At 67.7% G+C, this 112,668-nt stretch carries 110 protein-coding genes and 1 pseudogene (2 of these 111 cut by a window edge); 48 read left to right on the plus strand and 63 right to left on the minus strand.

All coding sequences use genetic code 11. The features are described 5' to 3' along the window. Positions 1-408: the final stretch of a 1,4-dihydroxy-2-naphthoate polyprenyltransferase gene (locus OHA70_RS07025; RefSeq protein WP_328329799.1), read on the plus strand. 465 nt of this gene lie to the left of the window's left edge; only the last 408 of its 873 coding nucleotides appear in the window; its start codon lies off the left edge, out of view; it ends in the stop codon at positions 406-408. Here the strand turns inward: OHA70_RS07025 and OHA70_RS07030 are convergent. Further along, a complete protein-coding gene (locus OHA70_RS07030; RefSeq protein ID WP_328329801.1) occupies positions 405-1,532 on the minus strand; it encodes a PLP-dependent cysteine synthase family protein in 1,128 nt (375 codons plus the stop codon). The genes OHA70_RS07025 and OHA70_RS07030 overlap by 4 nt on opposite strands. Positions 1,533-1,636: 104 nt before the next feature. On the opposite strand from OHA70_RS07030, the gene OHA70_RS07035 reads away from it, so the two are divergent. Together OHA70_RS07035 and OHA70_RS07040 are read left to right on the plus strand one after the other, a co-directional pair. Beyond that, positions 1,637-2,650 (plus strand): M48 family metallopeptidase, encoded by a 1,014-nt coding sequence (locus OHA70_RS07035; protein ID WP_328329803.1) that lies wholly within the window; start codon positions 1,637-1,639, stop codon positions 2,648-2,650. A gap of 47 nt (positions 2,651-2,697) precedes the next feature. Continuing rightward, entirely contained in the window at positions 2,698-3,183 is a 486-nt protein-coding gene (locus OHA70_RS07040; protein ID WP_328329805.1) for a GNAT family N-acetyltransferase, read from the plus strand. Positions 3,184-3,248: 65 nt separating this feature from the next. On the opposite strand, the gene OHA70_RS07045 is transcribed toward OHA70_RS07040, so the two are convergent. The 9 genes from OHA70_RS07045 to hemL form a co-directional block, all read right to left on the minus strand. Continuing rightward, the gene (locus OHA70_RS07045) at positions 3,249-4,802 is read right to left on the minus strand and encodes an MFS transporter (RefSeq protein ID WP_328329807.1); all 1,554 of its coding nucleotides are present in this window, start codon (positions 4,800-4,802) and stop codon (positions 3,249-3,251) included. 62 nt (positions 4,803-4,864) lie between these two features. Continuing rightward, positions 4,865-5,476 (minus strand): TetR-like C-terminal domain-containing protein, encoded by a 612-nt coding sequence (locus tag OHA70_RS07050; RefSeq protein WP_328329809.1) that lies wholly within the window; start codon positions 5,474-5,476, stop codon positions 4,865-4,867. 262 nt (positions 5,477-5,738) lie between these two features. Further along, on the minus strand, positions 5,739-5,990 hold the full coding sequence (locus OHA70_RS07055; protein ID WP_328329811.1) for a DUF4229 domain-containing protein: 252 nt from the start codon (positions 5,988-5,990) through the stop codon (positions 5,739-5,741). Positions 5,991-5,993: 3 nt separating this feature from the next. Next, complete coding sequence (gene ccsB / locus OHA70_RS07060; RefSeq protein WP_328329813.1) at positions 5,994-7,019, minus strand: c-type cytochrome biogenesis protein CcsB; 1,026 nt, start codon at positions 7,017-7,019, stop codon at positions 5,994-5,996. After that, positions 7,016-8,620: a cytochrome c biogenesis protein ResB gene (resB, locus tag OHA70_RS07065; RefSeq protein WP_328329815.1), complete on the minus strand. Its 1,605-nt coding sequence runs from the start codon at positions 8,618-8,620 to the stop codon at positions 7,016-7,018. Before resB ends, ccsB begins: the two co-directional genes overlap by 4 nt. 1 nt (position 8,621) lies before the next feature. Further along, positions 8,622-9,365 carry a cytochrome c biogenesis CcdA family protein gene (locus OHA70_RS07070; RefSeq protein ID WP_328329817.1) on the minus strand — a complete coding sequence of 248 codons (744 nt, stop codon included), beginning with the start codon at positions 9,363-9,365 and terminating at the stop codon, positions 8,622-8,624. Positions 9,366-9,382: 17 nt separating this feature from the next. Then, complete coding sequence (locus OHA70_RS07075) at positions 9,383-9,964, minus strand: TlpA family protein disulfide reductase (RefSeq protein ID WP_328335044.1); 582 nt, start codon at positions 9,962-9,964, stop codon at positions 9,383-9,385. Further along, the gene (locus OHA70_RS07080) at positions 9,964-10,614 is read right to left on the minus strand and encodes a histidine phosphatase family protein (protein WP_442913873.1); all 651 of its coding nucleotides are present in this window, start codon (positions 10,612-10,614) and stop codon (positions 9,964-9,966) included. Before OHA70_RS07080 ends, OHA70_RS07075 begins: the two co-directional genes overlap by 1 nt. 14 nt (positions 10,615-10,628) lie before the next feature. Continuing rightward, entirely contained in the window at positions 10,629-11,951 is a 1,323-nt protein-coding gene (gene hemL, locus OHA70_RS07085; protein WP_328335049.1) for a glutamate-1-semialdehyde 2,1-aminomutase, read from the minus strand. Between the two features lie 273 nt (positions 11,952-12,224). Here hemL and OHA70_RS07090 point away from each other — a divergent pair, with 273 nt between their 5' ends. Beyond that, the gene (locus OHA70_RS07090) at positions 12,225-13,604 is read left to right on the plus strand and encodes a lytic transglycosylase domain-containing protein (RefSeq protein WP_328329819.1); all 1,380 of its coding nucleotides are present in this window, start codon (positions 12,225-12,227) and stop codon (positions 13,602-13,604) included. A 138-nt stretch (positions 13,605-13,742) separates the two neighbouring features. On the opposite strand, the gene OHA70_RS07095 is transcribed toward OHA70_RS07090, so the two are convergent. Together OHA70_RS07095 and OHA70_RS07100 are read right to left on the minus strand one after the other, a co-directional pair. After that, positions 13,743-14,705 (minus strand): TIGR03560 family F420-dependent LLM class oxidoreductase, encoded by a 963-nt coding sequence (locus OHA70_RS07095; RefSeq protein ID WP_328329821.1) that lies wholly within the window; start codon positions 14,703-14,705, stop codon positions 13,743-13,745. Between the two features lie 94 nt (positions 14,706-14,799). Continuing rightward, on the minus strand, positions 14,800-16,641 hold the full coding sequence (locus OHA70_RS07100; RefSeq protein ID WP_328329823.1) for a hypothetical protein: 1,842 nt from the start codon (positions 16,639-16,641) through the stop codon (positions 14,800-14,802). Between the two features lie 138 nt (positions 16,642-16,779). Between OHA70_RS07100 and OHA70_RS07105 the strand changes: the two genes are divergently transcribed. Continuing rightward, a complete protein-coding gene (locus OHA70_RS07105) occupies positions 16,780-17,454 on the plus strand; it encodes a hypothetical protein (protein ID WP_328329825.1) in 675 nt (224 codons plus the stop codon). A gap of 161 nt (positions 17,455-17,615) precedes the next feature. After that, positions 17,616-20,765, plus strand: a complete 3,150-nt coding sequence (locus OHA70_RS07110; RefSeq protein WP_328329827.1) for a glycoside hydrolase family 3 N-terminal domain-containing protein — start codon at positions 17,616-17,618, stop codon at positions 20,763-20,765. Between the two features lie 65 nt (positions 20,766-20,830). On the opposite strand, the gene OHA70_RS07115 is transcribed toward OHA70_RS07110, so the two are convergent. The 3 genes from OHA70_RS07115 to OHA70_RS07125 form a co-directional block, all read right to left on the minus strand. Further along, complete coding sequence (locus OHA70_RS07115; RefSeq protein ID WP_328329829.1) at positions 20,831-22,972, minus strand: MMPL family transporter; 2,142 nt, start codon at positions 22,970-22,972, stop codon at positions 20,831-20,833. 965 nt (positions 22,973-23,937) lie between these two features. Next, positions 23,938-24,855: a GlxA family transcriptional regulator gene (locus OHA70_RS07120; protein ID WP_328329830.1), complete on the minus strand. Its 918-nt coding sequence runs from the start codon at positions 24,853-24,855 to the stop codon at positions 23,938-23,940. Positions 24,856-24,862: 7 nt separating this feature from the next. Beyond that, a complete protein-coding gene (locus tag OHA70_RS07125) occupies positions 24,863-25,462 on the minus strand; it encodes a cysteine hydrolase family protein (protein ID WP_328329832.1) in 600 nt (199 codons plus the stop codon). Positions 25,463-25,690: 228 nt separating this feature from the next. On the opposite strand from OHA70_RS07125, the gene OHA70_RS07130 reads away from it, so the two are divergent. The 4 genes from OHA70_RS07130 (at position 25,691) to OHA70_RS07145 (ending at position 29,744) form a co-directional block, all read left to right on the plus strand. Then, positions 25,691-26,902: an aldose epimerase family protein gene (locus OHA70_RS07130; RefSeq protein WP_328329835.1), complete on the plus strand. Its 1,212-nt coding sequence runs from the start codon at positions 25,691-25,693 to the stop codon at positions 26,900-26,902. 4 nt (positions 26,903-26,906) lie between these two features. After that, complete coding sequence (locus OHA70_RS07135; RefSeq protein WP_328329837.1) at positions 26,907-27,863, plus strand: GlxA family transcriptional regulator; 957 nt, start codon at positions 26,907-26,909, stop codon at positions 27,861-27,863. After that, positions 27,860-28,387 carry a GrpB family protein gene (locus tag OHA70_RS07140; protein ID WP_328329839.1) on the plus strand — a complete coding sequence of 176 codons (528 nt, stop codon included), beginning with the start codon at positions 27,860-27,862 and terminating at the stop codon, positions 28,385-28,387. The genes OHA70_RS07135 and OHA70_RS07140 overlap by 4 nt, the downstream gene beginning before the upstream one ends. A gap of 157 nt (positions 28,388-28,544) precedes the next feature. Next, on the plus strand, positions 28,545-29,744 hold the full coding sequence (locus tag OHA70_RS07145) for a cytochrome P450 (RefSeq protein ID WP_328329841.1): 1,200 nt from the start codon (positions 28,545-28,547) through the stop codon (positions 29,742-29,744). Positions 29,745-29,848: 104 nt separating this feature from the next. Here OHA70_RS07145 and OHA70_RS07150 read toward each other — a convergent pair whose 3' ends face one another. Then, positions 29,849-31,519 carry a hypothetical protein gene (locus tag OHA70_RS07150; RefSeq protein WP_328329843.1) on the minus strand — a complete coding sequence of 557 codons (1,671 nt, stop codon included), beginning with the start codon at positions 31,517-31,519 and terminating at the stop codon, positions 29,849-29,851. Positions 31,520-31,820: 301 nt separating this feature from the next. Here OHA70_RS07150 and OHA70_RS07155 point away from each other — a divergent pair, with 301 nt between their 5' ends. Further along, positions 31,821-32,078: a hypothetical protein gene (locus OHA70_RS07155; protein ID WP_328329845.1), complete on the plus strand. Its 258-nt coding sequence runs from the start codon at positions 31,821-31,823 to the stop codon at positions 32,076-32,078. Between the two features lie 52 nt (positions 32,079-32,130). Here OHA70_RS07155 and OHA70_RS07160 read toward each other — a convergent pair whose 3' ends face one another. Genes OHA70_RS07160 through OHA70_RS07180 form a run of 5 tightly spaced genes read right to left on the minus strand, consistent with a single transcriptional unit; the run spans position 32,131 to position 37,284 of the window. Continuing rightward, the gene (locus OHA70_RS07160; protein WP_328329847.1) at positions 32,131-33,042 is read right to left on the minus strand and encodes a PmoA family protein; all 912 of its coding nucleotides are present in this window, start codon (positions 33,040-33,042) and stop codon (positions 32,131-32,133) included. Then, on the minus strand, positions 33,043-34,155 hold the full coding sequence (locus OHA70_RS07165) for a Gfo/Idh/MocA family protein (protein WP_328329849.1): 1,113 nt from the start codon (positions 34,153-34,155) through the stop codon (positions 33,043-33,045). A gap of 5 nt (positions 34,156-34,160) precedes the next feature. Further along, entirely contained in the window at positions 34,161-35,465 is a 1,305-nt protein-coding gene (locus OHA70_RS07170) for an ABC transporter substrate-binding protein (RefSeq protein ID WP_328329851.1), read from the minus strand. Between the two features lie 21 nt (positions 35,466-35,486). Next, entirely contained in the window at positions 35,487-36,371 is an 885-nt protein-coding gene (locus OHA70_RS07175) for a carbohydrate ABC transporter permease (RefSeq protein WP_328329853.1), read from the minus strand. Next, positions 36,361-37,284: a carbohydrate ABC transporter permease gene (locus OHA70_RS07180; RefSeq protein ID WP_328329855.1), complete on the minus strand. Its 924-nt coding sequence runs from the start codon at positions 37,282-37,284 to the stop codon at positions 36,361-36,363. Before OHA70_RS07180 ends, OHA70_RS07175 begins: the two co-directional genes overlap by 11 nt. Before the next feature lie 205 nt (positions 37,285-37,489). On the opposite strand from OHA70_RS07180, the gene OHA70_RS07185 reads away from it, so the two are divergent. The 8 genes from OHA70_RS07185 to OHA70_RS07220 all read left to right on the plus strand — a co-directional run bounded on the left by OHA70_RS07185 (position 37,490) and on the right by OHA70_RS07220 (position 46,449). After that, positions 37,490-39,235: a hypothetical protein gene (locus tag OHA70_RS07185; RefSeq protein WP_328329857.1), complete on the plus strand. Its 1,746-nt coding sequence runs from the start codon at positions 37,490-37,492 to the stop codon at positions 39,233-39,235. 116 nt (positions 39,236-39,351) lie between these two features. Beyond that, entirely contained in the window at positions 39,352-40,368 is a 1,017-nt protein-coding gene (locus OHA70_RS07190; protein WP_328329859.1) for a LacI family DNA-binding transcriptional regulator, read from the plus strand. After that, positions 40,368-41,963 carry an FAD-dependent oxidoreductase gene (locus tag OHA70_RS07195; RefSeq protein WP_328329861.1) on the plus strand — a complete coding sequence of 532 codons (1,596 nt, stop codon included), beginning with the start codon at positions 40,368-40,370 and terminating at the stop codon, positions 41,961-41,963. The genes OHA70_RS07190 and OHA70_RS07195 overlap by 1 nt, the downstream gene beginning before the upstream one ends. A gap of 15 nt (positions 41,964-41,978) precedes the next feature. After that, entirely contained in the window at positions 41,979-43,235 is a 1,257-nt protein-coding gene (locus OHA70_RS07200) for an ABC transporter substrate-binding protein (protein WP_328329863.1), read from the plus strand. Continuing rightward, positions 43,232-44,173 carry a carbohydrate ABC transporter permease gene (locus tag OHA70_RS07205; protein ID WP_328329865.1) on the plus strand — a complete coding sequence of 314 codons (942 nt, stop codon included), beginning with the start codon at positions 43,232-43,234 and terminating at the stop codon, positions 44,171-44,173. The genes OHA70_RS07200 and OHA70_RS07205 overlap by 4 nt, the downstream gene beginning before the upstream one ends. Before the next feature lie 4 nt (positions 44,174-44,177). After that, entirely contained in the window at positions 44,178-45,002 is an 825-nt protein-coding gene (locus OHA70_RS07210) for a carbohydrate ABC transporter permease (protein WP_328329867.1), read from the plus strand. 38 nt (positions 45,003-45,040) lie between these two features. Next, complete coding sequence (locus tag OHA70_RS07215; RefSeq protein WP_328329869.1) at positions 45,041-45,874, plus strand: NAD(P)H-binding protein; 834 nt, start codon at positions 45,041-45,043, stop codon at positions 45,872-45,874. A 50-nt stretch (positions 45,875-45,924) separates the two neighbouring features. After that, positions 45,925-46,449, plus strand: coding sequence for a dihydrofolate reductase family protein (locus OHA70_RS07220; RefSeq protein WP_328329871.1), 525 nt, complete (start codon positions 45,925-45,927; stop codon positions 46,447-46,449). Here the strand turns inward: OHA70_RS07220 and OHA70_RS07225 are convergent. Genes OHA70_RS07225 through OHA70_RS07245 form a run of 5 tightly spaced genes read right to left on the minus strand, consistent with a single transcriptional unit; the run spans position 46,431 to position 50,060 of the window. Continuing rightward, positions 46,431-46,856, minus strand: coding sequence for a S26 family signal peptidase (locus OHA70_RS07225; RefSeq protein WP_328329873.1), 426 nt, complete (start codon positions 46,854-46,856; stop codon positions 46,431-46,433). The genes OHA70_RS07220 and OHA70_RS07225 overlap by 19 nt on opposite strands. Further along, positions 46,856-48,703: an ABC transporter ATP-binding protein gene (locus OHA70_RS07230; RefSeq protein ID WP_328329875.1), complete on the minus strand. Its 1,848-nt coding sequence runs from the start codon at positions 48,701-48,703 to the stop codon at positions 46,856-46,858. Before OHA70_RS07230 ends, OHA70_RS07225 begins: the two co-directional genes overlap by 1 nt. Further along, on the minus strand, positions 48,700-49,245 hold the full coding sequence (locus OHA70_RS07235) for a TlpA family protein disulfide reductase (protein WP_328329877.1): 546 nt from the start codon (positions 49,243-49,245) through the stop codon (positions 48,700-48,702). The genes OHA70_RS07230 and OHA70_RS07235 overlap by 4 nt, the downstream gene beginning before the upstream one ends. A 10-nt stretch (positions 49,246-49,255) precedes the next feature. After that, a complete protein-coding gene (locus OHA70_RS07240; RefSeq protein ID WP_328329880.1) occupies positions 49,256-49,852 on the minus strand; it encodes a MauE/DoxX family redox-associated membrane protein in 597 nt (198 codons plus the stop codon). 16 nt (positions 49,853-49,868) lie between these two features. Continuing rightward, positions 49,869-50,060, minus strand: coding sequence for a hypothetical protein (locus OHA70_RS07245; RefSeq protein ID WP_328329882.1), 192 nt, complete (start codon positions 50,058-50,060; stop codon positions 49,869-49,871). 170 nt (positions 50,061-50,230) lie between these two features. Here OHA70_RS07245 and OHA70_RS07250 point away from each other — a divergent pair, with 170 nt between their 5' ends. Next, positions 50,231-51,466 carry an MFS transporter gene (locus OHA70_RS07250; RefSeq protein ID WP_328329883.1) on the plus strand — a complete coding sequence of 412 codons (1,236 nt, stop codon included), beginning with the start codon at positions 50,231-50,233 and terminating at the stop codon, positions 51,464-51,466. On the opposite strand, the gene hemB is transcribed toward OHA70_RS07250, so the two are convergent. The 7 genes from hemB to OHA70_RS07285 all read right to left on the minus strand — a co-directional run bounded on the left by hemB (position 51,456) and on the right by OHA70_RS07285 (position 59,023). Continuing rightward, positions 51,456-52,433 carry a porphobilinogen synthase gene (gene hemB / locus OHA70_RS07255; protein ID WP_328329885.1) on the minus strand — a complete coding sequence of 326 codons (978 nt, stop codon included), beginning with the start codon at positions 52,431-52,433 and terminating at the stop codon, positions 51,456-51,458. The genes OHA70_RS07250 and hemB overlap by 11 nt on opposite strands. An 8-nt stretch (positions 52,434-52,441) precedes the next feature. Beyond that, positions 52,442-54,196 carry a uroporphyrinogen-III synthase gene (locus OHA70_RS07260; RefSeq protein WP_442913874.1) on the minus strand — a complete coding sequence of 585 codons (1,755 nt, stop codon included), beginning with the start codon at positions 54,194-54,196 and terminating at the stop codon, positions 52,442-52,444. Beyond that, positions 54,193-55,074, minus strand: a complete 882-nt coding sequence (gene hemC, locus OHA70_RS07265; protein WP_328329889.1) for a hydroxymethylbilane synthase — start codon at positions 55,072-55,074, stop codon at positions 54,193-54,195. Before hemC ends, OHA70_RS07260 begins: the two co-directional genes overlap by 4 nt. Next, the gene (locus tag OHA70_RS07270; RefSeq protein WP_328329891.1) at positions 55,071-56,363 is read right to left on the minus strand and encodes a glutamyl-tRNA reductase; all 1,293 of its coding nucleotides are present in this window, start codon (positions 56,361-56,363) and stop codon (positions 55,071-55,073) included. The genes hemC and OHA70_RS07270 overlap by 4 nt, the downstream gene beginning before the upstream one ends. A gap of 85 nt (positions 56,364-56,448) precedes the next feature. Beyond that, positions 56,449-57,207, minus strand: a complete 759-nt coding sequence (locus OHA70_RS07275) for a redox-sensing transcriptional repressor Rex (protein ID WP_328329893.1) — start codon at positions 57,205-57,207, stop codon at positions 56,449-56,451. Between the two features lie 128 nt (positions 57,208-57,335). Then, entirely contained in the window at positions 57,336-57,578 is a 243-nt protein-coding gene (locus OHA70_RS07280; RefSeq protein WP_328329895.1) for a glutaredoxin family protein, read from the minus strand. Continuing rightward, entirely contained in the window at positions 57,575-59,023 is a 1,449-nt protein-coding gene (locus OHA70_RS07285) for a class I adenylate-forming enzyme family protein (RefSeq protein WP_328329897.1), read from the minus strand. Before OHA70_RS07285 ends, OHA70_RS07280 begins: the two co-directional genes overlap by 4 nt. A gap of 37 nt (positions 59,024-59,060) precedes the next feature. On the opposite strand from OHA70_RS07285, the gene OHA70_RS07290 reads away from it, so the two are divergent. The 3 genes from OHA70_RS07290 to OHA70_RS07300 all read left to right on the plus strand — a co-directional run bounded on the left by OHA70_RS07290 (position 59,061) and on the right by OHA70_RS07300 (position 61,850). Continuing rightward, the gene (locus OHA70_RS07290) at positions 59,061-59,960 is read left to right on the plus strand and encodes an HAD family hydrolase (protein WP_328329899.1); all 900 of its coding nucleotides are present in this window, start codon (positions 59,061-59,063) and stop codon (positions 59,958-59,960) included. Between the two features lie 43 nt (positions 59,961-60,003). After that, positions 60,004-60,546, plus strand: a complete 543-nt coding sequence (locus tag OHA70_RS07295) for a sigma-70 family RNA polymerase sigma factor (RefSeq protein WP_020388025.1) — start codon at positions 60,004-60,006, stop codon at positions 60,544-60,546. A 209-nt stretch (positions 60,547-60,755) separates the two neighbouring features. After that, on the plus strand, positions 60,756-61,850 hold the full coding sequence (locus OHA70_RS07300) for a DUF5667 domain-containing protein (RefSeq protein WP_328329902.1): 1,095 nt from the start codon (positions 60,756-60,758) through the stop codon (positions 61,848-61,850). 349 nt (positions 61,851-62,199) lie between these two features. Here the strand turns inward: OHA70_RS07300 and OHA70_RS07305 are convergent, their stop codons facing one another. From OHA70_RS07305 to OHA70_RS07315, 3 genes are all read right to left on the minus strand, one after another. Continuing rightward, entirely contained in the window at positions 62,200-63,318 is a 1,119-nt protein-coding gene (locus tag OHA70_RS07305; RefSeq protein WP_328329904.1) for a lysophospholipid acyltransferase family protein, read from the minus strand. Beyond that, positions 63,311-64,303 (minus strand): NAD-dependent epimerase/dehydratase family protein, encoded by a 993-nt coding sequence (locus tag OHA70_RS07310; RefSeq protein ID WP_328335051.1) that lies wholly within the window; start codon positions 64,301-64,303, stop codon positions 63,311-63,313. Before OHA70_RS07310 ends, OHA70_RS07305 begins: the two co-directional genes overlap by 8 nt. An 86-nt stretch (positions 64,304-64,389) precedes the next feature. Then, the gene (locus OHA70_RS07315; protein ID WP_008356322.1) at positions 64,390-64,491 is read right to left on the minus strand and encodes a 30S ribosomal protein bS22; all 102 of its coding nucleotides are present in this window, start codon (positions 64,489-64,491) and stop codon (positions 64,390-64,392) included. Between the two features lie 123 nt (positions 64,492-64,614). Between OHA70_RS07315 and OHA70_RS07320 the strand changes: the two genes are divergently transcribed. Continuing rightward, the gene (locus OHA70_RS07320; RefSeq protein ID WP_328329907.1) at positions 64,615-65,274 is read left to right on the plus strand and encodes a class I SAM-dependent methyltransferase; all 660 of its coding nucleotides are present in this window, start codon (positions 64,615-64,617) and stop codon (positions 65,272-65,274) included. 8 nt (positions 65,275-65,282) lie between these two features. On the opposite strand, the gene OHA70_RS07325 is transcribed toward OHA70_RS07320, so the two are convergent. Next, the gene (locus OHA70_RS07325) at positions 65,283-65,792 is read right to left on the minus strand and encodes a GNAT family N-acetyltransferase (protein WP_328329909.1); all 510 of its coding nucleotides are present in this window, start codon (positions 65,790-65,792) and stop codon (positions 65,283-65,285) included. Positions 65,793-65,925: 133 nt separating this feature from the next. Between OHA70_RS07325 and OHA70_RS07330 the strand changes: the two genes are divergently transcribed. Both OHA70_RS07330 and crcB read left to right on the plus strand, forming a co-directional pair. Next, on the plus strand, positions 65,926-66,405 hold the full coding sequence (locus tag OHA70_RS07330) for a fluoride efflux transporter FluC (RefSeq protein WP_328329911.1): 480 nt from the start codon (positions 65,926-65,928) through the stop codon (positions 66,403-66,405). After that, positions 66,402-66,776: a fluoride efflux transporter CrcB gene (gene crcB, locus OHA70_RS07335; RefSeq protein ID WP_328329913.1), complete on the plus strand. Its 375-nt coding sequence runs from the start codon at positions 66,402-66,404 to the stop codon at positions 66,774-66,776. The genes OHA70_RS07330 and crcB overlap by 4 nt, the downstream gene beginning before the upstream one ends. 1 nt (position 66,777) lies before the next feature. Here crcB and OHA70_RS07340 read toward each other — a convergent pair whose 3' ends face one another. The 4 genes from OHA70_RS07340 to dnaN are packed head-to-tail and all read right to left on the minus strand — an operon-like array spanning position 66,778 to position 72,572. Then, a complete protein-coding gene (locus OHA70_RS07340) occupies positions 66,778-67,908 on the minus strand; it encodes a hypothetical protein (RefSeq protein ID WP_328329915.1) in 1,131 nt (376 codons plus the stop codon). Between the two features lie 9 nt (positions 67,909-67,917). Then, complete coding sequence (locus tag OHA70_RS07345) at positions 67,918-69,792, minus strand: HEAT repeat domain-containing protein (protein WP_328329917.1); 1,875 nt, start codon at positions 69,790-69,792, stop codon at positions 67,918-67,920. Continuing rightward, on the minus strand, positions 69,789-71,360 hold the full coding sequence (locus tag OHA70_RS07350; protein ID WP_328329919.1) for a hypothetical protein: 1,572 nt from the start codon (positions 71,358-71,360) through the stop codon (positions 69,789-69,791). The genes OHA70_RS07345 and OHA70_RS07350 overlap by 4 nt, the downstream gene beginning before the upstream one ends. Positions 71,361-71,417: 57 nt before the next feature. Next, complete coding sequence (dnaN, locus tag OHA70_RS07355) at positions 71,418-72,572, minus strand: DNA polymerase III subunit beta (protein ID WP_328329921.1); 1,155 nt, start codon at positions 72,570-72,572, stop codon at positions 71,418-71,420. Between the two features lie 280 nt (positions 72,573-72,852). On the opposite strand from dnaN, the gene metG reads away from it, so the two are divergent. Continuing rightward, positions 72,853-74,328 (plus strand): methionine--tRNA ligase, encoded by a 1,476-nt coding sequence (gene metG, locus OHA70_RS07360; protein WP_328329924.1) that lies wholly within the window; start codon positions 72,853-72,855, stop codon positions 74,326-74,328. On the opposite strand, the gene OHA70_RS07365 is transcribed toward metG, so the two are convergent. The 4 genes from OHA70_RS07365 to OHA70_RS07380 form a co-directional block, all read right to left on the minus strand. Continuing rightward, on the minus strand, positions 74,321-75,526 hold the full coding sequence (locus tag OHA70_RS07365) for an MFS transporter (protein WP_328329926.1): 1,206 nt from the start codon (positions 75,524-75,526) through the stop codon (positions 74,321-74,323). The genes metG and OHA70_RS07365 overlap by 8 nt on opposite strands. A 252-nt stretch (positions 75,527-75,778) precedes the next feature. Then, on the minus strand, positions 75,779-75,994 hold the full coding sequence (locus OHA70_RS07370) for a helix-turn-helix domain-containing protein (RefSeq protein ID WP_112248247.1): 216 nt from the start codon (positions 75,992-75,994) through the stop codon (positions 75,779-75,781). Between the two features lie 169 nt (positions 75,995-76,163). Then, positions 76,164-77,339 (minus strand): acetoin utilization protein AcuC, encoded by a 1,176-nt coding sequence (locus OHA70_RS07375; RefSeq protein ID WP_328329928.1) that lies wholly within the window; start codon positions 77,337-77,339, stop codon positions 76,164-76,166. Between the two features lie 73 nt (positions 77,340-77,412). Beyond that, positions 77,413-77,727, minus strand: coding sequence for a hypothetical protein (locus OHA70_RS07380; RefSeq protein WP_328329930.1), 315 nt, complete (start codon positions 77,725-77,727; stop codon positions 77,413-77,415). Positions 77,728-77,812: 85 nt separating this feature from the next. On the opposite strand from OHA70_RS07380, the gene OHA70_RS07385 reads away from it, so the two are divergent. From OHA70_RS07385 to OHA70_RS07395, 3 genes are all read left to right on the plus strand, one after another. Beyond that, the gene (locus OHA70_RS07385; protein WP_328329932.1) at positions 77,813-78,370 is read left to right on the plus strand and encodes a TetR/AcrR family transcriptional regulator; all 558 of its coding nucleotides are present in this window, start codon (positions 77,813-77,815) and stop codon (positions 78,368-78,370) included. Between the two features lie 243 nt (positions 78,371-78,613). Beyond that, positions 78,614-79,582, plus strand: coding sequence for a tryptophan--tRNA ligase (gene trpS, locus OHA70_RS07390; protein WP_328329934.1), 969 nt, complete (start codon positions 78,614-78,616; stop codon positions 79,580-79,582). Continuing rightward, a complete protein-coding gene (locus OHA70_RS07395) occupies positions 79,579-80,349 on the plus strand; it encodes an endonuclease/exonuclease/phosphatase family protein (RefSeq protein ID WP_328329936.1) in 771 nt (256 codons plus the stop codon). The genes trpS and OHA70_RS07395 overlap by 4 nt, the downstream gene beginning before the upstream one ends. Here the strand turns inward: OHA70_RS07395 and OHA70_RS07400 are convergent. Then, positions 80,317-81,219, minus strand: coding sequence for a TIGR03560 family F420-dependent LLM class oxidoreductase (locus tag OHA70_RS07400; RefSeq protein ID WP_328329938.1), 903 nt, complete (start codon positions 81,217-81,219; stop codon positions 80,317-80,319). The genes OHA70_RS07395 and OHA70_RS07400 overlap by 33 nt on opposite strands. Positions 81,220-81,229: 10 nt before the next feature. After that, positions 81,230-81,580: a winged helix-turn-helix transcriptional regulator gene (locus OHA70_RS07405; RefSeq protein ID WP_328329940.1), complete on the minus strand. Its 351-nt coding sequence runs from the start codon at positions 81,578-81,580 to the stop codon at positions 81,230-81,232. Between the two features lie 50 nt (positions 81,581-81,630). On the opposite strand from OHA70_RS07405, the gene OHA70_RS07410 reads away from it, so the two are divergent. Next, a complete protein-coding gene (locus OHA70_RS07410; RefSeq protein ID WP_328329942.1) occupies positions 81,631-82,065 on the plus strand; it encodes a PPOX class F420-dependent oxidoreductase in 435 nt (144 codons plus the stop codon). A 14-nt stretch (positions 82,066-82,079) separates the two neighbouring features. Here OHA70_RS07410 and OHA70_RS07415 read toward each other — a convergent pair whose 3' ends face one another. The 4 genes from OHA70_RS07415 to OHA70_RS07430 all read right to left on the minus strand — a co-directional run bounded on the left by OHA70_RS07415 (position 82,080) and on the right by OHA70_RS07430 (position 86,745). After that, positions 82,080-82,670 carry a hypothetical protein gene (locus tag OHA70_RS07415; protein WP_328329944.1) on the minus strand — a complete coding sequence of 197 codons (591 nt, stop codon included), beginning with the start codon at positions 82,668-82,670 and terminating at the stop codon, positions 82,080-82,082. Between the two features lie 49 nt (positions 82,671-82,719). Further along, complete coding sequence (locus OHA70_RS07420; protein WP_328329946.1) at positions 82,720-83,169, minus strand: hypothetical protein; 450 nt, start codon at positions 83,167-83,169, stop codon at positions 82,720-82,722. Then, positions 83,156-83,965, minus strand: a complete 810-nt coding sequence (gene proC / locus OHA70_RS07425) for a pyrroline-5-carboxylate reductase (RefSeq protein ID WP_328329948.1) — start codon at positions 83,963-83,965, stop codon at positions 83,156-83,158. Before proC ends, OHA70_RS07420 begins: the two co-directional genes overlap by 14 nt. A 383-nt stretch (positions 83,966-84,348) precedes the next feature. Beyond that, complete coding sequence (locus tag OHA70_RS07430) at positions 84,349-86,745, minus strand: tetratricopeptide repeat protein (RefSeq protein ID WP_328329950.1); 2,397 nt, start codon at positions 86,743-86,745, stop codon at positions 84,349-84,351. Positions 86,746-86,924: 179 nt separating this feature from the next. On the opposite strand from OHA70_RS07430, the gene OHA70_RS07435 reads away from it, so the two are divergent. Beyond that, a complete protein-coding gene (locus tag OHA70_RS07435; protein ID WP_328329952.1) occupies positions 86,925-89,003 on the plus strand; it encodes a Xaa-Pro dipeptidyl-peptidase in 2,079 nt (692 codons plus the stop codon). Positions 89,004-89,006: 3 nt separating this feature from the next. Here the strand turns inward: OHA70_RS07435 and OHA70_RS07440 are convergent, their stop codons facing one another. Further along, a complete protein-coding gene (locus OHA70_RS07440) occupies positions 89,007-90,443 on the minus strand; it encodes an MFS transporter (protein ID WP_328329954.1) in 1,437 nt (478 codons plus the stop codon). Between the two features lie 49 nt (positions 90,444-90,492). Here OHA70_RS07440 and OHA70_RS07445 point away from each other — a divergent pair, with 49 nt between their 5' ends. From OHA70_RS07445 to OHA70_RS07460, 4 genes are all read left to right on the plus strand, one after another. After that, positions 90,493-91,089, plus strand: a complete 597-nt coding sequence (locus tag OHA70_RS07445; protein ID WP_328329956.1) for a TetR/AcrR family transcriptional regulator — start codon at positions 90,493-90,495, stop codon at positions 91,087-91,089. Then, positions 91,086-91,433: a hypothetical protein gene (locus OHA70_RS07450; protein ID WP_328335327.1), complete on the plus strand. Its 348-nt coding sequence runs from the start codon at positions 91,086-91,088 to the stop codon at positions 91,431-91,433. The genes OHA70_RS07445 and OHA70_RS07450 overlap by 4 nt, the downstream gene beginning before the upstream one ends. Continuing rightward, entirely contained in the window at positions 91,376-91,753 is a 378-nt protein-coding gene (locus tag OHA70_RS07455) for a Type 1 glutamine amidotransferase-like domain-containing protein (protein ID WP_328335053.1), read from the plus strand. The genes OHA70_RS07450 and OHA70_RS07455 overlap by 58 nt, the downstream gene beginning before the upstream one ends. Positions 91,754-91,846: 93 nt before the next feature. Beyond that, positions 91,847-91,996 (plus strand): hypothetical protein, encoded by a 150-nt coding sequence (locus OHA70_RS07460; RefSeq protein WP_328329958.1) that lies wholly within the window; start codon positions 91,847-91,849, stop codon positions 91,994-91,996. A 1,141-nt stretch (positions 91,997-93,137) separates the two neighbouring features. Here the strand turns inward: OHA70_RS07460 and OHA70_RS07465 are convergent. Further along, positions 93,138-93,347 (minus strand): ribbon-helix-helix protein, CopG family, encoded by a 210-nt coding sequence (locus OHA70_RS07465; RefSeq protein ID WP_328329960.1) that lies wholly within the window; start codon positions 93,345-93,347, stop codon positions 93,138-93,140. Between the two features lie 422 nt (positions 93,348-93,769). On the opposite strand from OHA70_RS07465, the gene OHA70_RS07470 reads away from it, so the two are divergent. The 4 genes and pseudogenes from OHA70_RS07470 to OHA70_RS07485 form a co-directional block, all read left to right on the plus strand. Next, positions 93,770-94,042, plus strand: coding sequence for a hypothetical protein (locus OHA70_RS07470; RefSeq protein WP_328329962.1), 273 nt, complete (start codon positions 93,770-93,772; stop codon positions 94,040-94,042). A 6-nt stretch (positions 94,043-94,048) separates the two neighbouring features. Next, positions 94,049-94,441 (plus strand): hypothetical protein, encoded by a 393-nt coding sequence (locus OHA70_RS07475; RefSeq protein WP_328329964.1) that lies wholly within the window; start codon positions 94,049-94,051, stop codon positions 94,439-94,441. A 145-nt stretch (positions 94,442-94,586) separates the two neighbouring features. Continuing rightward, the gene (locus tag OHA70_RS07480) at positions 94,587-95,345 is read left to right on the plus strand and encodes a hypothetical protein (RefSeq protein ID WP_328329966.1); all 759 of its coding nucleotides are present in this window, start codon (positions 94,587-94,589) and stop codon (positions 95,343-95,345) included. Positions 95,346-95,508: 163 nt separating this feature from the next. Next, a pseudogene (locus OHA70_RS07485) lies at positions 95,509-95,763 on the plus strand (helix-turn-helix domain-containing protein); the annotation flags it as partial. A gap of 854 nt (positions 95,764-96,617) precedes the next feature. Here the strand turns inward: OHA70_RS07485 and OHA70_RS07490 are convergent. Then, complete coding sequence (locus OHA70_RS07490) at positions 96,618-97,547, minus strand: proline dehydrogenase family protein (RefSeq protein WP_328329968.1); 930 nt, start codon at positions 97,545-97,547, stop codon at positions 96,618-96,620. Positions 97,548-97,805: 258 nt separating this feature from the next. On the opposite strand from OHA70_RS07490, the gene OHA70_RS07495 reads away from it, so the two are divergent. Beyond that, entirely contained in the window at positions 97,806-98,840 is a 1,035-nt protein-coding gene (locus tag OHA70_RS07495) for a DUF695 domain-containing protein (protein ID WP_328329970.1), read from the plus strand. A gap of 27 nt (positions 98,841-98,867) precedes the next feature. On the opposite strand, the gene OHA70_RS07500 is transcribed toward OHA70_RS07495, so the two are convergent. Genes OHA70_RS07500 through OHA70_RS07525 form a run of 6 tightly spaced genes read right to left on the minus strand, consistent with a single transcriptional unit; the run spans position 98,868 to position 103,336 of the window. Next, positions 98,868-99,605 carry an ABC transporter permease gene (locus OHA70_RS07500; protein WP_328329972.1) on the minus strand — a complete coding sequence of 246 codons (738 nt, stop codon included), beginning with the start codon at positions 99,603-99,605 and terminating at the stop codon, positions 98,868-98,870. Then, positions 99,602-100,330, minus strand: a complete 729-nt coding sequence (locus tag OHA70_RS07505) for an ABC transporter ATP-binding protein (protein ID WP_328329974.1) — start codon at positions 100,328-100,330, stop codon at positions 99,602-99,604. Before OHA70_RS07505 ends, OHA70_RS07500 begins: the two co-directional genes overlap by 4 nt. A 49-nt stretch (positions 100,331-100,379) precedes the next feature. Next, entirely contained in the window at positions 100,380-100,925 is a 546-nt protein-coding gene (locus tag OHA70_RS07510; RefSeq protein ID WP_328329976.1) for an HDIG domain-containing metalloprotein, read from the minus strand. After that, positions 100,922-101,521, minus strand: a complete 600-nt coding sequence (locus tag OHA70_RS07515; protein ID WP_328329978.1) for a TetR/AcrR family transcriptional regulator — start codon at positions 101,519-101,521, stop codon at positions 100,922-100,924. Before OHA70_RS07515 ends, OHA70_RS07510 begins: the two co-directional genes overlap by 4 nt. Beyond that, on the minus strand, positions 101,518-102,381 hold the full coding sequence (locus OHA70_RS07520) for a sugar phosphate isomerase/epimerase family protein (RefSeq protein ID WP_328329980.1): 864 nt from the start codon (positions 102,379-102,381) through the stop codon (positions 101,518-101,520). Before OHA70_RS07520 ends, OHA70_RS07515 begins: the two co-directional genes overlap by 4 nt. A 22-nt stretch (positions 102,382-102,403) precedes the next feature. Then, a complete protein-coding gene (locus OHA70_RS07525) occupies positions 102,404-103,336 on the minus strand; it encodes a Ppx/GppA phosphatase family protein (RefSeq protein ID WP_328329982.1) in 933 nt (310 codons plus the stop codon). A 136-nt stretch (positions 103,337-103,472) separates the two neighbouring features. Here OHA70_RS07525 and OHA70_RS07530 point away from each other — a divergent pair, with 136 nt between their 5' ends. The 4 genes from OHA70_RS07530 (at position 103,473) to OHA70_RS07545 (ending at position 106,287) form a co-directional block, all read left to right on the plus strand. After that, positions 103,473-104,225: a hypothetical protein gene (locus tag OHA70_RS07530; RefSeq protein WP_328329984.1), complete on the plus strand. Its 753-nt coding sequence runs from the start codon at positions 103,473-103,475 to the stop codon at positions 104,223-104,225. A 100-nt stretch (positions 104,226-104,325) separates the two neighbouring features. Further along, the gene (locus OHA70_RS07535; RefSeq protein ID WP_328329986.1) at positions 104,326-104,958 is read left to right on the plus strand and encodes a VOC family protein; all 633 of its coding nucleotides are present in this window, start codon (positions 104,326-104,328) and stop codon (positions 104,956-104,958) included. A 10-nt stretch (positions 104,959-104,968) separates the two neighbouring features. Continuing rightward, positions 104,969-105,673 (plus strand): peptidase E, encoded by a 705-nt coding sequence (locus OHA70_RS07540; RefSeq protein ID WP_328329988.1) that lies wholly within the window; start codon positions 104,969-104,971, stop codon positions 105,671-105,673. Continuing rightward, a complete protein-coding gene (locus OHA70_RS07545; RefSeq protein ID WP_328329990.1) occupies positions 105,673-106,287 on the plus strand; it encodes a VOC family protein in 615 nt (204 codons plus the stop codon). Before OHA70_RS07540 ends, OHA70_RS07545 begins: the two co-directional genes overlap by 1 nt. On the opposite strand, the gene OHA70_RS07550 is transcribed toward OHA70_RS07545, so the two are convergent. Beyond that, positions 106,273-107,754: a WS/DGAT/MGAT family O-acyltransferase gene (locus tag OHA70_RS07550; protein ID WP_328329993.1), complete on the minus strand. Its 1,482-nt coding sequence runs from the start codon at positions 107,752-107,754 to the stop codon at positions 106,273-106,275. The genes OHA70_RS07545 and OHA70_RS07550 overlap by 15 nt on opposite strands. 106 nt (positions 107,755-107,860) lie before the next feature. Beyond that, entirely contained in the window at positions 107,861-109,285 is a 1,425-nt protein-coding gene (locus tag OHA70_RS07555; RefSeq protein WP_328329995.1) for a beta-N-acetylhexosaminidase, read from the minus strand. A gap of 110 nt (positions 109,286-109,395) precedes the next feature. Here OHA70_RS07555 and OHA70_RS07560 point away from each other — a divergent pair, with 110 nt between their 5' ends. Continuing rightward, positions 109,396-110,658 carry an MFS transporter gene (locus OHA70_RS07560; RefSeq protein ID WP_328329997.1) on the plus strand — a complete coding sequence of 421 codons (1,263 nt, stop codon included), beginning with the start codon at positions 109,396-109,398 and terminating at the stop codon, positions 110,656-110,658. 10 nt (positions 110,659-110,668) lie between these two features. Continuing rightward, a complete protein-coding gene (locus OHA70_RS07565) occupies positions 110,669-111,124 on the plus strand; it encodes a GNAT family N-acetyltransferase (RefSeq protein WP_328329999.1) in 456 nt (151 codons plus the stop codon). Here the strand turns inward: OHA70_RS07565 and OHA70_RS07570 are convergent. Further along, positions 111,121-111,957: a GNAT family N-acetyltransferase gene (locus OHA70_RS07570; RefSeq protein WP_328330001.1), complete on the minus strand. Its 837-nt coding sequence runs from the start codon at positions 111,955-111,957 to the stop codon at positions 111,121-111,123. The two genes, OHA70_RS07565 and OHA70_RS07570, sit on opposite strands and share 4 nt — an antisense overlap. A gap of 146 nt (positions 111,958-112,103) precedes the next feature. On the opposite strand from OHA70_RS07570, the gene OHA70_RS07575 reads away from it, so the two are divergent. After that, on the plus strand, positions 112,104-112,668 hold the 5' portion of the coding sequence (locus OHA70_RS07575; protein ID WP_328330003.1) for a class I SAM-dependent methyltransferase. Its footprint extends 77 nt past the window's final position; 565 of the gene's 642 nt are visible here — the first part of the coding sequence; the start codon lies at positions 112,104-112,106; its stop codon lies off the right edge, out of view.

Here is a 112,668-nt window from a genome sequence, read left to right on the forward strand (position 1 = left end):
CTCGGTACTACCTACGTCCAGGCCGAGAAGCTCCACTGGACCGCAGTAGCCGGCGCAGTGGCCATCGGCAGCATCGCCTGCGCGCTCCTGGTCGCCAACAACCTCCGCGACATCCCCACCGACTCAGTGACCGGCAAGCGCACACTGGCCGTAGTACTAGGCGCCCCCAACTCCCGCCGCCTGTACGCCGGACTGGTCGCCCTCGCCTTCATCCTGGCAGCCGTCTCAGCCGCGGCGACCCCCTGGACGCTCCTGGCCCTCATTGCCCTGCCACTAGCCGCCAAGGCCACCAAGACCGTCCTGAGCGACGCAGTCGGCCCGGCACTCATCCCAGTGCTCCAGGGCACCGGCCTCACCGAGCTCGTCTACGCCGTCGGCCTGACTGTCGGCCTGTTCCTGGGCAACTAGCGGACAGGCTCCCGCCAGCGACCTGACTGGGCAAAGCCCTCCAGCGTCTCCGCGTACGGCGCCAGGTCGATCCCGCTGCGCTTGAGCCAGTCGTCGTCGTAGTACGTGTCGCCATACCGGTCGCCGCTGTCGCACAGCAGCGTCACGATGCTCCCCTGTACGCCGGTACGCCGCATCTCCGCCGCCAGCCGCAGTGAGCCCCACAGGTTGGTGCCGGTGGACCCGCCGACCAACCTGCCGGTCACCTTCGAACAGAACCGCATTGCGGCGATGGAGGCGGCATCCGGGACCGCGATCATCCGGTCGACCACGCCGAGCACGAACGACGGCTCCACCCGCGGCCGGCCGATGCCCTCGATCCGGGACGGGCGGCCGGTGGCGAAGTCGCCGTCACCGGACTCGAAGGCCGGGAAGAAGGCCGAGTTCTCCGGGTCGACCACGGCCACCGACGTGTCGTGCCGCTGGTACCGGACGTACCGGCCGATCGTCGCCGAGGTGCCGCCGGTGCCCGCGCCGACCACGATCCAGGTCGGGATCGGGTGCTGCTCGAGCGAGAGCTGGCTGAAGATCGACTCGGCGATGTTGTTGTTGCCGCGCCAGTCGGTCGCTCGCTCGGCGTAGGTGAACTGGTCCATGTAGTGCCCGCCGGTCTCCTCGGCGAGCCGCTTGGCCTCGCCGTAGATCTGCCCGGAGCGCTCGACGAAGTGGCAGCGGCCGCCGTAGAACTCGATCAGCTCGATCTTCTCCGGGCTGGTCGAGGCGGGCATCACCGCGATGAACGGCAGCCCGAGCAGGCGGGCGAAGTACGCCTCGCTGACTGCGGTGGAGCCGCTGGACGCCTCGATCACCGTGCTGCCCTCGTGGATCCAGCCGTTGCAGAGGGCGTACAGGAACAGCGACCGGGCCAGCCGGTGCTTGAGCGAGCCGGTCGGATGGACCGACTCGTCCTTCAGGTACAGGTCGACCCCGGCCGCGGCGGGCATCGGGAACACGTGCAGGTGGGTGTCGGCACTGCGGTTTGCGTCGGCCTCGACGAGCCGGATCGCCTCGGAGATCCAGGCCCGCGCCTTGTCGTCGCGCCGGTCAACCTCCCGGCACGGCACTGGACGGTTGCTACTACTCATCCCGTCAGGCTAGGACAGTACCGACGGTTTAGGTATTCCTACTCTCTGCAACCGGACCCCGGGGCGAGCTAGGTTGGGGGCACACGCCGACCCGTGGGGGAACGATGAGCGAGAACGAAGAGCGGCCGACCCGGCCGCGGGCGACCCTGACCGACATCAGCTCGCGGGCGTGGGAGCACCCCGCCGACCGCGGTGCGCTGGTCGCGCTGCGCCAGCTCAAGGGCTTCGACTTCATCCTGCGGAAGATGTCCGGGCTGATCAACGAGCGCGCCTTCCGGCTGCAGTTCCTCGGCTCGGCGATCCGGGTCGACGAGCGGCAGTTCCCGAAGATCCACCGGCTCTACACCGAGGCCGCGACGACGCTCGACGTCCGTCAGCTGCCCGAGCTGTACGTCACCAACAGCCCGATCTGGAACGCCGTCACGATCGGCATGGACAAGCCGTTCATCGTGCTGAACAGCGCGCTGGTCCAAGGCCTCGACGACGAGGAGACCCGGTTCGTCCTCGGCCACGAGCTCGGCCACGCGCAGAGCGGGCACGCGCTCTACCAGTCGCTGCTGCTCTGGCTGATGCGTCTCACCGGCGCCGTCAACTGGATGCCGATCGGCGCCTTCGGGCTGCGCGCGATCATCGCCGCGCTGCACGAATGGTCGCGCAAGGCGGAGCTCTCCGGCGACCGGGCCGGCCTGCTCGCGGTACAAGACCCGGCGGCCGCTCTGCGGGTGCAGATGAAGCTCGCCAGCGGTGGCCAGCTCGACCAGCTGGACACGACCGCCTTCCTTGCCCAGGGCACGGAGTACGAGAGCTCCGGCGACCTGCGCGACAGCGTGCTCAAGCTGCTACTGCTCGAGGCGCAGTCCCACCCGCTGGCCGTCATCCGCGCGCACGAGCTGCGCCGCTGGGTGGACGAGGGCGAGTACACGGCGATCGTCTCCGGTACCTACCCGAAGCGGCAGGAGGACGGCGACGCCTCGATGACGCAGGAGGCGAAGAACGCGGCCAAGTCGTACTCCGACTCCTTCAACCGCTCCCAGGACCCGCTGGCCAAGCTGGTGCGCGACATGGGCGAAGGCCTCGGCGGCGTCCGCGACTGGGTCTCCTCGAAGTTCCCGCGCTGACAGATAGTCGTTTGAAACAGATCACCCCGCCGCGAGAAGGTGGCGGGGTGATCGAACTCCGCGAACTAAGCACCGACGACTGGCAGCTCTGGCGTGAGCTGCGGCTGGCCGCCCTCGAGGAAGCGCCGTACGCCTTCGGCTCGCAACTGGCCGACTGGGTCGACGCCGAGGAGGACCGCTGGCGGGCCCGCCTCGACCTGCCCGGCTCCCGCAACTTCGTCGCCGTTCTGGACGGTACGCCGGTGGGCATGGCCAGCGGCATCCGAACCGACGAGAACGGCGTCGTCGAGCTGATCTCGATGTGGATCGCTCCGGCCGGCCGCGGCCGTGGAATCGGCGACCAGCTGATGGCCCAGGTCGAGCAATGGGCCCGCGAGACCGCCGCCGCCCACACCCTCCAGCTATCGGTTGCTGATGGCAACGAGAAGGCGCACGCGCTCTACCTGCGCAGCGGTTTCACCGACACCGACATCGAGGGCGAACTGATGCCCGACGGCATCCACCACGAACTCGTGATGCGCAAACCGCTCTAGCCCCCGGACAGGACGAAGGGCCGCCTCCCCCTCCGGAAGACGGCCCTTCGCGATCAGTACCGACGTCAGCCGACGTGAACCGGCTTGCCGTCGTTGGCCAGGTCCTGGTGCTTGACCGACAGGCCGACCAGGGTGATCAGCGCGGCACCGACGAACATGATCGCCGACACCATGAACGCGGTGGTGAAACCGTGCGTGGTGGCGACAGCCTCGGCCTGCTTGGCCAGTACGCCGGCCTGATCCGGTGCGGCCTGCGATGCCTTGGCCAGCCCCGGCGTGAGCTCGGTGAACTTGTCCTTGATCGCGTTGGTGGAGACCGTGCCCAGCAGCGCCAGGCCGACCGCACCACCGATCTGCTGGACCGTGTTCAGCACCGCGGACCCGACCCCGGAGTCCTCGTCCGCGACACCGCTGACCGCGGTCAACGTGAGCGGTACGAAGATCAGGCCCATCCCGAAGGACAGCAGCAGGATGTACGGCAGCAGGTGAGCGGCGTAGCTGGAGCCCACCTCGAGCTGGGTGAAGCCGAACATTCCGCCGGCCGCGATCGCCGCCCCGGCGCCGGAGATCCAGCGCGGGTCCATCCGGGCGATCAGCGTGGAGGCGAGCTGGGCCGCGACCACGATGCCGAAGCTGAACGGCAGGAACGCGAAGCCGGTCTTCAGCGCGCTGTAGCCGAGCACGTTCTGGATGAAGATGCCCAGGAAGTAGAACATCGAGAACAGCGCCGCGCCGACGATCAGCATCACGAAGAAGCTGATCCCGCGGGTCCGGTTCGCGAGGATCCGGAACGGCATCAGCGCGTGCCGCGAGCGAGCCTCGATCAGCAGGAAGACACCGATCAGGACCAGACCGCCGATGATGAACGCGAGGGTGGCGCTGTTGCCCCAGCCCTTGCTGCCGGCGTGGGTCAGGCCGTAGACCAGCGAGGTCAGACCGATGGTTCCGGTGATCGCACCCGGCAGGTCGAACTTGCCGCGCTGACGGGCCGACTCACCGAGGTACCGGATCGCCAGCAGCGCGACGATCAGGCCGATCGGGGTGTTGATGAAGAAGGTCCAGCGCCACGAAGCCTCGGTCAGCAGACCACCGAGGATCAGACCGACGGCGGCACCCGCACCGGACATGGCGGCGTACACGGCCATCGCGCGGTTGCGCTCCTTGCCGGCCGGGAAGGTGGTGGTGATCAGGGCGAGCGCGTTCGGCGAGGCCGCCGCGGCGCCCAGGCCCTGCAGGATCCGGCTGGCCAGCAGCAGGGTCTCGTTCTGTGCGATACCACCGAGGAACGACGCGACGCCGAACAGCACCACACCGAACATGAACACCTTGCGGCGGCCGAGGATGTCCCCGATCCGGCCACCGAGCAGCAGCAGACCACCGAAGGCCAGCGCGTAGGCGTTGACCACCCACGGCAGCGAGCCGTTGGTGAAGCCGAGGTCCTTCTGGATGTGCGGCAGGGCGATGTTGACGATGGTGCCGTCGAGCACGACCATCAGCTGCGCCATGGAGATCAGCGCGAGCGCGATCCCGAGATTGCGGTGGCCGTGGGTCGCCGGTTCGGCCACCGAGTCGACCGGTCGCCCCTCTGGCGGGTCGGCCTTGATGACGTCTTCAGACATGCTGGAATATCCCCTCTTGGGTGTAACTGGCTTTTAGGTCGCTGGTCCGGCCCCTCACCGGCTCAGCTCACCTGCGACCCCCGCGCCGCAGGCATGATCACGTTGTCGATGACTCGGAGAATGAGCTCGTCGGTCGGCGCGACGCCGAGCACGAACGCTTGGTGGATGATGATCGCCGGCAGCGTCACCGACAGCAGTTCGACGTCGACGTCGGCGGCGATCTCCCCGCGCTCGACCGCGCGCTGGTAGACCCCGTTGGTGATCGCGATCCGGGGCGCCAGGAAGTACTTCTGGAAGGCCGCCTTGAGCTCCGGGTCACGGTGCAGCGCGGTCATCAGACCGGCCATCACCGACATCGGCATCTCCTCGGTGAACCCGCCCTGGCCGCACGACATCGAGATCAGGTCGCCCCGCAAGCTGCCGGTGTCGACGTCCTCGGGCATCGGACAGCCCTTGGCCCGGCTGATCGCGTCCGCGACCAGCTCCGCCTTGGTGGTCCAGCGCCGGTACAGCGTCGCCTTGCTGGCCTTGGCGGCCGTCGCCACCGCGTCCATCGTCAGCCGGTCGTAGCCCAGCTCGGCGAGCGTCGCGACGGTCGCGTCGAGGATCTCGTCCTCGCGCCCGCCCTCGACCCGCGGCCGCTGGCGCGGACCTGCATCGGCAACATCGGCCATGGTCTCTGCATCACCCTCGGTAGTCGGCTGGTAGCTGATAGAACGAAACGGTTTCGTTTCATCAACCACGTTACGACTCATGTGAAGGAGTGCACAAACGATTTTCTTCCGAGCCCTGTTGTGTCCTACGTCACTCTCAGTACCAGCGACCCACTGGTACTACTCCGCCCCGCCTGAACAGACGCAAACAACCGGCCGCCAGCAGGCGAGCCGGTTGTCCGCTATCCGGTACTACGAAAGCTCAGTCGGTACTAGGAGAAGCTCAGTCGTCGTCCTCGGCCGTCTTGGCGGCCTCGATCCGGCTGGCCATCCGGCCGGCCCGCTCGTCGATCTTGGCGGCGAGCCGGTCGCGGGCGGAGCGGAGTACGAACAGGGACAGGATGGCGGTGATGAACAGGGCCAGCAGAGCCAGCGGCCAGGGGCTCAGCCAGCTGTGCAGGGCGACCCAGAGGATGCCGAAGGAGACCAGGAACAGGGCCAGCCGCAGGCCGGTGTAGATGGCGAATTCCTTCATGGCTCAGACCCCGGCGTAGGAGTGCAGGCCGGACACGAGCAGGTTCACCCCGACGAAGTTGAAGATGAAGACGAACCAGCCGACGATCGCGATCGTGGCGGCCCGGCGGCCACGCCAGCCGGCCGTCGCGCGAGCGTGCAGGTATGCCGCGTAGACGACCCAGGTGACCAGCGACCAGACCTCCTTGGGGTCCCAGCCCCAGTACCGGCCCCAGGCGTACTCCGCCCAGATCGGCCCGGCCACCAGCACTCCGAAGGTCCACAGCGGGAAAGCGAACGCGAGCACCTTGTACGCCGTACCGTCCATCGCCTCGGCACTGGGCAGCCGCTTGAGCGACGCCGACATCGTGCCGCCGGCCAGCACGCGCCGCTCGGCGCGGGCCTTGACCAGGTACAGGATCGACACCAGGCCACCGATCGTGAACGCGCCACCGGAGATCGCCGCGGCGGACACGTGGATCACGAGCCAGTAGGAGTGCAGCGCCGGTACCAGCGGTCCGGCCGGCGTGTAGAGCGCCAGCGTCGCCAGTCCGAGCACGGCGGAGACGAACAGTGTGACGCCAAGCCCCAGCCACTGCAGCTTGTACCGGTGCACGAAGAGCAGGTAGACCGCCGCCACCGCCAGCGAGGAGGTGATGGTGAATTCGTACATGTTCCCCCACGGCACCCGCCCCGCCGCGAGCCCCCGGGTAACCACACCCGTCAAATGCAGCAAAAACGCCAACCAAGTCAGCAACAGCCCCACTCGACTGGCAGCATCAGCCCGCTCCGACCGCGCATCTCCGGTGCCAGTCGCCAGCGTGCCGGCTGACGTAACAACAGTCGCGCCGGAAGCCGACCCAGCCGAGGCCGAGTTGCCGGCGCCGACAGCGGACGTGACCAGAGCGGCGTCTTCTTCTGCGACAGCCTTGGCTACAACCGCCCGGCCCATCGCCCATTCGAGGGTGTGGGAGACCATCGCGATGATGTAGATGACGGTTGCCGTCGGGATGACCAGGTTGGAGAGGTGCGCGTAGGTCTCCGGGCTCATGGCTTCTCCTGCTTCGGTTCTGCTGTTTGCTCGGCCGGCTGTTCAACTGGCTTCAGGGCGTTGGTGATGGCGAGGATCTCGTCCCCGAGCCCGCGTTCCGGCCCCCGGTCCAGCCCTGCGACCTCGACCACGGTACGCCCGTCCTGAGTCCGGACCCGCACCCAGGTACGCCGCGGGTGGATGAACAGCGAGCCCATCAGCCCGAGGATGGCGAGCAGGATCCCGGCCAGCGCCAGGTGCAGGCCCGGAGTGTGGCTGATCTGCAGCTTCACCCAGCGTTCGTAGGAGTCGAAGGTGATCGAGCCGCGGTTGTCCGGCAGTTTGAAGCTCTGCCCCGGCGCGAGCTGGAACCGCAGCTTGTCGCCGCCGTCCCCCTCGAACTGGGTCAGCTTCGACTTGTCCAGCTGGTAGACCGACTGCGGCTTGCCCGTCTCCTCGGCCGGCCGGCCGTAGTACGCCGTCATCGCCAGCACCGGGTTGAGCGCGTCCGGGAACACCGACGTCGGACCGCGCTGCGGGTCGATCACCCCGGTCGGCAGGAAGAAGCCTTCGAAACCGAGCTGTTCGGGCCGCGCGTCCGGAGCCTTGATCACACCGAACGACGAGAAGTTGCCGTCCTGCGGCAGGAACGGCGCCGGCCCGGAGAAGGCCACCTCGCCCTTGCCGTCGCGGACCGTCACCTTCGGCGCGTAGCCGTGGCCGAGCAGGTGCACGTTGGTGCCGTCGACCTGCAACGGGTGGTTCACCTGCAGCTCGTACGACTTCTTCGGCGAGTCCGGCGTCTCCTGGTAGGTGATCGGCGCCTTGAACTCGCGCGCCGCGCCCCGCTGCGGGCCGTCGGTCTGGAACTTGACCGTGAAGCTGTTCACCTTCAGCGAGAACGGCGGCAGGTCGTCCGGCTTGAACACCCGGCCCGGGCTGAAGTCGTCGTACTGCGCGATCGCGTTCGAGAATTCATTGCCCACGACAACCAGTACGGTGCCGCGGTAGCCGAACAGCGCACCCCAGGCGGCGCCGATCAGCGCCAGGATCAGGGAGAAGTGGAAGAGCAGGTTGCCCGCCTCGCGCAGGTACCCGCGCTCGGCCGCCACCGCGCCGTCGTACAGCTCGACCCGGAAGCGCCGCCGGCGCAGCTCGGCCGCGGCCAGCTCCAGCACCTCGCTGTCGGAGGCCGTCGGCTCGAAGGACTGGTACCCGGGCAGGCGGTTCAGATTGCGCGGGGGCTTCGGCGGGCGGGCCCGCATCGCCTTCAGGTAGACCTGAAGCCGCGGCACCACACAGCCGATCAGCGAGATGAACAGCAGCAGGTAGATGGCCGAGAACCAGGCGGACTTGTAGACCGCGAACAGCCCGAGCTTGTCGTAGAACGGGCCGAGCTTGGGGTGCTGTTCGAAGAAGTCCGAGACCTTGACCGGATCGATCGCGGTCTGCGGGATCAAGGAGCCCGGTACCGCCCCCAGCGCGAGCAGGAAGAGCAGCACCAGCGCCGTCTTCATCGACGTGAGCTGCCGCCAGGTCCAGCGCAGCCAGCCGATCAGGCCGAGCTTGGGCAGGTCGGGTGGCGGGGCCGGCGCCTCGACGCGGTCCTTCACATCCGTCACGTCACACCGCCGATCCGAAGTTGGCGACCCATTGCCTGAGCTCGGCGGTCATCGAGTCCCACACTCCTGTCAGCAGCAGTAGCCCCACGGCGATCATCAGCACGCCGCCGATCCGGATCACCATCACCTGGTGCTTGCGCACCCAGGCGACCGCGCCGAGCATCCGCCGGAAGGCGAGCGCCGCGACGATGAACGGAATGCCCAGCCCGAGGCTGAACACCAGCGCCAGGATCGCACCCCGGCCGGTACTTCCCTCGGTCGCGGCCAGATTCATCACCGTACCGAGGGTCGGCCCGATGCACGGCGTCCACCCGAAACCGAACAGCACACCGAGCAACGGCGCCGCCGCGATCCCGACGGCCGGCACCCGGTGCACCCGGACATCGCGCTGCGCGAAACCGAAGCCACCAAGGAAGATCAGGCCCAGGACGACGGTCGCGCCGCCGAGCACCTTGGTGATCACGCCCTGGTGATCGAGCAGAGCGTTGCCGACGGCACCGAACAGCACACCGGTCAGGATGAAGACGGCGGAGAACCCCGCGACGAACAAGCTCGTCCCGGCCAGCATCCGGCCGCGGCGCTCGGACCCGAGCTCGGCCGCGGACAGCCCGGTCACGTACGAGAGATAGCCCGGTAACAGCGGAACCACGCAGGGTGAGAAGAACGAGATCGCACCGGCCAGCACCGCGATCGGCAGTGCCACCAGCATCGATCCAGTCATCGACTGGGCGAACCACTCACCCACGGTGCCGATTCCTTTGGTCAACTCGCGGCAGCATCATGCACCATGCCGAGCAGGGTCGACTTGGTCACGCTGCCGATCACCTTCGACGCGACCTTGCCCTGCTTGTCGATCACGACCGTCGCCGGGATGGAGCTCGGCGAGATCTTCTGGCCCCGGAACAGCAGCAGCTGCTTGCCGGCCGGGTCGTAGATGCTCGGGTACGGCACCTTGAACACCTCGACGAACTTCTTCGCCGGCGCCGGGTCGAGGTCCCGGGTGTTCAGGCCGATGAACTGGACGTCCGGCCCGAGCTCGTTGGCGGCGGCGGTGAAGTCCGACGCCTCCTCCCGGCACGGCGGGCACCAGGATCCCCAGACGTTCATCACGATGACCTTGCCGGTGTGGTCGGCGGAGCTCCAGTCCTTGCCGTCCAGCGTCTTGCCCTGGAAGGTCGGGGCCTTGACCCGATCAGCAGGCGCATAGGTGGCGACCCGGTCGTTGCCGCTGACGAATCCGGTCTGGCCTTTGCGGCTGTCCGACGCGTTCTGGCCGGAGGTACAGGCCGTGGCGGCGAGCAGCACCGCAGCTGCGACAGCCGTAGTACGGGCAAAGCGAACCATCACGCGCCGCCTGCGAACTTCTTCGGGTTGTTGACCGGGAGCAGGTCCTTGGCGGGTTCGGCATAACCGACCGAGACGATCGCGTCGCCGTGGAAGGTGAACGAGGTCAGGCTGGCCAGGCTGCACTGCCGCTTGCGCGGGTCGTGCAGCATCCGGCGGTGCTCGACGGCGGACCGGACGATCCAGATCGGCAGCTGGTGCGAGACGATCAGCGCCTCGTGCCCGGCCGCCTTCTGCCGGGCCGTCTCGATCGCGTCGCGCATCCGGCGTACCAGCTGGCTGTACGGCTCGCCCCAGGACGGCTTCCACGGGTTGCGCAGCAGCCACCAGGCACTCGGCTGGCGCAGCGCGCCGTCGCCGACGCCGAACTTCTTGCCCTCGAACTGGTTCGCCGCCTCGATCACCCGCTCGTCGATGTCCGGCGTCAGACCGAACACCTTGGCGATCGGCTCCATCGTCTCCTGGGCCCGCTCCAGCGGCGAGCTGACCAGGTGCACGATGTCGCGGCCGGCCACGTGCTCGGCGACCCGGTCAGCCATCTTGCGGCCGAGCTCGGACAGGTGGAAGTCGGGGATCCGGCCGTACAGCACGCCGGTCGGGTTGTGCACCTCGCCGTGACGCATCAGGTGCACGACCGTCGTTTCGGTCACCGTTGCCGGTCCCTTCAGTTCTCTACAGCCGCTGCCGCGCGGGCGGCGGAGGCAAGTGCGGTCTCGAGCTGGGCCAGCGCGTCGTCGTCGATGGCGGCGCTCACGAACCAGGCCTCGAAGGCGCTCGGCGGCAGGTAGACGCCGGCATCCAGCATGGCATGGAAGAACGCAGCGAATCTGGGCAGTACCTGGGCCCCGGCCCCGGCGAAGTCCCGGATCGGCTGCGGATCCTCCGAAGACTCCACGAAGAAGACGCTGAAGAGGTTCCCGGCATTCTGGATGTGATGAGGCACACCCTCCTTGGACAGCGCCGTCGTGACGAGCTGCCGGATGGTGGCCGAGGTGTCGTCGAGCTTGGCGTAGACCTCGTCGGTCGCCAGCCGGAGCGTGGTCAGGCCGGCCGTGGTGGCGATCGGGTTCCCGGAGAGTGTCCCGGCCTGGTAGACCGAGCCCTCCGGTGCCAGGTGGGACATCAGGTCGGCCCGGCCGCCGAACGCGGCCGCCGGGAAGCCACCGCCCATCACCTTGCCGAACGTCATCAGGTCCGGCACGACGCCGTCGACGCCGTACCAACCGGACTTGGTGATCCGGAAGCCGGTCATCACCTCGTCGGAGATGAACAGGGCGCCGTTGTCCTTGCAGGTCTTGGCGAGGAAGGCGTTGAAGTTGTCCAGCGGCGGGACGACACCCATGTTGCCGGGCGAGGCCTCGGTGATGACGGCGGCGATCTGGTCGCCGTACTGGGCGAAGGCCGCGGTGACGGCTGCCTGGTCGTTGTACGGCAGGACGATCGTGTCGGCGGTTGTCGCCTCGGTGACTCCCGGCGTACCGGGGATGCCGAGCGTGATGACTCCTGAGCCCGCCTGGGCGAGCAGCGCGTCGACGTGGCCGTGGTAGCACCCGGCGAACTTCACGATCTTGGCCCGGCCGGTCGCGCCACGGGCCAGCCGGAGCGCTGACATGGTCGCCTCGGTGCCGGATGACACCAGCCGGACCTTGTCCACCGGCGTCCGGGAGACGATCTCCTCGCCGAGTTCGACCTCGGGCTGGGTCGGGGTGCCGTACGACGTACCGCGGCTGACCGCTGCCTGGACAGCGGCCGTCACCTCCGGGTGCGCGTGGCCGAGCAGCATCGGGCCCCAGGAGCAGACCAGGTCGACGTAGGTGTTGCCGTCGACGTCGGTGATGTGACATCCGTCACCGGAGGCCATGAAGCGCGGAACGCCGCCGACGGCGCGGAACGCACGGACCGGGGAGTTCACCCCGCCCGGAGTGACGGCGGAGGCTCGTTCGAACAAGCTGGCGGATTGCTCAGTGTGGTCAGGCACGGCGGCCATTCTCCCCGACAGACCAGTACGCCGGGTGGGCGGGGACCGCGCTCTCATCGGCGAGATCTTCAAGTAAGCAGCGTGTAGGGGGTTCACAGGTGCGTTGTTACGCGCCAGTATGGATACCCGGTGACCGTGAGTGCACTGTCAGCGCCCGCTTCGTAACCCACGCACGTGGCGGACGTTAGACCAATAACGGACGGTGGCCGGTACGAAGAGACACAGAAGATTTGTCCGCAGCGTGGGGCGGGGCAGGTCGATGAGTCACGGAGGGGATCATCGATGGCGAAGGGCAAGCGTCGCGCCATGGGCGGGAGCGGGTGGCGTCAGGTGGCGCCACTGATTCCGCTGGCGTTGTTCGCGAGCGCGTTCACCGTCAGCGCCACCGACGATCCGGCCGTCGCGACAGCGGCGCTGGATCAGGGGCTGGGGAAGAACAGCCCGGTGGTCGTACCGAAGCAGCCGATCGGCGATCCGGCGAACGTCGCGGTGGCCGGTGTGGTCGGCAACGGTGTCGATCCCGGCGAGCAGCCGACCCAAGTGGTCTCCGGGCTGTCTCGCAACGGCATTCCCAATGCCGCGCTGAAGGCGTACTCACGGGCTCAACAGGTGATGGCCCAGGCCGATCCGACCTGTCAGTTGCCGTGGACCCTGGTGGCCGCGATCGGCCGGGTCGAGTCGAACCACGGACGGTTCGGCGGCAACTCGCTGATGACCAACGGCGTCGCGACTCCGGGCATTCTCGGCCCGCGGCTGGACGGTACGGGCACGGCCAAGATCACCGACACGGATGGCGGCAAGCTCGACGGCGACGCGGCGTACGACCGCGCGGTCGGGCCGATGCAGTTCATCCCGCAGACCTGGCAGATGATGGGCGTCGACGGCGACGGCGACGGGGTGAAGAACCCGCAGGACATCGACGACGCGGCGATGTCGACGGCCGTCTACCTGTGCTCCGGCACCGGGAACCTGTCCAAGGCCTCGGACCTGAACGCAGCGGTCCTGCGCTACAACCACTCCCAACAGTACGTCGACCTGGTGATCAGCATCGCCAAGGCGTACGCGGGCGGCAGTTGGATTGCCGTCGGCAACGGCACCGAGGGTGACGACCAAGGAGTCGACCGGGCCGGTGGCGTGGTCGACGACCCGAACATCGATGCCCCGGCGGACCAGAACCTGCCCCAGGCGATCGATCTGCCGACGTACCCGGGTCCGGCGAAGCCGAGCCCGACGCAGACCATGGTCCAGGGCGGTACCGGCAAGCCGACGACGTCCCCGACCAAGCGGCCGCCGACGACCACCAAGCCGTCGACCCCGCCCAGCTCGAAGCCACCGACGTCGAAGCCGAGCACCCCGCCGACCAGCAAGCCGCCGACGACCAAGCCGCCGGCTCTCCCGCCAGTGGTGGCGAAGCTGCAGACCTCGGTCGGCCTGATCGTCGGCACGGTCGGCAGCACGCTGACCGAGCTGACCAAGGCCACGACCTACTGCCAGTCCGAGCTGTCGAAGGTGACCATCACCCACCCGACTCAGCAGCAACTGCAGAAATGCGTGACCGCGTTCCAGACAGGCGGCGTCAAGGCCGTCGACCAGGTCATCCGCAACCTGCTCTCGCTGCTCGGTCTGCTCGGTGTCCTCGGAGGCGGACTGCTCGGGAACTGACCAGACCCCCCAAAGGCCGGCGCGCCTGCCCCCACCCCTCCCTTAGGCGCGCCCCTGGCGACGCCACGGAACCCCTCCCCCCGGTTTCGTGGCGTCGCCCTTTACTGGGTCAAGCGCTTAATTGAGAATCTCTCAGCTTCAGGCGAAACGCTTGGTGATCCGTTCCATCCGGTCGACCAAGTCGAGGTCGTAGGCGACGCCGGGGACGTAGAAGATCACGTAGTCGGCGCCGGCCTCGAGCGCGGCCTCCACCTTGTTCGCGATCTCGTCCTCGGTGCCGATCAGGTTGTCGCGGTCGAAGCGCTCGCGGTCCATCGGGCCGAGCGCCTTCTCGGTCGCCTTGGCCGGATCGTCACCCTTGTCGATCGGGAACGCGTTGATCCCGGTCGACTTGATGATCTCGTTGTAGTCGCGGCCGATCGCGTCGCAGTGACCCTTGAGGATCGCCGCCTTCTCCTTGATCACCTCGGGGTTGCCGCCGCCGATATTGGCCGCGTCGGCGTACTTGGCGACCAGCTTGAGGGTGACGTTCGGGCCGCCGCCACCGATCCAGAAGCTCGGGTGCGGCTTGCGGACGCCCTTGGGCTCGTTGATCGGCTTGTCGATCGAGTAGTACTTGCCGTCGAAGACCGGCTCGTCCTCGGTCCACATCTTGTAGATGATCTCGGTGGCCTCGCGGAACGCGCCCATCCGGTCCTTGAGCTCCGGCCACTCGTAGCCGTAGGCCTTCCACTCGTGCTCGTACCAGCCGGCGCCCAGTCCGGCGTACAGGCGGCCGTGGCTGGCGACGTCGACGGTGGACGCGATCTTGGCGTAGAGGGCAGGGTTGCGGTAGCCGTTGCAGCCGACCATCTGGCCGATGTTCACCCGCTTGGTGTCGCGGGCCAGCGCAGCGGTCGTGGTCCAGCACTCGAAGGTGCTCTCGGTGCTCGGCTCCGGCACCGTGTGGAAGTGGTCGAACAGCCAGATCGAGTCCCAGGACCCCTCGTCAGCCTTCTTCGCGACGGCGGTCATCGCCTCCCACTGTTCGACGGGGTCGCTGAACCCCGCCAGATCCATCTTCCACCCTTGTGGAACGAACATTCCGAACCGTGTTGTCATGCCTCCATCCAATAGGTGAGGTGCCGAGCCGGTCCAGCACCTCACCTACTGAATTACCACTGAATAGCCACACTCCAGCTTCTGAATCCCTTGCTCAGCGGGCGCTCAGTACGCCCGCTCCGAAGGCAGCTCCGTCGCGGTGGACGGCTCTGGCGGCGAGGATCGTGTTCAGCAGGACGGGATGAATCCGGCCGCCGAACTCCTGCCTGGTCAGGGCTGCCACTCCGGCCGCACTCGGTGCCGATGCCGACGTACCGAAGAAGCGGCACTGGCCTTCAACGGCGGTCGGGCAGGTGCCGGAGCCGAACGGTCCTACCCCGCTGACCGAGACGCCGTCGGAGGCGGCCCAGTACGGCGCCGGGAAGCTCCGGGAGAGCGGGCCGGGGATGCCCTTGCACGGACCGGGCTTGTTGGCCGGGCAGCGCGTGGTGGTGATGATCTGGGTCGGGCCGGCCGCGCTGTACGCCTCCAGCGCGATCGTCTTCGGGTCCACCGACGTGCTGGCGTTGACCGCGCCGGCGCTGGTCGCGAGTCCCAGGTAGTTCGAGTCCGGGTTCATCGAACCGGCCCGCTCGGGCGGGTCGATCGTCTGGACGCCGGCCGACAGCGCGCGCCAGCGCAGGTCAAGTACCGGCGCCTTCTTGGCCGACGAGGTGCCCTGGACGTCCACGACGAGCTTGGCGGGCTGCGCCACCCCGGTCGTGTTCTCGTAGATGAACTGCTCGATGGTGTCGCCGACCCCATCGGCCTGGACGGCGTTGCTGGCCGCGAGGCACTTGGTGCCGGTGGCATCCATCAGGTACAGGTTCAGGTCGGTGAACCCGCCCTGACCCGCAGTCGGGAAGACGGCGCGCGGCTCACTCCACTGCAGCGTGGGCATGACCGTCGCGCCCGGCAGCAGGTTGAGGTCGTACGTCGTGTCCTCGCCGCGCAGCTTCACCACGTTGTCGACCGCGTTCGGGCAGCCGGTGAACGGTCCGACGGCGCCGTCGGCTCCCTTGCCGGTACCGATGGCCGTGACTCGTGGTGCGTGCCGGCCACCGAGGTTGCCGGCCGACGAGCTGACCCAGATGCCGTGGGCCGCGAGACCCTCAGCAGTCGCAGCGCCGATGCCCTGCTGGAAGGCGGGCTCGTCATCGAGGGCGATGTCCTCGGCGATCATCGTCACGCCCGCGTTGGCGAGCTCGTGGAACGCCTCGACGTACTCGGCCGTGGTGTCCCGCGTACTGGCGTAGGCGAGCTTCGCCTGCGGGGCGATGTCGTGGATGATCTCGAGCATCGCGGTGCCCTCGTCATCGTCGTACGCCGCCTGCCGCAGAACCTGTACGTCGGCCGGCAACTCGCCCTGCGCGACGGACTCGGCGAGGTGATCGACATCGCCGGAGATGGCGCCGATCTTCTGCCCCTTGCCGGTCAGCCCCCGGGCCTGAGCCAGGTCGGCCTTGTGCAACGGCACGCTCTCGGCCTCGATCGGCCCGGCATCCACAGCCGGCCTGAGCGAAGGCCGCAACGCGCTCACCCAGCCGAGGCTCGCCACCGCGTCAAGCTTGTCGTACGGAACGGTCGTGGACAGCAGACCGGTCGTCGGCAGCTCAGCCCCCGGTACGGCCTTGAAGTCAGCCGCGTTCTTCAGCACCGACACCCCGAGCGAGGTGAGCGCCGCCTCCTGCTGAGTCGTCACCGGCGCGGCGGCATAGACCTGTACTCCGATCCGCCCACTGGCATCGATCCCAAGCGACCGCGCCTCAGGCGACGCCGTACTGACCCTCGCCTTGGCAGCCGCGCCCGCAAGCGCCGCGCTGTCCCTCAACAGTGTTGGAATCTTGGACGGTTGAGCCGCCACCGGTGCCGCCACAGCCGGTTGCACCACCGCCGCGGCAACCAATGCCGGAGCAATCAACAACAAACTGCTCACCAGATACGTCGACCTCTTCACAGAGCCCCTCCCCTAGCTTCGCGAACCTCGCACCACCGTGACCCACCAGCCAGACCCTGTCCAGAGCTTCATCCGACAACGAGGGGAATCCCCATCTACCCGTCCAAGTTCAGTCAACTGTTCACCGAATCGGCCCCGTTGATCGCCAACGGCAACCACGCCCGCGACACCCCGCCCGAAGAAGGTGGCCGCTGGCCGGTAAGCGTCGTACTTCGCCCAGCAACCGACAGCCCGCTGAGCCAAACCCTCGACCAACTCACGGCCGAAGCAGCAGCCGTAGCCGGCGAGGGCCATTGGCAAACCGGACAACTCGGCTCAGCCCACCTGACCGTCCGCGCCCTCGAGCACTACCGCCCGACCGTCGACCCCGACGAACCAGTCATCAAGCGCTACCAGTCAGCCATGGAGCGAGCCGCCACCACCGGCCCCGCCCGCATCGAGGTCACCGGCCTCACCCTCACGCCCGGCACCGTCATGGCTTGCGCCGTCGCCCTCGACGACCAGGCCGACCTCTTCATGGACCAGCTCAGGTTCGAACTGGGCCCCGATGCCTGGCGAGAAATCTCCTACGGCCGCCGCGACATCTGGTACCTCAACCTCCTCCACTTCACCACCGCCATCCCCGATCCGGCTCGGCTCATCGACTGGGTGGATGCCCGGCGCAACACCGTCTACGGGCAGGTCAGCATCGACGTGGCTGAACTGGTTCGGTTCTGGCATGTTCCGGGCGGCTTACGGCCGTACATGCGGCCCGAAGTACTGGGGAGCGCTTACCTCAGGAACCGGTTCCGTGGGCAAGGTCTTGCGGAGTGAGAGCGCTCTAGTTCCGGAACCGGTGGGGTATTGACGCGGTCGGTCGGAGGGCTGAGAGTCGGGCGCGACGCGTGCGTGAGGCTCGCGCAGCGAAGCTGGAGGAGTCGCCCATGCCCAGGTGGCCTGTCAATCGATCGATTCGTTCCAGACGGCGGACGGCGGTGGTCAGCTCCGTTGCGTTGCTGGCCGGACTGCTGCCGCTCGGCGTGGCGGCTCAGGCCAATGCCGATGACCCGGCGCCGCTCGTGCTGGCGGCGTTCGAAGGGGGCGAGCAGTTCGCGTCGCCGCCCAACGCCGGCATCTTCGGGTGGGGCAGCGATGCCGACGACCCGCCGACGATGGAGTTCCAGGCCCGCGCCGACGCGCCGGTCGGCGGCAAGGTGCTGCACGGTACGTACAACATCAGCGGGTACGGCGGTTTCAGCCACGACGTGCAGTACGACCAGAACCCCGGCGACTGGTCGGCGCACAAGGGCATCCGGTTCTGGTGGTACGGGCAGAACACCGCGCCGCTGCCGCCCGGCTCGGGCAAGCGGATCTTCTTCGAGATCAAGGACGGTGGCGCGAACGCCGAGGCGTCGGAGCTGTGGAACACCAGCTTCACCGACGACTGGCAGGGCTGGCACCTGGTCGAGATCCCGTTCGCCGACCTCGCCTACCGCGGCGACTACCAGCCCGTCGGTGGCATCGACCACATCCTCAACCTCGACAAGATGTGGGGCTACGCGATCACCATGCCGGTCGGGACTCCTGGTGAGTTCGCGATCGACCAGGTCGAGGTCTACGGCAAGGCCGACCCGGCGCTGAAGGCGAGCATCGTCACCGACGCGGAGGTCTACCCGGTCAAGGAGGGTGGCACGGCGAAGGTCAAGATCAGCCTCGCCACCACCGGCGCGGTACCGCTGGAAGAGCCCGTCACGGTCGAGTACCGCACCGGAACCGGCACCGCGGGAGCCGGCGACTACACCCCGGTCTCCGGCGCCTTCACCTTCCCGGCCGGTACGCCGTCAGGCGCGTCCCAGACCGTCAAGGTGATCACCCAGCGCGACACCACAGCCGAGGTGGCCGAGACCATCCCGCTGGACCTCACCGTCACCGGCGCGAAGCCACCGGTCACCCAGCCGAAGGTCGTCATCAACGCCCACGACCTCCCGTACCTGAACCCGGCCCTGCCCGTGAAGACCAGGGTCGCCGACCTGCTCAGCCGGATGACGCTGGCCGAGAAGGTCGGCCAGATGACCCAGGCCGAGCGCAACGCGCTGCGCTCCAAGAGCGACATCGCGACCTACGCCCTCGGCTCGCTGCTGTCCGGCGGTGGCTCCGTACCGTCGCCGAACACCCCGGCCGCCTGGGCCGCGATGATCGACACCTTCCAGCTGAACGCGCAGGCGACCCGCCTGCAGGTGCCGTTGATCTACGGCGTCGACGCGGTCCACGGTCACAACAACGTGATCGGCGCGACGATCCTCCCGCACAACATCGGGATCGGCGCGACCCACGACGAGGAGCTGGCCCAGAAGACCGGCCAGGTCACCGCGGCCGAGGTCCGGGCGACCGGCATCCCGTGGGACTTCGCCCCCTGCCTCTGCGTGGTCCGCGACGACCGCTGGGGCCGCTCGTACGAGGGCTACAGCGAGGACCCCGCGCTCGTGAAGGTGATGGCCAGTGTCATCACCGGTATGCAGGGCAAGGCCGACGGCAGTGAGCTTGGCCAATACAACAAGGTGCTCGCGACCGCCAAGCACTACGTGGGCGATGGCGGTACGACGTACGGATCGTCCACGACGGGTAGCTACAAGATCGACCAGGGCGTCACCAAGGTGACCCAGAAGCAGCTCGAGGACATCCACCTCGCGCCCTTCAAGACCGCGGTCGACCTCGGCGTCGGCACCGTGATGCCGTCGTACTCGAGCGTCGAGATCCTCGACGACAACGGCGCGACCATCAGCGGCCCGACCAAGATGCACGGCGACGCGGCGCTGATCAACGGAACGCTGAAGGACAAGCTGGGCTTCAAGGGCTTCGTGATCAGCGACTGGCAGGCGATCGACCAGCTGCCGGGCGACTACCCGAGCGACATCCGGACGTCGATCAACGCCGGCCTCGACATGATCATGGTGCCGACCAACTACCAGGCCTTCACCCAGGGCCTGACCGACGAGGTCACCGCCGGCCGGGTCACCCAGGCCCGGGTGGACGACGCCGTCAGCCGGATCCTGACCGAGAAGTTCAAGCTCGGCCTCTTCGAGCACCCGTACGCCGACAAGACCCGGCTCGGCACTGTTGGCTCCGCGGCCAACCGCGCGGTCGGCCGGGAGGCGGCGGCCAAGTCCCAGGTACTGCTCAAGAACGACGGCAACCTGTTGCCGTTGGCACCCACTGCCAAGGTCTACGTTGCCGGCAGTAACGCCAACGACCTGGGTAACCAGATGGGCGGCTGGAGCATCACCTGGCAGGGCGGCTCCGGCAACACCACCACCGGTACGACGATCCTCGACGGGATCAAGCAGGTCGCACCGACCGCCACGTTCAGCCAGGACGCCTCGGCGCCCCTGGAAGGACACGATGTCGGTGTCGTCGTGGTCGGCGAGAAGCCGTACGCCGAAGGCATCGGTGACGTCGGCAACGGTCACACGCTCGGCCTGACCGCCGCAGACAAGGCAGCCGTGGACAAGGTGTGCGCGGCGATGAAGTGCGTCGTCCTGGTCGTCTCCGGTCGCCCGGAGATGATCGCCGACCAGCTCGGCGAGATCAACGCGGTCGTCGCGTCCTGGCTGCCGGGCACTGAGGGCGCCGGCGTCGCGGATGTACTGTTCGGCAAGAAGCCGTTCAGCGGCCGGCTGCCGGTCACCTGGCCGAAGTCGGAGGCCCAGGAGCCGATCAACGTCGGCGATGCGGCGTACGACCCGCAGTACCCGTTCGGCTGGGGTCTCACGACGCAGGCCGCGGCCCGGGAGAACGTGTCGGACACGCGGAAGGACCTGCTGCGCAGAGCTGCATCCGACCCGAACGTCCGTGCCGCCGCAGGGCATCTCAACGAGGCCCTGAAGGTGAAGGACTGGTCGGGGCCGCAGGCAACGACCGTACTGGCCGAGCTCGGTCAGGCGGGCGCGGCTCTGCAGCTGACCACGGCGGATACCTCGAACGAGGACGACGCCGTCGTCACCGGCGCCCGCTGGATCGCCCAGAACAAGATCGGCCAGAACCTCGACGAAGCGAAGTCGAAGCTCACCGCCGATGCTGAGCACCTGGCGCTCAGCGGCGAGCTCAGCAACGCGATCGCGAAGCTGGCCGCGGCGTACAACCTGTAGGTCCTTTTAGGAAACAAGGACGAGGGGGTCGGCGAGTTGCACCTCGCCGGCCCCCTCTGGTTTTGTCAGACCGTGACCAGCTCGCGGTCTGTCGATGGGACTGGCTGAGCGGCGGACAGCTTGTTCGGCCACCACGCCTTCCGGCCGAGCAGGACCATGATCGACGGCAGCATCACGATGCGGACCAGGGTCGCGTCGATCAGTACGGCGACCGCCAGGCCGACGCCCATCTGCTTCATCTCGATCATTCCGAGTGAGGCGAAGACGGCGAACACCGAGACCATCACGGCCGCCGCGCTCGTCACCACACCCGCCGACTCGGTGATCCCCTTGCGTACCGCCTCCTGCGGCGTCAGCCCGTCGCGGACGCCTTCACGGATCCGCCCGAGGACGAACACGTGGTAGTCCATCGACAGCCCGACCAGGATGACGAACAGGAACACCGGGATCCACGACACCACGAACCCGGGCGAGGTGAAGTCCAGCAGTCCTTCGGCCCAGGTGTGCTGGAAGACCAGGGACAGTACGCCGAAGCAGGCCGCCACCGATGCCAAGTTCAGCAACGTCGTGACGAGTGCGATCGCCAGGCTGCGGAAGGTGAACGCCATCATCACCAACGTCAGGATGAGCACGAAGGCGATCACATAAGGCAGTTGTTCCCGCTGATGCTGCCCGTAGTCGACCTGCGCCGCTGCCTCCCCACCTACTGCCCACTTGGCGGTCGTGATGGCCTGAGGGACAAGCCCGTCGCGGAGCTGGTCGAGAGCCGCCCGGGCGTTGTCGCTCGTGTCCGGCTTCACCGACACCAGGGTCAGTACTGCTGTCTCCCCCGCCTGCCGGATCTCGCTTGCTGGTGCCACCACAAACCCTTTACTGGCGACCGCCGCCGTCTGCAGCTTGGCCAGCCCCGTCGCCGCATCATTGCCCTGCGCAACGATATCGAAGCTCATCCCCTGCGACGGGAAGTTCTGCTGCAGCGCCTGCATCGTCTTCACCTCAGGAATGCTCTGCGGCAACGTGCTCAAACCACCCGGCTCGGTCTTCATCCCCAGCGCCGGTACTGCGAGCGCCACCACCGCGACGGCCGAGATCACCAGTGCGACCTTGGGAAAGCGCAGTACGGGCGCCAGGATCCGCCGGCTGATGCCACCCGGCCCGATGCGACGGTTGAGCCGCCACAGCAACGGAACGCGCGGGCGATCGACCCGATGACCCAGCTTCACCAACAGCGCTGGGAGAACGGTGAGCGACCCAAGTACCGCCACCGCGACAACCACGATTGTCGCCGTGGCCATCGACGAGAAGACGGGGTCCTGCGCGACGTACAGGCCTGCCATCGAGACGATGACCGCGAGCCCGGAGACAACCACCGAATGCCCCGACGTGGCCGCGGCGATCTCGACCGCGTCGACCGTACCGTGGCCACGGCGTCGTTCTTCTCGCTCGCGTTTGAGGTAGAAGAGCGAGTAGTCGACGCCGACTGCCATGCCGATCAGCAGCACGACATTCGCGACCGAACCTCCGTCGGGGAACGCGTAGGACAGCGGCGCGTAGAACCCGAGCGCCGCACCGACGGCCGAGAACGCCAGCAGGACAGGGATTCCGGCTGCGATCAACGCACCGAAGGCGAGCAACATCAGGCCGAACGTCAACGGCAGGCTGATCTTCTCAGCCCGCGCGAGGTCGGAGCTGACCTGCTTCCAGACCCCCTTGTTGAGCGACGCACTACCGGCCTGCTCGATCGTCAGCGACGGATTGGCCTTCTGCACCTCACTGGTTGCCGCGAGCAACTTGTCGACGTTGTCGGCGGCATCGTCCGCGTTCCCCTTCAACGAGATCGGCAGCAACGCCGCCTTGCCGTTGGCCGCCCAGACCGGCTGCCCCACCTCAGCCACCGCATCGATCCCCGTCATCTTCTGCTGCAGCTGCTTTAACGCCGTGGTCGCGGCTGCTTTGTCCAGCGCACCATCAGGGTCGGTCAGCAGAACCGTCTCGCCAGGCTTGTTCTCCAGGCCGGCGTCGCGGATCAGCTCCGACGCCGTCCCCGACTGACCGATCCAGGTGTCATCGGCCTTCGTCTTCTGGGTTGGAATCGCGACCATCAGCCCGACCGCGACGACGACAAGCATCAGCCAGAAGCCGATCGCCCGCCATGGATGGGTAGCACTCCAGCGCGCCACGCGCACCGTCACCGATCCCCTGCTCATCCTGGTAACCCTCTCGCCATCCCCGCACGGGCGCTCTACCCGCTCACCACGAGCCTGGCGGTTGGCTGGAGAGTTCTCAGGAGTGTCAGCCCCCACGGAGGGGTAGTGCTAGGTCCACCAACACGTACGAGGCACCCACCCGTACTCGTGTCGCGCCCCCACGTCTTGAGCCCACCCGAACCACTGACCGTGTGCCGCATCGGGTGGACGACTCCACTGACGCTGGCCAGGCTCATCCCCCCTCGGCCCACTCGTACTCACGCCCGCACGCAGCCGATGCGGATGACGACTGTGCGGCGGAGCTGACGCGTTGCCGCGCTCGCACTGCGGACGGCACAGCACAGCTGCCCGCGCTGTGGACGCCGTCGATCGGGTGCTGTGTGGACCCGGACGGTAACAAACTTGCACGGGGAGGCAACTAGTTTCCAGCTAAGTCTGGTCCGGCGACGGGCAACCCAGAAATGGGGCAGCCAGCGCTGCCGCCACCACGACGCGTGAACGCAAGCCCGCGAAAGCCCCCACGGCAGACGCCGCCACCTCGACCGGTCCACCCCGACAACCGGCCGCGCCGTCAGAATCCAGCAGTAGCCGACGTGGCGCCCAGCGCCACGAGGCCGAGGCCGGCCGTGGAGCGGGCGATGCGCAGATCTCAGCGAGCCTCGTCCCGGTGGGCCGGCGCCTCCGGCCAGCCCGGCGGTCGCCGAGACCGCCACCACCGAGCAGCCTCCTCCAACTTTGAGCTCGACGTGAGCGTTCCCGCCCGGCCCAGACGCTCACGTCGAGCACAGAGTGGCCGAAGGGCCGCCCGGCTGCCCCTCCGGCACGGGTCCGTGGCACCCGCCCGCCTGAGCAAACCCATCCGAGTCCCCCGCCCGACGCGGCACACCCGCAGTGGTTCGGGTGGGCTCAAGACGTGGGCACGCAACACGAGCTCGGGTGGGAGGTTTGTACGCCGGCCCGCCAGGTCAGGCGGGGATGGTTCTCGAGCGGAGACGCCTCAGCATCCGGGCGTCTTCGAAGCCGACGGTCCGGGCGGCGGACTCGACGGTTGTGCCGTGGCTGATGAGGTGTTCGGCTCGTTCCAGCCGCAGGAGTTGCTGGTAGCGCAAGGGGGTGAGGCCGGTGGCCTGGGTGAAGATGCGGGTCAACGTACGCTCGCTGACGCCTACACCAGCCGCGAGATCGGTGAGGCGTAGCTGGTCGGCGTACCGGCTGTCGATGATGTCTTGGACTCGGTGGGCGAGGTCGCTGAGGTGGCCGCGGTGGCGGAGCATCGCGCTTTCCTGGCGGTCGTCGCCGTTGCGGCGGGCGTAGACGACCATCTGGCGCGCGACCCGCGCCGCCGCCTCGGCCCCGCGAGCGGCCGCGACCAGGTGCAGCGCCAGGTCGATCCCGCTGGCGATCCCGGCCGACGTGATCACCCGATCGTCCACGACGTACAGGACATCGCGCACCATCTGAGCCTTCGGATAACGCGCGGCGAGCTCCTCGGTGAGGTCGTGGTGTGTCGTGTACCGCCGCCCGTCCAGCAGCCCGGCGGCGCCAAGCGCATCGGCGCCGGAGCACACACTCGCGACCGAACCGCCAGCCGCATGATGAGCGCGCAGCCGATGCTTGGCCATCGCCGACATGTCCGGAGTCGGCGTGAACCGCGGCGACCGCCAGCCCGGTACGACGATCAGGTCGGCGCACCCAAGCTCCGGCCACTCCAACTGCGCCCTGATCGGCACCCCTTGGGCGGTGGCGATCTCCGCCGACTCCGCGACGTACGTCAGGTCGTAGCCGTACCCGAGGTCGTTCGCGGTCGAGAACACCTGGGCCGGACCGGCGAGGTCCAGCAGGTGGAGTTTCGGCAGCAGGAAGAAGACGACCCGAGTAGGCATGATCCGGTCAGGATGCCAGAACCGGGGGCGCCACCTCGTCCAATGTCCGGATGCTGGCGAACCGGCCGGCCAGCACGTACTCTGTCCGCTCGACGATCGTCTCCGGCGAGAGCGTCCGCGGATCGGCCAGTACGTCGGCCAGCGTCGCGTCGGCCGGCATCGTCCAGTGCGGCAACGGGGTGGTCGCCGTCGCCTCGGTCACGAACGTCACGCCGTACCCGAGATCGGAGGCGACCCGGGCGGTCGTCTCGCAGCACTGCTCGGTCCGGATCCCGCTGACGACGACCTCGCGGATGCCGTGCTGGGTGAGGACCTGCTGCAGATTAGTGGTGGTGAAGGCGTTGTGCGCGGTCTTCCTGATCACCGGCTCACCGTCGGCGGGCTCGAGGCCCTCGATGAAGCGGACGTGGCCGTTCGCTGGGTCGAAGGCGCCGCCGGTGCCGGGTTCGGTGTGCAGCACCCAGATGACGAGGTCGCCGTTCGCGCGGGCGGCGTGTACGAGCCGGTTCACCCGGTCGGCGATGTCGGGGTGGTTCACCACGCTCCAGTTCTCCCGGACGCGGAACGATTCCTGGACGTCGATCACGAGTAGAGCTGTCTGAGTCATGGCTCTATCGTCGGCGCTCCGAGGCGCCAAAGATAAGGCTTCAACCAGCCCGGACCCGGACGGATCTGGTCAGCGGCTACCCGATGCTGGCCGATACCGGTCAGTCATCGGACGAATTCGAACCGTTACAAACTATTCCAAACACCGGACAACCCTGCCTACAGTGCGACGGTCGGCCATGTGCACGCTCTCCCGCCGACCACCGCCCAGCACAAGTGAGGGGATTCCATGTCAGACAACCTGCCCCGCCGACAAGTACTGCGAACCGCCGGCGCGCTCGGCCTCGGCGCTGCCGCCGCCGGTGCGCTGACCAGCGGAGCGCAGGCGGCGCCGGATAAGGTCACCGCCATGAGTTCGCACCACGGCCACGGCAAGCTCGAGATCCGCAAGGATCCGTTCGGCACCACCCCTGAAGGCGTTGCGGTGGACGTGTACACGTTCACCAACGGCCGGACCACGATCTCGATGCTGACCTGGGGCGCCACCATCCAGCGCGTCGAGACGCCGGACCGGCGCGGCCGGGTCGAGAACATCAGCCTCGGCTTCGACAACCTGCCCGACTACGCGGCGCTCAGCCCGTACTTCGGCGCCACCGTCGGCCGGTACGGGAACCGGATCGCCAAGGGCAAGTTCACCCTCGACGGTCACAACTACCAGATCCCGGTCAACAACGGCGAGAACGCCCTGCACGGCGGCACGATCGGCTTCGACAAGAGGGTCTGGTCGGCCAAGATCGTGAAGAGCGACAAGGCCGTCGGCGTCGCGTTCACCTATGTCAGCCCGGACGGCGAGATGGGCTTCCCGGGCGAGCTGACCAGCACGGTCACGTACACGCTCGACAAGCAGGACAACCTGCGGATCGACTACCACGCGACCGTGGCCGGCAAGCCGACCGTGCTCAACCTGACCAACCACGTCTACTTCAACCTGGCTGGTGAGGGCACCGGCTCGATCGACGGCCACGTACTGGAGTTGAAGGCCGCGAAGTACACGCCGGTGGACGCGGGCCTGATCCCGACCGGCGAGCTCGCCCCGGTGGCCGGTACGCCGTTCGACTTCAACCAGCCCACCGCGATCGGCAAGCGGATCCGCAATGACCACCCCCAACTGGTGATCGGGCGTGGCTACGACCACAACTTCGTCCTCAGCGGCAAGCCCGACCACGACGGCCTGCGCTTCGCCGCCCGCTTCTGGGAGCCCACCGAGGGCCGCACGGTGACCGTGCACACCAGCCAGCCCGGCGCCCAGTTCTACAGCGGCAACTTCCTCGACGGCACCTTCCAGGGCATCGGCAACAAGGCCTACCGCCAGGGCGACGCCTTCGCCTTCGAGACCCAGCACTTCCCCGACTCCCCCAACCAGCCCACCTTCCCCTCCACCGTCCTCCGCCCCGGCCAAACCTTCACCTCCACCACCATCTACACCTTCGGCACGAAGTAGGACTATGCAAGTTGTCGCGGTGCTGGCCATCGAAGGCGCTGTCGCGCTGGAGGTGGCCGGCGCCTGCCAGGTGTTTGCGGCTGCGTACGACCCGGTCAGTGGCGAGCCCCTGTACGACGTACGGGTGTGTGGTGATCAGGCCGGTACTACGGTGCGTGCGCATCGGGTGGAGATTTTCCGGGCGCAGGCGCCGTACAGCTTCGACGAGGCGTTGGCGGCTGACACGGTGATCGTGCCTGCGTCGTACCCGGCGTCGGCTGAGGTGGTCGCACTCGTGCGGGAGGTGCATCGGCGCGGGATCCGGCTTGCTTCGATCTGTACCGGAGCCTTCACGCTGGCTGCGGCTGGGGTGCTGGATGGGCGGATGGCGGCGACTCATTGGGCGCATGCGGAGCGGTTTGCTCGTGAGTATCCGCAGGTTGAGGTGGCCACCGATGTGCTTTATCTGGATGACGGAGAGGTGCTGACGTCCGCGGGCGTGACGGCTGGGCTTGATCTCTGTCTGCATTTGGTACGCCGGGATCACGGGTCGGCCGTTGCGGCCAATGTCGCGCGGAGGCTGGTGATGGCGCCGCATCGGGATGGTGGGCAGGCGCAATTCATCACTGCTCCCACCGTCGCCGGCGAGGGATCGTTGGAGCCGGTGATGCGTTGGATGCAAGAGCATTTGGACGAGCCGCTATCGCTCGCCTCGATCGCTGCGCAGGCCGCGATGAGCACCCGCACCTTGAGCCGCCAGTTCCGTGCACAGACCGGCAGTACTCCGCTGCAGTGGCTCATCCGCCTGCGCATCAACCGCGCCCAGGAACTCCTAGAGACGACCGACCTCACCATCGACCAGATCGCCACCACCTGCGGCTTCGGCAGCCCCCTCCTCCTCCGCCAGCACTTCACCAAAACCCTGGCGACCACCCCAACGGCATACCGAAGAACCTTCGCTCCATTTAGCCTGCCGGGGTGACGATTCTGGCGGAGTACGACGAGGGATGGGCGGCGCAGTACGCGGCGATGGCGGCTGAGTTGGCAGCGGTGTTCGGGGACGCTGTGGCCGAGGTGGAGCACATCGGTAGTACGGCGGTGCCGGGGCTGGTCGCCAAGCCCGTCATCGACATCGCCGCCCGCGCAGCTTCTCTAGAAGTTGCCTCAGGCAAGGATTCTGCACTTGCGGAGCTCGGCTTCAAGTACGAACCTGCCGGCCCGCCTGGACGCCGCACCTACACGCGCGGCCGCGACGGCGTGCTCACCCACAACCTGCACGTCTTCCCCGACGAGGTCTGGGACACGCTCAATCAGCGCATCCTGCGCGACCATCTCCGCGCCACGCCCGAGGCCGTTCGCCGGTACTCCGAACTGAAACGCCGACTCGCCACCCAAGGACTGGCCGGCTTCGACTACACCGCCGCCAAGACGGCCCTCATCCAGGAGCTCACCGACGACGCCCGGCGGCTGCGCGGGCTGCCATCGGTGCCCGTCTGGGAGAGCTAGACCGTCTTGACCGAGCCGCCGTCGATCAGGCGGTACGGACCGGCCCCGGTGAGACGGTATTGACCCGCGGCAACCCGACCGCGCAGCTCTCCTGACCCCAGCAGCGACCCGCTGAGCGTCGAGCGAAGGGTTACCTAACCCGCTTAGGGTCGAAGGTATGACGGAACCGGTGCTCGATATCCCGTTCGCGGACGCGTTCCAGTTCGACCCCTCGCCTACCTTCGCCGAGCTACGCGAAGGCCGCCCGGTGGCACGAGTACGGACGCTGGCGGGAGCCGAGGTCTGGCTGGTGACCCGGTACGACGATGTGCGCCTGGTACTCGCCGATCCGCGCTTCTCCCGCGCGGCCGTGGTGAAGCAAGGCGCCCCTCGGGTCGCGCTCGCCAAGCCGATGCCGAACAGCCTGACCACCACCGACCCACCCGAGCACACCCGGCTGCGCAAGCTGGTGTCGACGACCTTCGCGCATCGCCGGATCGAGCGCACCCGGCCGTGGGTCGCGGAGCTGTCGGCGCAGCTGGCCGATGACGTCGCGAAGGCCGGCGACGGCGCGGACATCCGGGAGCTCGTCGCGCTGCCGTTGCCGATCCAGGTGATCTGCCAACTGCTCGGTGTCCCGTACGCCGATCGCGACCAGTTCCGCGAATGGACGGAACTCGGTTACAGCATGCGGATGGCGGAGAAGGATCTCGTCGAGCAGGCGATGACCGACCTGACGGCGTACATCGACGAGTTGGTCACCCGGAAGCTCGCGACCATGGACCAGCCCGCCGAGGACCTGCTGGACGAGCTCGTCCGGGCCCGTGAGGAAGGCGATCGACTCAGCCATGACGAGCTGATCTCGTTCGGCGTCAACCTGCTCGTGGCCGGCCACGAGACGTCGGCGAACCAGATCTCGAGTTGCGTCGCGACGTTGCTGCGCTGGCCGGAGAACTGGGCTCGGCTGGTCGACAACCACGAGCTGGTGCCGTCCGCCGTCGAGGAACTGCTGCGGTTCAACCGGTTCAGCGAGGTCGGCCAGTTGCGGGTGGCTGTTGAGGATGTGGAGCTGCACGGAGTACAGATCAAAGCGGGTGAGGGCGTGATGGCGGCGCTCAACTCGGCGAACCGCGATCCGCGGCAGTTCGAGAACCCGGACGAGTTGCAGCTCGATCGCAAGGACAACAAGCAGCTGTCGTTCGGCTTCGGGCCGCACTTCTGCCTAGGCGCGCAGCTCGCCCGGATCGAACTACAGGAGTCGCTGCTCGCGCTCCTGCGCCGCTTCCCGAAGCTGAGCCTCGCCAAGCCCGCCGAAGAGCTCAAGTGGCGCCGAGTCCTGGTCAGCGGCCTCGCAGAGCTCCCGGTCAACCTCGGCTAGCCACCAACTCCCCTGTTCATTCGCCCCTTTTTCACCCTGAGGCAGACGATCCGGTCATTGCGGACAGACGGCGAGGGTGAAAAAGGGCGAATGAACAGTTGGTGTCAGTTCTGCGAGTTGGCGACCAGCGTGAGGTTGCTGGTGCCGTTCTCCTTGTCGTACTCCGCGAGCAGCCGCGCGGCGTCCGGCTCGGACGAGGCGATCGCGGAGGCGAGGGTCGCCGCGGTGCGCGGACGGTCCTCGGGCCAGTCGGACAGCAACGCCCAGGCGCGCATCCGCTTCTTCTCCAGGTCGCCACCGGCACCGTTGGACTTCGGCCGCGGTGCCGCCGGACGGGACGAAGTCGTCCGGGCCGTCACCTCGCGAGCGATGACGGCCGGCTCCTCGATCTTGACCGGCTCGGCGACGACGGGCTGGGTGACGACGGGCTGGCTGACGACCGGCTCGGACGGAGCCTGCTCGACGACCGACGCGGCCGGCTTCGGCGTTCCGTTGCGGACAACGGTCTTCTTCTTCGGCGCCGCGGCGGCCGGCTTGGCTGCAGCAGGCTTCGGCTGGGTAGCTGAAGAGGCCGGCTTGGCAGCGGCCCTCGGCTGAGCGGGACGCTGGTCGACAGCAGGCGGCGCCTCGTCGACCGGGTGCTCGGCGAACGGAGACTCCGGCCGCGGCTTGGCCACGACCGGCTGCTGCGCCGCTGCGACTGCCGCCGCCTCGGCCGCGGCTGCCTCCTCGACCACCTCGGCCTCGTCGGCTTCCTCGGTACTACGGTCGTAGGGCAGGTAGTCGACCGCCATCAACTCGCCGGTCATCGCCTCGCCCCACTGCTCGTCATCGCGCAGCGGTACTCCGCCGGTCGGCCGGACCTGCTGGGCCGGCAACTGCTGAACGGGGATCTGCTGCACGGGTGGCGGCGTCGTGCCCTCGACGACCCACACCGCTGCGCGCAGATCGCCACGCTCCTCGGGTGTCGGCTCCGGCTCGGGTGGCGGCGGCGGGGAGATCGCGAGCGTCAGCTTGTTGGTGATGACCTCGTAGTTGATCCGCTCCTCGAGCATCCCGGCCAGCCGGTCCGCGTCGTAGGTCGTCTCGGCGATCTTCGCGAGGCGCTCGTCCTGGTGCTCGGAACGGATGTACTCGGCAACGGTCCCGGCGATGGCGTCGCGCCGGGCGTTGTTGCGCCGCTGGACCCGGGCGGCCCGCAGACTCTCGTACAGGCCGAGGCCGTGCTCGAGTGCGATCGAGCGCGCGGCCCAGGTGACCTTGGGCTCGCGGGCCCACTGGACCACGCCGTAGACGGGTCCAGTGGTGGCCATCTGGCCGGCCTTGCGCAACGCGTCGCGACGACGCGCCGAGCTGTGGATCAGCCAGAGCACGTAGGCGAACGCGGACAGGCCGCCGAAGCCGAAGGCCAGGAAGCGCTCCTCCGGCCGCCAGTGCCCGACGACGTTGAAGACGAGTGCGACGATCGCGGCGAACAGCGACATCGCCCGGTAGGCGTAGGCCTGCTCACCCTTGCGCCGGCGCAGGTCGGCAAGGGCGGCGGTGGCGACACCACCGAGCTCGATGACCGCGACGGCCGGGGTGACCAGGGCGATCTTGAGGAACGGCGAGAAGCCCTCGTCCGGCCACGGGATGTGCGTGACACCGGCCCAGACCTGACCCACGAGGGCGGCGGTGGCGGCGGTGGCGTAGAAGGCGTAGGCGACTTTGTCAGCACCTGTGAGGGGTACGTTGGCGAGCTCGCCAGTACTGGTGCTGGTGGTGTTCTCCTGCAAGACGTGGTCTCCTGACCGGTTTGGGCTCTCCGGCAGTTCGTCGGTGGTGGTGACAGCGATGCCATCCAGGTGGCTGGATGAGGCTACCGGTTCCCGGGCCTTTCAGGGGAGGCGATACCGGAAACGATTCTCTACCGCTACCCCTACCTGCCCATCAAGCGATCACTTCACACCTGCTAGTGAGCGAAATCCAACTGATCGAGTTCGTTCGAAAACCGGGACGCCACACTGGCCGCGGCCGCAGGCTCTCACCCAAGCCGGTGTCCTCGCGATACCGATCCCCCTGGTTAAGGAGCCGCCCATGCGCGTCACCGCAGCACTCACCACCGCCGGTCTGGCCACCCTCGGTCTGCTCGCCCTCGCTCCGGCAGCGTCGGCGCAGGCCGTGCCGACGGCGGGCACCAGCGTCTCGGTCGTGGCCGGCTGGCAGGCGATCGCGAAGTACCCGAACTATCGCCGGTGCGTGGACGCCGGACAGCAGTACGTCCGCGAAGGATTCAACGCCTGGGACTGCCGTCCGGACGGTCCCTCCGGCGAGTACTGGCTGTTCGTGCGCTGAGCAGAGCGGGGCTGGGGAACGCCGGGGGCGGCGTTCCCCAGCCCTGTCGCGTTCAGCTGGTGAGAGCCTTGCCGGCTTGGGTTGCCAGGAGTGCGGAGCGGGTGTCGTCCGAGGCTTCGTCGGCGACGATGGTGGCGTAGCGGAAGTGCAGGGTCTGGCCGGGGTCGAAGGGGAGTTCTTCGGAGAAGAAGGGGGCTGGACAGACGGCCGCGAAGTCTTCGGAGCGGACGAACCATTCCGGTGGGTGGTTGGGGTTGTCGGCGGCGTCGACGATGATCAGGGTGGAGGCTCGGTCGACGGTGTCGTGTTTGCCGGAGAAGCCCATCCAGGCGGCGCGCTGACCGCGGAGTTCGTCGCCGCCCAGGCCTTGAGGTGCGAGGACGGTACCGCCGGTGAAGGACCGCGGGCCGCGCCAGAACAGGCCGCCGTAGCCCGCATTGGGCCGGCCCGCCGTCGTGGGGCTGCCGATCTGGACGGTGTCGCCGGAGACGTTCGTCATCGCCGTCTCGTAGACGAGCACCCAGCCGTCGTCGGCGAGCCGGGTGGTCAGCGTGCGCTGCTCGTCGACGACATGGACGCCGTCCTGCCGATGCCACGACAGGTGGTGCGAGAACCGGACGAGCTCGTCCGAGACGTCGAGCGCGTCGATCCGGTCGTGATCCATCGAGCCGTTGTTGTCCAGCTGCTCATAACCATTCGCTATCGAGAACGTCGGTCCACCCCAGAAGTTCTCGTGCCCGAAGTGCGGCAGCGACCACGTCATGCCCTTGTGCCAGACGTGGTCGTGCGGCCGGAAGACGGAGACGAGATCGCCGCCAAGGGTACGGATCGGGTGCAGGTACGGCCGCGGCGACTCCAACTGCGGGTCGGTCGGCCGGTACACGTAGGTGAACAGCTCGCGATCGGCCGCCGTGACCTGGATGGACCGGCCGACGGCGTGGTTGCAACCGAGGTTCTGCGTCATCTATCGAAGCTCCGATTCTTCAGTTGGTCTTGCCCAAGGCACCCCGAGCTCGCTGAACAACTCCTGCCGCTCGGCCGCCTGTTCGATCCACTTCTCGATCCCCGGTACTACGGGATGCCGCTCATCCCCGACGCCTTCCCAGCTCGCGGCGATCGCCCGCGGCGGCGGTGCGGACCGGACAGCGTCGAGCACGCGCATGAACCCGCCCGTCTGATCCAGCGGCGCGAGCAACGGCACTCCGGTGCGCCGATGCTCGAGCAGATTCGCCAGCAGGTCAGTTCGCCCGTACTGCGTCGTGGCGCCGCCGATCTCGAGTTCGTCGCTGGTGTATCCCAGTACTGCTTGGCCTTTCGAGCCGTAGACGGTGACCTTCGGCGGTTCGTCGTCCGCGGCGCAAAGGGTGAGAGCGGCCACGATGGTGGTGCCACGCGTCGTCCGGATCCGAACCGTCGAGGTGTCATCGGCCTCGATCTCGTTGGCGTGGAACAGCTCGGCCTCCACCCCGGCGACCTGATCGGCACGCGCTGATCCATCGACCAGCAACGCGGCCGCCACCGAATGGGCGAACGCATTCGTCACCACCCCATCCACCACCGGTACGCCGTCCAGCGTCCGCCGGCCGGCCCATCTCGCGCGTTGCCAGTAAGCCTGTTTGCGGACCCAGAGCCCGGTCGTACCGATCCCCTGAATCTCACCCAAGGTGCCATCGGCAACCATTTCGGTGAGCTTCAGCACTGCGCCAGATCCCTGTGCCTGGAAGCCGATCTGGCAACTCCGGCCGGTCTCCTCAAGCACTTGCAGCAGCCGCTCGAACTCCACCATCGAAGCGAAAGGCGGCTTCTCCAGCAACACGTCGGCGCCGGCCCGCAATGCCAGCTCAGCCAACGGTGCATGCGTGTGGATCGGAGTGCTGAGCACGACGACGTCGACCTGCTCAGCAGCCAGCAAAGCCGGCAGGTCCGAGTAGACGCCAATTTCAGAAGATAGTTCTGTAGGCGGGCGCGGATCAGCGACTGCCACTAACTGGCAGCCACCGTCCGCGGCGAGCTGGGCGGCTCGGCGTACATGGGAGGCCCCATGGCCGTGGATGCCGACTACCGCCACCCGTGGCATTGACACTATTTGAGTTCTCCGCTGATCTCGTCCAGCATCGCCTTCGCTGCCTTGTCGGCCGGCTGGCGGCCGAACAGCACCTCGGTCGTGTAGCGCTGGACGATCTTCTCCGCCTGACCGCCACCGACCGGCGGCGCCGGCGACGGTTCGCCGAGTTCCTTGCCGATGTCCTGGATGAACTTCGCCGAGGTCGCGTCGGCGGGCTGGAGCTTCGACGCCACCGCGGTCCGGATCTCGGTGTTCGGCGGTACCCCGCGCTCGGCCAGCAGGATGTTGCCGGCGCCGCTCGCGTTGGCCAGGTAGTTGACGAACTCGGCCGCTTCCTTCTGGTGCTTGGAGCGCGACGAGATCGACCAGAACATGGATCCCTTGTAGTACGAGCCGTTGTCGGCCGCCTTGCCGTCGCTGCTCGGGATCCGGAGCAGCTTCATCTGCTGGCCGGACGCCTTGTCCATCGCCAGCAACTGGTTGCTCCAGATGAAGCTCATCGCCAGCTTGCCGGTCGCCATCATCGACTGGTCGAGCGGCGCGTTCAGGTCCTGCGAGACCGCCTCGGCCGACGGCAGCGCCTTCGCGTCGCGCAGCTTCAGGACGTACTGGAAGAAGGAGTTCGCCTTGTCCTCAGAGACGCCGAGCTTGCCGTCCTTGGTCCACAGCGACTCACCGTTCTGCCGCGCCCACAGGTTCAGCCCTGCCTCGTTCTGGCCGAGCGTCCCGGTGCCCCAGCCCTTGCCGTTCAGCTTCGAGGAGATCTCCGCGGAGATCCGGGCGTAGTCGTCCCAGGTCCACTTGGTGTCGTCCGGCAGCGCGACGCCGGCGGCCTTGAAGACGGCCGGGTTCGCGATCACGGCGAACGAGTTGATCCCGGCGTTCAGCCCGTACAGTCCGCCGTCGAACTCGCCGGCCGCCAAGGTGTCCGGCTCGAACTTGCCGGTGTCGAGGCCGTCGGCCTTCTTCAGGTCGAGCAGCGCGCCGCGATCGGCGTACTCACGCAGGTACTTCTCGTCCATCTGAATGATGTCCGGCGCGTTGTTGGCCGCGACCGTGGTGGCGAGCTTGTCCCAGTAGCCGGACCACTCGCCGAACTCACCCTTGATGGTGACGTCCGGATGATCCTTCTGGTACGCGTCGATGGCCTGCTGGGTGAGCTTGGTCCGGGTGTCCGATCCCCACCAGGTGAACCGGAGCGTGGTCTTGCCGCCTTCGGAGGACGACGACGGGCCACCGGAGTCACCGCCACAGGCACTGGCGGCCAGCAGGACGGTGGCGAGCGCGGCGGCGGCCACGGTCCGTGGGATGTGCAGCCTCATGATGTGCACCTTTCGGAGGGGTTACTTGATGCCGGTGGTCGCGATGCCCTTGATCAGGAACCGCTGGCCGAGCAGGAAGGCGAGGAAGATCGGGATCAGGGAGACGACCGACATCGCGAACATCGATCCCCAGGACGTGCTCGTGGTGGCGTCGACGAACGAGCGCAGCGCGACCGGGACGGTGTACATCTTCGGATCGGTCAGGTAGATCAGCTGGCTGAAGAAGTCGTTCCAGGTCCAGATGAAGGTGAAGATCGCCGTGGTCGCCAGGGCCGGCACCATCAGCGGCAGGATCACCCGGAGGAAGATCCCAGCCCGGCCGCAGCCGTCGATCCGGGCCGCCTCGTCCAGCTCGCGCGGGATGCCGCGGATGAACTGCACCATCAAGAAGACGAAGAACGCGTCGGTGGCCAGCAGCTTCGGCACGATCAGCGGCAGGAACGTGTTGATCCAGCCGGCCCGCGAGAACAAGATGTACTGCGGCACGATCACCACGTGGATCGGCAGCATGATGCTGAGCAGCATGATCGCGAACCAGAGCTTCTTCGCGGTGAACTCCAGCCGGGCGAACGCGTACGCCGCCATCGAGCAGGACACCAGGTTGCCGACGATCGCGCCGAGCACCACCACGGCCGAGTTCAGCAGGTACCGGGTGAACGGCTCGGTCAGCGCGTTCCAGCCGACCCGGTAGTTCTCGATCTTCAGGTCCTTCACCAGGATGCCGGGATCGCGGAAGATCTCGTTGCCCGGCCGCAGCGAGCTGACCACCATCCAGATCACCGGATAGAGCATCAGCAGGGCCGACCCGGCCAGGACGATGTGGATGACCAGCGGCCGGACCCGCGCCCAGCTCAGGCCGGACTGCCGTCGCGCGGCCACTGACGTTCGGAGCGTCTCAGTCGTCATAGAACACCCAGTACTTCGAGGCGAAGAAGTTGGCCGCGGTGAAGATGCCGATGATGACCAGCAGGAACCACGCCATCGCCGACGCGTAGCCCATGTCGAAATTGCCGAAGCCGCGGTCGTACAGGTAGAGCGTGAAGAACATCGTCGAGTCCGACGGCCCGCCGCTGCCGCCCGAGACGACGAACGCCTGGGTGAACGACTGGAACGCGTGGATGATCTGCAGCACCAGGTTGAAGAAGATGATCGGGGTGAGCAGCGGCAGCGTGATGCTGAAGAACCGGCGCAGCACCCCGGCTCCGTCGACCGACGCGGCTTCGTAGTACATCGCGGGGATCTGCCGCAGGCCGGCCAGGAAGATCACCATCGGCGAACCGAACGTCCAGACGTTCAGCACGATGAGGGTGCCCAGCGCCGTACTCGGATCGGAGATCCAGCCTTTGCCCTCGATGCCGATCACCGACAGCGCCTGGTTGAACAGGCCCTCGGTGCCGAACACCTGGCGCCACAGGACCGCGATCGCGACACTCGAGCCGAGCAGCGACGGCAGGTAGAAGATCGAACGGTAGAAGGCCATCCCACGGACGCCGCGATCGAGCACGACGGCGAGCAGCAGGGCGATCGTGAGTTGCAGCGGCACCGAGACGAACACGTAGGTGAAGGTCACCCGCAGCGAGTTGTGCAGCCGCTCGTCGGACAGCATCCGGGTGAAGTTCTCCAGCCCGATCCACTCCGGCGCCTGGATCAGGTTGTAGTCGGTGAAGGCGAGATAGAGCGAGGCCAGCATCGGCCCGATCGTGATCGCGAACAGCCCGAGCAGCCAGGGCGCCAGGAACAGATAGGCCGCGAGATTGTCTTTCTTCTGCCCCGGCGGTTTCTTCCGCCCGAGCGTGCCCAGCTCACTCAGCGCGCTCATTCTTTCGCGCCTCCAGTTGCCTCGAGGTCAGTGGAAAGCGTTTGCCCAGTCCGCCTGAAGTTAGTTGACCGAACCGGTTCAGACAAGACCTTTCCGGGATTTACCACGGCCGGTTCCGGACGGCTGCGAAGTCTTGACGACGGCTCGCTGCGCAGGGACAGTACTGGGCATTTGGGAACCGCTTTCCCCGCCTGTGGAGGCTCGCATGCAGCGTCGGACGTTCTTGGCCGGATCTCTCGGAGCACTGTCGGCGGGCGCCCTGCCGGCCGGATCGGCGGCGGCGTCCGGCGGTACCGACGAGACATTCCTCACCCTGCTGACGACCAGGAACGAGGCGCAGATTCCACTCGTTCTGGACAGCTACCGAAATACCGCTGACAGCGTCCGGACGAACGCCCGGAAAGCCAGGCGGCTGGTCTCCGGCTATGTCTGGGAACGGTCCGCACGGCACCACGACGGCGCCCTGATCGAACCGCTGGAGTTCCTGGTCGAGCGGCTCGCGACGCTGCAGCACGACGACGGCACCTACGACATCGGCAACCTTCACTCGCCACCCGACAGCGCATTCGCAGTGCAGGACCTCTGCCTCATCTGGGCCTTGCTCGATGCCGACGACCAGGCTGCGACCGAGCCGTCCCGGGTCGCCCTCGGACGGATCATCCGCAAGGCCGGTCCCGCGCTCGCCGCCGGCGGAGTACACACTCCCAACCACCGTTGGGAGGTGTCGGCGGCGCTCGCCCGGGTCAATCACCTGTTCCCCGACCGCCGGTACGTCGCCCGCATCGACGACTGGCTCGATGAAGGGATCGACGCGACCCCGGACGGGATCTACAGCGAACGAAGCGCCACCTACGCCTCCGAAGTGACGAACCCGTCGCTGCTGACGATCGCCTGGTTGCGGCACAAGCCGGAGCTGATCCCCTTCGTTCGCAGGAATCTCGCCGCCACCTTGTTCCTGCTCGAGCCCAACGGCGAGGTGGACACGATCGCGTCGCGGCGGCAGGACCAGACCAGGGTCCGCGACAGCTGGTGGTACCTGACCCAGTTCCGCGAGCTCGCCCTGCACGATCAGGACGGGCGGTTCGCGACTGTCGCGAAGGAGATCGAACGCAGCGGCGCCGGCGAGCTGGGCGACTTCCTCGCCGAGGTGCTCGAACGCCCCGACCTCGCGGCTCGACTCCCGGCCGCCGCGCCGGCACCGGCGGACTTCGTCCACGAGTTCCCGGCCCAGCAACTCGCTCGCATCCGGCGGGGTTCCCGGACGGCGACGCTGTTCGGCGGTACCGACTTCCACGACATCCCCGTGATCGCGTCCGGTCTGTCGACCAATCCCACCTTCTTCAAGTTCCGCACCGGCGCCGCGATCCTCGACTCGGTCCGGCTGTCGCCGCAGTTCTTCAGCACCGGGCACTTCCGCAGCGACGGTCTGCACAGGTCCGGTGATCGGAGCTTCCGGCTCGCCGACGAGGTGAAAGTCCCGTACCATCTGCCGCTGACGAAGCGGTACCGGCGCAGCGACGGCGCCTACGCGTTGACCGGCGAAGGCCGCTTCTACGCCTCGATGGACTTCCCGCACCGGCCGAAGCAGTACCGCACGCTCCGCACCGCCGTCACCGTGACGGAGGCCGGCGCAGGGTTCGATCTGACCTTCGACCTGTCCGGCTCCGAGGTTCCGTTCGCGATCGAGCTGTGCTTCCGGCCGGGCGGAACGCTCACCGGGGTCGAGCAGCTCGATGCTGCCGGCAACTACCAGCTCGTCGACGGCACCGGCGCCTACACGGTCGGCGCCGACCGGATCGAGTTCGGCCCCGGCAACGGGTCCGCTCGCGTCACCATGGACCCGGGCGAGCGCTACACCCAACTCAACGGCAGCCTGACCCCGGACGGCCTGCGCGTGTACCTCACCGGCCGCTCCCCCGCCCGCTACACCCTTCACCTGCGAGCAAGCTGAAGTCCCCTGCTAATTCGTATTACTAAGTCGACTCACCCTTGACGATGGCAAACCTGCCGGTCTAGCGTCCGGACCAGCAGGTTTGCCAATACGTATTACCCAAGGGTGGCGGCTGGATGAGCGAGCGGTTGACGCAGCGGGACATCGCGCGGCTGGCGCGGGTCAGCCAGACGACCGTCTCGCTGGTGCTGAACAACCGCACGGCCGCGTCGGCGCGGATCCCGATGGAGACGCGGGACCGGGTGCTGAAGGTGATCCGGGAGACCGGGTACGTCGCGGACCCGCTCGCACGGAGGTTACTGCAGCAGCGCAACCAGATCCTCGGGGTGTTCACCTACGAGTCGGTGTTCCCGAGCGCGAGCGCCGATTTCTACCACCCGTTCCTGAGCGGCATCGAGGAAAGCGCCGAAGAACTCGGCTGCGACCTCCTCCTCTTCACCAGCGCGCCAGTCACCGACGGCCGCCGCCTCGTCTTCCACGACAACAACCGCCTCCGCATCGCCGACGGCTCCCTCCTCCTAGGCCGCCGCATCCCCGCCTCCGAACTGAGCCGCCTGGTAGCCGAGAACTACCCCTTCGTCTCAGTAGGCCGCCGCGACAACCCCCTCCTACCGGACGGCACCCCCGCGGTCATCCCCTACGTAGGCGCCGACTACACGACAGCCACCGCAACCGTCGCCGCCCGCGCGTTGCAGCTAGGCCACGAGAAGGTCGCCTTCGTTGGCCCGGGTGAGGGCGCAGAGTCATCGGCCGACCGCCTCACAGGCTTCCGACAGGTAGCCCCACGAGGCCTTCATCTGCAGGGCGGTGAAGTGCTTGAGGAGTTGCTGGCTCGCGGGATTACTGCGGTGTTCGTGGAGGATCTGGCGGACGCAGCTGCGCTCGCGACAGCGGCTCGGGCGCGCGGGTTGGACGTACCGGGGGATTTGTCGGTGGTTGCGCTTGGTGATGCGAGTCGGCCGGTGGAGGGGGATGGGGAGTACTCGGGGTTTCACATTCCTCGGAAGGAGATGGGGCGGCGGGCGGTCGGGTTGCTGGAGGCGATCTTGTCCGGGGATGTGGACGACCCGCAGCAGCTCCTGCCGTGTGAGCTCGTCGATGGAAGCACGCTCGCTCAGGCGAAAGGGTTTTGATGGAGACGGATGTGCTGGTGATCGGTGGCGGGCTCGGTGGGGTTGCTGCGGCGCTGGGGGCCTTGCGGGGTGGGCGGTCGGTGGTGATGACCGAGGAGTACGACTGGTTGGGTGGGCAGTTGACCAGCCAGGCGGTACCACCGGACGAGCACACGTGGGTCGAACAGTTCGGGGTCACCGCGTCGTACCGGGCACTCCGGGACGGGATCCGCGACTACTACCGCCAGTACTACCCACTCACTGCCGAGTCGAGAGCAGCAGCGGAGCTCAACCCCGGCGCCGGCTACGTATCCAAGCTCTGCCACGAACCGCGAGTCGCCGTAGCCGTGCTGGAGTCGATGCTCGCGCCGTACCGCGCCAGCCGCCGGCTGCAGATTCTCCAACCGTACAAGCCGATCGCGGCCACCACCGACGGCGACCGGGTGACCTCGGTGACCGTCCAGCACCGGGACAGCGCAGACCAACTCACCCTGACCGCGCCGTACATCCTCGACGCCACCGAGACCGGAGAGCTCCTCCCCCTCACCGGCACCGAGTACGTGACCGGCTTCGAGTCCCAGGCGACCACCGGTGAGCCCAGCGCACCAGCAGAAGCCCAACCGCTCAACATGCAAGCAGTGTCGTTCTGCTTCGCGGTGGACCACGTCGACGGCAACCAGGTTGGCGACAAGCCGGCCAACTACGCGTACTGGCGCAACTACCAGCCACCGTTCTGGGGCGACCGCATGCTCTCCTGGAACGCCCCTGACCCACGCACTCTCGCCCCCTCGCGCCGGACCTTCACCCCCAATCCGGACGACGACCCACTCGCAGTAGTGGCCGACCAGCGGCGTACCGGCGGTGATACCAACCTCTGGACCTTCCGGCGGATCGCTGCGCGCAGGCACTTCACCCCTGGCGCCTACGAGTCCGACATCTGCCTGGTGAACTGGCCGATGATCGACTACCTCGACGGCCCGGTGTTCGACGTACCAGACGCTGCCAAGCACCTGGCGAGCGCTAAGGAGCTCTCGCAGGCTGTCTTCTACTGGCTCCAGACTGAAGCGCCCCGGCCTGACGGCGGTACCGGCTTCCAGGGGCTTCGGCTCCGCGGCGACCTCCTGGACTCAGCAGACGGCCTGGCGCAGGCCCCGTACATCAGGGAGTCGCGGCGCATCGCAGCGGAGTACACGGTCGTCGAGCAGGACCTGTCAGTCGCAGTACGCGGGGCGAAGGGCGCAGCGGAGTACGGCGACAGTGTGGGCGTCGGGATGTACCGGATCGACCTGCACCCGTCCACGGGTGGCGACAACTACATCGACGTGGCCAGCAGTCCGTTCCGGATCCCACTCGGGGCATTGATCCCGCAGCGGGTCGAGAACCTGCTGCCGGCCAGTAAGAACCTAGGCACCACCCACATCACCAACGGCTGCTACCGGCTGCACCCGGTCGAGTGGAACATCGGCGAGGCCGCGGGGCTGCTCGCTGCCTTCTGCCTGGACCGTCGCGTCAGCCCGCGCGCGGTCCGCAACTCCCCTGCTCTGCTCAGCGACTTCCAGGCAGTACTGGTCGCCCAGGGCCTCGAACTGAGCTGGCCGGACGTCTCCGGCTACTGATGGAGGAATGACAGTATGAAACTCCGACTCCTCACAGCAGCGGTCTCAGCCGCAGCGCTGCTGGCCTTGGCCGGCTGTGGCGGCTCCGACAGCGACGGCGCGGCAGCGTCCGGACCGATCGACCTGCGGATGACGATCTGGAGCGCGAATGCCAAGCACACCGCGCTGTTCGACCAGCTCGCCACCGCCTACAAGAAGGATCACCCGGAGATCGGCAAGATCTCCTTCGAGTCGATCCCGTTCGACAGCTACACGACCGCGCTGACCACCCAGATCGGCGGCGGCAACGCTCCCGACCTGGCCTGGATCCTGGAGAGCACCGCGCCGGACTTCGTCACCTCGGGCGCGCTGGAACCGATCGACAAGGATCCAGACCTGTTGCCCAGCGCAACAGCCACCTGGGAGCAGGACGGCAAGCTGTTCGCCTATCCCTTCTCTACTTCGCCGCTGGGGGTCTTCGTCAACACCGATCTGGTGACGGCGGCCGGACGACCGACCCCTGCACAGCAGATCGCGGCCGGTACGTGGACCTGGGACCAGGCGGTCGCCACCGGCGCCGCAGTACAGGCGAAGACCGGCAAGGGCGGCATCGTGGTCGGCGACTTCGACTACAAAGGCTGGGACACGCTGAACACGATCTGGGCCGGCTGGGGCGCGCGGCCGTGGAGCGAAGACGGCAAGAGCTGCGGGTTCGACCAGCAGCCGATGGTGGACGCGATGACCTTTGTCCACAAGACCATCTTCACCGACAAGGCGATGCCCGGCCCGGGTCGGACGACGGACTTCTTCGCGGGCGACGCATCGATGGTACTGACCCAGATCAGCCGCGCGGCCCTGCTGGAGAAGGCGAAGTTCAAGTGGGATCTGGTACCACTACCGAAGGGCCCGGCCGGTGAGTACTCGGTGGTCGGGCAGGCCGGGATCGGCGTGATGAAACGCGGCAAGCACGCCGACGAGGCGAAGAAGTTCCTTGCCTACTTCACCAATCAGGAGAACTCAGCCAAGCTCGCGCAGTTCTTCCCGCCGCCCCGCAAGTCGCAGCTCACCACCTCGCTGCTGGCGAAGGCCAATCCCCTGCTCAAGCCCGAGCAGCTGCAGAGTGTCGTGATCGACGGCATCGAGCGCGGCGACATCAAGACCAGCCACACCGGGTACGCCGAACTGCAGCAGACCGTCCGCGCTGCCCTCGACCCGCTCTGGAAGCCGGACGCCGACGTCAAGGCTGTGCTCTCGAGTGTGTGCTCGAAGATCAACCCGCTGTTGAGCAAATGACCCTACTTGTCGACAAGCCGGTGACTGCGACGTCGAAGCCGGCCCGGGCACCGTACTGGAACATGCGAAGGCGTGATGAGCTGGCCGGCTGGTTGTTCATCACGCCGCAGCTGATCGGGATCGTTGCCTTCGTCATCGTTCCGCTCGGGCTGGTGGTCTGGTACAGCCTGCACGAGTGGAACGTGCTGGCCGGCACCTTCGACTTCGTTGGCGCCGGCAACTACAAGGCGCTGGCCGACGATGCCCGGCTGGGTCCGGCGCTGCGGGCGACCGGGATGTTCTCCCTCGGGCTGGTGGTGCTCAACCTCAGCCTCGCGTTGTTCCTCGCAGTACTGCTCAACCAGAAGCTGCGCGGGACCGTCTTCTTCCGGACGCTGTTCTTCTCGCCCGTTGTCGTCACGCTGGTCGCCTGGACGATCGTCTGGGGTTTCCTGCTGCAGGACAACGGCGGGATCAACGGCTTCCTGAACACGCTGGGAATCGATGGGCCCAACTGGCTGCGGGGTGACGCGACGGCGATGATCTCGGTGATCGTCGTGCAGCTCTTCAAGGGCGTCGGGCTCAACATGGTGCTGTTTCTCGCTGCCCTGCAAGGCGTTCCGGCCGAGCTCTACGAGGCCGCGCGCATCGACGGCGCCTCGGCCTGGGCGCGGTTCCGCCGGGTGACGGTGCCGCTGATCAGCCCGACGATCCTGCTGACGTCGATCCTGACGGTGGTCGGTTCGCTGCAGGTGTTCGCGCAGATCGCAGTACTGACGCAAGGCGGGCCGGGGACATCGACGACCGTGCTCGTCTACTACCTGTACCAGCAGGCCTTCCAGTTCCATCACTTCGGGTACGGCGCGACGATCTCGTTGTTGCTCTTCGTCATCGTGCTCGCGCTGACCTTCCTGCAGTGGCGAATGCGCCGGAAGTGGGCCTTCTATGAAAACCAATAGAGCCATGAGTCGTAAAGGCAAGCTTCTCCTGTACGGCGTACTGCTGGTCTGCTGCGTGCCTTTCGTCTTCCCCACCTGGTGGATGGCGACGGCATCGCTGAAGCCGGTCAACGAGATCTTCGCCTTCACACTGTTCCCCCACGCGCCGACGCTGGATGCGTACCGGCAGGTGTTCGAACTGCAGCCGTTCGGCCGGCAGTACCTGAACAGCTGCTACATCGCCGTGATCGTCACCCTCGGCACGCTGGTCGTCTCGTCACTGGCGGGCTATGCCTTCGCCCGGATCAAGTTCCGCGGCGCCGGCGTCGTCTTCCTGGTCGTACTGGCCGGCCTGCTCGTCCCGAACGAGGTGACGATCATCCCGCTGTACCGGATGTTCGACTCGCTCGGCCTGGTCAACACCCATTGGCCACTGATCTTGATCCCGATGCTCGGCGCCCCCAGCGTCCTGGCCACCTTCATCATGCGCCAGTTCTTCATCACCCTCCCCCGCGAACTCGAGGAGGCCGGCCGGATGGACGGGCTGGGCCGCCTGGGCCTGTTCTGGCAGGTCTCCCTCCCCCTGGCCCGCCCGGCGATCGGCGCGGTCGCCATCTTCACCTTCTTACACAGCTGGAACCTCTACCTAGAACCGATCGTTTTCCTCTCCAGCAAGGACCGTTTCACCATCCCCCAAGCCCTCACCCAGTACGTCGACGCCTACGGCGGCGCCATGTGGAACGTCCAACTGGCCGCCGCCACCCTCTCCGCCCTCCCCGTCCTCATCATCTTCGTCCTGGCCCAACGCCAATTCGTCGAAGGCCTGGCCCAAACCGGCCTGAAGGGCTGACCGGAATACATCCGGTACGCCGGAAGCTGTCCTCAGGCATGACCAAGATCCTGATCACCGGCGCGACCGGCAACGTCGGGCGTGAGCTGACTGCGCAGCTACCAGCCGACGCGATCCGGCTGCTCTCTCGCAATCCCGGCGCTGACCAGAGCCGGCCGGGGCTAGTCGGTGGGCCTGAGGTGGTGGGTGGGGATCTTGGGCTGCCGGATGGTTTGGGGACGGCGCTGGAGGGGGTCGACACGGTCTTCTTGATCTGGCCGTTCTTGAGCGCGGACGCTGCGGACGGAGTACTGGCTGAGATCGGGCGGCGGCGGGTCGTCTATCTGTCGTCATCTGGGGTGTCGGAGGGGCATGACGATCCGATCAACCGGATGCATGCGGAGCTGGAGCGGCTGGTGGCGGCGCATGCCGCTGAGTGGACGATTCTGCGGTCGAACACGATTGCTTCGAACGCTCGGGGGTGGGCCGGGCAGATTCGTAGTACGGGGGTCGTCCGGGGGCCGGACATTCCCGCGACCGCCGTCGTCCATGAGCGTGATGTTGCCTCGGTTGCTGCTCGTGCGTTGACGTCGGACGGGCTCAACGGTGAGCGACTGGTGGTGACCGGGCCTGCCGTGATCAGCCGGGCCGAGCAGGTTGCGGCGATCGGGGCCGCGATCGGGCGGGAGTTGCGGTTCGAGGCGGTGGCGGCTGACGATGCCCGCGCGCAGATGCTTGCCGATGGGCGTCCGGCGGCCCTGGTGGAGGCGTTGCTTGCCAATGTCGGGAGGCCGGCGTCCGGGCTGGTCACGACTACGGTCGCGGGGCTTACCGGCGTACCGGCGCGGTCGTTCGGGGCGTGGGCCGAGGAGCGGGCCGGCGAATTCCGCTGAGACCCTCTGAATTCGGTGTTGCCGCCGGTCGCAGGCTGTACAAAAGGAGGGTGACGTTTCATGCCGCGGTTTTCATTGCGACCAGCCTCGACGGATTCATCGCGCGCCCGGACGGGTCGATCGACTGGCTCACCGAGCGGGGTGAGCAGGCCGGCGACACCGGGTACGACGAGTTCATGGCGGCGGTGGACACCGTCGTCGTAGGCCGCAACACCTACGAGAAGGCGCTCACCTTCGACTTCTGGCCGTACGAGGGCAAGCAGGTCGAGGTGCTCAGCACGACGCTGCCCGCCGACGCGGACGAGCGCATCATCGTGCACCGCACCCTCGACGGCCTGGTCCAGACCCTCGAGGACCGCGGCGCCAAGCGCGTCTACACCGACGGCGGCCGCGTCATCCAGACCTTCCTCCGAGCCGGCCTCCTGAACGAACTGACCATCACCGTCGTCCCAATCCTCCTAGGCACCGGCCTCCCCCTCTTCGCCGACCTCGACCACGACATCCCCCTAACCCACAACGCCACCCGCACCCTCGGCGCCGGCCTCACCCAGTCCGACTACACCGTCAAGCGCTGACGTACCGCGACGCCGAGCAGGGTGGTCGCGTCGTAGTAGCCGACGGTGCGGGAGTCGTGGCTGGCGCTGTCGTTGTCGCCGAGGATGACCAGCCGGTTGGGCGGTACTACTTGCTCCGGGACGTCGCGGAGGGCTGGGACGGTGTCGCGAGGGATCGGGTCGCCGGGGAGGGCTGTCAGGCGCTTCACCAGCCAGGGTGGGTCGTCGGGGGCTGGTGAGGAGTTGGCCAGTACGACGATCTGGCCGTGGCGGAGGTTCGCCACGGTGGTTCGGCGGACGATGATTCGTTCGCCGGGCCGGAGGGTGGGGGTCATGCTCGTCCCCACTACCTGGACGCTGAGGTAGCGATGTCGTAGTACGAGGACGACGGCGGTGGTCGCGGCCAGGGCGAGCGCGAGGCGGCGCATCAGGCGGTGGCGGGGTCGGGTTGGTAGCCCTCGGACTGGAGGGTGAAGAGGCGGGCGTACTCGCCGTCCGTCGAGATCAGTTCAAGGTGGGTGCCTTGCTCGATGATCTGGCCGTCGGAGAGTACGACGATGCGGTCGGCGTCACGGATCGCGCCGAGCCGGTGGGAGATCAGGACGCTCGTCGCGCCGGTGCGATGGTCCCGAAGTCCTCGGTGGATCTGGTGTTCTGCCTCGGCGTCGAGGCCCGAGCTCGGTTCGTCGAGGATCAGCAGGTCCCGGCGGTCCCGCATGAAGGCGCGGGCCAGCGCGAGCCGCTGGCTCTGGCCACCGGACAGCATCGATCCGCTGGTGGGGTCGGCGTCGCCATCGGTGTCTGGGTCTGCGTCCGACAGGAACGAGCGCGACAGCAGGGTTTGGTAGCCGCGCGGAAGGGCGTGGATCGTGGGATCGAGGCCGGCCCGGCTGGCGGCGGCGTGGATCCTGGCTTCGTCGGTCCGGGCCGGCAGGTCGCCCACTCCGATGTTGTCGGCGACGCTCAGTTCGTAGGTCATGTAGTCCTGGAAGACCGCGCCGATCCGTTCGCGCAGGCTCGTCACCGACAGTCGGCGCAGGTCCTCGCCGTCCCAGGTGATCGTGCCGCGGTCGGGGTCGTAGAAGCGGCAGAGGAGCTTCACCAAGGTGCTCTTGCCCGCGCCGTTGAGACCGACCAGCGCAAGGGATTCGCCGGCCCGGATCGTCAGGTCCACACCACGCAGTACCCACGGGTGGTCGGGGCCGTAGCGGAACCAGACGTCGCGCAGGACGATGGCGGTTCGTAGTACCGGGACCGGCGGAGGGTCGGGCGGCGACTCCAGGTCGGGTTGGACGGCGAGCACCGCGCGGTAGTGCTCGTGGCTGATCAGCGACTGGTTGAGATAGGCGAGCTGACCGACCAGGACGCCGGTACCGGCGAGCACTCCGGTCAGCCCTGCGATGAAGGCGGACACATCGCCGACACTCAGCCGGCCGTTGCCTGCAGCAATGATCGCCCAGGTGATCCCGGCGCCGCTGACCAGGGCGGACAGGATGCCCAGCAGCAGTTGGGCGCGCAGCTCGCGCCGGTCCAGCTTGCGGCGCTCGATGTCGGCCTTGCCGAGCTCGCTGAGCATCCGGAGCCGGAAGAACTCGCCCAGGTCGAGCAGCCGCAGCTCTTTCGCGGCCGGTAGTTCGGTCTGCAGCTCCGCATAGAAGAACTCGCGGCGCTCGACCGGACTGAGTTGCCACATCACCCGGGCGCGGGTGCGGCTCAACCGAAGCTGGGCAACCAGGGAAGGCAGTCCGCCGACCACGGCCACCGCCGCCAGTACCGGACTGACCGCTACCAGCACGGCGAACAGCCCGATCAGGGTGATCAGGCTCTGACCGACCGCCAGCACTCCGTCCACGGTTTGCGTCGGGCCCGACCGCCCCGCTTGCTGTGCCATTCTCAGCCGGTCGCGGAAGACCGGATCCTCCATCCGGGCCAGGCCGAACAGCCTCCCGGTCGCCAGGTAAAGATCGGACAACGCCCGGCGACCGGTACGTCTGCCGACCTCGTTGTGCAGATAGCGCTGTGCCGGCGACATACCGATGGCCACGAACCCCAGTGCCACCAGGCCGATTCCACTCCAGGGAAGTCCGCCGCCACCTCGGCTGACGTGGTCGAGCAATCCCTTGAGGAGCCAGACCGACGCCACCGGGACGACCGCGCTCATCACGGTGACCCCGAGATAGGCGACCAACCGATGGCCCGAAGCCCACCAGGCCAGCCTGTACGCCGTACCGATGGCCCGGATCGAGTCGAAGCGCCGGGGCCCTTCGTCGGTCACGGTCGGTCCGGCAATGCCGAGACCTGGAAATCGGAGCCGTGCAGCACACCGTCGTCGAGGATCGTGAACGCCGGGAACCCCATGATCCCGAACGCCTTCTGGATCGGCCCGTCCTCCTGTTCCCGGACGATGAGCACCTCCGACCGGCCGCTGAGCAACTCTGCGAGGTAGGGCGCGGCTTCCTCGTCGGTACCGCCGACGACCGCCAGCACCTGTACGCCGGCCGGCTGCCGCTCGGCAGTGACGACGAACGGGATGAGCTGCTCCTTGCAGCTCGAGCAGGTCGCGGAGAAGAAGCCGACGAAGCTCGGGCCGGCGAACGGCAGCTCGACCGTTCGGCCGTCGATCGTGACGGCATCGACGGCGACCACCCGTTCGCCGTCCTCGAGCGTAGTTGGCCGGATGGTCGGCTTCGGCCGGCTGGAGTGCGCGTGCTGGTCGGTCGCCTGGGCCCGGAGCCGGCGGATGATGCCGAACGACAGCACCAAGTTCAGCAGGCCGATCAGGCCGACGAGCACGACGGCGGCGGACAGTACAGACACCTTGGCCTCCTCAGGCTGGGGCAGGGAAGAACAGGTCGGCCAGATCCTCGAGCCGGATGATCAGCGCCGCACCGACTACTCCGGCCACGGCTCCGACCACCAGCGCTCCCGCCGACGCCGATCGGTCGCCGGTGGCGAGCAGGGCCAGCACCGCAATGATCAACAGGGTCGCGTTTCGCACGACATGCAACCGGCCCAGTGGCCGGGTGCTGGCACCGAAACAAGCGCATGATGCTTTGGTACGGCGAGCGACCGCTGTCGCGACGCCGACAGTGAGGACGAACAGCACGGCAATCGCGCCGGCTGCGGCCCAGCGGGCGATGGCCAGCACGCCATCGAGCTTCGCGAATCCGCCCAGAACGCCTGCCAGCAAGGCGATCGCCAACGCCAGCTCGACCGCCGGCAAGACGATGGCGGCAGGGCGGAGCAACCGCTCCGGGACCAGCCCAAGCGGTTTCAGCGAGGACATGAACGACTGCCACGCGGTCGTACTGCGAACCTTCCCGTACGCCGATGCCGCGAAAACCGTGCACAGCAAGGCCAGCAGGGCCATCGCCGGGCCGGTCACGCGTCGGTCCGCAGTACGACCGAGGTGTCCGAGGGACACATCGCGAGACCTCGGGTCAGCAGCTCACGCAGCCGATGAGGGTGGTTTTGCTGCAGTCGCAGTTGGTCCGGAACAGGCCTTTCTTGCCCGGGCATTCGCGGTTGCAGTACCCGGTGTACGTGTCGTTGCACGGACAGGCGCCCGCCGTCGTCTTCGGCAGTACCGAGCTCACCAGTCGGTCGGCCAGCCGCTGCACTGTAGTGCGCATCTGATCTCTCCTCCCTGAACCCACCGATCTGGCGGGGTCCCGGCGACGGTCTCACAAGTAACCGGATCGCAACAGACCGTGACCCCTCAGGCTCAACACCTTGCCGGTTCCTGCAACGCGGGATTAAATCCGGTTGCCGGGTGGTAGGCGTCGGGCGAGAATCAGCGTTTGTGCCTGGGCCTGGGTTGTTCGCCGATGTGACGCCGTTGCGGGAGTCGGTGGGCTTTCGGTGGTTGTGGGCGGGGCAGTCGCTGTCGTCGATCGGTAGCTTCATGACGATGGTCGCGGTGGCGATTCAGACGTACGAGCTGACGGGGTCGTCGGTGGCGGTCGGGGCGATCAGTCTGGCCTCGCTGGTGCCGACGTTGCTGCTCGGGCTGTTCGGTGGGTCGCTGGCGGATGCGGTGGATCGGCGGCGGCTGGTTTTGCTGACCGGGTGTGGGTTGATGGTCGTCTCGTTGGTCTTCGCCCTGCAGGCGTTGCTCGACTGGCGGCAGGTCTGGCTCCTGTACTTGCTCACGGCAACGGCTGCGGCGCTGGCCGCGATCGACACGCCTGCTCGTCGTACGTTCATACCGCGAGTGCTGCCGTTGGAACGGCTGCAGGCTGCCGCTGCGTTGTCGCAGTTGTCGTTCCAGGTGGCGGTGATTGCTGCGCCGGTGCTGGCCGGAGTACTCATCGCGGCGGCGGGGCTCGAAGCGGCGTACGGGGTGGATGCGTTGACCTTCGTCGCGGTGCTGGTGAGCGTACGGCGGCTGCCTCCGATGCCGCCCGACGGTGGCGGATCGAAGCTCGGCCTGCGGTCGGTACTGGAAGGCGTGAAATACGCCGCAACCCACAAGCTGATCGGGATGATCTTCCTGATCGACCTCAACGCCACCGTGCTCGCGATGCCGACCGCGCTCTTCCCCGCCCTCGCCGCCACCCGCTTCGGCGGCGGCCCGCAAACGGTCGGCTACCTGTTCGCCGCCATCGGCATCGGCGGTCTGATCGCCGCCGTCCTCTCCGGCCCGCTCGCGCGCTTACGCCACCAAGGCCGCGCAATGCTCATCTCCGTGGCGATCTGGGGCGCCGGCATCGGCTCGGTCGGCCTCACCCACAACCTCTGGCTGGCCGTCCTTTTCCTAGCCACGGCCGGCGCCGCCGACATCATCACCACGGTCTTCCGGGCCACCATCCTGCAAACCAAAACCCCCGACGACCTCCGCGGCCGCCTCAACTCGCTCGACTTCATCATCGGCCTGGGCGGCCCCAACCTCGGCAACGTCCGAGCAGGCGCAATAGCAGGCCTGGCCGGCCCAACAGCCAGCATCCTCACCGGCGGCCTGGCCTGCGTACTAGGCGTCCTACTCCTAGCCACCAACAAAACCTTCCGCCGGTACGACGCGAAGGCTCCTACCGAATGAGGGCGGCTGCCTCGGCGGCCCAGTAGGTGAGGATTGTGTCGGCGCCGGCGCGGCGGATCGAGTTGAGGGTTTCGAGGATGGCTCGTTCGCGGTCGATCCAGCCGTTCGCGGCGGCGGCTTCGACCATCGCGTACTCGCCGGAGATGTTGTACGCCGCGACGGGGACGGTCACGTGGTCGCGGACCTGGCGGATGATGTCCAGGTAGGCGAGGGCCGGCTTCACCATCACGATGTCGGCGCCCTCGGCGATGTCCAGGTCGACCTCACGGATCGCGTCGCGGGCGTTCGCGGGGTCCTGCTGGTAGGTCTTGCGGTCGCCCTGGAGGGACGAGTCGACGGCCTCGCGGAAGGGGCCGTAGAAGGCTGAGGCGTACTTCACGGCGTACGCGAGGATGACCGTGTCCTGGAAACCGGCGCCGTCCAGCGCGGTCCGGATCGCGCCGACCTGGCCGTCCATCATCCCGGACGGGCCGACGACATGGGCGCCGGCGGAGGCCTGCGCGATCCCCATCTCGGCGTAGATCTTCAAGGTCGCGTCGTTGTCCACCCGGCCGGCAGAGTCAAGTACGCCGCAATGCCCGTGATCCGTGAATTCGTCCAGGCACAGGTCCGACATCACCAGCAGGTCGTCGCCCGCCTCGGACACCGCGTCCCGGATCGCCACATTCAGAATGCCGTCCGGATCAAGCGCCCCGGAGCCAACGGCATCCTTTGTCGATGGCACCCCGAAGAGCATCACGCCGCCGAGCCCGAGCGACGCGGCCTCAGCCACAGCCTTCCGGGCCGTGTCCCGCGTGTGCTGGTAGACGCCCGGCATCGAGCTGATCGCGATCGGCTCGCGCGCGCCTTCCCGGACGAACATCGGCAGGATCAGCTGCCGCGGCTCGATCGTCGTCTCGGCGACCAGCCGACGAACCGCTGCCGACGACCTCAGCCGCCGCGGACGAACCTCCGGGAAACCAGCCATCGCGAAACCTAGCTCTTCCTGCGAGAACCCGAGCGGCGCTCGGACGGGCGGGTGACCGGCTCCCCGGCCTCAAGCATCGTGTCACGCCGATCCGCGCCGAAGCGAGCGAGCGCGTCGGCCAGCTCCTCGGCGGACGGGGCCTCGGCCATCGCGTCGACCCGCAGGCCGTGCTCCTCGGCGGTCTTCAGGGTCGCCGGGCCGATCACCGCGATCACCGTCGACGCGTGCGGCTTGCCGGCGATACCGACCAGGTTGCGCACGGTCGAGGACGAGGTGAAGACGACCGCGTCGAACTTGCCCGACTTGATCGCCTCACGCGTCGGGGCTGGCGGCGGCGCCGCCCGGACGGTCCGGTACGCCGTGACGTCGTCGACCTCCCAGCCGAGATCGGTCAGGCCGGCCACCAGGGTCTCGGTGGCGATGTCCGCGCGCGGCAGGAAGACCCGGTTGATCGGGTCCAGCACCTCGTCGAACGGCGGCCAGTCCTCGACCAGCCCGGCGGCGGACTGCTCACCCGATGGCAGCAGGTCCGGCCGGATGCCCCAGGCGCTGATCGCCTCGGCGGTCTTCTCACCGACGGCGGCGATCTTCAGCCCGGAGAACGCCCGCGCGTCCAGACCGTACTCGTCGAACTTCTCGCGAACCGCCTTGACCGCGTTCACCGAGGTGAAGGCGACCCACTCGTAGCGGCCCTCGACCAGACCACGGATGGCCTTGTCCATCTGCTGCGGGTTGCGCGGCGGCTCGACCGAGATGGTCGGTACCTCCTCCGGCATCGCGCCGTAGCGACGCAGCCGGTCCATCAGCGGGCCGGCCTGGTCCTTGGTGCGCGGCACCAGGATCCGCCAGCCGAACAGCGGCTTGGTCTCGAACCAGGACAGCGACTCACGCTGCTCGACGACCGAGCCGACCACGATCACGGCCTCGCCGAGCAGCTTGGCCGCCCGCAGGTCCGCCACGATCGTGCCGAGCGTTCCGACGACCGACGTCTGCGCGGTCGTAGTACCGCCGACAGTCGCGGCCACTGGCGTCGAAGCGTCGAAGCCGGACTCGATCAGCGCGGCGGTGGTGTCCTTCAGAACCTCGGTCGCGTTCAGCAGTACCAGCGTCTGCTTCGGGTGCAGCCGGCTGAAGTCGAGCTTGGCCTCGGCCAGGTCGAGCACCGTGACCTCGCGGTCGCTCTTCATCGTCAGCGGGATTCCCGCGTACGCCGGAACGGCACTGACCTCGCTGACCCCGGGAACCACGTTGAAGCTGATGCCGGCCTTGCGGCAGGCGGACGCCTCCTCGGCCCCACTGGAGAAGGTGAACGGGTCACCGGTCAGCAGCCGGACCACGTTCGACGAGGTCTTGGCGGTCTTCACCACCAGCCGCGAGCGGGCCGCGACCCGCAGTGCCCGGCTGCCCTCGGCGCCGGAGCCGTCGATGATCTCGACGCCCGGCTTGCAGTACGCCAGGAAGGCGTCGTGCTCGGGACCCTCGACCACGACGGCGTCGGCGTTCGCCAGCACGTCGCGGCCGGCGATCGTCAGCAGGCTGGGATCACCCGGGCCGACGCCGACGAACGTGACATGGCCGAGTGGCCTGGTCTGCTTGGCGGTCGTGGTGCTGGCGGCGATCTTGGCCGGCACCTTCTGGGGTGCCGGGGTGGCCGCTGTCTTCGCGCTGCTCACGTCTGCTGTCGCCTTTGCCCTTGTCCTGCTCGTCTTCGTGCTCGTACCCGTACTCGTGCTCGCTTGCGTCGTTCCCCGTGCCGGTGTCATGTCTGCTCCAGCAATTCGTTCGCGAGCCGCCGGCCCAGGGCCTGCGGGTCGTCCACCGGCCCGTTGGCCGACAGCCGCCGTACGCCGCCGTCCTGGCCCAGCGCTCCCCGGAGCCACAGCTCCGGCCCGTCCTCACCATCGACCACCTCGGCGAGCGCCCCGACCGGAGCCGTGCACCCTGCCTCGAGCGTGGCCAGCATCTGCCGTTCGGCGGTCACCGCGGCGCGTACCGCAGGATCCTCCAACGGCGCAAGGGCTTCGAGCACCGCGACGTCGTCGTCGCGGCATTCGATGCCCAGGGCACCTTGTCCCGGTGCCGGAAGCACCTGGATCGGATCCAGCGTCTCGGTGACCTCCGAAAGCCGGCCCAACCGGGCCAACCCTGCCCTTGCAAGTACCACCGCGTCCAATTTGCCATCCGTGACCATCGCGATCCGGGTGTCCACGTTGCCGCGGATCCCGGTCAGCTCCAGGCCCAGTCCGAGCGCCTCCAGCTGGGCCTGCCGCCGGGCCGAACCGGTGCCCACCAGGGCGCCGGTCGGCAGCTCGCCGAGGCTCAGCCCGTCGCGGGCGACCAGCACGTCACGCGAGTCCTCGCGCTCCGGGATCGCACCCAGCGTCAGCCCCTTCTCGGGGTAGGTCGGCAGGTCCTTCAGCGAGTGCACCGCGATATCGATCTCACCGGCGAGCAGCGCGTCACGCAGCGCGCTGACGAAGATGCCGGTACCGCCGATCTGCTCGACCGGCGCCCGGTTGGTGTCGCCGGTGGTGGTGATGAGGACGATCTCGACCTCGTGGCCGAGGGCCCGCAGCTTGTCGGCGATGTGGTTCGCCTGGACTGTCGCGAGCGCCGACCTGCGCGTTCCGAGCCTGATCATGCGGGATCACCTCCGGTTGCCTGCGAAGTCTTGGGAGCGGTGACCGCGTCCACGGTGGCCGGGTCCAGCGCGAACAGTTCGCGCAGCGCGTCGGCGTAGGTCGGGCCGCCCGGATCGGCGGCCAGTTCCTTCACCCGTACGGTCGGCGTGTGCAGCACCTTGTCGACCACCCGCCGGATGGTCCGGGCCACCTCGCTGCGCTGGATCTCGTCCAGCCCGGGCAGCCTGCGGTCCAGCCTGGCCAGCTCGGCGTCGACCAGCTCGCTGGCCATCGTCCGCAAGGCGACCACGGTCGGCAGTACCGACGCGGCGCGCCGGGTGGCCTCGAAGGCACCCGTCTCCTCGTGGACGATCCGGCGTACCTCGTCGATGTCGTCCGCGCTGCCACCCGCGGTACCGGCCAGATCGGCCAGCGTCACCAGGGTGACGCCGTCGATCCGCGCGGCGGCGGGATCGACATCCCGGGGCAGCGCGATGTCCAGTACGCCGAACGGCCGCCCGTCAGCGGCGTCGCGAACCATCTCCTCGGTCAGCACCACACCCCGGGCGCCGGTACACGAGACGATCAGGTCGGCCTCGCGCATCGCACCGGGGACGTCGGCGAGCTTGATCGCAGTACCGCCGATCCGGTCGGCCAGCGCGACGGCGCGGTCGTAGTTGCGGTTGGCGATCGTCACGCTCTTCGCACCGCCGTTGAGCAGTGTCTGGGCTGCCAGCGAAGCCATCGAACCGGCTCCGACGACCAGCGCGCGGCGGCCTTCGTAGCCACCCACGGCCTCGAGTCCGGCGGAGACCACCGACCGGCCGGCCGCGTCGATGCCGGTCTCGGTGCGGGCCCGCTTGCCGACCCGCAAAGCCTGCTGGAACAGGGGGTTCAGGGCCGAACCGATCGTCTCCAGGTCCTGGCCGATCCGCAGCGTGTCCTTCAGCTGGCCGAGGATCTGGCTCTCGCCGACGATCATCGAGTCCAGCCCAACGCCGACCTGGAACAGGTGCGCGACGGCGCCTTCCTCGAAGTGCACGTAGAGGTGCTCGGCCAGGTCGAGCAGCGGTACGCCGGTGACGTCGGAGAGGATCGCGGTGACCTCGTCCATCCCGGCGTGGAAGCGGTCGACGTTCGCGTAGACCTCGGTGCGGTTGCAGGTGGCCAGCACGGCCGACTCGGTCACCGCCGGGGTGTGCTGGACCGCGAGCGCGAGCTTGGTCGCCGCGTCCGGATCCAGGGCCACCCGCTCGAGTACAGAGATGTCAGCGGACCGGTGCGAGATGCCGACGACCAGGTAGCTCATGCGCGTCCTCGCTTCGCTCCGGACGCGCATGAGCTACCTGATGACAGGCTGTGCTCAATGGCGAACTCGCTGCGCTCGTCCGGCGTCACGCGCCGACACCTCCACCCACGCTGGGCAGATCAGTGACCACGCCGTTCATCGCTGGCAGTTCGGGCACCTCGGGGAGCGCCGCCTCTCCGGACTTTCGTTGTTCGTGGTACGCCAGGATCTGCAACTCGATCGAGAGGTCCACCTTGCGGATGTCCACGCCGGTCGGCACGGTCAGTACCACCGGTGCGAAGTTGAGGATGCTGGTCACCCCGGCTGATACAAGCCGGTCGCAGACCTCCTGGGCCGGACCGGCCGGAGTGGTGATGACACCGATCGAGACCCGGTCGGCGGCGACGATCTCCTCCAGCTCGGCGAAGTCCCGGACGATCATGTCGCCGATCTGCTCGCCGACCAGGTTCGGGTCCGCGTCCAGCAGCGCGACGATCCGGAAGCCGCGGGTGCCGAAGCCGGAGTAGTTGGCCAGCGCGTGGCCCAGGTTTCCGATCCCGACGATGACGACGGCCCAGTCCTGGGTGACGCCGATCTCGCGGGCGATCTGGTAGCGCAGGTACTCGACGTCGTAGCCGACCCCGCGGGTGCCGTAGGACCCCAGGTAGGACAGGTCCTTGCGCAGCTTGGCCGAGTTGACCCCGGCCGCGGTCGCCAGATCCTCGCTCGACGCGGTGGCGATGCCACTGTCCGACAAGGCGGTCAGGGCCCGCAGGTACACCGGCAAGCGCGCGACAGTGGCCTCGGGAATGCCGCGTTCGGTTCTCGTCGGCGCGCCGGGGCGACGGCTGCGGGCAGGCGTCACAATTCTCCTGGCTCGGATTGTCGCTTGGGGTGGTTCGCGAGTCACCGCCTCACGGCTGGCGACGACCCCACTCTAGGAGCTTGTGAACGTGAGAACAAAATCGAGAAGCTGGCAAGTGGTCAAGAGCACTAAGTTGTCAAGGCCCTCTTGAGGCGGACCGGGTCGACTCGCCAGAAGTCGTGCTGGCGGCCGTCGACGAAGGTGACCGGGATCTGCTCGCCGTACTCCTTGAAGAGCTGCTCGTCCTGGGTGATGTCGATCTCGTTCCAGCCGACGCCGAGCTCGGCGCAGACCTGGGTCACGATCGCCCGGGCGTCGTCGCAGAGGTGACAGCCCGGCTTGCCGTAGAGGGTCACCCGGTCGGCGCTCACCGGTCCGCCTCGCGCAGCCGGCCCTTCGCCACCTTGCCGGTGACCGAGTGCGGCAGGTGGTCGACGACCTCGATCTCGACCGGGCACTTGAACCGGGCGAGCCGCGTACCGGCGTACTCGCCGATCTCGGCCGGGTCGAGCGCAGCACCGGTCTCCGGTACTACGAAAGCCTTGACCGCCTCGCCGGTGTCGTCGGACGGTACGCCGATGACCGCCGCCTCCCGTACCCCCGGAGCCTGGACGAGGACCTCCTCGACCTCGCTCGGGAACACGTTGAAGCCGGAGACGATGATCAGCTCGCGGAGGCGGTCGACCAGGAACAGGTCACCGTCGGCGTCCAGGAAGCCGACATCGCCGGTGCGGTACCAGCCCTCGCCGTCCGGGCCGTCGACGCCGTCCGGCCAGTAGCCCGAGAACAGGTTCTTGCCGCGGATCAGGATCTCGCCCGGGTCGTCGCCCTCGACTTCCTCACCCTGCTCGTCGGCGATCCGCAGGTCGACCCCCGGCAGCGGCCGGCCGACGGAGCCCGGCTTGGGGTTGTGCTCGCCGAGCGTCGTGGTGACGCCGGGCGAGGCCTCGGTCAGGCCGTAGCCCTGATGCACGAACAGTCCGCTGGCCTGCTCGAACCGGTCCGCGAGTCCGCGGTCGAGGGTCGACGCGCCGGTGAGTACGACCTTGACCGTACCGAGCGCTTCCTTGAGGTCCGGGCGGGCGATGAACGCGTTCAGGGCCGGGGGCGCGAGCGGGAGGCGCGTCACGGCGTACCGGCGGACCAGATCGATGGTGGCGGTCGAGTCGAAGCGTGCCTCGATGATCAGTTGTGCCCCGGTCGCGACGGCCCAGCCGAGCACCGCATTGAGGCCGAACGCGTGGAACATCGGCAACACGCAGAGCACCACGTCCTCGGGGCCCATCCGGTCCTCGCCGAGGTCGGCCAGATTCCGGACATTCGCGCCGAGCGCCCGGTGGGTCAGCATCGCCGCGCGCGGGTCGCCGCTCGTACCGGACGTGTAGAGCAGGACCGCGAGGGCCTCCGGGTCGGTCTGCGGCGTAAGCGGAGCGTGACCGTTGAGCTCGCCGGCCCGGACCACTCTGATGCCCTCGGCCTTGTCCGCGAGGTCCCCGTCGGCGACCGCCAGCCGGGCTCCGGAGTGCGCGATCACGTTGCTGATCTCGCCCTTGGTCAGGCCCGTGTTCAGCGGTACGGCGACCAGCCCGGCGCGAAGACATCCCAGGTAGGAGGTCACAAACTCGATACTGTTCGCCATCAGCAGCACCACCCGGTACCCCGGCACCAGACCCGCGGCCGAGTACCCCCGGGCGGCCGCGTCAACGGCCGCGTCGAGCTGGCTCCAGGTCAGTCGCCGGTCACCGTCGACCAGCGCCGGACGTTCGCCGTGACGTTGCGCTGTGTCACGAAGAACATCCGCGAAGTTGAAGTTCACCAGGCGAGTCTGTCACGAGACCGCTAGGGTCCTTTCTGTGACTCGACCTACGACGCGTGATCTGCGCGCCCGGTCGGTACTGGCCGGTGAGGCGAGTGCCGCCGCGGCCGAGCTGGAGGCGGCGCTGCAGACCCCGCCGGTGACGCATGCGGCCGCGTTCTTCGACCTGGACAACACGATGCTGCAGGGCGCCTCGGTGTACCACCTGGCCAGAGGTCTGTACCGGCGCAAGTTCTTCACCGGCGCCGAGATCGCCCGCAAGGCGGTCGACCAGCTCCGCTTCCGGCTGCAGGGCGAAACGCCCGAATCGGTCGCGAACGCGCGCTCGTCCGCGCTCTCGTTCATCGCCGGGCACCGGGTGGCCGAAGTACAGATTCTGGTCGAGGAGATCTTCGACGAGCTGATGGCCGACAAGATCTGGCCGGGCACCAAAGCCTTCGCCCAGCAGCACCTGGACGCGGGCGAACGGGTCTGGCTGGTGACCGCCTCGCCGGTCGAGGTCGCCCGCCTGATGGCGCGCCGGCTCGGCCTGACCGGAGCACTGGGAACGATTGCAGAAACGCGTGACGGGGTCTATACAGGGCGTTTGGTCGGCGATATCTTGCATGGTCCGGCGAAGGCGGAGGCGGTCCGCGCGCTGGCGGCGCACGAGGGGCTTCACCTGGCCGATTGTGCGGCCTACTCGGATTCGGTCAACGATCTGCCGATGCTCGAGTTGGTGGGCCATCCGTGCGCGATCAACCCCGATTCCAGGCTCCGCCGGCATGCCGAAGTGGCGGGCTGGAAGGTGCGCGATTATCGGACCGGACGGAAGGCGGCACGCCGCGCGCTGTTGACAGCGGGTGCTTCAGGCGTAACGCTCGGTGCTGTCTCAGCCGCTGTGGCCATACGCGGCAGTGTCTTACAAAGACGTGTCAGACGCAGACGTGTCAGTTGAACGGGGAGAGAACTTGACGACGCCGGAGCCAAGCCCGGACGGGATGAGACGCGCAGAGCTCGTCGATCGCGCCCAGGCAGGGGACGTCGGTGCGTTCGGCGAGCTGTACGACGAGTACTCGCTGACCGTGTATCGCTACATCTACGCCCGGGTGTCGTCATCGGCGCTCGCGGAGGACCTGACCAGCGAGACGTTCGTCCGGGCGCTGCGCGCGCTGGACTCGTTCCGCTGGCAGGGCCGGGACTTCGGCGCCTGGCTGGTGACGATCGCCCGGAACCTGATCACCGACCACTACAAGTCGGGCCGGGTCCGGCTCGAGGTGGTCACCGACGAGATCGAGACGCACGACCGGCAGACCGAGGGGCCGGAGGTCGATGTACTGGCCGCAGCCACCGCGGAGGTCCTGCGAGACGCTGTGGCGGCGCTGCCCGAGGAGCAGCGCGACTGCCTGACGATGCGATTCTTCGCCGGTCTTTCGATCGCGGAGACGGCCAAGGCGCTGGAGAAATCCGAGGGCGCCGTCAAGCAACTGCAACTGAGGGCCGTCCGGCACTTGGCGAAGGTTATCCCCAAGGACTTGAGGTGAGGAGGATGACAACGAATGTCTTTCGTAACCCGTCAGGGAGTTTCCTCGTTTGCCTGTGTGAGGACCTTTCGGTGACCCCGATCGGCCATTGAGGAGAACGAGAACTCATGAGTGACCTACACAGGGCTCGAGCGCGCGCGGAGACCTTCGCGCACGCCGTCGATCACGGGCCCCGTCACTCTTCGCGACTGAGCGATGACCCTGAGCTGATGGATGCTGTGGAGCTGGTCGGACGGCTGAGGACCGCCGGCGCAGTGACACCGCGACCGGAGTTCGCTGCCGAGCTGAGGCACCGCCTCCTCGAGCAGGCCGCGGCGCGAGCCGCGACGAACACTCCGACCGTGGTACCCAGCATTCCGGAGAACTCGGACGATCCGCCCGAGCGCGAGGACGACGACGCGTCCGTGACAGATATCCGCCATCGTCACGGCCGGCGGATCCGGCTGGTGGCCAGTACCGCCGCGCTGGTCCTGCTCGGAGGTGGCATCGGTTCTGCCGCCGCCGCTCAGCAGGCGATGCCCGGCGACGCGCTGTACGGGATGAAGCGCGGCATCGAGAACGTCTCCACCAACGTCAGCGTCGGGGACGACTCCCGGGGCCGGCGCGAGCTCGAGCACGCGAAGACCCGACTCGCCGAGATCCAGGCGCTGGTGAACAACGGTGGCGACGTGGCCACCATCAACAGCACCCTGGCCGATTTCACCGACCAGGCCCGCAAGGGCATCACCAGACTGGTCGCGTCGTACCAGCAGGACGGCGACCCGGCCTCCGTCGCGGAGGTCACCGCGTTCATCACCAGCGCCCGCCAGGCCATCGGTGAGCTCGCTCCGAAGCTGCCGCCCGAGTCGCTCAAACCAGCGGTCGAGGCACTGTCGATGCTGGAGAAGCAGGCCGGCGTCACGGCGCGGGCATGCCCGAAGTGCGACAAGCCGAAGCCGGCCAAGAACAGCGGCCCGGCCCCGGCGATCAACCCCGGCACGGAGCCGAGCACGCCGATCAAGGCGGGCCAGTCCCCGACCGGCAAGCCCACGACAGCACCGTCGACCAAGCCGAGCACCGGCGTGACGACGGCTCCGTCCCAGACGGTGGACACCACCATCGTCGAGCAGCCGACCACCCGGCCGACCGACCTGAAGACACCACCCAGGCCGTCGACCAAGCCGAGCTCGACACCGTCGGGACCGACCGTCCCCACGCTGCCCACCCCCGGCACCCCCAGCTGGCCCTGGCCCTTTCCGACGCTGAACCTCCCAACAATCAACCTCCCGGGCGTCCTCCAAACGCTCCTACCCCCCTGGAACTGATCACCCCGAAGAGCCCGGCTTCCCTCGGAAGCCGGGCTTTCCGCATCCCCCCGCACCGCATCCCCACGCGCCGCACCGCATCCCGGCCACACCGCACCGCATCCCCACCGCACGCATCCCCACCACACCGCACCGCATCCGCACGCGCCGCATCCCCACCGGCTCCCGGTCCAGCCCGTCGCCCGCCGGGCTCGCCCGCGCCTCATTTGAGGGGTTAACCCCTGAGGCGGTGGGTTGCCCCCTCAGAATCCCATGGGGCAACCCACCATTTGAGGGGTTAACCCCTCAAATGGCACGTGAGGGAGCCATGGGAGGTGGGGGTGGGGAGCGGTGGGGGTGGGGGTGGGGGTTAGAAGAAGACGCTGCGGCGTTGCATGAGGAGGGTGTAGAGGGTCTGCTGGATGGTTTCGCGGACCTGGTCGGTGACGTTGAAGACCAGCATCGGGTCGTCGGCGGCGCCGTCGGGGAAGTCGTCGGTGCGGATCGGCTCGCCGAACTCAATCAGCCACTTCGACGGGAGCGGGATCAGGCCGAGCGGTCCCAGCAGCGGGAAGAACGGGGTGACCGGGATGTACGGCACCCCGACCAACCGGGCCAGCGACGCCATGTTGCCGACCAGCGGGTAGATCTCCTCGGCGCCGACGATCGAGCACGGCACGATCGGTACGCCGGTCCGCATGGCCGCGCTGACGAAGCCGCCGCGACCGAACCGCTGCAGCTTGTACCGCTCACTGAACGGCTTGCCGAGTCCCTTGAAGCCCTCCGGCCAGACCCCGACCAGGTTGCCCTGCCGGAGCAGCCGCTCGGCATCGTCGTTGCTCGCCAGCGTCGCGCCACCCTTGCGGGCGAACTCGCCGACGAACGGCGTCTTGAACACCAGGTCGGCCGCCAGCGTGCGCAGCGGCCGGTTCGTGTGGTCCGCGATGATCAGCTGGGTGATCAGCCCGTCGATCGGCATCGTGCCGGAGTGGTTCGCGACGATCAGCGCGCTGCCGGTCTCGGGGATGTTCTCGATCCCGCGCACCTCGACCCGGAACCACTTCTCCGCGAGCGGCCGCAGGAACTTCAGCATCACCTGATCGGTCAGGTCCTCGTCGAAGCCGAACTCGTCGACCTCGTACTCCCCCGACAACCGCCGCCGCAGGAACGCCAGGAACTCGGCGACCTGCCGCTCCCCGTCGACCCCGAGCGTGTCCCGCACGATCTTCTCGAACGCCGCGAAATCCTTCAGACCAGTCGGCTGGGCTTCGGGCGCCACGCTGAAATCGTCGACGGAGTCAGCCGCACCGACCACCTGCGGCTCTGGCGCCTGGCCTTTGCCTTTCGCCGCGCGCTTCTTGGCAGCCCGGGCCTTGACGGCGTCGGGGCCTGCGAGGGCGCGCGCCGCAGCCGAGGGCGTAGTACGACGTCCGCTGCCGCGGCCTGGGCGGCCGCCCGATCCGATCGGGATGACGTCGGCGTCAGCCACGCAGTGCTCCCAGTCCAGCGGTGAGCAGGCGCGAGGCCTGCGTGACGGCACCGGCGCCGAGGTGGGCGCGGAAGTCGTCGAAGGCCCCAGCGGTCGTGTACTCCGGTTCGAAACCGAACTCGCTCCGCATCCGGGTCGTGTCCACCGCGCGGCCGTACGTCAGGAAGGTGATCTGGTCCGGCGAGAAGTCGGCCAGCCGCGCGCGCCGTACGACGGCCGCAGTACTGGCCGCTGTGAAGGACGGGAGCCGGAAGACGGGTCGGCCGAGGCGGCGGATCGCCTGGGACAGCGAGAGCACGCCATCGCCGGCCAGGTTGAAGGTGCCGGGCAGCTCGTTCGCGGTCGCGTGGTGGATCGCCTCGACGCCGTCGCTCTCGTGCAGGAACTGCAGCCGGGCGTCGAAACCGAAAACGGTCGGTACCACCGGCATCGCGAAGTACCGGGTGATCGGGGAGTCGGTCTGCGGACCGATCCAGTTGGCCATCCGCAGCGTGGTGACGCAGACGTCGGGGCGGCGCCGGGCGAACCCGCGCACGTAACCCTCGACCTCGACCGCGTCCTTGCTCAACCCGGTCTGATGGATCGCCCGCGGCGCCATCTCCTCGGTGAACATCGCGGGGTCGCGCGGACCGGCGCCGTACACCGTGGTCGACGACTTGACCACGAGCTTGCGCACGCCGGGCGCCTTCTGGCACGCGGCGAGCAGTTGCATGGTGCCGATGACGTTGATCTCTTTCATCGACGACCGTCCCCCGGCGCTGCCAGGGGTCGCCACGACGCCCGTGTGGACGACCGTGTCGACGTCCTCACCGGCGATGACCTTCGCGATGACGGGGTTGCGGATGTCGGCCCGGACGAACCGGACCCGACCGAGCTCGGCCCTTGGCGGCACCACATCGATGCCGATCACGGTGTCGATCTCAGGGTCGGCTGCAAGTCTCCGGGCACAGCGAGCACCGGCATCTCGAGAGACGCCGGTAACCATCACTACGTGTGCCACGAGTGACCCCCAGCCAGACAGCAACAACTCCGTCAACGCCGCCCTGGACCCCAGGACGGCGGGAACTGCTACTACTTGCCGAGCTTGCGGCGCTGTACCCGCGTCTTCTTCAGCAGCTTGCGGTGCTTCTTCTTCGCCATACGCTTACGGCGCTTCTTGATAACAGAACCCACAGTGGAACCATCCAAACTTAAAGAGAGCGTCAGGAAAGACTACCTGTAGGTCACCTCCCTGACCTAAGTGAGCCTGCTCCCCCGCCTGGATAGGATGGTTTCTCGTCGACTGGGGAGGCCTCGATGGGCGCTCGCTACAACGGTTTGGCCGACTGGTACGACGCCCGGTTCGTGGCCGGCGCACCCCGCCATCAGCCCGGTCTGCTGGAGCTGCTCGGCCCGGGTTCGGGCCCATGCCTCGACCTTGGCTGCGGTACCGGGCGGAACTTCGACACCATCCGCGACAGCGGCCGCACGGTGGTCGGGGTGGATCGCTCCTCCGACCAGCTCCGGCTGGCCCGCACGAGAACCGACGGCCCGCTGATCGAGTCGGACGCCGCCGTGCTCCCGTTCGCCGACGGCTCCTTCGACACCGTGATCGCGATGTGGATCTCCACCGACCTGGACGACTTCCCAGGCGCCTTGGGCGAAGTCGTCCGCGTACTACGTCCTGGCGGGTTGCTGGTCTGCTACGGAGTCCACCCCGCCTTCAACGGCCCCCACGTCGAGTGGAACGAGGACGGCAGCCGCCTGGTCCACCCGTCGTACCGGACGCCGGGTTGGCAGGACGAATCCGCGTACTGGGCCGACGACGGCATCCGACGCCGCGTAGGCATGCGCCACCTCCCGCTGCCCGACCTCCTCAACGCCTTCCTCCGCCCAGAGCTGACCCTCGAACACATCGAAGAACCCGGCGACATCCCGGTCCCCCACGCATTGGCCCTCAAAGCCCGCCGGAACTAGGCCGCCGCTCAGGCGAGGTGCTCCCAGGTGTACAGCAGAAGGTCGCGCCCCTTCTCGGTGACCGGCGAGGGCTCAGCGTCGGTCAACTTGTAGCCGGCCCCACGGGCGACCGCCTTGCTGGCCTCGTTCTCGGCCTCGATCTCCAGGAGCACTCGTGGCATTCCCGCGACCTCGTGGGCGTAGGTGGTGATCAGCTTCACGGCCCGTACTGCGAGGCCTTGTCCGCGGAACTCCGAGCCGACGGAGTACCCGACGCTCAACGTCTTCGGCATCAGCAGTACCTCACCAAGCGGCCGGTCGCCGTCCGTGGTGATCGCCAACTGGATCCTCCCGTTGTCCGCCTGTGCCACCTCGAGATAGGCCTTGGCAGCCTGCTCGTCGAACGGGCTCACCAGCGGCGTCCAGTACGCCACCGCAGGCTCGTCGAACAACTCGATCATCGCCGGCAGGTCCGCCTCTACCCACTCCCGCAGAATCAGCCCATCACCAGCCAGCCGCACCCCACTCACGTCGCTCATGCCGTCATCCTCCACTACTGGTCCGGCCACGGACGAGGCATTTCCATCCGCTGGGGCACGAGCGGGCTATCGTGCTGTCACCTGAGCCGGACGGCGTCCGTCGCGGCCTGCGATCGTCCCTTCGGAGGTGGGTGTGCAGAGCGATCCGTCGCCGCGGGAGCCGGTTGACTCTGATGTTGATCTGCGGCACCCGGCGGGCGTAGTACCGCTTCGGCGGGGTGACGGTGCTGTGCTCGGGGTGATCGCCGCTGGTGGGGCGATCGGGGCGTCGGCGCGTTATGGCGTTGGGCTTGCATGGCCGGCCGGGGCCGGATCGTGGCCTTGGGCAACGATGGTGATCAACGTGGCGGGATGCGCGCTGATCGGGGTGCTGATGGTGCTGGTCTCCGAGGTGTGGATCGGGCAGCGGCTGCTGCGGCCGTTCGTGGGGACCGGGATATTGGGTGGGTTCACGACCTTCTCGACGTACGCCGTCGACCTCCAGCGGCTGCTCGCCGATGGGCATCCGGTGACAGCGCTGGGGTACATGTTCGCGACCGTGATCGGCGCGATCGCCGCGGTCTTCGCCGGTACTCACGTCACGCGCGCGCTCGTCCGCCGGAGCCGTCGATGAAGGTCCTGTTCGTCATCGCCGGCGCCATGGTCGGTGCTCCGCTGCGGTATCTGACCGACCGCGCCGTCCAGTCACGGCACGACAGCGACTTCCCCTGGGGCACGTTCACCGTCAACGTCATCGGCTCGGTGATCCTGGGCTTCGTCGTGGGTGCGAGCAGTGCGGGGGATGCTCCGCACTGGGTCCAGCTCCTGGTCGGTACCGGCTTCTGCGGCGCCCTCACCACATACTCGACCTTCTCCTACGAAACGCTCCGCCTCTGGGAACAGAACGCCAAACTCGCAGCCATCGCCAACGTCACCGCCAGCATCCTCGCCGCCCTCGGCGCTGCTGCTCTTGGCCTGGCCCTCAGCGAGAGCATCTGGCGCTGACTCAATGCCCCGCGCCCGGAAGGACGGTCAGCCTGAACCTTCCGGCCAGGTCACCATCAACGCGCATCAACTCACGCAGCACGGCGTCACCCAGTGCTCCTCGTACTTCCTCCGGCGACGCGAGTGTGCGCTCCGCAAGAGCCGCAACGGTGGTCTGCTCCGCGCCGCCCCACAGCGCGATCGTCATCAGGTCGGAGGTGAAGGAGGTGTACTTGGTCCTGCTCTGAAACACCTCGAGCGTGGTCAACGTCTCCGCCGGAATCCGCAGTACGTCCTGAGGCAACGGCGAGTCCGGTGATCGGCGGTAGCGGCTGCCATCGAAGGTGAGACAGCCGAGTGCCGTGAACAGCGGCGGCAACATCCGCCGGGTGATCGGCTCCACTCGGTCGAGCTGTTCGGCGACGGCTGCCAGCGTCATCAGCTGATAGCCGTGGTCAGCCAGAGTCAGTGGCTGGTCAAGCCAGTCATCACCCCACGAGTGCGCAGAGGCCCACTCGGCCAGCTCTTCCAAGGACGTCCCGCCGTCGCGTCCTCTGATGTACTCGAGGCTGGTGATCACCCCGGCTGCCTCATACCCGAGCAGGTAGCCCCATCCCTGGTCCCCTGCCGGTACAGCCGGCTTGCTCCGCCGGAGCCAGCGCGGTGGCTCCACCTCGGTAACCGGCCAATAGTCCAACTGCCACAGGCTCCAAGGTCCTATCCGCTCACCTGCCTCATCCGTCGCACTCGGTTGAGGCAGCTCTTGGTGGGCGACACGGACCCGGTACTGTCCGGGTCGGCCGAGCTGGAGGTGCTCCTCAGGCCATGAGCCCGTCGCTGCCGTCAGGCCGACCACACCGGTGGCGCTTCGATACGGAAGCTCGACCACATCCACCCATTCGACCAACTCGCCATCCCCGGCCGGGCTGTCGTGCACCCGGATGCCGACGAGGCACGGCAGGTCGCCCGAGGCTGCTTCGAGCCAGCCTGCGCCCGTGCGGGCGATCGTCCCGCAGGGCTGGGCATCCGTGGCGTGCTGCTCCAGCAGCCCGGCGTCGACGTACTCGGTGTACCCGCTGTACGCGTCGCGCACCGTCAACGTGCCGAACTCCGGCAAGTAGTCGTCGTCCTCGAACGTTCCCAGCACCGCCATCCATCCACGCTAGCTGTAGTCAGCTCGGCGGTGTGATGCCGCGATGCGGCCGGCTTGTGCGTTTCCTTCGGCGGCTAATGCCTCCAGGATCGGAAGTACCGCTACGTACCGCGTGAGCTCCCAGATTTCCGATTCACCGCGTGACTCGGCCTCGACCACTTCGACGAGCACCCGAACGGCCGTGTCGGCGTCGCCGGTTACCTTGAACCAGGCTTTGGCTGCCAGGAGCCGGAGGTCGATCCGTGGGCTCGGGTCCACCTCGGACAGCAGCGTCTGCAGTACCGGCTCCGCGGCCCGCGCGGCTGGGCCCAGCATTTCGATCCAACGCAGCGCCATGTAGTCGAGGACTCCTCCGCCGGCCCCGCGGGACGGCTGGTTCGGCGGTACCTTCGTCGACCGGCTGGGATGGTCGGTGATCACCGAGACCAGGATCGGCACCAGCTCGGCGGCCGGGTGCTCGAGCACCATCAAGGCCCGGGCAGCCCAGGTCCGCGACTCCAGGTCACCGCCGAAACCCACCTCTCGAAGGGCAGACCGCACCGCCGGATCGGTGCCACCGACCCGTCCGAGTTCCTCGCAGATCATCACCATCACCTCGATGACGTCCGGGTCGCGAGTGGTCCGGCCTTCGCTGAGCCGCAGCAGCGCGAGCAGCTTCTCGACCAGCTCGGGAATTACCGCGCGCTTGTCCGGGAAGGCCTGCACCAAGTACTTGAGTTGGTCGAGCTGCTCCTCCTGCCGGAACCGGGCGGCCAGGAGTGGAGTCAGCGCGGCCGCGTGCCCAGTCGCCGACGAGAGAAGTTCACTCGACTTCTGCCCGAGCCGCTGGCCGACCAGCTCGAGCAGGAGTGGCTCCACCCGGGCATGCCCGGCCACGGCGAGGATCATGCGCAGGCCGAGCGTGGGTGTCCGGTCGTACAGGTTCGCCAGCTGATCGAGCAGGACGACCAACCGCCGATCGCTCCGGTCCCAGGGCAGCGGGCCGTCGGGTCCCGGCCGATTCTTGAACCAGGGCATCAGGTCCGGTACGCCGATCGAGACGATCCCCAGGTCGGTCGTCGCCACCAGATCGATGATCCGCGGTACCAGCTCGATCGCCAGCTCCGGGTGGGCCTGGTAGAGGTGCGTGGCCATCAGGACGAGTGAGCCTGGATTCCCGAACAGCGTCGGGTCGGTCGCCCACGGGAGGTCGAGCATGCGCTGCAGCCAGTACCGCAAGGCGGTCGGGAACAGTGTCGGCTGGACTGCCCAGAGCGCCCACGAGCCGCCACCTTCAGCCCACGGCAGCTCCATCGTCATCGTCCGGCCGGCCGGACCGGCGCAGAGCACCAGCGCATCGAGCACCTGCTCGGGGATCTGCGAGCCACCCTCGGTCTGCCGGATCAGCAACGCATACTCGGCCTCTGGCGGCCGCGACGTCAGATCGATCTGCCGATGCCGCAACGTCAGCCCGTACGCCGCGCCGAGCCGGTCCGTGTCGGAGTTGCCCGGCTCCGTGAAGGCCAGTACCCGGTCAGCATCCCGGTCGGCGAGGCTGACCAGGAGCGCCATCCGGGTGGCCGGGTCCGCTTCGTCCGCCAGCGCGTCCAGCAGTTGGTTCGTGATGTCGTCGTCGACATAGGTGAGCAGGTAGACGGTGATCCGCCGCACTGCCGGATCGGGATGCCGCAGACAGCCCAGCAGCGGCTCGATGCCGACCGAGTACACGGACTCGAGCTGATGTTCCCACTGCTCTCCAGCGGCGTGCTGGAGCTTCCCCCCGAGAGCCGCCTTCAGTCGCCCCAGTGCGCTGTGGTTGAGCGGACCAGGCTCGCCGTACTCGTCGAAGTCGTCATCCAAATCCGCTGCCAACTTCCGCCGGTCGAATCCCATCCTGCCGCTCATCTCGGACTCGGGTAGGACGCCGCGATCCGCTCAGCCTGCGTATTTCCTCCGGCAGCGAGCGCGTCCAGGATCGGAAGTACCGCTACGACCCGCGAGATCCGCCGGATCTCCGCTTCACCTCTCGACCTGACCCCGACCTCGTCGACCAGCACCCGGACGGCCGTCTCGGCATCGCCGGTCACCGCGAACCATGCTTCGGCCGCGAACACCCGCACCTCGTTCCACGGGTCCGGATCGATCTCGTCGAGCAGCGGCCGCAGTACCGGCTCGGCGGCTCGCGCGGCCGGCCCCAACCGGCCGAGGTAGGGCAGCGCTCCGCTGTCGGTCCCCCGGCTGTAGCGGTCGACGGCCGGCTGGTTCGGGGGCACCTTCGTCGAGCGACGTGGATGGTCGGTGATCAGCGAGACCAGGATCGGCACCAGCTCGTCGGCCGGGTGACCGAGTTCGGTCAAGGCGCGCGCGCCTCCCAGCCGTACCTCCAGGTCGTCGTCACCGCACACCTTCAGGAGCGCGGCCCGGACGTCCGGATCGGCGCCACCGGCCTTGCCGAGCTCGTGACAGATCGACGCCATCGCCTTGACGGCGGCCAGGCTGCGAGTGGCCTGCCCCTGATGGAAATGCAGCACCCTCAGCAGCCTCCTGGACAGCTCGGGGAGCACCGCCCGCTTGTCCGGAAACGCGCTCGCCAGCCACTCGACCTGCTCGAGATCGGTCTCCGTCCGCAACCGCGCGGCCAGCGCGGAGGTCAACTCCTGCGTCGTCACCGTCGCCGAGCCGATCAGCTCTCCGGTGTCTTCGGTGAAGTACAGGCACGCCAGGTCCTGCAAACGCACGTCCCCACGCCCGTCTTCCGTCGAGACCACGGTCTTGCCGATCGTCGAGACCGGCTCCGGTGTCCCGAGTGACTGCTCGATCAGTTCCCCGACCCGCGGCTCGATCTCGAGCAGTCTGCTCAGCCAACGCTGCAGCGCGAGCGCCGGCAGCTTCGGCTTGATCACCCAGTACGCCGCCGAGCCGCTGTCGCCCGCCCAGGACAGGTCCATCAGCCTCTCGCCGGCTGGGGTGGCGGCAAGCGCCAGGGCGTCGAGTATTTCGTCGGGGATCTCCGGCGAGGTCTGCTGGTGTCTCAGCAGTAGGCCGAAGGCGGCGCCGAGGCGGTCGGTCGGGGAGTTTCTGGGCTCGATGAAGGTCAGCACGAGCGGCTGGTCCCGGTCCGCGAGGCTGATCAGCAACGCCATCCGGCTCGCGGCGTCCTGCTCGATCTCCAGTCGCTTCAGCAGTACCGGAGTGATGTCGTCATCGACATAGGTGAGGACGTAGGCGGCCATCCGGCGTACCACCGGATCGGTATGCCGCAGGCAGTCGAGCAGAGCCGTCAGTCCCGCTGCGTACAGCGACTCGATCTCCCAGGCCCACACTTCTTCCATCGGGGGCTCGACCTGTGGCATCGCCGGTCCGAGGGCTTCCTTGAACCGTCGGAGCCGATGCACGTCGGACCGGCTGGGCCAGCCATCCTCGTCATAGTCGTCGGCGTGGTCGGCCGACAGCTTCCGGAGGTCGAATCCCATGTCCTGCTCCCCACCTCGGCAAGGGTGCCGATAATACGGGCTATCAGGAGCAGTCGGTCAGCTGTTGTGGAGGCGGACGGGCATCAGGATGTAGCGGAAGTTGGTTTGGGGGGCTTCTTCCAGGTCGGTGGCGCCGGTGAGTTCGGCGGGTTTGGTGGGGTGGGTGAAGGCTAGGTGGGCCACTGGGGTGCCGATGGCGTGCAGGCCGTCCAGTAGGTACGTCGGGTTGAAGCCGACTGTCACGGGCTCGCCGGTCAGGTGAGTCTCGATCGTTTCCGAGGCTTGGGCTTCCTCGCCGTTGCCGGCGTCGAGGGTTGCCCCCTCGGCGGTGAAGGTGACTCGGATGGGGGCGTTGCGCTCTGCTACCAGGGCAACGCGTTTGACTGCTTCGACCAGGGTTGCTGTGTTGATGCGGACCCGGGTTTGGACTGCGGCGGCGGCCGGGATCAGGTTGCGGACCTTGGGGAAGCTTCCGTCCAGCAGGCGCGTTGTCGTCCAGCGTTCGCCGCCGGAGACCTCGCCGGCAAAGCCGGCTAGCCCGTCCCCACCAGCAGCATCCTGGTCGAGCGAAAGGGTCAGCTCCGATCCCGTCATCGCCTTGGCAGTATCCGAAAGCACCCGCGCCGGAATCAGAATCGTTGCTGCCAACGGGTCCGGGGTGGCGGGGTGCCACTCGAGTTCTCGGATGGCTAGGCGGTAGCGGTCGGTGGCCAAGAGGGTGATGGTGGAGGCTTCGATCTCCATCCGGATGCCAGTGAAGACGGGCATGGTGTCGTCGCGGCTAGCGGAGCCTGCGACCTGGCCGACCGCCTGGGCGAAGACGTCGCTGCGGATGGTGCCGCTGGCAGACGGTTGGGGCGGTAGCTCTGGGTACTCATCGACGGGAAGCGTCTGCAAGGTGAAGCGTGCCGTGCCACACACCAGCAGGACCTTCGCGCCGTCAACGCTGAAGTCGATCGCCTGGTGGGGCAGGCTTTTCACGATGTCCGCGACCAGCCGGCCGGAGACCAGACAGCGCCCCGGATCAGCCACCTGCGCCGGCAACGTCACCCGGTGCGACGTCTCGTAGTCGAACCCGGACAGCGTCAGCTGCCCCTCCGACGCCTCCATCAGCAACCCCGCCAGAATCGGCACACTCGGCCTGCTGGGCAGACTCTTACCCACCCACGCCACCGACTCCACCAGCAGATCCCGCTCCACCCGTACCTTCATGCCGACCGCCTCCCAGCTTCCTCACTGGGTCCCACTCAACCACCCGCCACCGACAGTTTCCGCAGCTCGCGAAGCGGCCGCCAAAACGAAGTACGAGCGCGACCACCCTGCTGCTAGCCTGAATGGCATGAACAGCTTCCCGTCGCAGCAGATGATGCCCCGCTAGCCGGGGTTCAGCGACGGACGTTCCAATCGATCCGAGGCCCCGAGTCGGGGCCTCGTTCGCGTTCCACCGGGCGGCGTCGTCCCGGCTCTCCTCCCCATCCAGCAGGAGATTCCGATGACGCGTACCTATCTGACCACCACCATCCCGTTCGTCAACGCCCGCCCACATCTTGGGTTCGCCCTCGAGCTGGTCCAGGCCGACGTACTCGCCCGGCATTGCCGCCGCCGAGGCGACGAGGTCCGTTTCCTCACCGGTACGGACGAGAACTCCCTCAAGAACGTGCTCGCCGCCGAGGCGGAGGGCATCGCAGTACAGGAGCTGGTCGATCGCAACGCCGCGGCGTTCGAAGGCCTCCGCACCCCACTCGACCTGTCCTTCGACGACTTCATCAGGACCAGCAGCGATCCACGGCATCGAGCCGGCGTCGAGCGATTGTGGCAACGCTGCGCCGACGCCGGCGACCTCTACCGGAAGCACTACGAGGGCCTGTACTGCGTCGGCTGCGAACAGTTCTACCAACCCGAGGACCTCGCCGACGGCCGCTGCCCCGACCACGGCACCGAGCCGCAACTCGTCGCCGAGAAGAACTGGTTCTTCCGCCTCTCCCGGTACGCCGAACAGCTCCGCGAACTCATCACGAGCGGCAAAATCAACATCCAACCGGCCACCCGGCGTAACGAAGTACTGGCGTTGATCGACAGCGGGCTACACGACTTCTCCATCTCGCGCTCGCAGCGTCGCGCGCGAGGTTGGGGCATCCCGGTCCCCGGCGATCCCGATCAGGTCGTCTACGTCTGGTGGGACGCCCTGGTCAACTACGTGTCAAGCCTCGGCTACGGCATTGGCAGCAACGATCTGGAGCACTGGTGGCAGCGATCCGACAACCGGATTCACCTGCTGGGCAAGGGAGTTGTCCGCTTCCACGCGGTCTACTGGCCCGCGATCCTGCTCTCGGCCGACCTGGCGCTGCCGACCGAGATCCTCGTCCACGACTACCTCACCGTCGACGGCCGGAAGATCAGCAAGTCCGCCGGTACGCCGATCGACCCGGCCGAACTCGTCGACGAGGTCGGCGCCGATGCCGTTCGCTGGTGGCTGCTCCGGGACGTCCCGAGGATCGGCGACGCGGACTTCACCCGCGATCGCCTGATCGCTCGCAGCAACTCCGACCTCGCCGGCGGCCTCGGCAATCTCGTCAACCGCGTCGTCTCCCTCATCCACCGGTACTACGCCGGCCGGGTGCCCGCACTCCTACCAGCCCCCGGAGAACTCCGAACGGCCGTCACCAACGCACCCGGCCAGATCGAGACTGCCCTCGCGAACTACGACTTCCGCAAAGCGGCCACCGCTCTGTGGGACATCGTCGAGTCCGCCAACCGCTACATCGAGACCACCGAGCCATGGCAGCTCGCCAAAACCCAGGATCCCTTGCTGACAAAGGTCCTGGCCACTCTCCACCACGCCTGCCTGGCGCTGGCAGGGGAGCTGTCCCCCTTCCTCCCGAGCGCAGCCGCCCGCATCACTACGCAATGCACCCCGATCGACGGCATCCTTCCACCGGCGACCCCGTTGTTCCCCAGGCTCACCTGAGTTTGCGCAACGGCGAGAGCAGAAACGTCAACGGCGAAAGACAAAGCCCCAGGGCAGCCAGCAACAGAGCCGAGCGATTCCCGAGGTGGGCGGCCAGCACGCCGCCCACCAAGGACCCGATCGGCATCAGCCCGAGTCCAAGGAAGTTAAGGGTAGCCACGACCCGCCCCTGTAGCTCCAGCGGCGTCACCGTCTGCCGGATGGCCATCGTCGCGATATCGACAGTCTGGCTGAACGTGCCGTACAGAAAGTTGAGCACCATCAGTAAGACCACCGAACCATCGAGCGCAGGCACACACAGCATCGCGACATCCGAGATCAGCGCAGCCACGATCAGTACCCGCCCGTAGCCGAAACGCCTCGGCAAGCTGGCGGAGAAGTACGAGCCCAGCAACGCCCCCGGCCCCGACGCTGCCAGCACCAGGCCGAGCTCCGCGCCGGACAGGTGCAGCGTGCGCGAGAGGAACAGCAGGTACGCCGTGATCAGTGCCGCGTAGGAGAACTGGTAAACGCAGGAAGCAATCGCGATCGTACGCAAAGTGACATTCCCAAAGACCAACGTCACCCCGGCCCGGATCTGCCGGAGCATCCCGCCGACCCTCTCAGCGGGCGGTGGCGCGTCGGATCGCCGGATCCTTTGCAGGGAAAGGAACGACACGACGAAGAAGGCCGCTGTCCCCAAGGCCGCGATCGGTGCCGTAAGCAACGACATCATGCCGCCACCCAGAGCCGGGCCGCAGATCCAGGACGCCGACCTGCTGCCCTCCAGCAGGCTGTTGCCTTGCGGCAGCTGCTCACGACCGATCAGCCGGGGCAGTGATGCCTGGTAGGCCACGTCGAAGGACACCATCAGGATCCCGGTGACGAAGGCGACGGCATAGAGCCACGGCAGCCCGAAGACGTCCAGCAGGAAAGCGATCGGGATCAGCCCGAGCACGAGTGCCCGGCCGAGGTCGGACAGCACCATCAGCCGGCGAGCGCGGGAGCGGTCGGCCAGCGCCCCGAAGTACAGGGAGAAGAGCAGGATCGGGGCCTGCTGGACGGCGCGCAGCAGGCCTAGCTGAGCGGCGCTCGCGCCGAGGGTGGTGACTGCGATGAGCGGCAGCGTGACCTGACTGGCCTGCGCGCCGAGCTGGGAAGCGGTCTGGCCGATCCAGAAACGAACGAAATCACGATCGGCCCACAAGGTGGGTGGCACGGAGGAATCCCTCGAGAAGCCCCGCCCGAGGGCAGGGAGAAAGGCTCACGGTGCCACCACAGGCAGCACGCGATGACTGACGTGCGTCAACGCGTGCGCGAACGACCGGGAATGTCCAACACCTCCTGGATCACCCTCCGCACACTAACCGCCACCCCTGACACCGGCAACCGATTTCACCCGGCCGCGCGGCTGGGCAGCGCGAAGCGGCCGGTCCCTTGCGGGGTTTCCGGCCGCTGTCGCTTCTCGTGGTTATCCGGCTTGGAAGAACGCGCCTTTGAGGTAGTCGTGCACGGCATCCTCAGACACCCGGAACGACCGACCCACCCGCACCGCGGGCAGCTCTCCGGAGTGCACCAATCGGTACACCGTCATCTTGGAGACGCGCATGGCCGTGGCAACCTCTGCCACGGTCAGAAACTTCACCTCGGCGAGCGGGGACTCACCACCGGACTTCTTTGATGCCATAACGCACCGCACTTCCAGCACGGGTCGTGCGCCGGCTTCCCCTCCGGCACCTCCGCCCGTGCATGAACAGAGCGTAGTGGCTGTTGGTGCGAATGGGAAAGAGGGTGCCTGGTGTGACTGGATGGTTCACCCGAATCAGAGTGTCGCAGCAGCCTGATCCGGGCTGGGTCTAGTACGTCGGATCGAGCCCGAGGAGCGGGAAGCTGATGTCCCGGGTCGCCTTGATCGAGCGATCCAGCCAGGTGTCGGGGTTGTACCCGGTCGACCAGTCCGCGTACGTCGGAGCGCGCCCGTCCGTCATCCGCATCGGCGCCACCCGGCCGTACCGGATCTGGATGTCCTCGCGCCACGACTCCGGTACCGCCGTCTCGGGATCGATCGGCTCGCCGGCCACGATCGCCAGCAGATGGGTCCAGGCGCGCGGTACGACGTCGATGATCGCGTAGCCGCCACCACCGGTCGACACCCACTTGCCGTCGCAGACCTGGTGGGCTAGGTCGTGCAAGGCCAGGTACGCCGCCCGCTGCCCGTCGACCGTCTTGGTGAGGTGCGCCAGCGGGTCCTCCGCGTGGGAGTCGCAGCCGTGCTGGGTGACGAGCACCGACGGCTTGAACGCCTTCACCACGTCCGGCACGATCGCGTGGAACGCCCGCAGCCAGCCAGCGTCCCCGGTACCAGGCGGCAGCGGGATGTTGACCGCACTACCCTCCGCATCCGGCCCACCGGTCTCCCCTGCCCCACCAGTGCCCGGGAACAGGGTCGTCGGCGACTCGTGCAGGCTCACGGTGAGTACACGCGGGTTGTTGTAGAACACGGTCTGTACGCCGTCCCCGTGGTGGACGTCCACGTCGACGTACGCGACCCGCTCAGCGCCATGGTCGAGCAGCCACTGGATCGCGACGGCCGGGTCGTTGTAGACGCAGAAGCCGCTGGCCATCCCCGGCATCGCGTGGTGCAGCCCGCCGGAGATGTTGGCGGCGTGCAGCACGTCGCCCTCCCAGACGGCCCGGGCAGCCTCGACGGACGCACCGACCACATGTGCCGACGCCTCGTGCATCTGCGGGAAGCAGTACGTGTCGTCGGTGCCGAGCCCGTGCTCCGGGTCCGGGTGATCCGGATCCGCCCCGGCCCGCTTCACGGCCGCGATGTACTCGGCTGTGTGCACGGTCCGCAGCAGCGCGTCATCCGCGACCGGCGCGGGCACCACCTTCAGCTGATCCAGTACGCCGAGCGCCCGCGCCAGCCGAATCGTCAGATCCACCCGGATCGGACTCATCGGATGCCCATGCCCGAAGTCGTACGCCGTCAGCCCCTCATCGAAGACCAGCATCGCCTCACCGCTCATGCCCCCGACCTTAGCCCGCAAGCGCCGCACGGTCCTCCGCTCAGCCGATCGCCGGTGTCTATCTCGTCCACGCTCAGCCGGCCGGTGGATTGGCCCGGCCCCACCGGGTGTTCAGCCGGTAAGCCCCACCGCGCGCATGGAACAAGGCCATCCCCAGTACGCCGACCGCCCCCGCAACCCAACCCACCACCTCATGCCGGCCAACTCCCGACCAGGCGACCAGCAGTGCCGCGATCACCAGCGCCGCCCAGCCGCCGATCACATTCCGGACGGCCGAGTTGCCGGTGACGTTGGGGTATTGCTGGGCGGTGATGCCGCGGACGAAGTGCGGGATGCCGTTGGCGCCGACCACCCCGGCCAGGAACGTCAGCAGGATCGCGTGGATCATCGCGACCAACTCCTTTCGGTCTACGTGTGTTGACTGAAAGGTAGCCCTCACCGAGCACTTCGGTCAACACACGTAGACTGAGGAGATGCAGCAGACAAGCAGGGCGGCGCAGCGGGAGCAGACCAAGGCCCGGATCCTGGCCGCGGCCCGGCAGTTGTTCGGCGAGCACGGCTACGACCGGACGACGATCCGTTCGATCGCGGCCGCGGCCGGCAGCGACCCTGGCCTGGTGATGCGGTACTTCGAGTCGAAGGAGAACCTCTTCGCCCAGGTGGCGACGATCCCCGCCGACGGCCCGATCGAGGGCGACACAGACCGGATCGCCGAACTGCTGACCGCCGCCCTGGGCAGCAAACTGGCCGACGAACCGGCGGCCGGACTCGCAGCACTCCGTGCGATGTTCAGCCATCCCGAGGCAGCCAAAGAAGTCCGCACCGCGATGATCGGCCAGCAACGCCAGATCGCGGCACTGATGCCCGGCGAGGACGCCGTACTACGAGCAGGCGTGATCGGCGCCCTGACCATCGGCACCGTGATCGCCCGCCACCTCCTCCAGCTCGACGGCCTCGCCGACGCCTCCCCCGACGAGATCACCCAGCTGGTCGGCCCACTCATCGACACTCTGGTCACCGGCACCGCTTGACCTCAGCTGCAGCAGAGGTTGCAGGCCGAGCCGCCGGGATGTCGTGTCCTGACGGCGGCGGTGGGTGGCGGGGCGGGCGTAGTACGGGCTATGGTTTTGGGGTGAACACGTTCAGGTTGCAGGAGTGGTGGGCCGCTTAGGCGGACCCTCCTGCGTTCACGCGCATCCACAAGGCCGCCTCGCCGAGGCGGCCTTTTTGTGTGTCCGTCGGTTGGTGGGGCTCGATCGACAAAGGACAAGACCATGACCTCGCTTTCTGGAATCACCCCGTCCGGCCGGCTCACGCTGGGCAACCACCTCGGCGCCCTGCGGCGGTTCACGGATCCGGATGGGTTCTACTTCGTTGCCAATCAGCACGCGATGACGACCAAGCACGATCCACAGCGGTTGCGCGTTCTGACCCGGGAGATGGCGACGCTGATGCTTGCCGCCGGGTTGCCGCCCGGGACGGTGTTCGTGCAGTCCGACGTACCGGCGCACGCTCAGCTTGCGTACCTGCTCGAGTGCACCTCGTACGTCGGGGAGCTGTCGCGGATGATCCAGTACAAGGAAAAGGGCCGGGGCAGACCGATGACTCGCGCCTCGCTCTTCACCTATCCGTGCCTGATGGCGGCGGACATCCTGCTCTACGGCACCGATCGGGTGCCGGTCGGTGGCGACCAGGACCAGCACGTCGAGCTGGCCCGCGATGTCGCGATCCGGTTCAACCGGGAGTACGGCGAGACGTTCGTCGTACCGGAGTTGCAGAAGGCCGCGCTGGCGATGCGGATCAAGGATCTGTCCAACCCGACCGCGAAGATGAGCAAGTCCGACGAGGACAACGCCGTCGGTACGATCCGGCTGCTCGACCCGCCGGATGTGATCCGCCGCCAGGTCATGCGCGCGGTGACCGACTCGGACGGGGAGGTCCGGCACGACGAGGAGAACAAGCCGGGCATCACCAACCTGCTGGAGATCCTGGCCGCCTGCACCGACGGCGATCCGGTCGAACTCGCCAGTTCGTACGAGACGTACGGCGCCCTGAAGACCGACGTGGCGGACGCCGTGCTGGCGGTGATCGAGCCGCTGCAGAAGGAGTACGCGCGGCTGGCGTCCGACCCCGGGTCCGTCGACGCGGTGCTCGCGCAAGGACGCGACCGGGCGATCGAGGCAAGCGCACCGCGACTCCGGGCGGCGACCGTCGCGATGGGTTTGGCAGGATCGTCTGCGTGAAGCTGAGAGTGGCGACGTTCAACATCCGGAACTCCTCGGCGCCCGACGGCGACGACTCGTGGGTACTGCGACGCGAGGCGACCGCGGCTGCGATCGAGGAGTTGGCGGCCGACGTGGTCGGGCTGCAGGAAGTGCTGCCCGACCAGTTGGAGTATCTGCGCGAGCGGTTCGCGGAGTACGAGATCGTCGGAGCCGGACGGGATGACGGCGTCCACGCGGGCGAGCACTCGGTGGTGATGATCCGGCTAGGTGATTGGCGGGTCGAGTCGCACGAAACGCGGTGGTTGTCGACGACGCCGTCGACGCCGGGGTCGGTCGGGTGGGATGCGGATCTCACCCGGATCGCCACGCTGGTACGGATCGCTCACGCCGACGGCACGCGGGCCGGGATCGCCAACACGCACTACGACCACCTCGGCGAGGTCGCGCAACTGGAGTCGTCCAAGTTGCTCAACCAGTGGATGTCGGCCGAGCCGGATCTCCACTGGGTCCTGCTCGGTGACCTGAACGTCGAGCCTGGTTCGGCGCCATTGAAGCTGCTGCTCGACGCGGGCTGGCTGGACGCAGTACCGGCCGAGGCCGGCGGCACCTTCCACGACTTCGGTCGCGCCACACAACAAGGCCGGATCGACCACATCCTGATCGGCAGGGGCTGGCGGGTCGTCGACGCCGAGGTCTCCCACTACCGGCCAGATGGTCGCCTTCCGAGCGACCACTGGCCGGTCGTCGCGACCCTAGATCTTGTTGAAGACCTCTTCGCGCAGTAGCTCGAGAGCGTCGAAGCGACGGTTGCCGGTGCCCAGGAAACCGTCGGGGACCAGGAACTCGTCGATGCCGGCCGCGGGATAGCGGGACACCACGTCCAGGACGTACTCCGCCGAGCCCATGATCGTCGGGCGGCCGGCGGCGATCAGCCGGTCCCGCCGTTCCTCCGCCTCGGTGTCGCCCGGCGCGATGATCTCGATCAGCGTCTGGGTCGAGCGGCGGACCACCGACGGGTCACGGCCGATCTTCTCGCAGTGCTCCCGGAACACCTTGCCCTTGTGCTCGGCCACGTCCGGCAGTCCCCAGTGGTTCCACTCGTCCGCGTACTTCGCAACGATGCCCAAGGCAACCTTTTCACCCGAGGCGCCGATCAGCAGCGGAACCTTGGCCGGCTTGGGCTCCAGTGGCGCACCGGTCAGCTGGTAGTACTTGCCTTCGAAGGTCGTCCGCTCCTGGGTGAGCAGCCCGGTGAAGACCTGACAGGCCTCCTCGAACCGGGCCAGCAGCTCCTTCACCGGCGGCAGCTCGATCCCGTAGACCTCGTGCTCGTTCACCTGCCAGCCGGCGCCGATACCGAGGACGAACCGCCCGCCACTCATCTGGTCCAGAGTCGCGGCGGCGTTAGCCACGACCGCGGGATGCCGATACGTGTTGCCGAGCACCATCGAGCCGATCCGGACGCGCTCGGTCTTCACCGCAAGCCCGGCCAGCAAGGCCAGGCACTCGTTCATCGGTAGCGAGAGGTCACCATTGTTGACCATGAAATGGTCGGCCATCCACACGCCGTGCCAACCGGTTCTCTCGGCGTACTCCGCGCCGTCGAGTACTTCCTGCCAGGTCCGGCCCGCACTGGGCCACAAGGAGAAGTCCATGGGACCGAGCTTATGCACTCTCCTGAGCGGCCAGGACAGCATCCCCGTTGACAGCGGCCCAGGTGGTCAGCATCCGGATCGGCTCCATCAGGGTCTTGCCCAGCTCCGTCAGGTCGTAGTCGACCCTGGGCGGTACGCCGCCGAAGTCCTCCCGCGTCACCAGCCCGTTGGCCTGCAGCCGGCGCAGCGTCTGGGTGAGGACCTTCTTCGAGATCCCACCGATCAGCTCGACCAGCTCACCGTGCCTCCGCGGCCCTTCGCTGAGCCCCCACAACACCACGACCGCCCATTTGTCCGCGATCACCTCGACCGCGAGCCGCGCTGGGCAGTCCGCCAGGAATACGTCACCGATCCCATCCACAGACCCAAGGGTACTTAGGGGTTCCCGTTGCGCTGTCTAGCGTCAGCAGCATGATCCCTTTGCCGGAAAGCACTCATCGGCTCTTCGCCACCGACAACCACGCCGTCCTCGTCACCGTCGACGCAGACGGTTCACCGCAGGCATCACTGGTCTGGGCCGAGCGCGACGGCGACCAGGTGCTGATCGGGATGGAGGGTTACCAGCGCAAGGCCGCGAACCTTCGTCGCGATCCGCGCGTCACAGTGATCATCGAGGACGACCAGCCGAGCCGGCGTGGCCTGTCCCAGTACCTGGTGATTCGCGGGCGCGCCGAGATCAGCGGGCCGGAGATCGGGGCGGAATGGACGGCGTTGATGGACAAGCAGTCCCAGCGGTACCTGGGCAAGGACTACCCGTTCGAGAACCGGTACTCCGAGACCGCGGTGATCGCTCGCGTCACGCCGGAGAAGATCACCGGCGAGGGTCCCTGGGCAGCGCGCGGCTGACCCCGGCGCAGGGGTTAGAGCAGGTGCCAGCGGAGGAGGAACGCGCCGACCGCGAGCACCAGGTAGGCCAGGACGAACACGACGCCGATGCCGGGACGCGGGCGGGAGCGGCGTACCGGCTGGTCGTCGGCCGCGTCGCGGATCGACCGCATGACGGCCGCGGCGTGCGCGGTCTGCCCCTTGGCGATGCCGTTGATCTCGTTCTCGTCCTTGCCGCTGGTCAGCACGACGGAGTCGTCGACGATCTCGATGTCGTCGACGTCCTGCCAGGCGAGGCTGCGGACGAGCAGGCTGGTGCGGGCCTTCAGCGCGGTCGCGGTGATCTCGACCCGGTACAGCACCACGCCGCCCGCGACCCGCACGACCGAGGCGCCGATGATCGTGAACAGGCCGACCGCGAGGAAGTCGCGAGCACCCATCCACAGCCAGGAGTTCAGCGCCGGGACGGCGATGAAGGGCACGATGAACAAGGCCCAGGCCCACCACGGCGCCGGATCCAGCGGGAGCCGCCATGGCAGCGGTGGTAGCGCGACGTCGGCACCGGCCTGTACGTCGGTATCAGGGCGCGCGGCAGCGTCATCGGTGCCGCTCGAACGATTTCCCATGGGCGGGACCCTAGACCCCTCAGCTCGAATTAGCTGATCCGACATCGACTTACCCCTTGATCAACGCCCAGGCGGTGACGGCGATGACCGCCACGACCGCAGGCAGAAAGACCACGGCGCCCCAGGATAACGACACCCGGTAACTGGTCAACGCCGAGGTGTTGTTACCGCGCAGCCGCTCCACCACACCGGCCACCTGATCGGCGGTCGGCCGGCCGTTGAGACCGTCGTAGCTGAGGGTTCGCGTGCCCCGGTGGCCGAGGTCGATGACCACCTTCTTCGGGCCGCGCCGCTGCACACCGTCGACCGCTTTCCAGCTGTACCGACGGCGGAGCAGCGGTCCTCGGAGTACGAGCTCGTTCGTCCGTACTGTCAGCCGGTGGTACCAGCGATGCTTCAGCCGTGGTGACCAGGGCAGGGGTGGGACCGACTTGGGTGGGACTGGGGTGACGCGGGCGGGCGCCTTCGGATCGCGCTCGCCCGGGTTACTCGGCGGCAAGGTCCCGGGAACGGTTGCGGGCGGCTTCGATGGCCGACAGGAACGCGGCCCGGACCTTGTGGTCCTCGAGTTCACGGACCGCGGCGGCCGTCGTACCGCCCGGGGAGGTGACGCGCTCCCGCAGTACGGTCGGGTGTTCGCCGGTCTCGCGGAGCAGCTTGGCCGAGCCGAAGAGCGTCTGGACGACCAGGTCGGTCGCGGTCGAGCGGGGCAGGCCCATGTGCACGCCCGCCTCGATCATCGACTCGACCACGAAGAAGATGTACGCCGGACCCGAACCCGAGATCGCGGTCACCGCGTCCTGCTGCTTCTCAGGAACGCGGATGACCCGCCCGGTCGCGGCCAGTAGGCCCTCGGCCAGTACCAGGTGGCTCTCGTCGCAGTGCGCGCCACGGGAGATCGCTGCCATCCCCTCGTCGACCAGGGCCGGCGTGTTCGGCATTACCCGGACGACGGCGACGCCCTCGGGCAACCGGGACTCGATGAACGTGGTGGTGATGCCGGCCGCCAGCGAGACGATCGTCTGGCTCGACCGAATCGCCGGAGCGATCTCGGCGAGCAGGTCGGGCATGTCCTGCGGCTTGACCACCAGGACCAGGGTGTCCGCCTTGGCCGCGGCCTCCACGTTCGTCACCACGTCCACGCCGTACCGCTCGCGCAGCTCGGTCGCGCGCTCCTCGCGCCGCTCGGTGATCAGCAGCTCGCCCGGTCGTCGGCCGGCGCGCAGCAGCCCGGACAACAACGTCTCACCCATCACACCGGCGCCGAGAATGGCCACCTGCCCGTTCTGACTCATGGCTTCAGGTTAGCGGTGCGGCTGTTCGACTTCGTTCGAATTCCGCGACCCGGTCGATCGCCGCGCTACATGCTCCTTCGGCAACCGCCCCGGCCGAAAGGACTTCCCCATGCCCGCAGCGAGCAACTCCCCCGGATCCGACACCGGTTGGGGGATCACCGTCAACTTCTTCCGTCGTACGTTCGCAGTCCTCGCCGGTGCCCTCGTTCTGATCGCCGGCGGGGTGACCGCGGCGTCCGCTTCCACGACCGGCGCCCCGCCGGCATCGGGCACCACATCGAAGGCAAGTGCGTCCGCTTCATGCTGTACGAGTTGAAGGACGGCGTGACGCGCAATCCCACCATCTGGAGCGCCTGGATCGGCACGGAGTACGGGTCCCCCTGCTAGGTGATCCGGGCGAGGGCTGCCTCGGCGCGCTGTAGTTCGTAGCGGTCCTCGATGCGTTCGGCGTCCTCCAGCGCAATGCGGTGCTGTTCAGCCGCCTCAGCGACTCGGCCGGCTGCTGTCAGGGCATGGCCGTAGTCGTTGCGCACTTCGATGGTGAACGGCCTGCTGCCGAGCCGGTCGGCCAGATCGAGCGCCTGCTCGTGGAGCTCGATCGCATCGTCGATCCGGCCGGCTGCCCGGTGCAGCCGGCCGAGGCAGTTCAGGCAGTCGCTCTCACAGTTCACGAACGCGATCCGGCGAGACAGCTCCAGCGCCTCTTCGAACCCCTGCCACGCCTGGTCAACGCGGCCCAGCGCCTCGCAAGCGACGGCCACGTTGTTGAGGGCGAACGCCTCCTCGAAGGTGTCCGTGCCCAGCTTCCGGCTGATCATGAGCCCCTGCTCGAACAGCTCCAGGGCGATCCCGGGTCGGTCGAGCCGTAGCTGCGGCCAGCCTTGGCCGGCCAGCGTCGTGGTCATCCCGGTCAGGTTGCCCTCTGCCTCGAACAGCCCGTACGCCTCCCGCTGACCGTCGATCGCCTGCGCGTAGGCGCCGAGCCGATAGTGGCCGAGGGCAACATTCGACAACCCGCTCGCCTCGCCGAGCCGGTTGCCCGCCAGCCGGGCATAGTCCAGCGCCTGTTGATAGGCCGCGCGGCCGTCGGCGTACCGGCCGAGTCGCCAGTACAGGCCGCCGAGACTGTTGTACGACCGGCCGCGCACCTTGTCGGTCTTCGCGCAGCGGATCGCCGTCAGGTGCAGTACCTCCGCGCCACTGAACAGGCTTGCGGTGCCGAGGTAGTACATCAAGGTCGCCGACACCCCGGTCGCGTACTCCGGGCGCCCGTGGTCGGCCGCATACAACGCGGTGGCGATCAGGTTGGACCGCTCGGCCTCGAGCCAGTCCCGCCCCGCGTCCCGGTCGGCGAACTCCAGCGCGAACCGCCCGGGATGCTCGACGATCCATTGCTTCTCGGTCAGCTCGATCCGCTCGCGGTCCTGTGGCGCATAGGCCACGGCGGCGGCCGCGACCGTCTTGCGGTAGTAGTCGAAGAGGCCGTCGAGGGCGGCCCGGCGTACCGACGCGGGGTCGTCGTCCCGGCCCTGGTCGGAGGCGAGCAGGCGGATCAGATCGTGCAGCTCGTAGCGGCCGGATCGCTCCTCCAGGAGATTCATCTGGACCAGCTTGGCCAGCTGCTCGCGGGCCGGCTCGATGGTCAGATCCGCGAGGGCGGCAGCGGCGTACGCGTCGAAATCGCGGCCCGGATGGAGGGCTAGCAGGCGGAGCATTCGGCGTACCGGGGGCTGTAATGCCTGGTAGGACAGGGAAAGCGAGGCTGCGACGCCGTCGTCGAGCCGGAGCCGCGCAGTGTGTTCCTGGAGGCGTTCGAGGTGGTCGGCGAGGGTCCAGTCGGGCTGCGCGCTGATGCGTCCGGCCAGGACCGCGAGAGCGAGCGGGAGGTGGCCGACCAACTCGGTGATCCGGGTGGCCGCGACCGGCTCGCGATCGACCTTGTCCCCGGCCGCTCGCCGGAGCAGTACCGCCGACTCGGCCGGGTCGAACACCTCCAGACCGATCCGGTGAGCGTTGGTCATCCGGCGGCGACTCGTGATCAGGGTGAACGCATTCTTCGCGGTGAGCGGCTGCACCTGGTCGTCGGAGGCCGCGTTGTCGAGCAGTACGACGGTCCGGCGGCCCTCGATGATCTGGTCGAACAGCTGCGAGCGCGCCGACAGGTCCAGCCCGTGGATCCGGCTCCCGGAGACGCCGAGCCGTCGCAGGAAGCCGTCGAGCACGGCCGCCGGATCGGCGGGTGGCCGTACCGGGTCGTACCCGCGGAGGTTCACGGAGAACTCAAGCTCGACGTCAGCCAGCCTGTTGACGACCCGGCTGGCCAGCGTGGTCTTGCCGACTCCAGGCATCCCGTCGATGCAGACGAGCCGATGCGTCTCCAACGCAGTGGCCGCCGCCAGTACGGTGGATGCCCGCCCGACGAAGGCATCCCCATCGGACTCCACTCGGCCGCCGACCTGCACCACCGAGGCGTCCGCGGCCAGCCCGGACACCACCTGATGCGCCTGCCGCCACTCTGCCGCGCGCGACTCGTCGCCCAGGACGACGCGGGCGATGTCGACCACCAGCTCGACGTCGAGCCTGGTCCGCCCCGGCGACAGACACCGGTACGTCGTGTTGAACGCAGGCAGCTCGGCGATCCCCCGCTCCTGCCGGGACCGCACCACCCGCCGATGGATCTCCCGATAGGACAACCCCGACCAGACCTGCAAGGCCCGCAACCGGGCCCCGAGCTCATCAACCGTACGCACACCACCCGGCTCCGGCGCCCGACCCTCCACCAATCGCCTCCCCAGATGCGAAGGCTCAACCCTAGAGCTCATTGGGGACCAATTCACCTGGTTCGAAGGAATTCCCTTGCGATCGGGCCGCGGCCGTTAATTAATTGCCGGGCGCTGGGCGGCACCGGATGATGCAGCCAACAGGTTCGGGGGCGACGACAACCCGTGAGGTGGACCGAATGAGACGACGTGTTCGTGGAGTGACCGGCGCCGCGGCGGCGGCCGCCCTGGTGGTGGGGGCACTGGTTGCCACCGCGCCGGTGGCCGCGCAGGCGCAGGGCGTGAAACCAACCTTCGTGAACGGCTTGGCACAAGATGTCTTCTCGACCAACCCGGCCGACTGGTACAGCGGCGAGGTCTGGGTGCAGGCGCCCTTCGACTCCGACGGGGACGGTCGCGCCGACCGGATCCACGCGGACTTCACCGCCCCCGGCGAGGTGCTGACCGACGGCCTGAAGGTGCCGGTCATCTTCGAGGACAGCCCGTACTACGCCGGCCTCAACGACGCTGCGAACTGGGGAGTCGACCACCCCCTCGGCCAGCCGCCGGCATCGCGGGTGACCACGCCCTTCCAGGAGGGCCGCGAGACCAGCCCGGTGATCAGCACCATCTACGAGTCCCGTTGGGTGCCCCGGGGATTCGCGGTCGTCCACGCGGAGTCGCCCGGCACCGGCCACTCGGACGGTTGCCCGACCTCGGGCGGTAGCAACGAGACGCTGGCCGGCAAGGCGGTGATCGACTGGCTCAACGGTCGCGCCCCGGCGTACACGACTCAAGACGGTGACACCCCGGCGGTCGCATCCTGGACGACCGGCAAGGTCGGGATGATGGGGACGTCCTACAACGGGACGATTCCTGAGGCGGTCGCGACTACCGGCGTACAGGGTCTGGAGGCGATCGTTCCGATCTCGGCGATCTCCGACTGGTACGACTACTACCGCGCCAACGGCATGGTCCGGGCGCCGGGCACGTACCAGGGCGAGGACCTCGACGTCCTCGCCGACGCGGTGTACTCGCGGCTGGACGAGCACACGCAGCGGACGATCTGCCAGCCGGTGCTCGACGAGCTGAAGGCGAAGCAGGACCGGGCCACCGGCGATCGCAGCGCCTTCTGGCAGGAACGCAACTACATGAAGGACGTGCACAACGTGCACGCCGCCGCGTTGGTTGCGCACGGCAACAACGACTTCAACGTGATGACGAAGAACGCGGCCCAGTTCTACGACGCCTTGAAGAAGCAGGGCGTGCCGCACATGTTCTACTTCCACCAGGGCGGGCACGGCGGAGCGCCGCCGGACGTGCTGATCAACTACTGGTTCACGCGGTACCTGTTCGGCGTGGAGAACGGTGTCGAGCAACTGCCGCGCTCCTGGGTCGTCCGTGAGCCGGCATCCTGCCCGGCCCGGCAGAGCACGGTGACCGGCGACCAGGCGAACACCGCCACGTTGACGGTCGCGGACACCAGCGCGTTCCGGATCGGGTTCACCCTGACGGTCCCGCAGACCAACGCCAACGGGACGATCACGAACACGACGCGACTGATCTCCAACATCCCTGACGCGACCCACTTGGTGCTGTCCTCGGCCGTCGCGACCGGCACCGGCCAGAAGGTTGCCGGAGGCACCATCGTCAACCTGGTCTGCAACACCGCCAACCCCACCCCGTACGCCGAATGGCCCGACCCCGCCACCTCGGGCGTCGACCTCCGCTTCACCCCGGGCGGCAACGCTCGCGGCGGTCTCACCGTCGGCAAGGACGGAAGCGTCCGGGAGACCCTGGTCGACAACGTCGCGATCAGTGCGACCGCGTCAGCCAACGCGGCCTCGTCCGCCGAACGCCTGATCTACCAGACCGGCCCGCTGACCAAGCCCGTCCGGATCAGCGGTACCCCGACCGTCTCACTCAAGGTCGCCTTCAGCGCTGCCAAGGCAAACCTGTCGGTGGCGTTGGTCAGCTATGCCCCGAACGGCACGGCCACGATCCTCACTCGCGGCTGGCGCGATCCCTCCAACACCGAGTCCGACTGGTTCGAGACGCCGATCCGGATCGGCGCCACCGACCGGGTCGACGTCGACCTGCAGCCGAAGGACAGCGTCGTACCGGCCGGCAACCGCCTCGCCCTGATGGTGCTGTCCAGCGACCAGGAGTTCACCATCCGGCCACCGGCGGGCACGCAGGTCACGCTGAACCTGCACGGCAGTTCGTTCAACCTCCCGGTCGTAGGTGGCCGCGCGGCGTTCGTCGCTGCGACCTCCTAGTACTCAGGCGGTTCTCCGGGAACGGAGGATGCCCCAGGCAACAAGTGCGGCCGCGACGGCGGTGATGGCAAGCCCCGCAACCATCACCGCCCCGCGGAACTGGCTGGTCTGCTGGGCGCTCCAGTGCGAAGTGGCGATGCTGCCGGTGAATAGTGCGGCGAGGATGGTGCCGGTGATCGCGATACCGGCACCAGAGGTGACCTCACCGGCGGTGTCGACCAAGGCCGCGCCGATCGTGGTCCGGTTCTCCGGCAGGCCGCGGAGCACGTTGGTACCGGCGACCAGTCCGACCACTCGCATACCGGCGGCTACGAGCACGAGGGCCAGTGCGATCCACGGGTAGCCGTTCCTGCCCAGCAGTGCATAGACGACGAGTCCGGCGACGACTGCTCCGGCGCTGAGCCGGGCCGCCCAGTCGAGACCGACCAGCTTCACGAACGGGTTGACGAACGCGCTGCCGGCCAGCAACACGATGACCTGCGGCAACATACCGATCGCTGCGAGAGCGGGCGACCATCCCCAGTCGAGCTGCAGTTGCAGTGTCACCAGGTAGCTGAGGCCGGAGACCGCGAGCGCGGAGGCGGCCTTGAACGCCAGGCCGCTGGAGACGAGCGGGTGGGCGACGAGCTTCGGGTCGAGCAGCGGATAGCGCGCCGATCGCTCGCGGAGGTAGTACGCGATGGCGCTCATGGCAGCGGCCGCCGCGACGGCCCAGGGGAGCCACGAGTTGGCGCCCTCGTTGACGAACAGGGTCGGCGCGATGAGGGCGAGCACGATCGCCGCCGTACCGAGCAGCGCGCCCGTGACGTCGAGCGGGTCGCGATGCAGGTCAGCCGGTTTGTCGGCGGCGATACCGGTCCGTACGCCGATGATCGCGAGCGCTGCGATCGGTACGTTCACCAGCAGCAGTACCTGCCAGGGCGCGATCGCGAGGACGAAGCCGCCGGTGGTCGGCCCGATCGCGAGCCCGATCATGCCCACGGTCGAGATCAGGTTCAGCGCGCGGAGCCGGAGCCCGTCGTCGCCGAACAGCCGGAAGGCCAGCGCCATCGATCCGGGCGTCGTCATCGCGGCCGCGATTCCCATCGCCACTCGGACGGCGATCAGCTGCTCCGCAGTACTGACGAAGGCGGTCGCCAGACTCGCGAGGCCGAGCAGGACCAGGCCGATCAGCATGATCCGGCGCCGGCCGAGCCGGTCGGCGATCGCGCCGGCCGCGAGCATCAGGCCGCCGAACACCACCGCGTAGGCGCCGGTCGCCCATTGCAGCGCCGTCGTCGAGGCGCGCAACTCGCGGCCGATGGTGGGCAGCGCGACATTCAGGATCGAGTTGTCGAGCATCTCGAAGAGAAACACCGCGGCGAGCCCGGCCAGGGCCACCCAGGCCTCTCGTAGCGATCGAGGCTCGCGGACGACAATGGTGGACTCTTGAGATGACATGCCACTAGGTTATGTCACTAAGTTTAGTTACACAAGAAAGTGAGGATGCATGCCTCGGACCAGTGCGCGCGGCGGCCCCCAGACACGGGCGCGAATCCTGTCGGTCGCGGCCGGCCTTTTCCTCGAGCGCGGGTACGACCAGGTGACGATCGCTGAGATCGCGCGCGAGTCAGGCGTCTCGAGCGTCACGGTCTTCAACCACTTCCCCCGCAAGGAAGACCTCTTCCTGGACCGGGTGGACGACGCCCACGAGTTCCTGCGCTCGGCGGTCCGCGCGCCCGGCGTCGACGTACTGGACTCCCTGCAAGCCCTGACCTCCCAACTGGCCGACGACCACCACCCCTTGTCCGGCCTCAACAAGCGCTCCCTCTCGTTCTTCCGCACGGTGGCCGGCTCCCCCGCCCTGATCGCCCGCGCCCGAGAACTGGCCGCTGACCTCCAGCAAACCCTCACCGAAGAACTGGCCCAGACCTTCAAAGGCGACCCGGCGCTGCTGGCCGCATTCTTCATGGCCGGCTACACCACGGTCCTGCTAGAAACAGCCCGTCAGCGCCTGGCCGAGTCCCCCGGAGCCACCGTGGAAGCCGACCACCGCACTCGCCTGGACCACCTCTTCACAGCCCTCCGACAGGGAGTCGCATCGTGAAGCTTCTCCTCACCTCCGGAGGCGTCACGAACGACAGCATCCGCGACGCCCTGGAGGACCTGCTAGGCAAACCGATCCCCGAATCCCATGCCCTCTACATCCCCACGGCCCAGTGGGGCCACCCGATGTTGGGCCCCGCCTCAGTGCGAAGCTCCATCGCCAGCGAGCCACCGTTCCACCTGCTGACCAGCCTCGGCTGGGCGTCCCTAGGCGTCCTAGAACTCACCGCCCTACCCAGCATCGGCAAGGACCGCTGGGCGCCGTCTGCCAAGAGGCCGAGGTCCTCCTGGCAGACGGCGGCGAAACGACATACCCGTACCACTGGATGCGAGAGTCCGGCCTAGCCGATCTGCTGCCGTCACTACCCGACACAGTCTGGGTAGGCCTGAGCGCCGGCAGCATGGCGCTGACCCCACGAACCGGCCCCGACTTCGTCCACTGGCCCTCCGCCCCCGACGACCGCGCCCTCGGCCTCGTCGACTTCTCGATCTACCCCCACCTCGACCACGAACAAATGCCCAGCAACACCATGGCCGACGCAGAACGCTGGGCCGCCGACCTAGCCGCGCCCGCCTACGCCATAGACGACCAAACCGCCATCAAGGTCACCAACAGCACCGTAGAAATCATCTCCGAAGGCCACTGGAAAGCCTTCCCCGCCTAGCCCCCGACTGTCTTGCAGCTACCTGCAAAACCATTGTCCGAACCGGTCAACACCAGATCTCCTGCCAGTAGCCCCTTCACCCCAGGAGACCTCATGACCGCACTCCGCAAGACAATCACCCAACTCCTCGCCGCCGCGGCAATCCTCACCCCACTCGCCCTGTCCGTGAGCTCCATAACCCCGGCCCACACCCCACAAGCCAGCGACTGGCCAAGCGGCGGCAGCTGGTCGCAGGGCAGCTAGCCAGGCCACGAGGCCGGCCGACCATTTCCGGGCGGTCTCCGAGCCCAGCCCCGCGCGGAGATTGCCCCCTCACCTCCACGCGGGCTCGGACACCTCACACGCCGCACCCCCGACGCAGGACCAACCCGGCGCCTGTGCGGCGGCCGGCCTCCACGCAGGCGCATGCCGCCCACCTCGCAACCCGGCCGGCCAACTCAGTGGTCGAACCGCGCGACGCAGGCACGCCAACTACGAGGGCGGCCAACCGGCGCCTTGGCTGGTAAACACGCCTCCGCAAGCACCTTCAGCTGGTTGCAGAAAGCGAAGAAGAGAAATCGCAATATGGAGTTGGCGAACTACTCATAGTGATCCAAATAGGCAGCGATGCGACTGAATGTAGCTATTCTTTGGTGCCGACACCCCTGTTAAGCGATCCCCGTTGACGCGTTTAAACGTTTGTTCTTGAAAAGGTTGCGGAAAGTATTCATTGACAACGATGCACTTGCCCCCGAGGGCGAGATCTAGGGAGCAAGCGTGAGAGAATCATGAATGCATGTAGATGACTCCGGGCGGGGCGTTCCGAACCGAGCAAGAGTCAGAAGCTGACGGAGTTCATACGCGGCGCGCCCTGGTGGCATGCAGCTCGACCTCCCACCTGCAGCCATCGGGGTCTACGACCTGGTATTCACCGATGGGTTGCAGATGATTCGTTGGCAGTGCCGAGTGTTAGGAGGGCCCGAGATGCGGGCAAACGCGCCGCCGGCAAATCCGGTACTTACCCCCGTCGACTCCAAGTTTCACGGCCGAGGTAGCGGCTGGTGACCGGCGTAGACGAGCTCACTCCTTCACCCCTAACAGTCATCCCGTTATTGGGGACCAGGGAGGGAGCACAGGGCGAGCCGACTGCAGAAATCGAGGAGCACTGCGAGCCGCAAGAGGGACATGAAGTCCCTCACCTCGGCTTGTATCTTCGAGGTGATGGCAGCTGGGTGTTCGTCCTGTAGGCGCACCACGGATTCGTCATGGCTTAGGTGCTTCGACCAGGTGGTCGAAGCACCTAAGTCATTTATACGCCCAGTTGAGCGCATAAAGGAAAAAATAGTGACCCCAAGATGAATCTTGGGGTCACTAGGTTCCCAAAAGCGGGTACGCGAGAGATCTTTCAGCCGACCAGCGAAACGCTGGTTTCTTGGCCTTCTTGGGTGACGAGTTTCAAGGTTTTATTGCCGTCTACAACTTCATCCTCAATGAACTTGTAGACAGATACAGCACGCCGGACGATCTCAGTCACTGTCGTCTGGCGACGATCGGCCAGTTGCCGCAAGGCCTCTGCTGTCTCGTCGTTGATGTTGACGTTCAGCCTGGTGGTCATAAGCGACGGCTCCTACGGATTGTCGCGCTGCTGGGTCTTCCCCCGACTCAGCTGACACTGAGCCCAGCCGGCGCGGCGGGTGCAAGTGGGTAGGCGGGGAGGACGGGTCCCCTATGGCGAGCGGTCTCGCAGAAGAAGTACGCATAGACGGTCCCCAGTCGACCGTCATACGGCTTCCCCATGGCAGCGAGGCTAGCAAATTTCTATGCAAATAGTCAACATCACAGCAACATGGCGTGCGCGCTTCATGCAGATGATGTCCTCATCATACCCGCATGTGATGTTGCTGCAACGCAGACGTAGTGGTTACACTCCTGTCATTTGTAGTTGGTACTTTGCCGGGCACCCCCATCCCGAGGGTGGCCCATCAGCTGTGCGCGTCCCCCGAGGACGTTGTGCCCCTGCAGCTCAGGAGGCCCTTCGTGGACCAACCTGTCGAGGCCCGCCGTGAATGGCGGTGGGTCTTGTTCATCCGCCTGCTTCGCAAGGCGAAAAAAGTGGAGGTAACCGACGTTCGAGTGATCCCCGCGCAGGATCTCTGGCTTGGAGATCCGGTCGACGAGTCGCTAGAGACCACTACGGGAGAGCAGATCGACGTCGTTCAGGACTCCATCGACATCGTGCCGCTGAGAGGACTATCGGTCCCTCATCTCGGCCTGCACTATGAAGACCAAATCTGGACCGTGAGGGATTAAGGGCAGATGGCAGACGAACCGCACGACGAGGGGAAGTCAGAGCCCGCCGGCATGGGCCAAGCGCCCGCGGACTCCACCAACGAGTTGATCGAGGGCCACAACCCAAAACCGCGCGGAAACGAGATCGTCGAGAGCGTGCCCGTACCGAACGGGCTCCCGGAAATCCTGCGAGAACGTTCACCCAAGGACCCAGACCGCAACGTTCGGACGGGCCTCGCGTGGGCATTGACTCTCCTACTCGTCGCACTGGCGCTCGTAGCCGCTGGTGGCTGGCTCCTGGGAAGCAAGAAACTCGAGGACCTACAGGCCTACCTCTTGGTGATGTCGCCTATCGTCACGCTGACCGGCACCATTCTGGGCTTCTACTTCTCCGCCGATCGTAGCCAGCCCAAGAACTGATCACGGACTAGAGACGGGCGCCATACGAGGGGTCCCGCGTCAGCCAGCAGATCGGTCAGCGTCTGCATCCGTCAATTCCAGAACTGGCATCCCTGAGGTGCTCCTGGCACTTCCCCCAGGAGCACCGGATGGTCACAATCGCTGGGTGATCGTTCTCCGAGGGCTGCGTGCTGGTCTCCTGGCGCTGTCAGGTGCCGTTGTAACTCTCGCGCAACTGAACCTGCCTAAGGACTTCTGGGCTAAATACACCGAGGTTCAGTGGGCTAGCGTCGTGATTCTTGCCCTGCTCATCGGCCTCGACACGGTCCACGAATTCAACTACTTCATCCGAGTTCGGCAGATACAGGGGTATGAACAGGATTTGCGAGCTGTGCTGAGTGCAGCAATCAGCGGCATCGTGACCGCAACAGGAGTTCCATGGGACGGCGTAGCTGTGCGGTACTACCGACTGAGGGGACCTGCCTATCGCCGTCGTCTCGTACCAGTCACCGCAGTCATGGCTGGTGCTGATCTAGAGGAGGCCCGTCGCGAAATTCGCAAGGGGGCAGGGCTTGTGGGTGTGGCCTTCAGAGAACAGGAGATTCTGGCGGAGGAGTGGAACGAGTTTGTCAGGGTTGCCACTCTCCAAGGCCGAAAAGCTTGGGAACAGCGATCGGAAGATGCTCGCTTTGGGCTCAGCTGGGGTGAGGTGAGAAGCTCCCTGCGAGCCGACGGAATGGTGGCCAGTCCAACCTTCGCCAGCGCGAACGGAAAGCCAGACGGCTGCATATTGGTGAGCGGAATCCTTAATCTGGCCGAGCTTAAGAGCGATGAAACCCGCCGCGTCCTCGACGACCTAGCGACCGTTCTGGATCGCCTAGGACCGCCACCTCCGGGATGGTGGAGTGCATATGAACGACGCTGACAAGGGAGCCGAGAGGCAACCTGCCGCACGAGCGGGTCAAGTCTCTCCAGCCTTCATCGACTTGATCGAGCAGTATGGGGCCTCACCTCGGTTGTTGCGTAGGGTCCGCTCGGTGATGTCCGATCACCCACGGCGACTCTCACCGCCAGGTACTGGAGACAGCATGGCTCCGGAATCTGCAGAGGCCCCGGTGCCGGAGGACACTGTTCCTCGGAGGCGCGACTCAGGCGACCCGGCAGTAACCGGGTTCGCTGGACTGCTACGCGGGTTCCGGCTCAGTGCTGGCTTCTCGCAAGAGGAACTCGCTAGGCGTGCCGGTTTCAGTGTCGATGCAGTCGTCGCATTGGAACGAGGCCGACGGCGCGCACCCCGAACAGGCACCTTGTTCAAGCTCGCTGACGCGCTGCTACTAGGAAGCGAGGAACGTGTGCAGCTAATCGCCGCTGCTCGTGGCGAAACGCGAGCGAGCCGGAGGCCAAAACCACCTCCGGCGCATGGAGTTGAGGAGGGCGCACGTGGAGAGGCCGAAGCCAGAGACGTCAAGGTCAACGTTCTTGTAGCCGGGGGGATCTTGTTGGGGGCACCAGTCGATTCGCTGGATAACGAGATAGTTATGCAGGCTTCTGAGGACCGCGAGTTCCGGGAAGACGTTGTACCGGCGCCCGGTCTGTCCGTACCGGACCTCGATCTCGTATACGTGAACGGCGGTTGGATCTTCGTAGAGGCGAAGTAGCTCCGATCCCGCAGCCCGCTTGTAGCGCCGAGCAGAGGTTCGCTAGGTCCCCTACTCGACCGATGGGACGAGCATCTGGGAACCCGTTCTTTTCTCCAAGCGGTCTAGTGCTGAATTCAGCCTCTTCGCCTCGATAACCCAAGTCTGAACACCTGGCTACTACCTGTTGATCGATACACCGTCAGGCGGATCCGCCTGACCACTACCAGGGATCCCAATGCAGGACGCTTCCCTAAAGCCGAAGGCCTTAGGGGTACACGCCACGCGCACGTTTGCCGCTCGGCCAGCTCAGTGGTCGCATCGCGCGACGCAGGAGCGCAGACACGGGCGGGCGGGAGCGCCCAGAGCCCGAGCGACGCAGGAGCGAGCGCGGCGGGCGCGTGGGGCAACTCCACCCGCCGCAGCTACGTAATCCGGCCAGCCAGCTCAGTGGTCGCACCGCGCGACGTAGGAGCGCACACCACGGGCGGGTGGGAGCGTCCAGAGCTGGAGCGACGGAGGAGTGGAAGCGGCGGGCGCGTGGGGATCTCCCGCGTGGGTTACTTCTTGCTGATGAGGGAGCGGGCGAAGAATTGGAGGTTGGCGGGGCGTTCGGCCAAGCGGCGTACCAGGTAGCCGTACCAGTCTTCGCCGTAGGGGATGTAGACGCGGACGGTTTGACCGTCGCGGGCCAGGCGGAGCTGCTCTTCCGGGCGGATGCCGAAGAGCATCTGGTACTCGTACGAGCCGCGCTCGCGACCCGCGCGATCCGCAAGTGAGCCGGCGATGGCGATCAGGCGCGGGTCGTGGGAGGCGATCATCGGGTAGCCGGCGCCGTTCATCAGCACCTTCATCGCCCGGACGTACGCCTTGTCGACGGAGCGCTTGTCCTGGAAGGCGACCGACTCAGGCTCCTTGTACGCACCCTTGCAGAGCCGGACGCGGGAGCCGGCCGTAGCCAGGTCGACGCAGTCGGACTCGGTCCGGCGCAGGTAGGCCTGCAGCACCGCGCCCGTCTCGGGGAAGTCCTGACGCAGTTCGCGCAGGATGCCGAGGGTGGAGTCGGTGGTGGTGTGGTCTTCCATGTCCAGCGTCACCGTCGTACCGGCGTTGCGGGCCGCGTGGCAGATGGACCGGGCGTTCTCCAGCGCGATCTTCTCGCCATCGCCTGGCAGCGCCTGGCCGACGGCGGACAGCTTGACCGAGACCTCCGCGTTGGCGGTCAGGCCGGCGGCGGACAGCTGCTTGAGCAGGGTGAGGTAGGCGTCGGCCGTCGCGGTGGCGGCGGCGATGTCGGTGACGTCCTCGCCGAGGTGGTCGAGGGTGACGTTCAGGCCGTTGCTGACCAGCTTCTCGGTGGCCAGGACGGCCTCCGGAGCGGTCTCGCCGGCTACGAACCGTGCCACGATGCCGCTGGAGACGGGCATCGCCGAGACGGCCTTCTTGATCTGGGGGCTGCGGGACACGCCCAGCAGGACTCGCCGAAGCACTTCGCGTTCCTCCTCGTTTCCCGTCCCACCCGGCCCCATGCCGCGCGATGAATCAGGGGTGTCAGCAGGCTACGCGCCTGAACCAGGCCCTCCCTAACGGTCGCGCTCAATCCGGCCGGGAGTGTGGCCAGGACCACACCAGTACGCCGAGTGGTCCTGGCTGCGAGCCTACGGCCTGAACCACCGCAAGCACGGCCAGGAGCACGCCGACGACGCGGCGTGGTTTCGCTTGGACTGGGTCCGAGAGAGGATGCGGCCATGCCATTGTTTCGGCGGCGCAAGGCCGCGACCGGTGATCCGATCGGCGAGTTCTGGTCCTGGTGGACCGAGACCGGCGCCGACGCGGTGGCGAAAGCGGTCGCGAACCAGGATCCGAACTCGACCGCCGAGGAGCTGTCCCGCCGCGTCTCGCGGATCCACGGCAACCTCGACTGGGAGCTCGGCCCCGGCCTGCACGCCGCCCACGTCCTCGTGGTGACCGCCGCCGGCGACCCCGGTACCCGCGCCTTCGCCCGCCGCTGGCTGCGGGCGGCGCCGCCGTCGGACCAGACCTGGGAGTACGCCGACATGCGCCGCCCCGCGCCCGACGTCACCATCCGGTTCGAGGGCATGCCGCCGGTCCAGATCGACGCCGCGCTCGTCACGATCGAGGTCGACACCCGCGAGGCCGCGCTGCATGTCGGCGTCCACCACCCGACCTTCAGCGAGCTGCCCGAGGACCTGCAGAAGCGCGTGACGTTCCTCCTGCTCGACCTGGTACTCGGCGAGGAGCTCGTCGAAACCTGGGTCGGCGCGATCGAGACCGCCGTCGAGCGCCCGGCGGACGCAGTACCGATCGCAGAGTTGCTGCCTGCCGTCGCGAAGTTCGCTGCTGATCATGTCGCCGAGGACGGCGGACCGAGCTGGCGATTGATGGAGGGTACGACGGCCGCCGGGCACAGGCTGGTCGCGACGGCGATGGTTCCGCTCCGCTCGGTGCAGCTGCCGCATCTCGACACGCACGTGGCCGTATCGGTTCCGTACAAGGCGGCTCGCGAGGACGGGCTGCCGCTGGACGAGACGCTCAGCCACCTGCGCGACTTCGAGGATCACCTGACCGACCGGCTCGGCGACTCCGGCCGCCTCCTCGCCCACGAGACCGCCGCCGGCCACCGGATCCTGCACTACTACGTCGACGGTACGACGCCAGCCGCCGCCCAACTCGAAGCGGCCGTCACCGGCTGGCCCGACGGCCGGGTAGCGATCGACGTCTCCCCCGACGCCGGCTGGGAAGGCGTCCGCCACCTCAGCTGAAGGCAACCTTCGACGGCCGGCGAACAGCTAGGCCGTACGTCGTTTGAGGGTGGCGGCGCCCAGTGCGAGGGCGCCGAGGATGAAGGCGAGGACGATCAACGCGTCCACCCCCGCACCGCTGCCGAAACCGTTGCCGCTAGCAACTTCCGAGACGGCGTCGACCGCGTAGGAGAGGGGTAGTACAGAGCTCACTGCATGTAGTACGTCGGGGAGCTGGTCGCGCGGGATGAATAGGCCACAGAGCAGGATCTGCGGGATCATCACGGCCGGCATCATCTGCACCGCCTGGAACTCGGTCGCCGCGAAGGCACTGGCGAACAGGCCCAGCGCAGTACCGAGAACACCGTCGAGAACAGCCACCACACCGAGCTGCCAGGCGGCGCCGCGGATGTCCAGATCCAAGGCATACAAGGAGATCGAGACCACCACGACCGCCTGGACGACGGCGATCAGCGCGAAGGCGAGCGCATAGCCGAGCAGGAAGTCGAGCTTGCCCATCGGCATCGTGAACAGCCGGGCCAGCGTGCCGCTGGACCGTTCGCGCAGCGTCGCGACCGAGGTGACGATGAACATGATGATCGCCGGGAACACCGCGAGCAGCGGCCCGCCGACCCGGTCGAAGGTGTTCGGGCTGTCGTGGAACATCCACCACATCAGGCTGACCAGCAGGGCCGGCAGCACGATCAGCATCGCGACCGTACGGTGGTCCCGGCGCAGCTGCGCGACTACGCGGGCCGCGACGGCGAAGGTGACTCGTGGGGTCATCGGACATCCGCCTTCTGGTCGATCAGCGTGAGGAACGCTTGCTCGATGTCCTCGGTCCCGGCCGCTTCGAGGAGTGCGGCAGGGGTCTCGTCGGCGAGCAGCTCTCCGTCGCGCATCAGGAGCAACCGGTCGCAGCGGACCGCCTCGTCCATCACGTGACTGGACACCAAAAGGGTCGCGCCGTCGGCGGCCAGCCGGTGGAAGAGTTCCCACAGGTCTCGGCGTAGTACCGGATCAAGGCCGACAGTCGGTTCGTCGAGGACGAGCAGCTCGGGGTTGCCGAGCAGGGCGGCCGCAAGCGAGGCACGGGACCGCTGACCGCCGGACAGGCGATCGACCCGGGCGTCGGCATGGCTGCGGAGGTCGACGGCGTCGATGACCCGGTCGATGTCAGCGGCCGCTACGCCCAGTACGGCGGCGAAGAAGCGCAGGTTCTCCGTGACGGTCAGATCGCCGTACACGCTCGGCTCCTGGGTGACGTAGCCGATCCGGCCGCGGAGCTTCGGTGCCCCGGCGGGGAGGCCGAGCACCTGGACGGTGCCGGTGACCTTGGCCTGCAGGCCGGCGATCGCCCGGATCAGCGTGGTCTTGCCGCAACCGGACGGACCGAGCAGACCCGTCACCGACCCGGCCTTGAGGTCGAACCCGACCCCGTGCAGGACCTCGCGATCCCCCCGCACCACCACGACGTCCCGGCAGGACACCGCCACCGCATTATTCATCATGTGATGAATTTAGCGAGAGGAGAACCTCCTGGCAATAGCTGGGGGTGGGTCAGGCGGGGAGTTCGGGTTCGCCGTAGCGATCGACGAGTTCGGCGAACCGGGCAGCCTTGGCGGCGCCGAAGCGCAGTACGGAGGCCTGGTACGCCGCGGCCGTGACGAAGGCCGGCGGGCTGGACTTGCTGTGGAACTTGTCGGCGTACATCACCAGCTCCTCCTCGACCGTCTCAGCGAGGTAGTCGCCGGGCGGGATCGGGAGCTGCTGCTCGGCGATGTCCGCACGAGTCAGCCCGACACCGGTGTGATGCGAGCAGAACCGGCTGAGAACCTCGGGAAAATCCAGCGAACGCAACAGCTCGTACCCGAGTACGCCGTGCCGGATGTAGGCAGAACCGTCGAGGCGGTGGACGCCGATGTCGTGCAGGAGAGCGCCGGCGCGGACCAGATCGCCATCGACCTGCAGGTTGTTGGTCTTGATCACCTGCTCGGCGAGCTCGCAGACGATCTGGCAATGGCTGTGGACGACCTCGAAGGCCGCCCGGGTCGGCGCGTACTGCGCGTGCAGGTCGCGGATCTCCCGGTCGGTCGGGAGCTTCACTCGGTGAGGTAGTACTGGAGGACCGGGGCCATCCGGTCGATCAGCTCGGACATCTCGGCGGAGGCGAGCGGCTCGAGGCCGATCAGGTAGCGGGTCAGCGCCATCCCGATCAGCTGGGTGGCGACGAGGGACACCCGTAGCGGTGCATCCGGTACGCCGAGAGCCTGGGCCACCGGTTGCATGATCAGCTCGGTGATGCCCTCCCGCATCATCCGGGCGACGTCGTCGCTGCTGACCACGCTGCGCAGGACCGCCTTCATCCGCTGCTGGCCGTCGGGCGACTCCCAGACGCTGAGGAAGACGGTGATGATCCGCCGGCCGAGCTCGTCGCGCGGACCGTCGAGCACGTGCGCCGCCACCTCACGCGGGTCGATCGGCAGCGCCATCGACTCGACGAACAACTCGTCTTTGCTGTCGAAATAGTGGTGGATCAGCGCCGCATCCACACCAGCTTCTCTGGCGACCGCTCGAAGCGAGGTGGCTGTAAACCCCTTACCAGCAAAGGATTCCCGGGCGGCTCGCAGGATGTCTCCCCGAGTATCCGGTCCGCCGGGCCGACGGCCAGGGGTGCGAGCCTTCGGCGTACCGGGGGTCACGAGTCGAGCTCCGACACCTCACCGGAACTGGAGACAGCGAAGGCGGAGCGGCGGCCGACGGCGGCGTCGGCGGTACGGACGAAGTGCTTGCGGGTGAACTCGAGCGACTCGATCAGGTCGACCTCGCGCTCGGACCGGCTGGTGGCGCGCCGGGTGTTGATCTCGATGATGATGTGGCCGTCGAACTCCTGGTTGGCGAGCACCTGCAGCAGGTCGCCCGCACGCTGGGTACCGCGGCCCGGTACCAGGTGTTCGTCCTTCGCCGAGCCCGTGCCGTCGGTCAGGTGGATGTGCCGCAGCGTGCTGCCCATCGTCGCGGCCAGCTCGACGCAGTCCTGCTCGGCGGTCGAGGCGTGCGACAGGTCGAGCGTGGTGTGCGCGTAGGTCTGCTCGGTCGGGTCCCAGCTCGGCGCGTACGCCTGCAGGCCCTTGCCAGGCGCGCGCCAGGGGTACATGTTCTCGACCGCGAAGATGATCCCGGACTCCGCCTCGAGCCGTGCGATGCCCTCGACGAACCCGCGCGCGTAGTCGCGCTGCCACCGGAACGGCGGATGCACGACGACCACGTCGGCGCCCAGCTCCTTCGCCGCCTCCGCGCTGCGCTCGAGCTTGCCCCACGGGTCGGTACCCCAGACCCGCTGGGTGATCAGCAGACAGGGCGCGTGGATCGCCAGCACCGGCAGCTGGTGGTAGTCGACCAGCCGCTGGATCGCATCGATCTGGGTGCTCAGCGGGTCGATACCGACCATCACCTCGACCCCGTCGTACCCGAGCCGGGCCGCCAGCTCGAAGCAGCTGGCGGTCGACTCCGGGTACACCGAAGCGTTGGAGAGGCCGATCTTCACGGTGTCGCGGGTCATCAGTACTTGCCTTCGTGGTAGTTCATCGGGGCTGCAACTGGTCGAGGCGGGACAGGATCACGCCTTCGCGCAAAGCCCACGGGCAGACCTCGAGCGAGGTCAGGTCGAAAAGGTCCATCACGGCGTCGGCGACCAGCGCGCCCGCGACCACCTGGCTCGATCGGCCCGCCGAGACGCCCGGCAGCTCCCCGCGCTCATGAGCGGTCATCGCGATCAGCTTCGGCAGCCACTCGGTCAGGGCGTCGCGATTGAGCGAGCGCGGCACGTAGGGCCCGTCGTCGGACGGGGCCGCGCCGGTGATCCTCGCCAGGGAGCGGAAGGTTTTGCTCGTCGCAACGGCACGCTGGGGCTTGCCTGCCCGGAGTACGTCGCCGGCGACCGCGGCCATCTCGATCCGGATCCGGCGGCGCAACGCCTTGACCTCGTCCTTGTCCGGCGGGTCCTGGGTCAGCGACTCCCGGGTCAGCCGGCCGGCGCCCAGCGGCACGGACACGGCGACCGTCGGCTCCTCGTCGGACCCGGCCGCGATCTCCAGTGAGCCGCCACCGATGTCGAAGACGGCCAGCCGGCCGGACGACCAGCCGAACCACCGGCGGACGGCGAGGAACGTCAGCCGCGCCTCGTCCTGGCCGGTCAGCACCTGGAGGTCGACCTCGGTCTGGGCCCGGACCCGGTCGAGCACCTTCTCACCGTTCGGCGCCTCACGGAGCGCGGAGGTGGCGAACGCCATCACCGACTCGCAGCCCTTGTCGGCGGCCAGCTCGGCCGCCTCGGAGATGAACGAGACCAGCTCGTCCGACCCGGACTGGGCGATCCGGCCGTCCTTCTCGAGGTGCTCGGCGAGCCTCAGCTCGGTCTTGTGCGAGTACGCCGGCAGCGGCGCGGCACCACGATGTGCGTCCACCACGAGAAGGTGGACGGTATTGGATCCCACGTCGAGTACACCGAGGCGCATACCCTCCACGCTACTTGACTCCGGGAGTTCATCTGGTCGGCCTGGTGCTGTCTTCCCCGAGATTTGATTCAGGCGCGGCTTACGCAGTACTGGTTTCGATGACCGGGTATCGCGGCGGGAAGCGTACTCTTTCGGGGTGCCTGAGGTATCTCTTGACTTTCCCCGAGCCTATGTCGAGTTCGTCGACCCCGAGGACGCCGATCAGGTGTTCCGGTGCGACCTGACCTGGCTGACCTCCAACTGGACCTGCATCTTCGGCGGTGGCTGCAAGGGCATCTACAAGGGCCGCCCGAACGACGGCTGCTGCACGCTCGGCGCGCACTTCTCCGACGAGGACGACGAGAAGCGGGTCAAGGGCTACGTCAAGCAGCTCGGCAACGAGGACTGGCAGTTCCGCAAAGAGGGCAAGAAGAACGGCTGGGTCGAGACCGACGACGAGGGCGACCGCAAGACCCGCGTCTGGGAAGGTGCCTGCATCTTCCTGAACCGGCCGGACTTCCCCGCTGGTGGCGGCTGCGCACTGCACGGGCTCGCCCTCAAGCAGGGTGTGCACTTCGTCGAGACGAAGCCGGATGTCTGCTGGCAGCTGCCGATCCGGCGGACCTTCCGCGAGGTCGAGCGGCCGGACGGCACGTCGTACACAGAGGTCGGGATCGGCGAGTACGACCGGCGCGGCTGGGGGCCGGGTGGGCATGACCTGGACTGGTACTGCACCGGCAACACCGAGGCGCACATCGCGGTCGAGGCGGTCTTCGAGTCGAGCAAGGTCGAGCTCCAGACGCTGATGGGGCTGAAGGCTTACGACGTACTCGCGGAGTACTGCCGGCAGCACCTGGAAGCAGTCCGTCCGTTGCTTCCGCACCCGGCTTCCTTGCCTCTGATCAACTAACCCCCACCACTGCTTTTTGCTTGTTCTTTTGTAGTTAGGGTTGCCTTTCTTCGACACCCCGGATCTGCGGGGTCGGTCGTCGGCGGACAGAATGATCGGCATGCGCCTGGATCATCTGTCTTACGCGGCCGGACCCGACGGGTACAAGGCAACGGTCGAGCGGCTGTCCGCCGTGCTCGGCGCGGAGTTCGTCGACGGTGGCGTGCACCCGCGCTTCGGCACGGTGAACCACATCCTGCCGCTGGAGAACGACCGCTACATCGAGGTCGTCGACGTGCTCGACCACCCGTCCTCGGACAAGGCGCCGTTCGGGCAGGCGGTACGGGCTCGCAAGGAGCTCGGCGGCGGCTGGCTCGGCTGGGTGGTCGCCGTCCGCGACATGGCCCGGATGGAGCAGCGCCTCGGGCGTGACGCCGTCCCCGGCAACCGGCACCGGCCGGACGGGGCTAACATCACCTGGCGCCAGATCGGCGTCAAGGGACTCATGGCCGACCCGCAACTGCCGTTCTTCATCCACTGGGACGACCTGACCCAACACCCCTCCGTCGGCGGCAAGGGCATCAAGCTGACCGGCCTCGAGATCGCCGGCGACCCGACCCGGGTCACCGACTGGATCGGCCACCCGGCCGACCACCTGCTCGACGACCTCGACGTCGCCTGGGTCGGCCCCAACGGTCAGCCCGGTCTGGTCGCTGCCGTCTTCCAGACCCCGGACGGCATCGTCCGGCTCTGAGCACGCCCCGATGAGCGCATCGCAGATCTTCGCGATCTCTGGGATCCTCACCGGAGATCGCTCGCGCACCCGCGATCTGATCTCGTACGCCGTATCGCTCGCCGCCGTCGAAGACCGCCCGACCCGCTTCTGCTTCATCCCGACCGCAGAAGGCGACAACCCCTATGTGGTCGAGTGGTTCGAAGGTGCCTTCGGCAACGACCCGACCGTCGAAGCCAGCACCCTGACCCTCTTCACCCGCCCCAACGTGCCGGACGTCCGCAAACACCTGCTGGCCCAGGATGTCCTCTGGGTCGGCGGCGGCAGCGTCGTCAACCTGATGGCGGTCTGGCGAGCGCATGGCCTCCCCGAGATCCTCCACGAGTGCTGGCAGAACGGCGTCGTGATGGCCGGCCAGAGCGCCGGCAGCCTCTGCTGGCACATCGGCGGACCGACCGATTCGTTCAGCGGGTCATTGGATGCCTTCAGCAACGGCCTCGGCTGGCTCCCGTGGAGCAACGGCGTCCACGACGACCTCGCCGACCAGCCCCGGCGTACGACGTACCGGCGCTTGGTCGCCTCGGGTGAACTTCCGCCCGGCTACGCAACCGAGGACGGCGTCGGGCTCCACTACCTCGACGGCGCTTTCCACGAGGCCGTCTCGGTGAAGCCCGACGCCCGCGCCTGGTACGTCGAAGCCGACCGGGAGACCGAGATCGTGCCCCGACTGCTGTGATGGATCATCTCGTCTACGCGACACCGGACCTGGCGGCGACCGTTGCCGCCTTCACGGCAGCGACCGGGCTGACTCCAATGCCAGGTGGCGTGCATGTCGGCCGCGGAACTCGCAACGAGTTGGTCGGGCTCGGCCCTGGGCGCTATCTGGAGATCATCGGGCCTGATCTGGGGCAGCCGGATCCTGAGTCGCCACGGCCGTTCGGGATCGATGAGTTGGCGCAGCCGCGGGTGGTTACCTGGGCGATCGGGTCGACGGATCTGGATGCTGCTGTTGCGGCGGCTCGGGCCGCTGGGTTCGATCCGGGTGAGCCGGAGGGGATGTCGCGGAGTACGCCGGAAGGGGACCTGCTGGAGTGGCGGCTGACGTCGGCGTTCACTGAGCCGACGGGGTTGGTGCCGTTCCTGATCGACTGGGGGCGGACGGTCCACCCGAGTAGTCGGGGGCTGCCTCAGGCGGAGCTGGTTTCGTTCATGGGGTTTGCGCCGCAGCCGGGCGAGGTCGCTTGGATGCTCGATGCGGTGGGGGCGGAGCTGGCTTTGGCTGCTGGGGAGGCGGGGCTGAGCGTAGTACTGGGGACGCCTCGTGGAGTGGTTCGGTTAGAGGAGCTCTAGCTCGGCCAGCGATGTCTCCAGATGCGCCAGCAGGCGTTGGAGGTGGGGGACGGTGCGGCGGCAGCCGACCAGGCCGAAATGGAGTTGGTGGTCGTAGCTGGTGACGCTGATGTTGAGGGCCTGGCCGTTGAGGACGATCGACGCCGGGTAGGTGCCGAGGAGGCGGGAGCGGTTCCAGTAGAGGGGACTGTCCGACGGGCCTGGGATGTTGGAGATGACCAGGTTGTACGGCGGTGGGGTGCGGCCGGCCAATCCCGGGATGACGGCGGCGGGGCCGGCCGAGCCTAGGCCGAGCGCGCCGATCATCAGGTTCTGCATCGGGCTGAGTTGGGACAGGACGCCCTTGCCGTAGGTGGTCGAGTCCATGATCCGGCGAATGCGTTGCTCGGGGTCGATCTCGTCCGTCGCCAGGTCCGCGATCAGCGTGGCGAGCGAGTTCCCACCACCCGTACCGTTGCCGTCGGCACCACGCAGTGACACCGGCACCATCGCCGTCAAACCCTTGTCCGGAAGGGCTCTGAGGTCGATCAAGTAGTTGCGCAAGGCCCCTGAACACATCGCGAGCATCACGTCGTTGAGGGTCGCGCCGGTCATCGCGCGCACCTTCTCCAACCGCTCCATCGGCCACGACTGCGCCGCGAACCGTCGCGCCGCGCTGATCGGCTGGTTGAAGACCGTCTGCGGCGCCTTGAAGGCCACCGACGAATGCTCGTGCTGCAGAGCTCGCAGCGCACTCCTGAACCCGACCGGCGACAGCCCGGCGACATCCGCCAGCAGCCGCCCGACTCCCCCGACCGCCTTGCCGGCCTCACCCGGCAACCGCCCGACCGCGGAGAACAACTCAGCCGCCGTCGGCAGCCCACCAGCAAGACCAGACGCCACCGGCTCGCCAACAGAAGAACTGCTGGGCTGGTCCGCGAGCACACGATCCGGCAGCGCGTAAGTGGCCGGCATCTCCGTCTGGGTCGGATCAGCGGTCAGCGTGTTCTGCATCCACTTCAGCGCGGTGACCCCGTCGATCAGCGAGTGGTGGATCTTGCTGTACACGGCGAAGCGACGCCCCTGGACCCCCTCGATGAGGTGCATCTCCCAGAGCGGGCGGTGGCGGTCCAGCAGGGTGCCGTGGAGGCGACTGGTCAGCTCGAAGAGCTCCCGGTACCGGCCGGGCCGGGCCAACCCGGAGAGCCTCACGTGGTACTCGAGATCGATGTCCCGATCCTGGTCCCAGGACCAGTAGCCGAGGTCGAGCGCGCGGTGCCGGACCCGGCGGGTGAAGAGCGGATTGATCGTCTGGTTCTGGGTGATGTCCTCGTACAGCCGCGCCACGTAATCCCGGGTGCCGTCGGGAAAGACCTGGTCCCGGGCGCCCTCGGGCAACTCGAAGAGCATCAGTCCGCCGACGTGCATCGCCTGTTCGCGCGTCTCACCGAGCAAGAACATCGCGTCCAGCGGTCCCACTGCGGTCATCCGTCCTCCGCCCCGACCCGAAAGTCGCCTCAGGCTGTTACTCGTGCTAACCAGCCTGAGGCGACTTTAGTTACCCCCGCAGTATCTGCAAGGTCAGGGACCAGGCTCAGTCGAGCGGACGGTAGGTCAATCCGAGAGCCTCGATGCGGGTCAGGTGCGGCCGCAGCCGGTCCAGGAACTCGTCGTACGAGGTCTTCGGCGACCCCCAAGCGCGCTCGGCGAAGGCCGACAGTCGCGGCAGCAGCATGTAGCCGACGCGCTCCGGGCCCTCCATGTACTCCGTCCAGACCTGGCACTGGGTCCCGACGATCCGGGCCTCCTCCTCAGCGGTCAGGCCGGGCGGGATCACCTCGAAGTCGTAGACCTTCTCCAGCGGCGTGAAGTGCCCGATCGCCAGCGGCTCGGTCTCCGGGTCGCCCTGGTAGTAGTCGAAGTACACCGACTGGTTCGGCGCCATCACCACGTCGTGGCCGGCCTTCGCCGCCACCTCACCACGGTCCGGCCCACGCCACGCCATGATCACGGCGCTCTTCGGGCAGTCCGTCTCGACCATCTCGTCCCAGCCGACCAGGCGCCGGCCATCCTCGGTCAGTACCGCCGAGACCTGCTCGGTGAACCACCCCTGCAGCTGCCCCGCATCCGTGAGCCCCAGCTCAGCCTGCCGCGCCTGCGCCGCCTCGGACGTCCGCCACTGGACATCGGGGCACTCGTCGCCGCCCAGGTGGATGTACGGACCGGGGAAGATGTCGAGCACCTCCCGCAGTACCGTCCGGACGAAGTCGACCGTCGCGTCATTGACGTTCAGCACGTCGTCGCTGATGCCCCAGACCTGCCGGACGCCGAGCTGCTGGTCCGGGTTGTTGCCGAGCTCCGGGTACGCCGCGATGGCCGCCTGCATGTGACCGGGCAGGTCGATCTCCGGTACGACGGTGATGCCCCGCTCACCCGCGTACGCGACGATCTCGCGCAGGTCATCCTTCGTGTAGAAGCCGCCGTGCCGCGTCCCGTCGTAGGTGAACTCCGTCTGGCCGTGCGACATCTTGCCGACCATGGTCTCGGGCCGCCAGGCGCCGACCTCGGTGAGCTTCGGGAACGCGTCGATCTGGACCCGCCAGCCCTGGTCGTCGGTCAGGTGCAGGTGCAGCACGTTCATCCTGTGCAGCTCGATCGCGTCGATCACCCGCAGCACGAACTCCTTCGGCATGAAGTGCCGGCTGACGTCCAGCATCATGCCGCGCCAGCCGAACCGCGGCGCGTCGGCGATGTGCACGGCCGGCACGGCGAGCCCGCCGTCGACCTCGGTCGCCGCGTCGAGCAGCTGCTTGTAGGTCTGCTCGGCGTACCGCAGCGACTCCTCGGAGCCAGCCGACAGCCGGGCGCCATCGGGCGTCACATCGATCCGGTACTCCGTAGCGCCGAGGTTCTCTACGACGGTACGGACGGCGTCGCCGGCCGGGTCGGCGCTGACCCACTGGCCGTCGGCGACGACGAGCTCTCGGGGGGCGGGGACGATCGCGATCTGTTCGGACATCCGGACTCCAAGTGAGGGCAACGGGTACTAACGAAAGCTGGCGACGAAAAGCCGCTGACCGCGACCCTACCCGAGCTGCCGAAGCTCCTTTTGAGTGAGAAGGTGAGCGGGTGCCCGCCGACCCCATCGACCCTGCTCTGCCCGCGCAGGACGTAGTACCGGCTACTGCAGCCTCTCTGCAGCGGGGGACGTTGCGCGTGCTGGTCGCGAGCAACGTGCTGGGTGGAGTGGCTGTCGCCAGCGGGTTCGCGGTGTCGGGGTTGCTCGCGGAGAACATCTCGGGGTCGACCTCGATGGCGGGGTTCGCCGCCACCTCGACGACACTCGGTGCCGCGATCCTCGCCGTGCCGTTGGCCAAACTGGCTCGCTCGCAGGGGCGGCGCAGCTCGCTGACCGCGGGCTACCTGATCGCCACCGCGGGCGCGCTGCTCAGCATCGTCGCTGCGCAGATCGACTCGCTGGCGCTGCTGCTCTTCGCAGGCTGCCTGTTCGGCAGTGGCTCGGCAGCGAACCTGCAATCCCGGTACGCCGCGACCGACGCAGCCGACCCCAAACACGTCGCCAGCTCGCTGTCGCTGGTCGTCTGGGCCACCACCATCGGCGTCATCGTCGGCCCCAACCTGACCGGCGTCGGCGGCTCGGTCGGCACCTCGCTCGGCGTACTCGCCCTGGCCGGCCCCTACGTCTTCTCCGTCGCGGCCTTCGGCCTGGCCCTGGCCACCGTCTGGTTCGGCCTGCGCCGCCTCCAACAGGTCACCGTCAGAACCACTCTCGAACGCCAGCCACTCGCCTCCACCTTCCGCACCGTGATGGCGATCCCGCACGCGAGACTCGGCCTGATCGCGATCGCCTCCGCGCACGCGGTGATGGTCGGCGTGATGTCGATGACGTCGGTTCACCTACGCCACCACGGCGCCTCGCTCACCATCGTCGGCTTCGTGATCAGCGGCCACGTCGCCGGTATGTACGCCCTGTCTCCCGTGATGGGCTACCTCGCCGACCGGATCGGCCGGATCCCGACCATCGCCATCGGCCTGACCATCCTGGCCGGCGCGATGACGGTCGCGGCCCTCGCGCCGGACGACGCCCACGGCCTGACGGCGATCGCTCTCTTCCTGCTCGGCCTCGGCTGGTCCGCCTGCCTGGTGGCCGGCTCGACCCTGCTCTCCCGCTCGGTCCCGGACGAGATCCGTACCTCCGCGCAGGGCCTGTCCGACCTCACGATGGGCATCTTCGCCTCCCTCGCCGGCACCAGTGCGGGCCCGATCCTGGCTCAGCTCGGCTTCCACTGGCTCGCAGTACTGTGCGGCCTTCTGCTGGTACCGGTCGCTCTGCTCACGCTCACGACCAGAACTGTCCGTACTGCGAGTTAGCGTGACTCGTATGACTGAGGTGAGCCTGCGGCAGATCACGCCCGACGACCTGCCGGCTCTGTTCGAGAACCAGTACGACCCGGCCAGCGCGGCGATGGCCGGCGTACCGAGCAAAGAGGAAGCCGACTTCTACGCCCACCGCGAGCGGGTCCAGGCGAACCCGGCGAACGAGCTGCGGGCGATCATCGTCGACGGCGAGGTGGCCGGTGACGTGGTCAGCTGGGCCGACGAGGGCGGCCGGCACGTCGGCTACCGGATCGCCCAACGATTCTGGGGCCGTGGGATCGCGACCGCCGCACTGCAGCTGTTGCTGAAGGAGATCACCGAGCGTCCGCTGAACGCCGACCTGCTGCAGAGCAACGTCGGCTCCCGGCGCGTGCTGGAGAAGAACGGTTTCCGGCTCCTCGGCCCGGACGAGCAACCCGCCGAGGCCGAGCCGGACTGCCACTACTTCCGCCTCGACTAATTGCTCTTAGCAACATAGTTGACGGTTCGCAGCCCGGGCCGGAAGCCGATGCTCTGGTAGAGCTTGGCCGGAATCGGGTATCCGTCGTCACCCCGCGGACAAACCCGCGCCTCGACCCCGCCGAGCTCCTTCAGCGCATGCAACGCGCCAAGGTTCACCGCCTGCCCCAACCCGAGCCGCCGGTACTCCGGCGCGCAACCGACAGGCTCGACCAGGCCCGCCCGGTGCTGCTCGTCGAGCCAGATCAGCGCGCTGGCCACGAACTCACCATCGGAGTTCTCGACCACCCAGTCGAGCTCCGGCCGATACGGCCAGCTGCTCATCACGGCTGCCATCGCGTCGGCGGTCATCTTGGACGGCGCGACGTCCGACCAGGCGGCCCGATGAACAGCGGCCCGCTTCTCGATCTCGTCGGCACGGGCGTGGCGCAAGGTGAAGCCGGGCGGGACTTCCGGCGTACCGAGATTGTCGAGGCCGAGGTTGTGGTGGGTGTAGTAGGCGCGGCCCTCCTCAACGCTGAAGCCGGCCGTCTCCAGGGCGGCGATCAGGTGGGTCTCGCTCTCCAGCACGCTGCAGAGGAGTTCGCCGGGGCCGACCAGTTCGCGGAACCAGTCGAAGACCTCGTCGGCCACCTCAGGCCGCGCCGGATCGACGACGAGCAGCATCCCGTTGCCCTCGATCCAGCCCCACGCGACGTCCTGGTCCCCGTCGTTCCACAGCGCGATCCGCCAGCCGGCCCGCCGCTCCGGCGACACCGAGGCCAGCTCCCACGCGATATCGCCGATGTGGAAGCGCGATCCGGCTCCGTAGATCCGCTGGACAAGGTCCTGCATCGCCCGGTCGTCAGCTGATCCTGCATGGTCGCGACGCTGCACGAGATCCTCCGGACGGCCCGCTGCGGGCGGTTGTTTAGGGTTGCGGCGTGGCGAACATAGCGGAGGGTGGGATCCCCAGTCCCAACATTTGGCACCATCCCGCCGTGTACGAGGTGGAGAACCATGCGGTCGATCCGGACGGTGTGATCGAGCCTGCGATGCGGGCAATCCGCGACTGGGCCGGGGCGACCGTGCTGGACCTCGGCTGTGGGACCGGCTTCCACCTGCCGATGTTCGCGGCTACGGCAGGACGGGTGATCGGGGTCGAGCCACACGGTGAGCTTGCGGCGATCGCGCGTCGGCGTACCAAGGACCTGGCGAATGTCGAGGTGCGGCAGGGGACGGCGCAGAAGGTACCGGTGCCGGACGCGTCGATCGACGTGATGCATGCGCGCTGGGCGTACTTCTTCGGGCCGGGCAGCGAGCCGGGGCTGGCCGAGCTGGACCGGGTGATGCGCCGGGGCGGGACCGCGTTCGTGATCGACAACGATGGCTCGCGGTCGACCTTCGGGCGCTGGTTCAGCGAGAGCTATCCGATGATCAAACCGGCTGAGGTGGAACGCTTCTGGCTCACCCGCGGTTGGCAACGGACGCCGTTGGACATGGGCTGGCGGTTCGAGCGCCGCGAAGACCTGGAGGCCGTGATCCGGATCGAGTTCAAGCCCGCCG

The organism is Kribbella sp. NBC_00382 (genome assembly GCF_036067295.1).
Lineage (GTDB): Bacteria > Actinomycetota > Actinomycetes > Propionibacteriales > Kribbellaceae > Kribbella.

Coding starts and splice junctions, on each gene's coding strand:
- OHA70_RS07215 (WP_328329869.1), top strand. CDS start 45,041: ATGACCAAGATCCTGATCACCGGCGCGACCGGCAACGTCGGGCGTGAG.
- OHA70_RS07260 (WP_442913874.1), bottom strand. CDS start 54,196: ATGACACCGGCACGGGGAACGACGCAAGCGAGCACGAGTACGGGTACG.
- hemC (WP_328329889.1), bottom strand. CDS start 55,074: ATGATCAGGCTCGGAACGCGCAGGTCGGCGCTCGCGACAGTCCAGGCG.
- OHA70_RS07165 (WP_328329849.1), bottom strand. CDS start 34,155: ATGCCACGGGTGGCGGTAGTCGGCATCCACGGCCATGGGGCCTCCCAT.
- OHA70_RS07495 (WP_328329970.1), top strand. CDS start 97,806: ATGCCATTGTTTCGGCGGCGCAAGGCCGCGACCGGTGATCCGATCGGC.
- crcB (WP_328329913.1), top strand. CDS start 66,402: ATGAAGGTCCTGTTCGTCATCGCCGGCGCCATGGTCGGTGCTCCGCTG.
- OHA70_RS07370 (WP_112248247.1), bottom strand. CDS start 75,994: ATGGCATCAAAGAAGTCCGGTGGTGAGTCCCCGCTCGCCGAGGTGAAG.
- OHA70_RS07270 (WP_328329891.1), bottom strand. CDS start 56,363: ATGAGCTACCTGGTCGTCGGCATCTCGCACCGGTCCGCTGACATCTCT.
- OHA70_RS07465 (WP_328329960.1), bottom strand. CDS start 93,347: ATGACCACCAGGCTGAACGTCAACATCAACGACGAGACAGCAGAGGCC.
- OHA70_RS07135 (WP_328329837.1), top strand. CDS start 26,907: ATGCAAGTTGTCGCGGTGCTGGCCATCGAAGGCGCTGTCGCGCTGGAG.
- OHA70_RS07410 (WP_328329942.1), top strand. CDS start 81,631: ATGATCCCTTTGCCGGAAAGCACTCATCGGCTCTTCGCCACCGACAAC.
- OHA70_RS07145 (WP_328329841.1), top strand. CDS start 28,545: ATGACGGAACCGGTGCTCGATATCCCGTTCGCGGACGCGTTCCAGTTC.
- OHA70_RS07565 (WP_328329999.1), top strand. CDS start 110,669: ATGACTGAGGTGAGCCTGCGGCAGATCACGCCCGACGACCTGCCGGCT.
- OHA70_RS07205 (WP_328329865.1), top strand. CDS start 43,232: ATGACCCTACTTGTCGACAAGCCGGTGACTGCGACGTCGAAGCCGGCC.
- OHA70_RS07190 (WP_328329859.1), top strand. CDS start 39,352: ATGAGCGAGCGGTTGACGCAGCGGGACATCGCGCGGCTGGCGCGGGTC.
- OHA70_RS07445 (WP_328329956.1), top strand. CDS start 90,493: ATGCCTCGGACCAGTGCGCGCGGCGGCCCCCAGACACGGGCGCGAATC.
- OHA70_RS07160 (WP_328329847.1), bottom strand. CDS start 33,042: ATGACGCAGAACCTCGGTTGCAACCACGCCGTCGGCCGGTCCATCCAG.
- OHA70_RS07125 (WP_328329832.1), bottom strand. CDS start 25,462: ATGACTCAGACAGCTCTACTCGTGATCGACGTCCAGGAATCGTTCCGC.
- OHA70_RS07195 (WP_328329861.1), top strand. CDS start 40,368: ATGGAGACGGATGTGCTGGTGATCGGTGGCGGGCTCGGTGGGGTTGCT.
- OHA70_RS07300 (WP_328329902.1), top strand. CDS start 60,756: ATGGATGCTGTGGAGCTGGTCGGACGGCTGAGGACCGCCGGCGCAGTG.
- OHA70_RS07535 (WP_328329986.1), top strand. CDS start 104,326: ATGCGCCTGGATCATCTGTCTTACGCGGCCGGACCCGACGGGTACAAG.
- OHA70_RS07545 (WP_328329990.1), top strand. CDS start 105,673: ATGGATCATCTCGTCTACGCGACACCGGACCTGGCGGCGACCGTTGCC.
- OHA70_RS07540 (WP_328329988.1), top strand. CDS start 104,969: ATGAGCGCATCGCAGATCTTCGCGATCTCTGGGATCCTCACCGGAGAT.
- OHA70_RS07155 (WP_328329845.1), top strand. CDS start 31,821: ATGCGCGTCACCGCAGCACTCACCACCGCCGGTCTGGCCACCCTCGGT.
- OHA70_RS07440 (WP_328329954.1), bottom strand. CDS start 90,443: ATGTCATCTCAAGAGTCCACCATTGTCGTCCGCGAGCCTCGATCGCTA.
- OHA70_RS07380 (WP_328329930.1), bottom strand. CDS start 77,727: ATGATCCACGCGATCCTGCTGACGTTCCTGGCCGGGGTGGTCGGCGCC.
- OHA70_RS07505 (WP_328329974.1), bottom strand. CDS start 100,330: ATGATGAATAATGCGGTGGCGGTGTCCTGCCGGGACGTCGTGGTGGTG.
- OHA70_RS07400 (WP_328329938.1), bottom strand. CDS start 81,219: ATGGACTTCTCCTTGTGGCCCAGTGCGGGCCGGACCTGGCAGGAAGTA.
- OHA70_RS07555 (WP_328329995.1), bottom strand. CDS start 109,285: ATGTCCGAACAGATCGCGATCGTCCCCGCCCCCCGAGAGCTCGTCGTC.
- OHA70_RS07055 (WP_328329811.1), bottom strand. CDS start 5,990: ATGAAGGAATTCGCCATCTACACCGGCCTGCGGCTGGCCCTGTTCCTG.
- OHA70_RS07310 (WP_328335051.1), bottom strand. CDS start 64,303: ATGGTTACCGGCGTCTCTCGAGATGCCGGTGCTCGCTGTGCCCGGAGA.
- dnaN (WP_328329921.1), bottom strand. CDS start 72,572: ATGAAGGTACGGGTGGAGCGGGATCTGCTGGTGGAGTCGGTGGCGTGG.
- hemL (WP_328335049.1), bottom strand. CDS start 11,951: ATGGCCGCCGTGCCTGACCACACTGAGCAATCCGCCAGCTTGTTCGAA.
- OHA70_RS07245 (WP_328329882.1), bottom strand. CDS start 50,060: ATGCGCACTACAGTGCAGCGGCTGGCCGACCGACTGGTGAGCTCGGTA.
- OHA70_RS07095 (WP_328329821.1), bottom strand. CDS start 14,705: ATGACAACACGGTTCGGAATGTTCGTTCCACAAGGGTGGAAGATGGAT.
- OHA70_RS07460 (WP_328329958.1), top strand. CDS start 91,847: ATGACCGCACTCCGCAAGACAATCACCCAACTCCTCGCCGCCGCGGCA.
- OHA70_RS07345 (WP_328329917.1), bottom strand. CDS start 69,792: ATGAGCGGCAGGATGGGATTCGACCGGCGGAAGTTGGCAGCGGATTTG.
- OHA70_RS07225 (WP_328329873.1), bottom strand. CDS start 46,856: ATGCGCCGCCTCGCGCTCGCCCTGGCCGCGACCACCGCCGTCGTCCTC.
- OHA70_RS07115 (WP_328329829.1), bottom strand. CDS start 22,972: ATGAGCAGGGGATCGGTGACGGTGCGCGTGGCGCGCTGGAGTGCTACC.
- OHA70_RS07525 (WP_328329982.1), bottom strand. CDS start 103,336: ATGCGCCTCGGTGTACTCGACGTGGGATCCAATACCGTCCACCTTCTC.
- OHA70_RS07030 (WP_328329801.1), bottom strand. CDS start 1,532: ATGAGTAGTAGCAACCGTCCAGTGCCGTGCCGGGAGGTTGACCGGCGC.
- OHA70_RS07075 (WP_328335044.1), bottom strand. CDS start 9,964: ATGGTTCGCTTTGCCCGTACTACGGCTGTCGCAGCTGCGGTGCTGCTC.
- OHA70_RS07375 (WP_328329928.1), bottom strand. CDS start 77,339: ATGAGCGGTGAGGCGATGCTGGTCTTCGATGAGGGGCTGACGGCGTAC.
- OHA70_RS07520 (WP_328329980.1), bottom strand. CDS start 102,381: ATGACCCGCGACACCGTGAAGATCGGCCTCTCCAACGCTTCGGTGTAC.
- ccsB (WP_328329813.1), bottom strand. CDS start 7,019: ATGAGCCCGGAGACCTACGCGCACCTCTCCAACCTGGTCATCCCGACG.
- OHA70_RS07500 (WP_328329972.1), bottom strand. CDS start 99,605: ATGACCCCACGAGTCACCTTCGCCGTCGCGGCCCGCGTAGTCGCGCAG.
- OHA70_RS07550 (WP_328329993.1), bottom strand. CDS start 107,754: ATGACCGCAGTGGGACCGCTGGACGCGATGTTCTTGCTCGGTGAGACG.
- OHA70_RS07045 (WP_328329807.1), bottom strand. CDS start 4,802: ATGTCTGAAGACGTCATCAAGGCCGACCCGCCAGAGGGGCGACCGGTC.
- OHA70_RS07180 (WP_328329855.1), bottom strand. CDS start 37,284: ATGAGCGCGCTGAGTGAGCTGGGCACGCTCGGGCGGAAGAAACCGCCG.
- OHA70_RS07415 (WP_328329944.1), bottom strand. CDS start 82,670: ATGGGAAATCGTTCGAGCGGCACCGATGACGCTGCCGCGCGCCCTGAT.
- OHA70_RS07350 (WP_328329919.1), bottom strand. CDS start 71,360: ATGGGATTCGACCTCCGGAAGCTGTCGGCCGACCACGCCGACGACTAT.
- trpS (WP_328329934.1), top strand. CDS start 78,614: ATGACCTCGCTTTCTGGAATCACCCCGTCCGGCCGGCTCACGCTGGGC.
- OHA70_RS07035 (WP_328329803.1), top strand. CDS start 1,637: ATGAGCGAGAACGAAGAGCGGCCGACCCGGCCGCGGGCGACCCTGACC.
- OHA70_RS07120 (WP_328329830.1), bottom strand. CDS start 24,855: ATGCCTACTCGGGTCGTCTTCTTCCTGCTGCCGAAACTCCACCTGCTG.
- OHA70_RS07435 (WP_328329952.1), top strand. CDS start 86,925: ATGAGACGACGTGTTCGTGGAGTGACCGGCGCCGCGGCGGCGGCCGCC.
- hemB (WP_328329885.1), bottom strand. CDS start 52,433: ATGGCTGGTTTCCCGGAGGTTCGTCCGCGGCGGCTGAGGTCGTCGGCA.
- OHA70_RS07385 (WP_328329932.1), top strand. CDS start 77,813: ATGCAGCAGACAAGCAGGGCGGCGCAGCGGGAGCAGACCAAGGCCCGG.
- OHA70_RS07090 (WP_328329819.1), top strand. CDS start 12,225: ATGGCGAAGGGCAAGCGTCGCGCCATGGGCGGGAGCGGGTGGCGTCAG.
- OHA70_RS07175 (WP_328329853.1), bottom strand. CDS start 36,371: ATGACGACTGAGACGCTCCGAACGTCAGTGGCCGCGCGACGGCAGTCC.
- OHA70_RS07320 (WP_328329907.1), top strand. CDS start 64,615: ATGGGCGCTCGCTACAACGGTTTGGCCGACTGGTACGACGCCCGGTTC.
- metG (WP_328329924.1), top strand. CDS start 72,853: ATGACGCGTACCTATCTGACCACCACCATCCCGTTCGTCAACGCCCGC.
- OHA70_RS07295 (WP_020388025.1), top strand. CDS start 60,004: ATGAGACGCGCAGAGCTCGTCGATCGCGCCCAGGCAGGGGACGTCGGT.
- OHA70_RS07170 (WP_328329851.1), bottom strand. CDS start 35,465: ATGAGGCTGCACATCCCACGGACCGTGGCCGCCGCCGCGCTCGCCACC.
- OHA70_RS07325 (WP_328329909.1), bottom strand. CDS start 65,792: ATGAGCGACGTGAGTGGGGTGCGGCTGGCTGGTGATGGGCTGATTCTG.
- OHA70_RS07210 (WP_328329867.1), top strand. CDS start 44,178: ATGAGTCGTAAAGGCAAGCTTCTCCTGTACGGCGTACTGCTGGTCTGC.
- OHA70_RS07130 (WP_328329835.1), top strand. CDS start 25,691: ATGTCAGACAACCTGCCCCGCCGACAAGTACTGCGAACCGCCGGCGCG.
- OHA70_RS07570 (WP_328330001.1), bottom strand. CDS start 111,957: ATGCAGGACCTTGTCCAGCGGATCTACGGAGCCGGATCGCGCTTCCAC.
- OHA70_RS07050 (WP_328329809.1), bottom strand. CDS start 5,476: ATGGCCGATGTTGCCGATGCAGGTCCGCGCCAGCGGCCGCGGGTCGAG.
- OHA70_RS07185 (WP_328329857.1), top strand. CDS start 37,490: ATGCAGCGTCGGACGTTCTTGGCCGGATCTCTCGGAGCACTGTCGGCG.
- OHA70_RS07340 (WP_328329915.1), bottom strand. CDS start 67,908: ATGGCGGTGCTGGGAACGTTCGAGGACGACGACTACTTGCCGGAGTTC.
- OHA70_RS07200 (WP_328329863.1), top strand. CDS start 41,979: ATGAAACTCCGACTCCTCACAGCAGCGGTCTCAGCCGCAGCGCTGCTG.
- proC (WP_328329948.1), bottom strand. CDS start 83,965: ATGAGTCAGAACGGGCAGGTGGCCATTCTCGGCGCCGGTGTGATGGGT.
- OHA70_RS07475 (WP_328329964.1), top strand. CDS start 94,049: ATGGCAGACGAACCGCACGACGAGGGGAAGTCAGAGCCCGCCGGCATG.